Source organism: Mesorhizobium mediterraneum (genome assembly GCF_002284565.1).
Classification (GTDB): domain Bacteria; phylum Pseudomonadota; class Alphaproteobacteria; order Rhizobiales; family Rhizobiaceae; genus Mesorhizobium; species Mesorhizobium mediterraneum.
In genome coordinates, this window is the sequence record NZ_NPKI01000026.1 from 343,999 (window position 1) to 444,346 (window position 100,348).

Genomic DNA, 100,348 nt, shown 5'->3' on the forward strand with positions numbered 1-100,348 from the left:
GATAGCCGTTACCTGAGATACTCGTTGTCGAATCCGGCTATTTCGACCAGCTTCTTGCGGTTGATCACCTGTACATGGCCCGCCTTGAAAGAGACGAGATCGGCCCTGCGGAGTTCCCCCAACGTTCGGTTGACGTGAACGGTGGTCATTCCGAGAATGTCGGCCAAGTCGTATTGCGTAAGGGGACACTCATATCTTCCATGGGCCGACAAGCCAACCATGGAGAGCCTCTCCTCCAACTCGAGCAGGAAATGGGCGGTGCGGCTCATCGCGGTCCGCCGCCCGGTATTCATGAGATGTTCGGCAAGGATGGCGTTCAGGCGGGCCAGGGAGCAGACGATCTTCTTCCCGAGACGGCCTTCCGACAAGATGGCCTCGACAAGTTCCTTACTGGAAATTTCATAAACAGTTAGTTCGGTTATGGACGCCAGCGAGGCTAAACGTGGTCCGTCCACAGAACGGAAACCGACAATGTCCCCCGTGAGGGGAGTGTCGATGATCTGCCGTTCTCCGTCCGGTAGCCCGTGGTAAAGGATGGCCCAACCCGATTTTACGATGAATATCTCATGGTTGTCGTCATCCTGGCGGCCAATCTCCGAATGGGGTTTGTAGATTTTTGCGGTAACACCGAGAAAATCGTCATTTCCCCAATCGTTCTTCGACAATGTCGCCCCTATCGGATGCAAGCGCATGAACTGCCATAGTGTCTGCATGAAGAATCGCGAGTTTGCCCCTGTTTCCGCACAATAATTGCCCCCGGACGAGTTCGACAGAACGGTCTCCTACCGTAGGGGCAGGCTGGCCTACTGTCCTCGTCTGTTTGAATGAGGCAAATCGCGCTTAGATCAAGGTGTTGCAAGCATCAGGCGGTTAAGGCTCCCGGCTTGTCTCGGGACACTCGCTCTTTGCTCGCTCGGCGGCGTGGCGGTTGCCGGCGCGCTCGATGCGGCCGATAATTTTCATCATGAAAACGCTGACGCCGAGGCCTGAGTTCAAACGCAGCGTTCATGGCGATGCCGCAAGAAAAGCGCACGCTTCTTCGCTGTGCGGTCGATGAACGAATGCGGGAAGAGGAATGCTGACGCTGACGCGTCCGGCCTGACCACTTGCCGCACTACGGGCTACGAATTCCTGTTCGGGCTCGATCATGTGTCTATCCCCCTATCGATCTATTCCATAGGTGGATAAAGCTGAGGCGGCGCACTATCCGGCGACCGTTGCTCGATCTTGTCCTATTCCATTCGCGGTTCCATCGCCTCAATTCTAAGGAACGGGGCACGCGAAACGAGACTGGTCCACTCGATGAGAGGGCGGCGGGACTGAGGACGCAGCGGAAACAACGAAACAATCCGCGCTGTAGTCGCGAGGCGGTCATATCGCCAGTTGCGATATGGAGGCGCAGAGGGGCAGGCCGTAGCTCGACGTATGGATGTTGTCTTCGGGTCAGTTCGAGACGTCGGACCCACCGGAATGTTTGCATTCTCGCGCGTCTTACCAGAACCGGTCGGACCGCTTCCTGCCCATTGAAGTCATTCGACAGCTGTCGGCGGTTGCGAGCTTTTGGCGCACAGCAGACTAGTTTGGATGGCGCGGCCTCAGAGAGCACCATCTGCAAAATCGCGAGTGGCTAATGTGGTCTTGGCTTTGGTCGGTGCGGAAACAAGCCGATCCGGGCTGGCGGGTGCAATGGCATAGATAGCGCTTGATAATCATGCGTCTGCCAGCTGCACCGAGGTGCCTAGATGCTGTTTCCGGTTTTCTGTGGGGTAGGCGGTATTCGGGCCGCCTAAGTATTTGTTTTTTCTGGTCGGAGTGGCAGGATTTGAACCTGCGACCCCATCGTCCCGAACGATGTGCGCTACCAGGCTGCGCTACACTCCGTGACCAGACCGCGGGCTTATAGCCGCCGCACTTCGTTCCTGCAAGCGCCAATGGCAGCGCTTCTGTCGCATTTCTTCCGCTTTCGCTTTAACGTCATACAGGTTTCAGTTTCCTGGGGGATAAACACGGCTTAAAGGCTCGTGTTATAGGCATCGGCCACCTGCGTTGAAACCACTCTGATTCCAGCCGCTTGGAGTTGCTGTCTTGCCCCTGAAGATCGTTAGCGAAGCCCGTCCCAACACCTTCGAGTTTGAAACCTCGGCGCTTATCAAGGCGTCCGGCTTTCGTGAGTATGACGCGCGCTGGTGGTTCGGCCATTCGGGCTCTGCGGAGCCGCCGGAGCTCAACCTGATCGGTGTTCAGGCGCTCGGCATGGGGCTCGGCACGTTGATCCGGCGCCTGGGCGCCGGGCCGGATATCGTGACCGGGCATGATTTCCGTTCCTATTCGCTGGCAATCAAGCTGGCGCTGGTTTCCGGGCTGATGGCCGCCGGCGCGCGGGTCAGGGATATCGGGCTGGCGCTGTCGCCGATGGCTTATTTTGCCCAGTTCGCGCTCGACACGCCGTCCGTCGCCATGGTCACCGCCTCGCACAACGAAAACGGCTGGAGCGGCGTCAAGATGGGGGCGGCGCGTCCCCTGACCTTCGGTCCGGAAGAAATGAGCGCATTGAAGACGATCGTGCTTGCCGGCGACTTCGACCTTGTCGGCGGCGGCTCCTATGACTTCGTTGCGGATTTCCGCAAAACCTATCTGGACGACCTGACCATTGGGAAACGCATATCACGAAAGCTCAAGGTGGTCGCCGCCTGCGGTAACGGCACCGCCGGCGCCTTCGCGCCTGAAGCGCTGGAGCGGATCGGCTGCGAGGTGATCCCGCTCGATGTCGAGCTCGACCATACATTTCCGAACTACAATCCCAATCCCGAAGACATGAAGATGCTGCACGCGATCCGCGACAAGGTCTTGGAAACGGGAGCCGACGTCGGGCTCGGCTTCGACGGCGATGGCGACCGCTGCGGCGTGGTCGACAATGAAGGCAACGAGATCTTCGCCGATAAGGTCGGCGTCATGCTCGCGCGCGACATCGCGCGACTGCATCCCGGCTCGACCTTCGTCGTCGACGTCAAGTCGACCGGATTGTTCAACACCGACGCCGCCTTGCGCGACGATGGCGCCGTCACCGATTATTGGAAGACCGGCCACTCCTACATAAAACGGCGCGTGGCTGAGCTTGGCGCCATCGCTGGTTTCGAGAAATCCGGTCATTTCTTCTTCAATCCGCCGATCGGGCGCGGCTATGACGATGGTCTCATCACAGCCATCGCCATCTGCCAGATGCTGGATCGCAGCCCGGGCAGCAGCATGGCCGATCTCTATCGCGCCCTGCCGCTGACCTTCGGCACGCCGACCATGTCGCCACACTGCGCCGACGAACTGAAATACGGTGTGGTCGAGCGGGTCGTTTCCGATTTCCAGGCCATGAAGCAGGACGGCACTGTCTTCGCCGGCCAGAAGATCGCCGAGCTGATCACAGTCAATGGCGTGCGCGTCGTTGCCGAGGACGGCACGTGGGGCCTGGTGCGGGCGTCATCGAACAAGCCGGAGCTTGTCGTGGTGGTGGAGAGCCCGGTGTCGTCGGAGCGGCGCCGGCAGATGTTCGAAGGCGTCGATGCAGTGCTGCGCCGCAGCCCGGAAGTCGGCGCTTATAATCAGACCTTCTAGGTAGCGCCTCATCGCATCCAGGGTGAGAGGACCATGCAAGGGAAGCGGTCCAGCTTGTCGCTGATCCGCTTCCGCCGGGCATCATCGCAAACGGGGAACTCAGTCGGGCTTAAGATGCCTGCTCAAGAGCGTTCCAGTCGAACTTCCGCGCCCAGTCAGCAAAACTGTGCCAGCGGACCTCCGGGAAATCTCGGTGCAAAGCCGCGATATCGACGTCGTAGCCGACGCGGTCGAACCACTCGAACATCAGCGCTACGTCCTCGCTTTGCTGGCGGGCCACCGCGATCGGAATTTCCTGATAGTTGATCGGGCGGCCGATGGCCTGCGAAAGGATCTTGGCCTGATCTTCGCCGGACAACTCGTCTCCGGCGAAATCGAAACTCTTGCCGAACACGCGCTCGCGCCGCTCGACCAGGGTGGCAACAAAGGCGCCGATGTCCGCCAGGGCGACCAGCTGGAGGGGGCGTTTGGCGGGCACTGCGAAAGCATGCGTGCCTTGGCTGAGCGCGCCGATCGACCACGGCGCGACGAAATTCTCCATGAAAGCAACCGGGGCGCTGATTGTATAGGGAAGGCCGAGCCGTTCGACATGTTGCTCGACGAGATATTTGCTTTCGAAATGCGGGATGCCGGTTTTCTTGTTGGCGTCGGCAACGGACGAATAGATCAGATGCCCGACGCCGGCAGCCTTGGCTGCATCGGCGGCTAGAATCCCCTGGCGGGTCTCCTCTTCCATCCCGGCCTCGTAGCTGTTGCCCATCAAGAACATGGTGTCGACGTCTTTTGCAGCCTTCATAACGGAGGCCGCATCGCCGAGATCGCCGGTCACGATCTCGGCGCCTGCCGACGCCAATTGCCGCGCGGCATCGCTGTCCGGCCTGCGCGTCAATGCCTTGACGCGATGTCCGCTCGACAGCAAGGCACGCGCAACTGCGCCGCCTTGCTGGCCTGTGGCGCCGGTGACTAGAACTCTTCGTTTAGTGGTCATGTGGTTGCTCCTTTTTTGCGGTGGAGCAAAATTAAGGTCTGTCACATTGATGCACAATTGCATATAATTGGAAAACTTTGTCCCATGTGCGGATACAATGATCGATCTCAATGACATCGTGGTGTTCGCTCGCGTCGTCGAAGCTGGCAGCTTCACCGCTGCCGCGCGGCTGCTTGCCATGCCCAAGACGACGGTCAGTCGACGCGTTGCCGCGCTCGAGCGTGAGGTTGGGGTCCGCCTGCTGCAGCGCACGACGCGCAGCCTCAATGTGACGGATGCCGGGCGTCTGTATTACGAGCAGAGCAGTCAGGCGCTGCGGACGATCGAGGAAGCAAATCTGCGCCTTGCGGAAGCGAAGGCGGAACCATCGGGCACGATTCGCATTTCGGCGCCCGTTGGCTTCGGGGGCCATTTCCTCACAGCTGCCGTGGTCGACTTTCTGGCAATGTATCCGAAGACCAAAGTCGAACTGCGCCTGACCGACGACAAGCTCAACCTGGTTGAGGACGGCATAGATCTCGCCTTCCGAACCGGCATCCTACAGGATTCGACGCTGATTGCCCGCAAACTCGGCTCCACGCACAGGCTGCTCTGCGCCAGCCCGGACTATCTCGCAAGGCACGGGATGCCGAAACGCCTGGCGGATCTCGCGCACCACCAGTGCGTCATCGCAGGGCCTTCGACCTCGGGCACCCATTGGGTGCTGGATGGGCCACACGGTCAGGAAACGGTCACGGTGGCCGGGCGCTTCGCCGCCAATGAAATGCAGGCGGTCGTTGCGGCCACGCTCGCAGGCTTCGGCATCGCGCAATTGCCGCACAGCATCGCCGAACCCCTCATCAATGGGGGACGGCTGAGCCGCGTTCTCCGGGACTACACGACGCCGGCCGGCGGGCTGCATGTGCTATATCCGAGCAGCCGGCATCTTTCGCCCCTCGTCAAGGCATTCATCGAGCTTGCGGCCGACCGGATTTCCAGTCTGGCAAATACTGTGGCTGACCAGCAGTAGCCGCGAGCCTCAATACGGGCTCGCCACATCCCCGGTCTCGACATAGACCGACTTCAGCTGCGAATAGAGCGCCAGCGCGGCAAGCGAATTCTCGCGTCCGATACCGGACTGCTTGAAGCCGCCGAACGGAATTTCGACCGGCGTCAGATTGTAGGCGTTGATCCAGCAGGTCCCGGCCTGCAGCTCGGCGATAACGCGGTGGGCGCGCGGCAGGTCGCGCGTGAACACACCCGCGGCAAGGCCGAACTCGGTATCGTTGGCCCGGTCGATCACCTCGTCCTCGCCGTCGAATTTGAGCACGCTCATCACCGGCCCGAAAATCTCCTCGCGCGCGATGCGCATGGTGTCGGTGACGCCGGTGAAGACCGTCGGCTCGACGAAGAAGCCGCCCTGGAAGCCCTGTAGCGAAGGTACGTTGCCGCCGCAAGCAAGCATGGCGCCATCCTGCTTGCCGGCCTCGATATAGCCGATAACCTTCTCGTGCTGGGCCTTGGAGACAAGCGGCCCCATCTGCGTTTCCGGGTCGAGCGGATCGCCGATGCGGATCTTCTTCGTCCGCTCGACCAGCCGTTCGACGAAACGGTCGTGGATGCCCTTCTGCACGAAGACCCGCGTGCCGTTGGAGCAGATCTGGCCGGTCGAATAGAAATTGCCAAGCATGGCGCCGCCAATGGCGTTTTCGAGATCGGCATCGTCGAAGACGATCAGCGGCGACTTGCCGCCAAGCTCCATGGTGGCATGCTTCATCTTCGAACCGGCGAGCGACAGCACCTTGCGGCCGGTCGGTACCGAGCCGGTTACCGAGACCTTGGCGACGACATCGTGGCCGACGAGGCCGGCGCCGACATCGCCATAGCCTTGCACGACGTTGAACAGCCCGTCGGGCAGACCGGCCTCGGTATAGATTTCGGCGAGCGCCAGCGCCGATAATGGCGTGTTCTCAGACGGCTTGAACACCATGGCGTTGCCCATGGCGAGTGCGGGTGCCGATTTCCAACCGGCGATCTGGATCGGATAGTTCCAGGCGCCGATGCCGACACAGACGCCCAGCGCTTCGCGCCTCGTATAGGCAAAGGGTCCGCCGAGATCGAAGGCCTCGCCATTATAGGCAGCGACCGCGCCACCGAAATATTCGAGGCAGTCGGCTGCCGACGGCGCATCCGCCACCAGCGTCTCCTGGATCGCCTTGCCGGTATCAAGCGTCTCGATGCGCGCCAGGTCGGCGTTGCGCGCGCGCAAGATGTCGGCGGCGCGGCGCAGGATGCGTCCGCGCTCGACCGGCTTCAACCGCGACCAGGCCGGTTGGGCTGCACGCGCCGCTTCGATCGCGAGTTCCAGCACGTTCGGCGTCGCCGAACGCAGCATCGCGATGGTTTCGCCGGTTGCCGGATAGATGACCGGCAGTGGCGCACCCTGCTCGTCGTCGATGTAGCGTCCGTTGACATAGTGCGATGCCGTTGGCTGGGCGCGCATAGCTGTTCTCCAATCGTCTTCGCAGAGCGGACAGTCCGCCGGATCATGGCCTATCTGTCTGACACCTGCCAGCGCGGATTGATCCATGGTTCCTGGTTGGACGGCGCCAGCGGCGTGCGGCCAAGAATGTGGTCGGCGGCCTTTTCGCCGGTCATGATCGACGGCGCGTTGAGATTGCCGTTGGTGACGCGCGGGAAGATCGAGGAATCGGCGACCCGCAGCCCTTCGACGCCGATGACACGGCATTCCGGATCGACGACGCTCATCGGATCATCGGCGCGACCTATCCTGCAGGTGCCGCAAGGGTGGTAGGCGCTCTCGGCGTGCTCGCGGATGAAGGCGTCGAGATCGTCGTCCGACTGCACATGCGGGCCCGGCGAGAGCTCCTCGCCGCGATAGAGATCGAATGCCGGCTGGCCGAAGATCTCGCGCGTCAGCCGGACGCAGTGGCGGAACTCGGTCCAGTCGTCCGGATGTGACATGTAGTTGAAGCGGATCACCGGCTTCGATCTGGGATCGGGCGAACGCAGCGTGACAGAACCGCGCGACTTCGATCGCATCGGCCCGACATGCGCCTGGAAACCGTGCGCCTTCGCCGCTGCCTTGCCGTCATAGCGAACCGCCGCCGGGATGAAATGATACTGGATGTCGGGATAGTCGACACCGGCGCGCGAGCGCACGAAGGCGGCCGCCTCGAAATGGTTGGTTGCGCCAAGACCCGACTTAAAGAACAGCCATTGCGCGCCGATTAGCGCCTTCGAGAACGGGTTCAGCACCGAATTCAACGTGATCGGCTGCGTCGATTCCTGCTGGATATAGAGTTCCATATGGTCCTGCAGATTGCGGCCGACGCCGGGCCGGTCGGCGACCACCGGAATGCCGTATTCCCTGAGATGTTCGGCCGGACCGATGCCGGACAGCATAAGGATCTTGGGCGAATTGATCGAGGAGGCGGCAACGATCACTTCACGTCGCGCCTTGATCACCTGGATCCGTTTGCGCGTTTCGATCTCGACACCGGTGGCGCGTTGATTCTCGATGATCACCCGCCGGGCGAAACCCTTGATAAGGCTAACATTTTTTCGCCTCAGCGCCGGCCTGAGATAGGCGCTCGCCGCCGACCAGCGGCGGCCGCCGCGAATGGTCTGTTCCATTGGCCCAAAGCCTTCCTGCTTCGCGCCGTTATAGTCGTCGGTCAGCTCGAAGCCGGCCTGACGGCCTGCCTCGACGAAGGCGCCGTAGAGTGGGTTCGTCCTTGAGCCGCGCTGCACCGACAGCGGGCCGCCGTGGCCGCGCCAGCCATTCTCGCCGCCGTTGCTGTCCTCCATGCGCTTGAAGTAGGGGAGCACGTCGGCAAACCCCCAGCCAGCCGCGCCCTGTTCGGCCCAATGGTCGAAATCGCGGGCGTGGCCGCGTACATAGACCATGCCATTGATCGAGGACGAGCCGCCGATGACCTTGCCGCGCGGCGTCGCCAGCACGCGGCCGCCGAGATGCGGCTCCGGCTCGCTGGCAAAGCCCCAGTCGTAGAGGCTCATGTTGAGTGGGATCGACAGCGCCGACGGCATCTGGATCAGCGGCCCGACATCGCTGCCGCCGAACTCGATGACGATCACCGAATGCTTGCCATCCTCCGACAGGCGGTAGGCCATGGCCGAGCCGGCCGAGCCGGAGCCGATGATGACGAAATCCGCCTCAAGCATGGTTCATATGCGCCATGAAATCAGCGAGCGAGGGAACAAGTGCCATCATTCGCCTCGCGGAAAGCGCTTCTGCTCTTCGAGCAGGTCAAGGTTCATGTGGTTGCGCATGTAGCGTTCCGAAGCTTTCTGCAGCGGCTGGAATTCCCAGGGGTAGTGAGTGCCGTTGCGCAGCGCCGGGTAGACCACCCAGCGGCGCGCCTGGCTGGTGCGCACGGCGGCGTCGAAGGCCGCCATGTCCCAGCGCGCCCGGACCTTTTCGGTGAAACCAGCAATCAAAGCGGCATGTGCCGGGTCGGCGGCGAGATTGGTCAGCTCGAGCGGATCCGATTCAAGATCAAACAGTTGCGGCGGATCGATCTCGCAATGGATGAATTTGTAGCGGCCCTCGCGGATCGCCACCATCGGCGCGTTGGAGCCTTCGGCAGCATACTCCATCAGCACCGGCGCAGTGCGTTCCTTACCGTCGAGCAGCGGCAGCAGCGACTGGCCGTCGGTCCATGGCGCAATCGCGCTCATGTCGATGCCGGCGAGGTCGCAAAGCGTCGGCGTGACATCGAGATTGGAGACTGGGGTCTCGATCAGCTTGGCGTGTATGCCCTTGCCGGCGATCATCAGCGGCACCCGCGCCGAGCCTTCGAAAAAGCACATCTTGAACCACAGGCCGCGCTCGCCGAGCATGTCGCCGTGATCCGAGCAGAACAGGATGATCGTATCGTCGAGCATTCGCGTGCGTTGCAGCACCGACAGCAATTCGCCGACCTTGTCGTCGAGATAGGAGATGTTGGCGAAATAGCCGCGCCGCGCACGGCGGATCTGCTCCGGCGTGATCTTGAAGCTGTCATAGTCGCTGGCCCGGTAGAGCCGCTGCGAATGCGGATCCTGCCTGTCGTAGGGAATGAAGCCCACCTCGGGCTCAAGCGCCGGGCAGTCCTCGTAGAGATCCCAATAGCGCCGCCGGGCGACATAGGGGTCGTGCGGATGGGTGAAGGAAACCGTCAGGCACCACGGCCGGCGCGAAGCGTCGTCGGAGACGCGAGCGAAATCATAGAGCTTCTGCACCGCGTGGAAAGCGACCTCGTCGTCATATTCCATCTGGTTGGTGATCTCGGCGACACCGGCACCGGCCACCGAGCCGAGATTGTGATACCACCAGTCGATCCGTTCACCGGGCTTGCGATAGTCCGGCGTCCAGCCGAAATCGGCCGGATAGATGTCGGTGGTCAGCCGCTCCTCGAAGCCGTGCAACTGGTCCGGCCCGACGAAATGCATCTTGCCGGACAGGCAAGTATGGTAGCCGGCGGCGCGCAGATGATGCGCATAGGTCGGGATCGACGAGACGAATTCGGCAGCGTTGTCATAGACCTCGGTGCGTGACGGCAACTGGCCGCTCATGAACGCTGCCCGGCCCGGTGCGCAGAGCGGCGAGGCGGTGTAGTTATTCTTGAAGCGCGTCGCGTGCGCCGCCAGTAGCTTCAGATGCGGCGCGTGCAGGAAGTCCGCTGGCCCATCCGGGAACAATGTGCCGTTGAGCTGATCGACCATGACGATCAGAAAATTGGGTCGCTTGGACGTCACTGCGCGCTCCGCCGGCTTAGTTTCGTTTCGAGATAATCCTCGATCAGTGCGATCGCAGTCGCGGCATTGGGCACGCCGTCCTTCAGCGCGCGCCTGATATACAGCCCGTCGATCAGCGCAGCGGTCGCCTCGGCGACACGGTCGGCTTCGCTTCTCGGCAGGATGCCGGTCAGCCCGCTCAACAGATTGGAATGCAGGCGCCTCGCATAGACCTTAAGCAGGCGGCGAAGTGCTGCCGATTTCTGCGCCTCGACATAGAAGGCGAGCCAGGCCGCAATCGTCTCCGGCTGGAACTGGGCGTCGGAGAAATTGACGGCGACCACCGCCGAGACGCGCTCGCGTGCCGTGCTGGCCGATCGAAGCGCGCGCCGCATGTCGGCGGTCAGCTCGGCCAGGATATGCCGCATCGTTGCCAGCAAAAGTTCGTCCTTGGCGCCGAAATAGTGATGGGCAAGCGCCGAGGACACGCCGGCGCGCCCGGCGATTTCCGACATCGTCACATCAAGCGAGCCGCGCTCGCCGATCGCTGAGATCGTCGCGTCGATGAGCGCCCTGCGGCGCAACGGCTCCATTCCGACTTTCGGCATTCTTGCTCCGGCCCTGTTGCGACAAGATTATTTTTTATTGACGGATCAATCAACAAAAATCCAGCCTGATTTTGTGGCAAAGGTCAGGCGCTATGACCAGATATCAAGATCAAGCGATTGTGTGGTTCTGGCCCCTTCACGAAGTCGGCGGAACGGTTCATGCTTGAACAATGCTGAGGCGCGCCGTGACATCGCGTAGCCCGGGCCTGCAGGATGGAGATTGCCATGACAGCATGCATCGTCGGCTGGGCGCATTCGCGCTTCGGCAAGCTCGAAGGCGAGACGCTGGAGAGTCTGATCACCAAGATCGCAACCGAAGCGCTCGATCATGCCGGCATCGGTCCGGACGAGGTCGACGAGATCGTGCTTGGCCACTTCAATGCCGGCTTTTCCGCGCAGGATTTCACCGCAAGCCTGGTCCTGCAGGCCGACGACCGGCTGCGCTTCAAGCCGGCAACCCGCGTCGAGAACGCTTGCGCGACTGGTTCGGCGGCGGTCAGGCAAGGCATCCGCGCCATCGACGCCAATGCGGCCCGTATCGTGCTCGTGGTCGGCGCCGAGCAGATGACGACAACGCCCGGCCCAGAGATCGGCAGGAACCTTCTCAGGGCCTCGTATCTGCCCGAGGAGGGCGACACGCCGGCAGGATTCGCCGGCGTTTTCGGCAAGATCGCGCAAGCCTATTTCCAGCGCTATGGCGACCAGTCGGACGCGCTGGCGATGATCGCCACCAAGAACCACAAGAACGGCGTCGACAATCCCTATGCGCAGATGCGCAAGGATTTCGGCTATGAGTTCTGCCGGCACGAGAGCGAGAAGAACCCATTCGTTGCCGGTCCCCTGAAGCGTACCGACTGTTCGCTGGTCTCGGACGGCGCCGCAGCCCTTGTCCTTGCCGACACGGCGACGGCGTTGAAGATGCGCCGCGCGGTCGCCTTCCGTGCCAACGAGCATGTGCAGGATTTCCTGCCAATGTCGAAGCGCGACATCCTTGCCTTCGAAGGCTGCGAGCATGCCTGGAACCAGGCGCTGAAGAAGGCGGGCGTGACGCTCGACGATCTGTCCTTCGTCGAGACGCATGACTGCTTCACCATCGCCGAGCTGATCGAATATGAGGCGATGGGCCTGGCGAAACCGGGTGAGGGCGCGAAACTGGCGCTGGATGGCGAGACGGCGAAGGACGGCCGGCTGCCGGTCAATCCGTCCGGCGGGCTGAAGGCCAAGGGTCATCCAATCGGCGCTACCGGCGTGTCGATGCACGTGCTGAGCGCCATGCAGCTCGTCGGCGAAGCCGGCGGCATCCAGGTGCCGGGCGCCAAGCTCGGCGGCATCTTCAACATGGGCGGCGCCGCAGTCGCCAACTACGTTTCCATTCTCGACCGGATCAGATAAAAGCGGCCCGCATTACAGCGCCCCGCGCCCCGTTAGGGCGCGCAAAGGACGCTGTAACACTTTGATTTTACGCGTGATCCTTTTCGAAAATCGATTCCGATTTTCGAGGTCATGCGTTAGCGGGGAAATCATGACAAATCCGGTTCTGGTCGAAGTTTTGCGCGGCGCTGTGGTCGAGAGCGCGCATCGTGGCGCCGTTGCGGTTTTCGATGCCGACGGCAACTCGGTCTGGGAAATCGGCGATACGGCCCGCCCGGTATTTCCGCGCTCAGCGGTCAAGGCTATCCAGGCGCTGCCGCTGGTCGAAAGCGGCGCCGCCGACGCGTTTGGCTTCGGCGACCGCGAACTGGCGCTTGCCTGCGCCTCGCATTCCGGCGAGCCGGCGCATGTCGAACTGGCGCGGGCGATGCTGGCGAAAGCCGGACTGGACGAGGCGGCGCTGGAATGCGGCGCGCATTGGCCGTCCAGCCATGATGCGACGGTTGCGCTGGCCAGCGCCGGCACCTTGCCAAACGCGCTGCACAACAATTGCTCAGGCAAGCATGCGGGCTTCCTCTGCACCTGCGTTCACGCCGGTATCGCCCATCGCGGCTATGTCAAATCAGGCCATGCCTCGCAGGAGATGGTGCGCGATGCGATGCAAGCGGTGACCGGGGCCGCCCATGACATCGATCATTGCGGCACCGACGGCTGCTCGATCCCGACCTATGCCGTGCCGCTACGCAGCTTCGCGCTCGGCTTTGCCCGCATGGCGACCGGCGTCGGCTTTGAACCCGTGCGCGCCAAGGCGGCAAAGCGGCTGCTTTGCGCCTGCATGGCCGAGCCCTTTCTGGTCGCCGGCACGGGCAGGGCTGATGTTGCGCTGATGGAGGCCGCACCCGGCCGGATTTTTGTGAAGGGAGGGGCCGAAGGCGTCTATTGCGCGGCTTTGCCCGAGCTTGGCCTTGGCGTGGCGTTGAAATGCGATGATGGCGCTGGCCGCGCGGCGGAAGTCATGGTCGCGGCATGCATGGCTAGGCTTTTGCACGCCGACAGGGCGCTGGCGGCGAAGCTGATCGAGCAGGCAAATCCACCCATCCAAAGCCGGGTTGGCGCCAAGGTTGGCGCTGTCAGGCCCACCGCCGCATTGAGCTGAGAACGGCATTCAGCTCACCTGATTGCGCTCGATGGTCAGATGCGCATAGCCGGCATTGCCTGATGAGGCGAGGTCGCCGGTCACCGGCTCGGCCCAGCGGTGGCCGACGATCGCGCCGTTTTGGGCGCCGTCGATGACATTGTCGGAGATGACCGCCGTTCCGGCGCCCTCGACCACGGTGACGGCGATGCCGGTTCCGGCCTTGCGGATGACGTTTGCGGTAGCGACCACATTGCGCATGAACGGCCCCCAGCCGATGTGCATGCCGTAGAGCGGCGCATTCTCGACGACGTTGCCGGAGACGGTGGTATCGGCCTCGACGTTGATACCGATGCCGAAACCGGGCGGATCGGCAGGATAGGGGCCGCTGGTCGAGAGATTGCGCACGATGTTTCCTGAACATACGCCCATACGGCCGCCTTCGTTGAAATTGACGATCGAGATGCCGTTGGCGGCGCCGTCGACGATGTTGTTGCTGAGGATCGCCCCCTCGAACGAGAATTCGGAATACACGGCGGTCTCGCCCGACCGCGAGCAGGTGTTGCCGGTGATGTGCAGATTGCTGGCGCTGTTGGCGCGGATCGCCGAAAACGCGCAGTCCGAGACGATATTGCCCGAGATGATGACGTTGCCGGCGCGGAACGCATTGATGCCGTTGCCGTTCTGGCCGGTTCCGCCGCTACGCGCCTGAATACGCTCGACGCGGTTGCCGCTGACGATCGTGCCGTCCTCGGCCGCTTGCCAGCGGTGCACGAGGATGCCGCCATTGGCGCAGTCGGACACAGTGTTGCCTGATATCGCCAAGCCGGTGGCTTCGACCGAATAGATGCCGGCGTCGGCAGCGCCTGATATTTCCGAGCGCTCGATGCGGCCCGAAGCGTGCTCGATCGCCAGGCCGTTCTTGCCGCTGCCTGATATCTGGCAATTGTCGATGACGAGGTGAGCGACGCGGCGCAGGTCGAGCAGTCCTTGCGCGTAGTCGCCCATCCAGCGGTTGGTGCCGTCGAACACCAGCCCGGTGAATTCGATGTGCTCGGCCTGTTCCGCCATGAGCAGATGGCCGTTGCCGCCATAGACGATCCGCGATGCACCCGGCACCCCGGAAAGTCTGATACGGCTAGGCAGCGAAAGGTTGGATAGGACATAGGTTCCCGGCGGCAGGAACACCGGCATGTCGCGATCGCTTGCGTCGCGCAGCAGCCTGGTGAAGGCCTTGCTCTGGTCGTCAAGTGCGCCGGGCCGCACGCCGAGGTCGGCAGCGTTGATCGAGCCGCGCATCGAGGCATTGTCGACGGCGGGCAGGCTGGCCGCCGCTGCCTTGCCGAGCGAGAGGCCCATGACGGCAAAGCCGGCGGTCTGCGTAAGCAATTTTCGTCTGTTCAACATCGGCACAGTTTCCCAGCGTTCGGCCATCGCACCGCAGGAATCGTGCCAGGCCGGATCGGCCCCGGCCCGGTTTGCGGCAATGGCTTGTGAAGTCGCCGCGCGAGGCATAAGTTCGATTAATGAGCAGAGCCTTCACGCGCGAAGAGGATAGCGAAAACGCCATTGCCGGCATCGGCGAGCGGCCGATCAGCCATCACCGCAATCTGGTGACGGAACGCGGCCTGGCGATGATCGACTCCGAACTGGCTGCCCTGCGCGATGATTTGGGCAGGGCGGAGAAGAGGGCCGACCGCGAGCGCATCGCGCTCATATCGCGCGACCTGCGCTACTGGACCGCGCGGCGTGAAAGCGCCGAGCTTTCCCTACCGGAACCGGGCAGCGACCTGGTTCGCTTTGGCATGGGCGTCACGCTGGAAGGCGATGACGGCAGGAAGGTACACTGGAAGATCGTCGGCGAGGATGAGGCCGATCCGGCCAAGGGCACAATTTCACATGTTTCACCGATGGCCCTGGCCTTGTACGGCAAGAGGATCGGCGAAATTGCCGTGGTGAACGGCAAGGAATGGGAGATCGTCAAGCTCTCCGACAATTAGTCCTCGACCTTGATGACATGGTCGCGGAAGAATGCCGCCGCGCCGGCCTCGTCGATCTCGCCGGCGGCAACGCCCATGACGAATTCGTAGACCGTGCCGTTGTCGGCCGTCAGCGTATAGCCGTTGACAATTAGGAACGCGCTGGCGGCGACGATGGCCGTGCGCTTGTTGCCGTCGACAAAGGCATGATTTCTGGCGATGCCGAAGATATAGGCCGCAGCCAAATCCTCGATCGATGGATCACCGTAGTTCGTCTTGTTCTCGGCGCGGGCGAGCGTCGATTCAAGAGCATTCTCGTCTCTCAAACGCTGCGCGCCACCATGCCGGCGCAGCTGCTCCGCGTGCATCGCTTCCACGGCGCGCCGGCTCAGGAATTGCAAGCTCATTCGGCGAGCTTCTGAAGCGCGACCTTGTATTTGTCCATCACCTCGCGGGCAGCTTTCATTTGCCGCTCGAAGTTATCGTCCACCGGCTTCAGCGCAAGGCCGTCACCTGTTTCAACGATTTGAAGCTGGTCGCCAGCCTTCAGGTTCAGACGATCGAGAAGCTCCCTCGGCAGGATCACCCCTTCGGAATTGCCGATCTTGCGGATGGTCGTGTTCATAGCGCTGCACCCTTGTTGCAACACATATTATAACGCGACCTGCTCTCCGTTACAACGGATATTATAACAGGCTCAGCCGACTTGCAGCAGCCGATCGATCAGCCGTTCCGCCGCTTCAGGGATGACTGTGCCCGGCGGGAAGATTTCCGCGGCACCCGCCTGCAACACGGCATCGTAATCCTGCGGCGGGATGACGCCGCCGGCGACGATCAGCATGCCGTCGCGCCCGAGCTTCTTCAGCGCACCCTTGAGTTCGGGAATGAGCGTCAGGTGCCCCGCTGCCAGCGAGGAGGCGCCGACGATATGCACGTCATGCTCGGCCGCGAGCCTCGCGATCTCTTCCGGCGTCTGGAACATCGGCCCGACGGTGACGTCGAAGCCGAGATCGGCAAAGGCGGTGGCGATGACCTTCTGGCCGCGGTCATGGCCGTCCTGTCCCATTTTGGCCACGAGAATGCGCGGCTTGCCGCCGGATTTCTCCTCGAACGCCACGATCTTGTCCTGCAGCCGGTCGACCACCGGATTGTCGCCAAGCGCCTTGCGGTAGATGCCGGAGATCGTCTGGACCGAGGCGACATGGCGGCCGAAGACCTTTTCCAGCGCCAGCGAAATCTCCCCGACCGTGGCGTTGGCGCGCGCGGCGCGGATGGCGAACTCCAGCAGATTTTCGCCGCCCTCCGCAGCGCGGCTCAGCGCATCCAGCGCGCTCTCGACAGCGCCGACGTCGCGCGTGCCTTTCAGCCTTTGCAGCTTCGACAATTGCCGAGCCCTGACTTCGGCATTGTCGATCTTCAGCACGTCGACCTCGATATCAGTCCCGGGGCGGTGGGCGTTGACGCCAACCAGTATCTGCTCACCGGAATCGATCCGTGCCTGCGTGCGCGCGGCGGCCTCTTCGATACGCAGCTTGGGTATGCCTTTTTCGGTTGCAGCGGCCATGCCGCCCAGGCTCTCGATCTCTTCGATATGGGCAAGCGCGCGCGCCGCCAGATCATGCGTCAGCCGTTCGAGATAGGCAGAGCCGCCCCACGGGTCGATGATACGGGTGGTGCCGGATTCCTTTTGCAGGATCAGCTGGGTGTTGCGGGCGATGCGAGCCGAATGATCCGTCGGCAGCGCCATCGCCTCGTCGAAGGCGTTGGTGTGCAGCGATTGCGTAAGACCCTGCGTCGCCGCCATTGCCTCGATCATGGTGCGGACGATGTTGTTGTAAGGGTCCTGCGCCGTCAGCGACCAGCCCGAAGTCTGGCAATGGGTGCGCAGCGACAGCGAGCGCTCGTCCTTCGGCAAGAAGTTCTTCAGCATCAGGCTCGACCACAAAAGGCGGGCTGCCCTCAACTTGGCGACCTCCATGAAGAAATTCATGCCGATCGCCCAGAAGAACGAAAGGCGCGGCGCGAAGCGGTCGATATCGAGACCGGCGGCGACGCCGGCGCGGGCATATTCGATGCCGTCGGCGATCGTATAGGCGAGCTCGAGGTCGGCGGTCGCTCCTGCCTCCTGCATGTGATAGCCGGAGATCGAAATCGAATTGAACTTCGGCATGTGCTGCGAAGTGTAGGAAAAAATGTCGGACACGATCCGCATCGAAGGCTTTGGCGGATAGATGTAGGTGTTGCGCACCATGAACTCTTTCAGGATGTCGTTCTGAATGGTCCCGGCGAGATCCTTCTGCGCAACCCCCTGTTCTTCCGCCGCCACGATGTAGAGCGCCATGATCGGCAGCACCGCGCCGTTCATCGTCATCGACACCGTCATTTCATCAAGCGGGATGCCGTCGAAGAGCTGGCGCATGTCGAGGATGGAATCGATGGCGACGCCGGCCATGCCGACATCGCCGGCAACACGCGGATGATCGCTGTCGTAGCCGCGATGCGTGGCGAGGTCGAAAGCGACCGACAGTCCCTTCTGGCCGGCCGCAAGGTTGCGCCGGTAAAAAGCATTCGACTCTTCCGCCGTCGAGAAGCCGGCATATTGCCGGATCGTCCAGGGCTGCTGGACATACATGGTCGGGTAGGGGCCGCGCACGAATGGCGGCAGGCCCGGATAAGTGTCGAGATGCGGCAATCCCTTGAGGTCGCCCTGGTTATACAGATGCTTGATGGCCAGACCTTCCGGCGTCATCCGTTGGCCCTTGACCTCGACCGGCGCCCGGCGCGGCGTCGACCAGCCGACTTGGCTGAAATCCGGGATCATGTTGCTATTCCGATCGATTGATCGATGCGGATCGGAAACAGCGGCTCGCACACCGCCACGCCTTCCGTGAAGGCGGGTCGCGGCTCTGCCGCCAGCGTCTCGACCGGACGTTCGGTCTTCGACGGGTGATGCGTCGTGCCGATGATGGCCCGCTCGCCCGCCTGATAGGCAGCATTGCGGCGGGCGGAGGCGGCCTGAACCCGTTTCTGGATGTGTCCTTGCTGCAGGCTGGACAGCACGCCACCTTCCGCCTCGATCCGCTGGAATTCTTCCCAGGCCGCTTCGCAGAGTTCGGCGGTCAGTGCTTCGACGGCGCCCGAACCGCAAGCAGGGTCGACGACATGATCAATATGGCTTTCGTTGGCCATGATCAGTTGCGTATTGCGGGCGACACGGCGGGCAAAGCCCGCCGGCAGGCCATGCGCTATCGTATGCGGCAGGATGGAGATCGAATCCGCCCCGCCGGCCGCGGCGGCAAAACCGGCAATGGTACTGCGCAAGATATTGGTCTCTGGGTCCGCCGAAGTCATCATGCGGAACGACGTCTCGGCATGGATGTTGGCGGTGGAGGCGGAGATCGAGCATGCCTCCTGAACACGCGCCCACAGCCTGCGCAGGGCCCTGACCTTGGCCATCGACACGAACTGGTCCTGGTCGACGCTCAGCGCAAAGCCGATATGGGGCGCCGCATAGACAAGCGGCTGGCGCGCCTCCTCGAACATCCGGAGATAGGAGACCGCCGAAGCCATCATGGTGCCCAGCTCCTGCGCTTCGGTGGCGCCGGCATTGTGGAAGACGCGCCCGTCTGCCTCCAGCAGAACCCCGGGCACGCCCATCGAGAAAAAATGCGCCAGGGACTGCGGCATCGACGCCTGCAGGGCTTCGATCGACATGCGCAACCGGCCGGTTCCGGCAAATATCGCCGCCGGATCGATGCCGAATGAAAGGTTGAGCTTTGCCGGATCTGACCGGCGCTTGCTCAAGAACGCAACCAGCCAGTCGGCCACGGCGCGGCTCCAGGGATGGGCGTCGATGCGGACCTGGGTGCGATTGAGCGGCACACCGTCCAGCACGGTCTCCAGCGCCTCGGCAGTCCTCGGCAGGCCATAGCCGAACGCATTCGGCGCGCCTTCGAAGACAAGCGACAATCCGGTGGCGCCCTGTGCGACGTCTTCCAGGGCCTGGGCTTTGGCGCGGCCGATATCCGGATCGTCGATACGCTGGCTGACGATCCACGGCGATCTCGGATTTGCCCGCGCGAGAGGCTCTGCGGTGACCGAACGATCATAGAGCGGCTCGATGCGGATCGCATCGTCCGTATGGGACACGAGCTTTTCCTCGAAGGTTCCGCCGGCCAGGGCTTTTTCCGCAAGGGCCAGCCACCGCTGCCGGTCAGGGTTCGGAAGTTCGGCATCATGGTTCAAGGCACCGGCGCCCATCCGCTCTCCTCGTCTTATCGGCCGCATCGGCCTGGAACGTCAGTCTACGGTTCCCAGTCGCAGATCACAATGCAACACGCTTCCTGCGACAGTGAACCGTCAACCGATTGCCAAACATGCGCAAAATCCGCAAGCTCCAAAAAAACTCAATTTCGACCATGGCCATTGTCGCTGCGCAATGGCGTCATTATACCTGCGGCGAGCCCGGTTACTTTCAATAGATCAGGGCGTTCAACACTTCAGGTTTGCGGAGACCCGACACATGGCTGACGACACCAGTATTTTCATAGGGGCCAGCCGCAAGCCTGATGACAGCTACCAGCGCGCCGAAAATCTGCTGCTTCAGTATGGCAATCGCCACGGCCTGGTCACCGGTGCGACCGGCACCGGCAAGACCGTGACCTTGCAGATTCTGGCGGAAGGTTTCTCCAATGCCGGCGTGCCGGTCTTCTGCGCCGACATCAAGGGCGACCTGTCCGGTATCGCCATGATGGGCACGGCACAGGATTTTCTGGTCAAGCGCGCCGAGCAGGTCAAGCTCGATCCTTATGAATTCCAGGAGTTTCCGGTCATCTTCTGGGATCTGTTCGGCGAGCAGGGCCATCCGATACGCGCCACCGTCTCGGAAATGGGGCCGCTGCTTCTGTCGCGGCTGATGAACCTCTCCGAGGCGCAGGAAGGCATCATGAACATCGCCTTCCGTATCGCCGACGAAGAAGGCCTGTTGCTGCTGGACCTGAAGGACCTGCAAGCACTTCTTGCCAACATTGCCGATCGCGCCCAAGAAATCGGAGCTCGCTACGGCAATGTCACCAAGCCTTCGGTCGGCGCTATCCAGCGCACCTTGCTGGTCCTGGAGCAGCAGGGGGCGACGAATTTCTTCGGCGAACCGGCACTGCGGATCGCCGACATCATGCGCACCACCCGCGACGGGCGCGGCGCCATCAGCGTGCTGGCCGCCGACAAGCTGATGGCGAATCCCCGGCTCTATGCGACATTCCTTTTGTGGCTGATGTCGGAGCTGTTCGAGGAACTGCCTGAAGTCGGCGACCCCGACAAGCCAAAGCTGGTCTTCTTCTTCGACGAGGCGCACCTTCTGTTCGACGATGCGCCGAAGGTGCTGATCGACCGGGTCGAGCAGGTGGTCCGCCTGATCCGCTCGAAGGGCGTCGGCGTTTACTTCGTCACCCAGAATCCGCTGGATATCCCTGAAACGGTTCTGGCCCAGCTCGGCAACCGGGTGCAGCACGCGCTTCGCGCCTACACGCCGCGGGAGCAGAAGGCGGTGAGGACGGCCGCCGAGACGTTCAGGCCCAATCCCGACTTCGACTGCGCGACCGTGATCACACAGCTCGGCACTGGCGAGGCGTTGGTCTCGACGCTGGAAGCGAAGGGCGCTCCTTCGATGGTCCAACGGACGCTGGTTCGCCCGCCGTCGTCACGACTTGGTCCGATCACGCCTGACGAGCGCCGCAAGCTGATCACTGAGAGCCCGGTTGCGGGGCAGTACGACCAGACCATCGATCGCGAATCGGCTTTCGAGATGCTGCAGAAAAAAGCCAAGGACGCTCTGGACGCAGAGGCGCAGCAGCAGGAGAGCGGCCGCTCACGCTGGACCATTCCAGGCTTCGACAATGACAGCCCCCCGCCCCAGACCACCGGCAGCAGGCGTACATCGGCACCCAGACCGTCCAATCGCCAGACGGTGGCGGAGGCGGCGATCAAATCGGTGGTTCGTTCCGTCGGCTCGTCCGTGGGCCGGGCGATCGTGCGCGGCATTCTGGGGAGTCTCGCCAGGGGGCGGTGAGAGCATCGGACCCAAAAAGGTGGGAATCGGCCGGGCGCGCCGAGTCTGAAAAATCCCGTCACGGCACACGTCATTTCAGGTTGGCCCTAGCTGAATTGCCGCAAATGCAGAACCGGGTGGCCATTGTGAGGAGACTCCTTATAACGGTTGATGAGATTGCGATAACCAAGGGGAGACGATGCGTTACATACGTCCGCTTTCAATCGAAGACGCCGTTGGCCAGTTGACCGGCTCGTCCGGCACAGCCGCCATTCTCGCCGGAGGCAGCGACCTGCTGGTGAGGATGAAAGGCGGCTTCATCGAACCCGAGCTGATCGTCGACATCAAGGCGATCGATGGGCTCAGCGAAATCAGGGAAACGGCGGAGGGCTTCAGCATTGGTGCCGCGGTCCCCTGCGCTGCATTGGGAGAGAACGCGGCCCTGAAGACAGCATGGCCTGGCGTCGTCGAAGCGGCTAAGCTGATCGGCTCCAAGCAGGTACAGGGGCGCTGCACCATCGTCGGCAATCTCTGCAACGCCTCGCCGGCCGCCGATAGCGTGCCGGCGCTGGTGGCCGCCCACGCCAGGGCGTTGGTTATCGGGCCCGGAGGCAAGCGCACAATCCCAGTGGAAACCGTGCCGACCGGGCCGGGCAAGACGTCGCTCGCCAAGGGAGAGATCATCGAGGCGATCCTGCTCGACAGGCGCGCGCCGCGCTCCGGCGATGCCTATCTGCGTTTCATTCCACGCACGGAGATGGACATCGCCGTGGTCAGCGCCGGCGTGAACCTGACGCTTGATGAGCAAGGTGTCGTCAAGGCGGCCCGCGTGGCCCTGGGCGCCGTGGCCGCGACGGTGCTGCTGGTCGAGGAGGCCGCCGAGGCCCTCATCGGCAGGAAGATGGACGAAGCAGCACTTGAGCGGCTCGCCAAGGTCTGCGCGGGGGCCTGCCGTCCGATCGACGACAAGCGCGGCACCGTCGAATTCAGAAGAAAAGTTGCGGGTGTGCTGGCCAGGCGGGCCGCCATGACCGCCTATGCACGTGCAGGAGGCAAATGATGGCCGGCGTAGCAGTCTCAACGACAATCAACGGCGACAATTTCGAATACCTTTGCCAACCGGACGAGACGCTGCTCGATGTGCTGCGCGACCGCCTCGGCCTGACCGGTGCCAAGGAAGGCTGCGGCACCGGCGACTGCGGCGCCTGCAGCATCATCCTCGACGACCGGCTGGTGTGCTCGTGCCTGGTGCTTGGCGCGGAGGCCGAGGGCCGGCGCGTCGAGACCGTCGAAGGCATGGCGCATGGCGACAGGCTGCATCCGCTGCAGCAGAAGTTCCTCGAACACGCAGCACTGCAATGCGGCATCTGCACGCCGGGCTTCCTGATTGCGGCCAAGGACCTTTTGGCCAAGAACCCCGACCCGACCGAGGAGGAAATCCGCTTTGGCCTCGCCGGGAATCTCTGCCGCTGCACCGGCTATGACAAGATCGTGCGCGCCGTCCAGGACGCCGCCAGCGTGATGAAGGGAGCCTGACGATGAATTTCGATCCGCGTTATTCGGGACGCAATTTCACATCCGTCGGCACTCGCCCCATCCGTCCCGACGGCGTCGACAAGGTGACGGGCCGCGCCCGCTACGGCGCGGATTTCAACATGGCCGGCCAGCTGGTCGGGCGTGTTCTGAGAAGCCCGCACGCCCACGCCACGATCAGGAAGATCGACACGTCGAAGGCGGAGAAGCTCCCCGGCGTCAAGGCGGTGATCACCGCCGCCGACCTGCCTGACCTCACCGATGGCGATGCCGCCATGTACGACATCCTCGACAACTGCATGGCGCGCAAGAAGGCGCTCTATGACGGCCATGCGGTGGCCGCGGTCGCAGCGGTCGACGCCCGCATAGCGAGGCAAGCGCTGAAGCTGATCGAGGTCGACTATGAGGTGCTGCCGCATGTGACCGATGTCGACGAGGCGATGAAGCACACGGCACCCCTGCTCAACGACGCGATCTTCACCGAGGGCCTTGAGGAGAAGCCCGTCAAGCCTTCCAACGTCACCAAGCGCACCCAGTATGGCCATGGCGACATCCATGAGGGTTTCGGCCAGGCCGATTTCGTCGTCGAACGTTCCTTCAAGACCGAGCAGACGCATCAGGGCTATATCGAGCCGCATGCCTGCGTGGCCAATGTCAGCTCCGACGGGACCGCCGACCTCTGGGTCTGCACGCAAGGGCATTTCGTCTATCGCCAGCATTGCGCCCAGTTGCTTGGCATGGAAGCCTCGAAGCTGCGCGTCACCTCGTCGGAGATCGGCGGCGGTTTCGGCGGCAAGACTCATGTCTGGGCCGAGCCGGTGGCGCTGGCGCTGTCGCGCAAGGCTGGCCGGCCGGTTAAGTTGGTCATGACGCGCGACGAGGTGTTCCGCGCCTCTGGGCCGACAAGTGCCACCTCGATCGACGTCAAGATCGGTGCCCGCAAGGACGGCACGATCACCGCAGCCGAGGCGACCTTGCGCTATTCCTGCGGCCCCTATGCCGGCATGTGGGCCGAGATCGGTGCCATGACCGCGTTTGCCTGCTACAGGCTCGAGAACGTCAAGACGGTCGGCTATGAAGTTCTGGTCAACCGGCCGAAGACCGCCGCCTATCGCGCGCCGTCAGCGCCGATGGCTGCCTTCGCGGTGGAGAGCGCAATCGACGAACTGGCCAAGGAGATCGACATGGACCCGGTCGAATTCCGGATCAGAAACGCCGCGCAGGAGGGCACCAGATCGTCCTACGGCCCGGTATATGGCCCGATCGGCATCGGCCCGACGCTCGAAGCGGCGAAGAACCACCCGCACATGAAGGCTCCGCTCGGCAAGAACCAGGGCCGCGGCATGGCTTGCGGCTTCTGGTTCAACTTCGGCGGCCAGACCTGTACGGACCTCAACATCGGCATGGACGGCTCGGTCTCGCTTGCCGTCGGAACCGTTGACGTCGGCGGCTCGCGCGCTTCGCTGTCGCTGGTGGCCGCGGAAGAACTTGGCATCGCCTATGAGCAGGTCAAGGCGGTGGTCGCCGATACTTCCAGCCTCGGTTACAATGATATGACGGACGGCAGTCGGGGCACCTTCTCGTCCTCTATGGCGACGATCTCGGCCGCCCGCAACGCGATCAAGGTCCTGCGGGAACGCGCCGCGCAGATGTGGGACATTTCCGTCGACGACGTGGCCTGGGAACAGGGCCATGCGGTCGCCAAGGGCGAGAAGCACGGCAACCTCGGAAAACTGTCGCTGAAGGAGATCGCGGCCGAGTCGGGCAAAACTGGAGGGCCGATTGCCGGCCACAGCGAACTCGTCGCCGATGGCGCGGGCGTCTCCTTCGCCACCCATATCTGCGATATCGAGGTCGATCCCGAGACCGGCGCCACGAAGGTGCTGCGCTACACCGTCGTCCAGGACGCCGGCAAGGCGGTGCACCCGACCTATGTGGAGGGACAGTACCAGGGGGGCGCCGCGCAAGGCATCGGCTGGGCGCTCAACGAGGAGTATATCTACGGCAAGGACGGGCGGCTTCAGAATGCTGGCTTCCTCGACTACCGCATCCCGGTCTGCTCGGACCTGCCGATGATCGACACGCAGATCCTCGAGATCCCCAACCCCAACCACCCTTACGGGGTGCGCGGCGTCGGCGAGACATCGATCGTGCCGCCGCTGGCGGCGATCGCCAATGCGGTGTCGAACGCCGCGGGCGTGCGGATGACGCATATCCCGATGTCGCCGCCGCGCATCCTGGCGGCGATCGAGGCCGAACGGGCAGGCTGATGGTTGAAGTGACGCTCTGGGGATCGCTTGGCGCGGCCGCCGGAGGCAAGAACAAGGTCGACATCGAAGCAAAGGACATAAGGGAGCTGTTCAGGAAGCTGGCTGAACAGTATCCCGGCCTGGAGCCCTTGATCGATCGCGGCATTGCCGTCGCCATAGACGGGACGATCTATCGCGATACCTGGTCGAAGGAATTGCCAGAAGGTGCTGAAATTTTCCTGCTGCCGCGTCTTGCCGGAGGATGACTGGACAACCGTGTTGACCTGCCATGTAGGCTCGAGAAACCTCGGTTATTCACGAGAGTTCTTGGCCAGTTCAGCCGGCGAGTTCGGCTCCTTTTTGATGACTGCTTCTGGGCCGAAGCAGGATTGGCAGCTTTGAGGCTTGATTTCTTGGAAGCGGACCTTCAGCCTTCCGCGGGCCTCGACGTGGTCCGAACCTGAGCAGCCATAGCGCATTTGCGCAACTGGACGCGGTAGCGCCAAGATAGATGTGGCGGCCGACGGCATCCGCTGTGGTCTTGTCTCTGCCGCTACATCACGATGAAGCCGTTCGGTTAGGCATGCTCCCTGTGGCGCGACACCTTCTCGCGGTTTCCGCAAGTCCGCATGCTGCACCAGCGGCGTTTCCCGCCTCGCGACGTGTCCAGGAAAAGCCAGCCGCAGCGCGGACAGGAGCGCAGCCTTTCCCGCGACAGGGTGAAGAAGGCTTCCACCGACAGCACGGCCAGGAAGGCCGTGACGGCGGCCGGGTTCCGCCACTCGACCAAAGTGAGTTCCGGTCGCGCGTCGGTCGGTAAGATGGACCCGGCGGCAAGCCCGCTTGCCGCACCGGAAAACAGGAAGCTCAGCGCCTCCATCGCGGGGGGCCGGCCCGCGGCGATCGCCCCGAAGACCCGGGCCGACGCCTCCCGCACCGCGTGGACCCGTTCGATGAGCGGTTCGCCCGTTATGCTGGCGACCGCTTCTGCCTGGCGAGCATCTGCAAGCCCCGATGCCTTGAACCAGTTTCCGATGTCCCGGGCGGATTTAAGCAGTTCGTTATCCTGCTCGGGCACCCGCCGATTGAACACGGCGTTCGCCAGGTCGAGGGCGGGGTGCCCGCCAATGAAGTGCTCCTGCACCCATTGCGTATGTGCGTTCGCCACGGAACCTAACCTCGTCTGACCTGTTATCCGGTTACAAGCACTGTAACCGCTATAATATGGAAATCCGGTTTCGAGGCCAGGGCGATGTCACGTCCGGCACGAGAAGGAGGAATGAGAGATGCAAAACCATCACCACAAGACCCGCCACGAGACCATCGATGTCAAAGGCCTGGACATCTTCTACCGGCATGCCGGCGACCCGGCGAGGTCGGCGATCCTGCTGCTGCACGGCTATCCGACCTCGTCTTACATGTATCGCAACATCATCGAGCCATTGGCGGAAACCGCCTATGTCCTTGCGCCGGATCTGCCTGGTTTCGGCTACTCCTCCGCGCCATCCGCCGATGCCTACGACTACACGTTCGAGAACATTGCCGACACGATCGACGCGTTCCTCGCTGCGCTGGACCTCGAGGGATTCTTCCTGTTTATCCACGATTTCGGCACCCCGGTAGGCTATCACCTCGCAACACGCCGGCCGGACCGCATCCGTGGTCTGATTGTCCAGAACGGCAATGCGCATGAGGAGGGGCTGGGGCAGGGATGGGACGCCCCGAAGGCGTTCTTTGCCGACCCGACCGAGGAGAACAGGGCCAAGCTCCCCGACTGGATGAATTTCGAGACGACCCGATACCAGTATGTCGGAGAGCAGCCGGAGCGCCTGGCGTCTCTCTATCCTCCCGAGGGTTGGCATCTCGACTGGGAGCGTCTGTCGCGGCCCGGAATCATCGATATCCAGTTCAAGATCTTCTCCGATTACGGGTCGCACATTGCGCGTTTCCCGACCATCCGGGCCTACCACTCCGAGCATCAGCCGCCGTGCCTTCTGCTTTGGGGTAGGCACGATCCCTTGTTTGATATCAACGAGATCATGGCATACAACCGCACCCTTGATGCGCTGGAGATCCACGTCTTCGAAAGCGGACACCAGCTTTTGGAAACCCATCATAGAGAATGCGCGGCTCTTGTGAGCCGCTTCATGCTCGACGTGGACGCCGGCGTGTTTCGAGATTCCGCCAAGTGACGGCGGCAGAGAACTCGGCGGGGTGCGTGAATGCTTTGGCGTGTCCGGATCGACAGTGAGAAGGGCGAATGTCCGCTCCTCCAGCACTTTCGACCAGCTCAGAAAATCGAGTCCGAGATTGTTCTGGCCGCGCCGAGCAGGATCGATCCTTCCGGCACGCCGTCATCGATCGGAATGGCCTTCCGGTTTGCTGGGGCATCCATCGGTTCACCGATACCGGAGGTAACGATCACCGGCGCCTTGCCGGGCACGCGGTCGTAGAGATCGATAATGTCCTGATTTATCAAGCGAACGCAGCCAGATGACACCGATTTACCTATGGAGTTCCACTCCGGCGAGCCGTGCAGGCGGTAAAGTGTGTCCTGGTTGCCCTGGAAGAGATACAGCGCACGCGCGCCGAGCGGGTTCGTGAGGCCGCCGGGCATGCCGCCATTGTCGGCGCTGTATTTTGCGAGCTCAGGCTGCCGGGCAATCATTTCGTCCGGCGGGGTCCATTTCGGCCATTTCTGCTTCCATTGGACGACGGCGTCGCCCGACCATTCGAAACCGGCACGACCCAGTCCGACGCCATAACGGATGGCTTGTCCGCCCGGACGCACGAGATAGAGGTGGTGGCCGGCCGTATCGACGACGATGGTGCCGGGCCGTTGGCCGGTCGGATCGGGAACGATCTGACGCAGAAATTGCTCGTCGATTTTCTCGAACGGTATGCCCGGGAGGTCGAACCCACCGTCGCTGACCGGAGCGTACATTGTTGCATAGTCCAGGAGCGGCGGCTCGACACTGACTGGCGGCGGAGGCTGAACCGGCTGCCCTCCCACCGTGGTGCAGGCGGAAACCGCAATCGAGGCGGCGCCGAGCGCAGCGGCGTTGAGAAAGCCGCGACGGCTCAGGCGATAGGATTCGATTTCGGTTGTGGACATGGTTGCCTTTTTTTAGGTCTCAAATCGAAACAAAACATGAATACGCCGATCACTACGGCGCCAGCCCTACCAATGCCCCGGCGCGATAGGCGGTTCCGATTCTGGCCTGAGGGTGGACAAACAAAGGCAAAGCTGTGACGGCGCCGCCGCTGTTGCACCGAGGCAACAGGCCTACGGCGCCGCGTCCATTTGGACGCGTAAAGGACGCTGTGGCACTTTTACTTTGCCCACGATCCTTTCCAAAAATCGATTCCGACTTTGGGGTCATGCGCTAGCCTCCGGCCAACAGGCCTTCGAGCGAGGGCAGGATCAGGGCCGGCGGAAAGTCCCGGTATTCCTCGGGCTGGTTGGAGCGGTTGATCCAGACTGTCCGGAAGCCGAATTTGGTCGCGCCGGCGACGTCCCAGCGGTTGGATGACTGAAACGACACCGCGCCCGGATAGAGGCGCCAGCCTGTCGTGATCAAGTCGTAGACCGACGGATCGGTCTTGAAGCGCCTGACGGCATCGACGGAATAGATGTCGTCCAGAACCTGGTCGAGCGCGGCGGATTTGACCGCCGCTTCCAGCATTTCAGGCGAGCCGTTGGAGAGGATCGCCAGTCTCGCGCCCGATGCCTTGAGCGCCTTGAGCACGGCCGGCACCTCCGGATAGCAGTCGAGCCGCCAATAGGCGTCGAGCAGCTTGGCCCTGAGCCCCTTGTCTGCGGAGGGAACCTTACGCAAGGCGAAATCGAGCGCCTGCTCGGTGAGTTGCCAGAAATCGGCGTAGGCGCCCATCAGCGTCCTCACCCAGGAATATTCCAGCTGCTTGGCGCGCCAGATCTCCGAAAGCAGCTGGCCGTCTGGCCCGATCTGGTCGGCATGACGGCGTACGGCGGCATGCACGTCGAACAGCGTGCCGTAGGCGTCGAAAACGTAAGCCGCATGGTGCATGATGACAGTTTTGCGGCGAGGCAGGGCAAGGCGCAAGCACAGATTGCAGTTCACATAGCGCTGGCCTCAACAAATCTCAGCGATGCCCGTTGACGGCAGACGCCAAAGCATCTTCCATTGGCGACACAGGACAGCTCTGAAACGGAACCAAGCGATGACACTGGCGACTGCGGCGCAATCCGCGACATGGACCTTCGTGGACGGCGACTGGCACGAAGGCAACGTCGCCATTCTGGGGCCGCGCAGCCATGCCATGTGGCTCGGCACCAGCGTGTTCGACGGCGCCCGCTGGTTCGAGGGCGTCGCCCCCGACCTCGATCGCCACGCCGCGAGGGTGAACGCCTCGGCGATCGCGCTCGGCCTCAAACCATCCATGAGCACCGAAAAAATCGTCGGGCTAACCTGGGACGGGCTGAAGAAGTTCGATGGCAAGACGGCGGTCTATATCAGGCCGATGTACTGGGCCGAGCATGGTGGTTACATGGGCGTGCCGGCCGATCCGGCCTCGACCCGTTTCTGCCTTTGCCTCTACGAATCGCCGATGATCTCGCCAGCGGGCTTTTCGGTCAGCGTCTCGCCGTTCCGGCGCCCGACCATCGAAACCATGCCGACCAATGCCAAGGCCGGTTGCCTCTATCCCAACAACGGCCGTGCCATCCTCGAAGCCAAGATGCGCGGCTTCGACAACGCCTTGGTGCTCGACATGTTGGGCAATGTCGCCGAGACCGGAACCTCGAACATTTTCCTGGTCAAGGACGGCCATGTCCTGACGCCGGCGCCGAATGGCACGTTCCTGTCCGGCATCACCCGCTCGCGGACGATGACGCTGCTTGGCGAGTACGGGTTCAAGACCACCGAGAAGACGCTGTCGGTGGGCGATTTCCTCGAAGCAGACGAGATATTCTCGACGGGAAACCATTCGAAAGTCGTGCCGGTCACCCGCATCGAGGACCGCAATCTACAACCCGGGCCTGTAGCCAAGAAGGCGCGCGAACTCTATTGGGATTGGGCGCATTCGACTTCGGCCGGATGACTGGCTAAAGCTGACTGGCTAAAAAGCGAACCGGCGCTTCATTCCGGAGTTGCTCCACATCAATCCAGACCTATGTTAGTCCGGTATCGACACCGGATTTTTTCCACGAGGAGTACGACCGATGGCTTTTGAACTGCCCGCCTTGCCCTATGACTACGAGGCCTTGCAGCCTTACATGTCGAAGGAGACGCTGGAGTACCATCACGACAAGCACCACAAGGCCTATGTTGACAACGGCAACAAGCTGGCTGCCGAAGCCGGCCTGGGCGATTTGTCGGTCGAAGACGTTGTAAAACAGTCCTTCGGCAAGAATGCCGGGCTCTTCAACAATGCCGCCCAGCACTACAACCACATCCATTTCTGGAAGTGGATGAAGAAGGGCGGCGGCGGCAACAAATTGCCGGGCGCGCTGCAAAAGGCATTCGACAGCGACCTTGGCGGCTACGACAAATTCAAGGCGGACTTCATCGCCGCCGGAACCACTCAGTTCGGTTCGGGCTGGGCCTGGGTTTCGGTCAAGGACGGCAAGCTGGCGATCTCGAAGACCCCGAACGGCGAGAACCCGCTGGTCCATGGCGCGACGCCGATCCTGGGCGTCGATGTCTGGGAGCACTCCTATTACATCGACTATCGCAACGCCCGGCCGAAATATCTCGAAGCTTTCGTCGACAGTCTCATCAACTGGGACTACGTTCTCGAGACATACGAAAAGGCGTAAGCCGTTCGAGTTGCAGAAAAGCCCCGGAAACGGGGCTTTTCTTTTGGCTCGAGATCGGTCGCTCATTTCCACACAAGAACGACTGTCGCAAAAATTCACACAAGCGTGAGGCGAATTTCCGGAATTTTTAAGCCACCTTTGCCGTTATCGATCGGTACCGACCTTTACCCGAAAACGTCTTCACCAAGGAGCCAGTTGAATGAGAAAGCTTATCCTCGCCATCTCGATGCTCGCCTTCGCCGGTTCGGCGGCGTTTGCCGATCCGATCCAGGACCGGCAGGCCCTGATGAAGGAACGTGGAAAGATCGCCGGCCAATTGTCGAAAGTTGTCAAGGGCGAGGCCCCTTACGATGCCGCCGCCGTGCTGACGGCATTGCAGGCGCTGCAGGCCAACGCGGAGAAATTCCATGCCAACGTCGACACTTTTTTCCCGGCGGGCAGCGACACCGGCGACACCACGGCTGCTCCCAAGATCTGGGAAGATATGGCCGGCTTCAAGGAGGTTGAGGGCAAGTATCTCGCCAACGTCAAGGCTGCGGCGGCCGCCGCCCCTGCCGACGTCGATGCCTTGAAGGCGCAGTTCAATACCATTGGCGGTGATTGCGGCACCTGCCACCAGACCTACAGGATAAAGAAGGGCTGATAGCGGGCGATGCGCCTGCCGAAAAAACTCGTCGGCGCCGCTCTTCTTCTAGGCGCCGCCGGCGCAGTTGCCGGCTGGTTCCTGTCGGCGCCGGTCAGGCTAGACACTGAGACCCTGGCGCAGCTCGGCCCCGGCGATGCCGCCAGGGGCAAGCGTATTTTTTATGCCGGCGGCTGCACGTCCTGTCATGCGAAGCCAGGCTCGCAGGGCGATACCCGCCTTCAACTGGCCGGCGGTCTCCAACTCAAGACGCCGTTCGGGACTTTCGTGCCGCCAAACATTTCGCAGGATGCCAAGGACGGTATAGGCGCCTGGTCGGTGGAAGACCTCGCCAACGCCATGCTGAAGGGTGTGTCGCCGGGCGGCGAACATTTTTACCCCGCGTTTCCCTATTCATCCTACGCGCGCATGAAGCCGACCGATATTGCCGATCTCCATGCCTTCATGAAGACGCTCCCCGCTGTCACCGGCAAGGCGCCGCCCAATGCGCTAGGATTCCCGTTCAACATCCGTCGCGGCATCGGGCTGTGGAAACGTCTCTATTTGGGCGATCAGCCGGTGGTTTCCTTTCCGGACGGGACGCCGCAGCCGGTGCTGGCAGGTCGCTATCTGGTCGAAGGGGCTGGCCATTGCGGCGAATGTCATACGCCGCGGGATTTCATCGGTGGCAGCAAGAAAAGCCAGTGGCTAGCGGGTGCTGCGGCCGCCGAAGGCAGCGGCATCGTCCCGAACATCACTTCGGGCGAAGGCGGGCTCGGTGACTGGTCAGAGACCGATATCGCCTACTATCTCGAAACCGGCTTCACGCCGGATTTCGATTCCGTGGGTGGCGCTATGGTCGATGTGCAGAGAAACATGGCCGAGCTGACGCCCGAGGACCGCGCGGCGATCGCAGCCTATCTGAAGGCCATACCGCCGCATCCCAACGGCTATCCGGCACGCAAGCAGCCTTCGAGCTAATGTTCGATTACGGGTGGCGATCGCCCAGGAAATCGAAACCGGTTTCGAAGAAATGATTGTAGTCGCAGGTCAATTCCTCGCCGGCCGCGATATCGCGCAACGCATATGTCTCCTCGGGCGAGGCGACGTCGCAATTCGGGTCATCGGCATGGTTCATGTAGCGCGCGTCGTCGGCTTCGAAGACGATGTAGTTGGGGTCGCGCCGGTCGGGATAGGAATAGCGATCGAGATAGGCTTTGATCGGCCCGGTTTCGCGCTCATAGGTCTCGACAGGGATGCGCCGGTCGTAATTGGGATCGAGCTTCCAAAGCAGTGTGCCACGGGGAATGTGGTTCTTGGCAAAAACACCAATGCCTTGGATAGGCGATTTGTCGAGATAGACGTCGACGAGCAACATGGCAGACCCTTTGGAGTGACTGGGTGATTTTGGTTGGCGCGGCCGCGAAAAGCCGCGCATTGGGTAGCGCGCGGCCATCGCAATTGCGAGCAGAAAATCAGTAGCGCATGACCCGGAATCGGAATCGAATTTCCGCTGAGGATCATGCGCAAGATCAAGCTCCTACAGCGCCCTTTGCGCGTCCATAAGGGCGGTCGGCGCTGTGGTGGCCTTGCCCGCTACCTTCAGCGCAAAGGCATAGGTGAAGGCGATTTCCTCGAGCCTGGAAAACCGGCCGGATGCGCCGGCATGGCCGGAGTCCATGTTGATCTTGAACAGCACCGGATTGTCGCCGGTCTTGCGGTCGCGCAGCCGCGCTACCCATTTGGCCGGTTCCCAGTAGGTGACACGCGGGTCGGTGAGGCCGGCAAGCGCCAGGATCGGCGGATAGTCGAGCGCGGCGACATTGTCGTAGGGCGAGTAGGCTGCGATCGTCCGGTAGTCTTCCTCCGAGACGATCGGGTTGCCCCATTCGGGCCATTCCGGTGGCGTCAGCGGCAAGGTCGCGTCGAGCATCGTGGTCAGCACGTCGACGAACGGAACCTCGGCCACGATCCCGCCAAAACATTCCGGCGCCATGTTGGCGATCGCGCCCATCAGCATGCCGCCGGCCGAGCCGCCCTGGGCGACAATGCGGTCATGGGCCGTGTAGCGCTCGGCGACGAGGTGGTGTGCGACTGCGACGAAATCGGTGAACGTGTTCATCTTGTGCGCCCGCTTGCCGTCGTCGTACCAGCCGTAACCCTTTTCCTTGCCGCCGCGGACATGGGCAATTGCGTAGACGAAGCCGCGATCGACCAGTGAAAGGCAGTTGGTGTTGAACGCGGCCGGCACCGTGATGCCGTAGGATCCGTAGCCGTAGAGCAGGCAAGGCGCTGATCCGTCGAGCGGTGTTTCGCGGTGATGGATGAGCGAGACCGGCACCAGTTCGCCGTCGGCGGCGGGCGCCATCAGCCGCCGCGTCACATAATGGTCCGGGTCGTGACCGGACGGAACTTCCTGGGTCTTCAGCAGCACACGTTCGCGGGTGCGCATGTTGTAGTCGAAGACCTGCGCCGGCGTCGTCATCGACGAGTAGGAAAAGCGCATGATCTCGGTGTCGTATTCATAGGATCCCGACAGGCCGAGCGAGAAGGCTTCCTCGTCGAAAGAGATGAGGTGTTCCTCGCCGCTTTTGCGATCGTGCACGACGATGCGCGGAAGGCCTTCCTTGCGTTCAAGCCTGACCATATGGTCCTTGAAGCCGATCACCGAGAGGATCAGCCGGCCCGCTTCGTGCGGCACCAGTTCCTGCCAGTTAGCACGCACCGGGTCGTTCGCCGGCGCCGTCATGATCTTGAAATCCTTGGCGCCGTCGGCGTTGGTGAGAATGAAGAAGATGTCGCCGCCTTCTTCGAGGTCGTATTGCAGGCCGGTCTCGCGCGGCGAAACCAGCTTCGGTTCGGCGAACGGCTCGCTGGCGCTCATCAGTCGGTACTCCGACGTCTCGTGATCGTTGATGCCGATCATGATCCACTCGTTGGAGCGCGTGCCGCCGACATTCATGAAGAAGCCTGGATCGGTTTCCTCATAGATCAGCCGGTCGTTCTCATGACTGTCGCCAAGGGCATGGAACAGCACCTTGGAGGGGCGATGGTTGGAGTCGAGGCGGGTGTAGAAAAACCCGTCGTTGCCGGCGTCCCACACGCCGCCGCCACCTGTGTCCGGGATCCTATCCGGCAACTCTTCGCCGCTGGCGAGATCGCGCACGCGAAGCGTGAAGAATTCAGAGCCCTTGTCGTCGAACGCCCACAGGAGCTTGCCTTGATCGGCCGAATGGTCGACGCCGCCGAGGCGGAAATAGGCCTTGCCCTCGGCCTCGAGGTCGCCGTCGAGCAGGATCTGCTCGTCGCCGCCATCGCGCGGTGTTCGGAAATAACGCGGCTGCTCGCCGCCAAGCTTGAAAGATGACCCGTAGGCGTATGGCCCATCCTTCATCGGCACCGAAGAATCGTCTTCCTTGATGCGGCCCTTCATCTCCTTGAAAAGCTGCGTCCGCAACTGGGCGGTGTCGGCCATCAACGCTGCCTGATAGACGTTCTCGGCGTCGAGATGGGCGCGGATTTGGCCGTCGAGCAGGGACGGGTCCCTGAACATCTCTTGCCAATTGTCGGCTCTCAGCCAGGCATAGTCGTCCGTCCGGTTTACTCCATGATGTATATCGAAGACCGGTCGCTTCTCTGGTTGTGGCGGGCTGACAGTCGGAAATGCTGGGGTTCTGGTCATTGCGTCTCGCTGTGGAAGTTACTTGAATGGAGAATGAACACGCCGATCAGCGCAGGTTCAAGAGCCGGAATATATGTTTTGCGCCGAGCTCCAGAAGATGAGCCGGAGGAGAGAGAAAAAATGAAATTCCGTTTTCACGCTGCCGCGGCTTTCGCCGTCGCCTCGACTGTTTTGGCCTTTACCGGCCAATCTCATGCAACCGTGTTCGCAGCTTGGCAAGTGACCAACGTTCCGTTTGGCGACACACTCAACGTGCGCAAATATCCGGCCGGGTCATCGCAGAAGCAGGCCGCCTATCCCAACGGTGCCGTATTGCAGATGACCGGCAAATGCACCGGCGGCATAAACCTGCTCGACATCGCCAATCAGCCGGCCTCGCAGCAGGTGGAAAAGGTCCGCTATCGCTGGTGCGAAGTCTGGCACGATCCGGCCCAAAGCGGCAATTTCGTCACCGGCTGGGTCTATGGAAAGTACATCACGCCACAATGAAGGCCCGGTGCCGGTCCGCAGCGCCGATTTCCGGCTTGCTCGCAGACAGCAGGGATAAATCGCAACCTATGGTTTCGTAGACTCTGAAAACAACCAAATAGCTTACGCTACAACCAAGCATAGCCAAGCATTCAGATATTTTTACTGTCCATCACGGATGTAACGGCAGCTTGACGCTGCGTCAGCCGCCACTGGTCTGACCAGAAAATATCGCAAAGTTACAGAGTGCACGAAAGATTGAAGCTAATCGTGGAATATTTTATTAACATCGATGAATATAGCACAAGAAGCGAATTGACTTACTTGGTGCACTGGCTCATTAGAATGCTGCGACGCGAATCGCAGAGGCTCTTTCCTGCAAAAATTTCGCGCGGTGCCCGACCTGCCAAAAATAGGGCGCGGATAGAAACAACTCTCGTTGGGGCCATGAAGCCATGGATATTATCGAAACACCTTCCAGAAATAGTGATGCGCTGATCGAATTGACGGCCGATGTCGTAGCCGCCTATGTCAGCAACAATCCGGTGCCGGTCGGCGAGCTGCCGAGCCTTATCGCCGATGTCCATGCCGCCCTCGGGCGCGTGGGCGGGGCCAGTGAACAGCCTCCTGCCGACAAGCAGAAGCCGGCAGTAAACCCGAAGCGCTCCGTCCATGACGACTACATCGTCTGTCTTGAAGACGGCAAGAAGTTCAAGTCGCTGAAGCGCCATTTGATGACCCACTACGGTCTGACGCCCGACGAGTATCGTGAAAAATGGGGCCTGGACGCAAGCTATCCGATGGTTGCTCCCAACTATGCTGCCGCCCGCTCACAGCTTGCCAAGAAGATGGGTCTCGGCCGCAAGCGCAAGGGGCGCTGATACCGGCTGTCTTTCCCAACCTGGGTTAGACGATCAACGGCGCCTTCGGGCGCCGTTTTGCTTTTGGGGCATTGCTGGAGCAATCGATAGGCGTTGCGCCATATGCGAGGGCTCGCCATCATGCAGGCCAATCCCGCTGTGGCCTAATCAGGCGGTCTGCCTCAAGGCCGCCTCGGCGTCGCGCTTGATGCGCTTGACCATAGAACGAAGACCATTGGCGCGTTGCGGCGACAGGTGCTCGTCGAGGCCGAGTGCCTTCAGCGTGACTTCCGCGTCGGTTTTCTGGATCTCGCTGGCGGGTCGTCTCGAAAACAGCGCCAGCATGATAGCGACGAGGCCGCGCACGATATGGGCGTCCGAATCACCGGCGAAGGTGACGACTGGGTCGGGCCCCGGTCCATATTCAGTGGTCAGCCAGACCTGGCTGACGCAGCCAGGCACCTTGTTGGCGGGGTTGCGTTCCTCATCGGGAAACGGCGGCAGGGCCTCGCCCAGCTCGATCACATAGCGATAGCGGTCTTCCCACTCGTCAAGCAGGGAGAAGTCGTCGCGGATCGTTTGGATCGTCGTGGTCATCACCACGGATATAGTCATCCGGCGACGCCGCGTCACGGAAAAAGAGGAAAAACACCATAGGCGTCGAGAGGGCGGAGGGCCTGCGATGCAGCGACAGATGCGCTGACAAAATATCTCAGTTCTTCGCCGGCAGGTCGACTTTTGCGGGCAAGACGATGTCTTCGGGCACGCTGCCGGTCGTTGTCGCCGTGTCGGGTTCGGCGGTCTTGTCGTCCAACATGGCGGCCGCGATCTTGGCGGTCTCCTTGGCTCGGGCGGTGATCGTGTGCATTGCGGACTTGCCGGTCTCGCAGACGTCGGGCTTGCGCTCGCATATGCCGGCAATGTCGCCGACCGCTTCACGCGCCGCAAACAAGGCCTGGATCGGCCCGACGCTTTGGTGGCCTGTCTCGTCGGAGCCGACATTCAGCGGCAGCGCCAGAAGCACCAGCGAAAACCAGAAAGCCATTCTTATCAGAAAGCCCATCTGTATGCCTCTCATCCGTGATCGGATCATGCATTCGTGCGGCATGACCTCTTTGGATACGATAGTGGCATAGACGCGCAAAGGACGGCTTGCCTGGTCAGCGAAAATTTTCCTCAAATTTTAGGCAAATTCGAAACGAAGCATTTTGCAATGCGTTTGCCTCAAATCCAGATGATTTTCTTCACTTGGGGTTAACCATCCGTCTGGCTGTTTTCTATAGGTATTTCCCAGAAGTGCGGCGTGCCGGTGGCGACTGTCAGAGGCAGAAGGACGATCCGCCCGGATAACGCTCCATTTACTATGGCTGCAATTGCCCAGGTTTTGCCGCGCCGGTCTCCCAATATTTGCCTCAGGCCGGGCATTGGTCGGTCCCGCCTTATCCATTCCTTAAACGCTGGATGCGAGTTTCAGAGCAACAAAAGCAACCTGCGAAGCAGGGCTGTTCACGACCGGGTGCGAGTGCGTTGAGTTGAGTTCGATCGGGGCCAGATACGTTGAGTTGCCCGGCGCGATGGCAGCCGGTTGCGAACGTATGGTTCATCCGTCCATCCTCGGACAGAACGATCGCCGGTGCCAGCGCCGGTTTATCGGTGTCATGCTGGCCGCTCCGTTCTTCGCCGCAGGTGCAGCAGTCACGCTGGTCACCTCGGGCATGGGCGCGGCCCTGACCATGGCTGCGATCTTTGCGGCTTTCGGCCTTTGCTGGTTTGCCGCCTTGCTGGTGGCAGCATCGGGTAAGATGGCGTTCGCCAGCCAGGTCGCCCTGGCGATGGGCAGTCTTGCCCTTGCCGGCGTCATTGCCGCGGCGGGCGGTCTGGCCTCTCCAGTTGCCATGCTTGTCGTGGCGCTCCCGTTCGAAGCCTGGTGGATTGGCGCGTCTCGTCGCGCTGCATTGTGGGGTGCGGTATCCGCATTTGTCGCTATCGTGCTGCAGGCTTTTGCCGGTTCCGTCTTCCCGTTCGGCGCGGCAGAAATCGCTGCGTGGCATTGGTTGCTGCCGCTGGCCTGGGTGCTCACCCTCGTTCCCCGCGTCGCGAGACTTGGCAGCCCGGCCGGCGCGCAGCTTGATCCGGCGACCGACGAACGGCTCGAGAACGTCATCGACGCCGTTGTCCTGCGGGTCGGCAGGCATGGCGAGGTTCTGGATGCGTCGGCAAAAGCGCGCACGATCCTGAAACTGCAGCCGGAGCTGCTGTTCGGTACTGGCCTGTTCGATCGTATCCATCTGTCCGATCGCGTCGCATACCTCAGCGCGCTGGCCGACATGCGCGATGGCGCGTCGACGCGCCGGCTCGATTTTCGCGTCCGGCTGCCGCAAAACGGCCACGGCCCAACGGCGGACAATTACCGGCCGTTTTCCCTTGAGCTGACGCGGGCGAAGGAGCAGCAGGACGTCTTCACGCTCGTCTTGCGCGAAAACGACGAAGTCGCCGGATTGCGCGAAGAGCTTGCCGCTGCGAACGAGGCGGCCGCGTCTGCCGAAGTGGCGAAGGGACGGTTTCTGGCGGTCGTCAGCCACGAGCTTCGCACGCCGTTGAACGCCATCATCGGTTTCTCCGACATGCTGCTGCATGAGATGTTCGGCACGTTCAAGGATCCGCGCCAGAAGGAATATGTCGGCTTGGTCAAGGAGTCCGGCCAGCATTTGCTTGCCGTCGTCACCTCGATACTCGACGTGTCGAGGATCGAATCGGGCGCCTACGCGGCCGAGCCGGAACCGTTCCGTTTCGTGGAAGCGGTCGAAATGTGCCAGTCCATGATGCGGCAGCAGGCCGAGGCAAAAAACATCGATCTGCAGGCTCAGATCGCACCGGATGCCGGCGAGATAAACGCTGATCGCCGTGCCGTGCAGCAGATACTCATCAATCTCGTCTCCAACGCCATCAAGTTCACGCCCGATGGCGGCGATGTCATCGTCGGCGCCAAGCGGATCGGCTCGCGACTGCATTTCTGGGTCAGAGACACCGGCATCGGCATCGCCGAGGAAGACTTTGCCAATCTCGGCAAGCCGTTCATGCAGATCCAGAACGACTATACGCGCCGCTTCGAGGGAACCGGGCTCGGCCTGTCGCTGGTGAAGGGCCTGGTGGCGCTGCACGAGGGCACGATGTCGATCGAAAGCATGCCGGGCGAGGGCACCACAGTAACGATCAGCTTGCCGGTGAACGGACCGAAGGGACGTTCGACGGACAAGCCCGGCGTGCTGCCGATGCCCGTGGCCAAGGCGGAGACGAAAGGGGACAGGCATGGCTCGCTCCGCAAAACAGCCTAAGGCGGTCAAGCGCCGCGGCAATGCCTTCCAGGGTGGCGCGGTCGCCGTCGGCAGCCTGATCTCGCGCAATCCGATTCTGGTCGGCGGTTCGACCGCCTTCTTGGTGACGCTGTTTTACGTCTCGGCGAATGCCCTGTGGTATCAGCCTTTTCCTCATGCCGGCGCATTCTTCGCGACCAGGAGCATAGAGGGCTTTCCTCGCGCAGACGCCGACGAGCCCGAGACCACCATCAACATCGTGCGGCCGGGCTCGGCCCCCGCTCCGATCAAGAGCGATCCGGTCGTCGAGCAGGTCCAGGGCATCTTGAAGGATCTCGATTTCTATTCCGGCACCGTCGACGGCATTTCCGGCCCCAACACGCGCAACGCCATACAGGCCTATCAGCAGAAGGTCGGGCTCAACGCTTCCGGCGAGATCGACAGTGTGCTGCTCGATCAACTAGGCGCCACGCCAACCGCCTCGACGGTCGTGCCGCATCCGGCGCCGCGCCCGGACGACATGGCCGCGATTCCCGTTTCCGCTTCGGCGCCGGCGGATGCGTCGGCGCAGGCACCTGACGCCCGCATTATCAAGATTCAGGCCGGTTTGAAGGCATTTGGCAATGACGACATGCAGCTCGATGGCGTGGTTGGGGCACGCACCAAGGCAGCGATCAAGGAGTTCCAGTCACTGTTCGGGCTACCGGAGACTGGCGAGCCCGACGAGGTCGTCTACGTCAAGATGCGCGAGATCGGCCTGACCAACTGACAGTCGACGCCTGACGGTCGAGGCGTTCGCCAACCGGATGGGCAAAAACCGATTTCGGTTTTCGGACCTTTGCTCTAAGTACCGTCCGATGTCGTCCAGAACCTTGCCATGCGCGTAACCACCGATCTGTGGGTGTCGGCCCTTTTGCGCCGGGTTTTCAGCGCCGGGGGCTTCGCCGCCGTGGTTAAGCGCGGCGCGACCGAGGCCGGCGCGGTCTTCGTGCTGGCGCGTGGCCGCATGGGCGAGATCGCCCTGTTTGGGCCGGCGCCGCAGACGAGCTACGATTCAGCCAAACCCGACGACCGGTTTTTCAGCCTGCTCGGCGCTGGCGACGATGCCGCCGTCTTTGACGCGCGACTGGAAAGGGAGAAAAAATTCGATCCCGACATCTGGGTGGTCGAGATCGAGGCCGGCGCTGTTCCCGTCGAGGAGCTTATTTCCGTCAAGTCGCTCTAACGATATGCATGAAAGACAAAGGCTTGAAACGTTCGCTTGAATCTCTTCAGACGCGCCGCGCCTTCATGTATGTCGCCCAAAAGTGCGCAGCGGTTTTGGGATAACGACATGCATAAAAACAAAAAACTTAAGGCGCGTCGCTTGAATCTCTTCAGACGCGCCGCACCTTAAGGCTGATGGCAGCATTGTCGCTGTCTGCCTTGCGGATGTCGGCGTTTGCCGCAACGGGTCCGGTACTGCGAATGGCCTTCGACAGTATCTCGGCCTTCCAGCCGCGAACCCTGTCCAGCGCTGCATCGCGACGCAGCAGACGGTAGCGGTCGAGGAAGATGCGGATGGCCTGCGGATGCGGAAACTCTGTGGGGTAGACGGCAACGGTGATCAGGAACGCCTTGTCTTCGCTGAGGTCGAGCGCGCGCAGGGCGGCCAGCAGCGACGTGTAGTTCTGGGTTGCGGTGAGCGACCGCGCCGTTGAAAAATCGATTTCGAGCGCGTCGGCCAGTGCTGTCTGGAAGAATGCGGCGTTGCCGGTCAGCGCCGTCTCGCGCAGTTTGACATAGGTTTCAGCACCGGTGAACGGATTGATGGTTGCGCCGCCGCTCTCCGCGTCGGCATGCATCATCGACCGCAGCCGGCGCCGTGCATTTTCGGCGCCGGCGCCGGGCACCTGCTGCCGGTCGGGACCGGGCACAACGACTTCGGCGCTTTCAGGCGCCGTCTTGGCGATCGTCTCGGGCTGACGCACGCTCACCAGCGTCGGCTTTTCAAGCGCCTTGATCAGGTGGGCGATGGTCGGGTTCAGGTCCTTGCGGCGCGCAATGGCGCGCGCATGCGGCAGGCCGTGCCGCCCGATCAGCGCGATGAGATCGATGTTGCTGAGCGCGCGCGAGCGGATGAGCAGCGGGGCGGCGATGTCGACCGGCTCCTCGCAAAGCCGCCGGACCAGCGCCGTGGGCGCATATTCGCACTCGGAAAGGGCGGCAGCGACGTAGCGGCGCGATTCGACCGACACATTGGCGAAAAGTGGAAGCGTCAGATCTTCAAGCTGTGCAATCTCCCGGCGCGAAGGGCGGGTGAGCGAACAGAACGCCGACACCGCGGCGCGGAACAGCCTTTCAGCCTTTCCCGATTCAGCCCGTATAGCGATTTGCCTGAAATCCGAAGCTGACACGAAGGATACGCCTGACACTCGACACAATCTGGACCATGCTCGACCGGGACTGTGTCGGTTTCGCATTTCCCAAGAACAAAGATCAAGTTAGCGGCGATCCGTTAGCGTTCCGTTAACCTACTGCCGTCCTTAATCAGATTGGAGGCGTTGCGTTGTGCTCCGGGGCAACCGAGAGGAATGCACGAACCATGGGCATGGTACTGTCTTTCGTGCCGCGAACGGCGGCAACCAATCGAGCAGAACGAAACACCGGTACGCCGGCGGCGGTGATCATTTTCCCCGGCGTCCGTTATGAGCAACGGCCACTGACGGGCGAGAGCCGGACAGGCGCCGGTCGGGACAAGCCGGGCTCGATGCCAGGCTCGTCAGGGACGCTGCCTGTTCCGCACCACTGAGTTTCGGGATCCCTTTAGAAATCCTGCAGCTCGCAGGAACTCTGCTCGAGAAACCGTGACACGACCGGCTTCCAGCTGTCGTCGGGCACGAAGGAGCGGATGACGAACATGCCTTCGTCGATGGGCGCCTCGACGAAGATTGCCCCTTGCAATTCCTCGGGAAGATTCTTGCGGATCTCGATCATTTGCGCCGGCGTCAGCACGATACTGTCCAGCACTCTACCGGTCGCGCTGTGGTCGTTGAAGGAATAGATGTTGTGGCCGCTTCGGTCATAGACCGATACGGACCAGAACGGGACGTTTCCGGGTGCCTTGATCCGCACCATCCCTTCGGACAGATCGAACCGGCAAGCCGCCGCGTAAAACAGTGGATCGACGGATTTTACCACCGGCGTGCCGCCGGCCTCTGCGTCCAGCCTGGTCATCCTATAGAGGTCCGAGGCCATGGCCAGACGCGACCAGGCATCGCGTTCGGAAAATTCCGGGACGAGCAGCAGCACGATGATATGCACGACACCGGCGCCAAGCAGGCCGAGCAAGATCGCGTGCAGCAGCCTACGCATTGCAGCCGACCTTCAGGATCTGCGGTAGCGTGATATCCGAAAGACCCGTGCTGCTGGCGATCGGCGTGTCGTAGAATGTCAGCACGAAATACATCCGACCGGAGCCGTCGGAAGGCAGCCAGTTGCCGGGCGCGGGGCGGTGGCCGACGGAAATCACCACCGAATTGTCGGGCTGGCGCAGCACCTGGTAGGATTGAAGTGCCGCAAGCCTCGGCTTGTCGGTCTCGATCACGCCGAGCGACTGATCGGCGGCATAGAGGGTCCAGAACCGGGCCGTTGGAAATCCGCCTTCTATTTCATAGGCGCATTGACGTTTCAATTGCTCGCCGCCGGAATCGCGTTCGGCGACAAAAGACAGGCCCTCTGCCTGCCCGAGCGCCAGCACACCCTCGCGCGCCACACGGGCTTTCGAATAGGGGTCCGCCGCCTGCGTGCCGATATCGGGAAACGCCGTCCATGGGCCGATCCGGATCGCGCCGATGCCATCCTGCGTCTTGAGAGCGTGCCAGACGCCGCCGCCGCCGCCGCCGATGGCTATGGCAAGCGCAAGGAGCGTCAGGAATGCGTTTTTGAGCATGAGGAGCCGCGGGAAAGAGGAGTGCCGCTTGGGGATATCGCGGGGCAGGGGGCCATGGCAAGCGGACCTCTGTGGAATTGCCTGCGCGAGCATGACCCGTCGTGTGCGGGCGTCAAAGCGCCGACAGGGTCTCCGGCGTCGCAGGTGCCTTGAGGACGGGCGCCGACTGGAACAGCCTCGTGATGTCCTTGAGCGCCCGCGTGGTTTGGCTGGACAGCACCGGCGGGCGCTCGGCGGCGGCGTCCGCCGCTGCCTGCTCGGCGTTCTTCTTTTCCGCGTCCTCGGCCTTGGCGGCAATTTTTTCGTCGACGAAGGGATGATCGAGACCGGGGATCGGCTTGAGATCGATATTCTGGTGCGCATAGACCATAAGCCGCTGCCACACCATCGCCGGCAGCGAGCCGCCGGTCATGTTGTTGGTTGGGGTGAAGTCGTCATTGCCGAGCCACACGGCAGCCGTGTAGTTGCCGGTGAAGCCGACATACCAGGCATCACGGTAAGATTGCGTGGTGCCGGTCTTGCCGGCCGAAACGATGTTGGGAAGGGCAGCGCGCCGCGCCGTGCCCATCACCGGCACCGCCGCCAGCATGGTGTTCATATATTTCAGCGCCTGTTCCGACAGCACACGATGCGGCGGCGGCGCATCCTTGGCGAAATCGTAAACCATCTCGCCGGTATGGGTGACGAGCTGGGTGATGCCATGCCGGGAGCCGACAAAGCCGTTCTGGGCGAAGACGCTATAGCCTGTCGCTTGGTCCATCACGGTCATGCCCGAAGTGCCGAGCACCATCGTCTTGTGCGATTCGAGCGGCGATTCGACGCCCATGGCTTCCGCCATCGCCTTGATCGGCTTGATGCCGAGATAATCCTTGGCCAGCCGCACCGGCACGGTGTTGATCGATTTGGCCATCGCCGTGATCAGCGTGACCTTGCCGGCCGACCCGCCATTGTAATTGTGAGGCGACCAACTGCCCCAGGAGATCGGCCCGCCGGAAACGACGGAGTCCGGAGTGAAGCCGTGCTCCATCGCCGTTGCATAGATATAGGGTTTGAACGATGAGCCGCTCTGGCGCAGCGCCTTGGTGGCGCGGTTGAACTGGCTGGCGCCGTAGTCGCGGCCGCCGACGATCGCCCTGACTGCGCCATTGGTTTCGATGACGACCATGGCGCCTTCGGTGACGTTGTATTCCTTGCCGAACTGGCGGAGATGGAACTCCATCGATTCTTCCGCCGCCTTCTGGATGTTGGCGTCGAAAGTGGTATGAGCGACCAGCGAATGCTGGCCGGATTTCGCCGCGATCTTCTTGACCTCTTCGAATGCCCAGTCGAGGTAGTAATCCGGGCTTTTCTGCTCGCCGCGGTCGACGATTTCGGCCGGATGCAGCCGCGCCTGCAGCACCTGGCCCTCGCTCATGAAGCCGGCCTCGACGAGATTGGACAGCACCACATTGGCCCGCGCCCTGGCAGCAGGCAGGTTGATGTGCGGCGCGTATTTGGTCGGTGCCTTGAACAGGCCGGCCAGCATCGCCGCTTCGGCGAGGTTCAGATCCTTGACGCTTTTGCCGAAATAGAAATCAGCGGCCGCTTCGATGCCGAAGGTGCCGCCGCCCATATAGACGCGATCGAGATAGAGCTGCAGGATCTCCTTCTTCGACAGATTGGCCTCGAGCCACAGCGACAGGAAGGCTTCCTTGATCTTGCGTTCCAATGTCCGTTCATTGGTCAGGAACAGGTTCTTGGCCAGCTGCTGGGTGATGCTCGAGCCCCCTTGCACCACGGAATTCGCCCGCACATTTGCGAAGATCGCGCGCGAAAGGCCGAGCGCATCGATGCCGTAGTGATCGAAGAAACGCCGATCCTCGGTGGCCAGCACCGCCTTGATGACCTGGTCGGGCATCTCGTCGACCGGCACCGAATCGCGCTGGATGATGCCGCGCTGGCCGATCTCGTTACCGTAGCGATCGAGGAAGGTGACGGCGAAATCACCCTGGGCCCGCCAGTCGCCGGCGGTCTCCTGGAAGGCTGGCAGCGCAAGCGCCAGCATGACGACGATGCCGCCGGCGCCGAGCGTAAAACCCTCGCTCAACAGTTCGATGATGCCGCGGCGCCAGCCGGAGACGCGGAAGCGCCGGAAAAAAATGGTGGCCGCTTCCCAGAACCGGCGCGCCTTGAAGCCGATCTCGTAGAGCGAGGAATCGAACCACGCATCCGCAGCCAGCAGTCTTGCGGCAATCGGACCTCTTCTCTTGCGTGGTTTCAAAGGGCTGGCCATTCCAGGATCCGGCTGCGGCTACGCCTCCCAGTGAGAAACTGCACGGGGGCAATTTCAGGGCGACGCGCCTACCAAGACTATTCGTTCATTTTGGCGCCGCTCACAAGGGCGAGGTAGACTTGCGCGTTACAGTTTTTAGATAGGAGTTTGAGGGGCCACCTCCACCGCTTTGCAGGCGCGCATCCGCTTTCAATATTACCGCGCCGCGATAAAGCGCATGAAATGCGCCACGTCGGCGTCGCTTGGCTCCTGGCCGGTGAAACTGCGCAGGTAGGCGGCGAGATGACTGACCCTCGCCTCGACCGGCTCCTTGAGGTCAAGCACATAATAACCGATCTGCATGTAGTAGAGCACCCGGGCGCGGATGAAGGCATCCTCTTCATCATAGCCATGCCGGCGATACATGTCGCGGATCGCGCCCAGGCGGTCATTGTCGGCCTGGTCGATTGCCCGGCGCACGTCATCGGAGCGACGCGCCCATTCCCGGATGGCGAAGTCGAGCCTAGGATCGAACAGGCGCTCGTCCGCCCAGCATTCGAACACGTTCATGACGCCCATGATGATGCTTTCGGCCGGCCGCTGCGCGCGTTCGACGATCGCCTTGGTGTTGGTATCCCGCCAATGGGCAAGCAACTGGTCGAGCAGATCCTGACGGCTATCGAAATACCAGTAGAAGCTTGAGCGCGAAACGCCGAGCTTCTGGCCGAGCGGCAGCACGCGCACGCTTTCGATGCCGTCTGAAATCAATGTCTGGAGCGCAAGACTGATCCAGTCCCAGCGCGTCACCTTGATGTTGCCGGGCGCCGGCTCGTCCCGCGGAGCAATCATGATCATGGCCGCACAATAGGCATGGGGGAGAGCTGCATACAACCATACTAGACACATATGTACAGTGCAAGTATCCTGCCGCCTCTAACGAACGGCCGGCGCGTCATCGCGGCCTCTCCCTACAATCCCCAGGGCAAGGCAATACGGCAATGAGGAGTATCCGCCATGGTCGATGACGCCGCACGCAACCTCAGGCGCGAACGCAGGCGCGGACGAACCGGCGAGGCTGGCAGCGAGAGCAGCCGCCGGCCGGACTATCGTTCGCTGAAGAACCCGTTCCTGCCGCAGCCTGTCTTTTCGGCCGACCACGTCGCCGCGATCCACGACACGGCGCTGCGCGTGCTCGAGAAACTCGGTGTCAAGGTGCTGTTGCCGGAAGCGCGTCTCATTCTTGCCCGTGCCGGCGCTTTGGTCGACGAGGACAGTCAGATGGTGCGCCTCGGCCGCGACATCGTCGCGGCGGCGCTGGCCTCGGCGCCGAAATCGATCCGGGCGCACGCCGGCGACCGTGCCCGAGACCTGATGCTCGAGCTCGGCTCGATGACGTTCCTGGCGGGATCCGGCGCGCCGAACGTCACCGATCTAGAGCGCGGCCGGCGGCCGGGGACGCTTGCCGCTTTCGAGGATCTCATTCGGCTGGTGCAGCATTTCGACGTCCTGCATATGCTGGGGCCTTGCATCGAGCCGCAGGACATCGACAACCGTTTGCGCCATTATGCCGTCAACCGGGCTCAGCTGACGCTGTCCGACAAGTTCCCGTTCATTTTCGCGCGCGGCACGCCGCAGGTCGAGGACGGGTTCGAGATGCTGCGGCTGGCGCGCGGCCTGTCCGAGGACGAATTCCGTTCGGGGGCCTATTGCTACACCGTCATCAACACCAATTCGCCGCGTCAGCTCGACATTCCGATGGCGCAAGGCATCATCGACTTTGCCAAGGCGGGGCAGGTGTTGATCATCACGCCCTTCTGCCTGGCCGGCGCCATGGCGCCGATCACGGTGGCCGGCGCGCTGACGCTGCAGCATGCCGAAGCGCTGGTCGGGCTGACGCTGGCCCAGATCGTGCGGCCAGGCGCGCCGGTCGTCTATGGTTCCTTCTCGTCCAATGTCGACATGAAATCCGGAGCGCCGGCCTTCGGCACACCGGAGCACATCAAGGCGACGCTCGGCGCCGGTCAGCTTGCACGCTTCACCGGCCTTCCCTGGCGGTCCGGCGGCGGCAGCGCCGCCAACATTTCGGACGCGCAGGCAGCCCACGAAACCCAGTTCGCGCTGTGGGGCTCGGTGCTTGCTGGCGCCACGGTCTGCATCCATGCCGCGGGCTGGCTCGAAGGCGGGCTGAGCGTCTCCTTCGAGAAGCTGATCACCGATATCGAGGCGCTGCAGACGGTCGCCGAACTCTGCGCGGCGACGCCTGGCGACGAGGACGCGATCGGCTTCGAGGCCATCGCGGAAGTGCAGCCGGGCGGGCATTTCTTCTCGGCCGGACACACAATAGCGCGCTACCGCACCGCATTCTACGAGCCGCTGGTGGCCGACTGGTCGAATTTCGGCAACTGGACGCAGGCCGGGTCAAGAACCGCCACGGAGCGCGCCACCGGCATCTGGAAACGACTGTTGGCCGACTTCCGGCCACCGCCCTCGGCCGCTGTCACATCAGACGTCCTCGACGAATTCATAGCGCGGCGTACCGAAGAGGGCGGTGCGGCACCGGTTTCGTGAGGTGGCGGCACGCGGGCGTCACATAGGGCGTTTGTCGCCGGTCTTTTGCGGGTCGCGGCGTATCGTGCCGGTGTCAGCTTTCCTATGCTTATCGGCAAGTCTACGAATGCGATCGAAGCGACTTTCCTCAACCGCTTTGATTGTCGCGACGGCATTTGGCTTCGGGACGAACGCAATCATGGATCGATCTCCTTGCCGGCGGGCCGCGCGCCGGGGAGATGCCCCGGCGGTTTTCTTTCAGGCTCTCGTGTAGAGTTCGTTTCTCTCGGAGAGGTCGATGATATCAGGCGGCGAGAGCGACCGCACAGCTTTGCGCACCCAGCCTGTCGGGCGAGGTTTTCCCGGGCATGGTCGCCCAGCCGCCCGTCTCGATGAACTGCCGCTTCTTGTAACTGTCGGTTATGGCCTTGAACTCTACAAGTTTGGCGGCGGCATCGGGTGCCGTATTGAAGCGATCGACGCAGACCGCCGAGGCCAGCTCGCCGCGCGCCACGTCGCCGGCGGTTGTCGCCAGCGCGCGTGAGGTGCCACCGGTCACCCAGCCGCCCCAGTTGAAACCGATGATCAGCGTGGCGACGACGGTTGCCGCACATGCCCACAAAAGCGTGGATTTGGCCGGCTGGTAATCTTCCCATCGACGCGCGAGAGATGGCTTGCTGCTTTGTGTGGCCACGGAACAGTTCCTTCCTGGTTGGTGTTGGGATCGGTCGCCCGGCCTTTCCGGCCGGGCGCTGCAGGCTTGTCTAGGCGATGGTCAGTAGCCCCCCATGCCGCCGCCGGCCGCAGGCGCGGCATCCTTGGCTGGAATGTCGGTGATCATGGCTTCCGCAGTGATCAGCAATGCCGCGATCGAACCGGCATCCTGGAGCGCGGTCCGCACCACCTTTGCCGGGTCGACGATGCCGACCTTGATCATGTCGACATAGATCTCGTTCTGAGCATCGAAGCCCTGGTTGTGATCCTTGCTGTCCATGAGCCTGCCGACAACGATCGAACCTTCGACGCCGGAGTTCTCGGCGATCTGGCGGATCGGCGCTTCGAGCGCTCTCGACACGATCGAAATGCCCGCCGTCACATCGGCATTGGCTCCGGTCAGCCCGTTCAGCACGGCCTTGGCGCGCAGCAGAGCGACGCCGCCGCCGGGAACGATCCCTTCTTCCACCGCCGCGCGCGTGGCGTTCAGCGCGTCGTCGATACGGTCCTTCTTTTCCTTGACCTCGGACTCGGTCGCACCACCGACGCGAATGACCGCGACGCCGCCGGCGAGCTTGGCTAACCGCTCCTGCAGCTTCTCCTTATCGTAGTCGGAAGTGGTTTCCTCGATCTGCCCCTTGATCTGCTGGACACGCGCCTGAATCGTGGCCTTCTCGCCTGCACCGTCGATGATCGTCGTCGTGTCCTTCTCGATCAGCACGCGCTTTGCGCGGCCGAGCATGTCGATGGTGATGTTCTCGAGCTTGATGCCAAGGTCTTCCGAGATCATCTGGCCGGCAGTGAGCACGGCGATGTCTTCCAGCATCGCCTTGCGGCGATCACCGAAGCCCGGCGCCTTGACTGCCGCGACCTTGAGGCCACCGCGCAATTTGTTGACGACCAGCGTCGCCAGCGCTTCGCCTTCGACGTCCTCGGAGATGATCACCAGCGGTTTGCCGCTTTGCACCACGGCTTCGAGGATCGGCAGCATCGCCTGCAGATTGCCAAGCTTCTTTTCGTGAATGAGGACATAAGGGTCCTCCAGCTCGACGCGCATCTTCTCGGCATTGGTGACGAAATAGGGGCTGAGATAACCACGGTCGAACTGCATGCCCTCGACGACGTCGAGTTCGGTCTCTGCGGTCTTGGCTTCCTCGACAGTGATGACGCCGTCATTGCCGACCTTGTCCATCGCCTTGGCGATCATGGCGCCGACGGTGGCATCGCCATTGGCGGCAATGGTGCCGACCTGCGCGATTTCACCGGAAGATTTGACCTTCTTGGCGCGTGCCTGGATTTCCTTGACGACGGCGGTGACCGCAAGGTCGATGCCGCGTTTGAGGTCCATCGGGTTCATGCCCGCGGCAACGAATTTGGCGCCCTCGCGCAGGATGGAAGCGGCAAGCACCGTGGCGGTGGTGGTGCCGTCGCCGGCGAGATCGTTGGTCTTCGAGGCCACTTCGCGCACCATCTGGGCGCCCATGTTCTCGAACTTGTCGGCAAGCTCGATTTCCTTGGCCACCGTCACCCCGTCCTTGGTAATGCGCGGCGCGCCATAGGCCTTGTCGATGATGACGTTACGGCCCTTGGGGCCGAGCGTCACCTTGACGGCGTTGTTGAGGATTTCGACACCGCGCAGCATCCGGTCACGCGCATCGGTGGAGAATTTGATTTCCTTGGCAGACATGTTTTTTCGTCCCGTTCAATTGGTTGTGGCAAGGCGCTGGCAGCACCCGCCTGAATCAAAAACTTGGAGCATCCTCTGCGCGTCCAAGAGGACGCGCGGCGCTCCAATCAGGCGGCTTTCTTGGCAGCCACGATCTTGTCGGTGATGCCCATCTCGCTCTTGTCGATGATGCCCATGATGTCGGCCTCCTTCATGATCAGAAGGTCCTCACCGTCTATCTTGACTTCGGTTCCCGACCATTTGCCGAACAGGATGAGGTCGCCGGCCTTGACATCGAGTGCGATCAGCGCGCCGCTTTCGTCCCGCGCGCCTGGCCCGACGGCGATCACTTCGCCTTCCTGCGGCTTTTCCTTGGCATTGTCGGGGATGATGATGCCGCCCTTGGATTTGGTATCGCTTTCGGCGCGCCGAATAACGACGCGATCGTGGAGTGGCCGGAATTTCATGGGAACTTCTTTCTGGGGCCGGCTTAGGCGGCCACGCCCTTGTATAGGCGTTTTGGCACTCGATAGATAGGAGTGCCAAAAAATATTAGTCCTTTATCGGAAACTATTGACAGTATTATTTGGCAGTTTCATTTCCATGGATTCGATGAGCATAAAATAATCCTGGAATTGATTTTTTCTGCCCGAGTACCTATTTTAGATGAGAAACTCACTTTCATAATCTCAGTCAAGAAGGAGATTTTATCGATGGCGGAATTCAGTCAGAATATAATGGAAAAAGCTGAGGCGCGCTTCATGGAAAAGCAGAAGAAAACCGCGGAGCGAAACCAGGCAACGGCCGAATATGTTTCGGAAGCCAAGGCCAGGATCATCAAGACGGCAAGGCTGCGGGCGCTGCGGCTGGCCAAGGAAGAGGCCGACCGCGCCGCGGAGGCCCTCAATCCCGTCGCCCCCAAGAAAAAGCGGGCGGCAGTCAAGAAGGCGGGTGCCGCTTAACGGCGTCAAGTCATGAGCCTGACATTTCCAAACCAAAGCCGCAGCTACGACGAAGCGAGCCGACGGATCCGCTTCGTCGGCTATGACGGCATGTCCCAGATTTCTTTCTTTGTCGATGCAGATGCCATCTCGACGGCACCGTCGGGGACGGCGACAGCCGAAGCCACATATCTCGCCGCCTTCGATGCGGCTGTCGGTCCCATACATGACGTCGCAAGGAATGCTTATGCCCGTACCGGCAAGAGCATGTACGTGCTGACCGCAGCCGATTTTCGATAAATCCCGACCGTCCCGTGATCTGGCGCCAGAACGTCAACGCGGCTACGCTGCAAGCAGGAATCGCTGACGGTGAAGGCCTGTTCAGTCGTGACGGGCGAGGGAGAAGACGATGACCGCGCCGGCGGCCGCGCTGCAGAAGGCCTTGTTCGAAACGCTGAACGGTGATGGTTTCCTGTCAGCGGCATTGGGCGGCGCTAAACTGTTCGACCATGCCCCGGAAAATGTCCCGTTTCCCTATGTCACCTTTGGCCGGACCAGCGTCTACGACTGGACAACGGGCATGGAGAACGACGCCGAGCAGCTTTTCACGCTGCATTTCTGGTCGAAGTCCGAGGCCAGGAAAGAAATGCTCGATGTGATGGACATGGTCAGCGCCCGGCTCCAGGATGCGGCGCTCGCGCTCGACGAGCATCACCGACTCAATCTCAGGCTCGAATTCACCGAGGGCCGTTACGACGAGGACCTTTCGGCCTATCACGGGCTGCTGCGCTTTCGCGCCGTGACGGAAGAAAACGCCTGACGCGCTTTCAATATGGCTGCAACACAGTCTAGACTGGCGCTTCGATGAATTTTGCCGGGTTGGGGCGGCGAAATCATAAGGTCGGTTGTCTCGCGTTTCAGGGGTGGGATAGGCATGTGTTGCAGGCGTTCACTGTTCATTTCACGTTCAGCACCGATGCGTTAGAACGCTGACCATGAAAACGCTTCGTTCCCACTTCCGAACCGCGACATTGGCGCTATCAGCGGCCGCTCTGTTCGCATCGCAGGCGACGGCGCTGCCGGTCGTCGTGCCCGAGCAGAACCGGCCGGTCGTCCTGGCTGCCTCCGACTGCTACGCGATCGGTCAGCAGGTCGCCGAGCAGAATGGCGGCACGCTGGCCAAGGCATCACAGTCGACGCGCGGTGGCCAGCCGGTCTGCGTCATCGTCGTGCTGGTTCCAGGCAAGGACGGACAGCGCCCGCGCCGCACAGAGATCGTCGTTCCGCAGAATTGACCCGCCGTTTCCCAGCGTGTCGGAATCGGCCTATATCTGACCAATTCTTCAACAGGTGTTGATCCCAGCATGCGCGTACTGGTCGTCGAAGATGACAAGGATCTCAACCGGCAGATATCAGACGCGTTGGTCGATGCCGGCTATGTCGTCGACCGGGCCTTCGACGGTGAGGAAGGGCATTTCCTTGGCGATACCGAGCCCTATGACGCCGTGGTGCTCGACATCGGCTTGCCGCAGATGGACGGCATCAGTGTGGTTGAGCGCTGGCGACGCGGCGGCCGCAAGATGCCGGTCCTGATTCTGACGGCGCGCGATCGCTGGAGCGACAAGGTATCCGGCATCGACGCCGGCGCCGACGATTACGTCACCAAGCCGTTCCACATCGAAGAGGTGCTGGCCAGGGTTCGCGCGCTCATCCGGCGCGCGGCCGGCCATGCGTCGTCCGAGTTGACCTGCGGGCCGTTGCGGCTCGACACCAAGGCCTCCAAGGCCGATGTCGACGGCGTGCCGCTGAAGCTGACGTCGCACGAATTCCGCCTGCTTGCCTATTTGATGCACCATATGGGCGAGGTCGTGTCCCGCACCGAGCTGGTCGAGCATCTTTACGATCAGGATTTCGACCGCGATTCCAACACAATCGAGGTCTTTGTCGGGCGGCTTCGCAAGAAGATGGGCATCGACATGATAGAAACCGTTCGCGGCATGGGCTATCGAATGCGTGAGCCGGAGGCGTAAGGCGGAACCGCTCAAACAGACTGCAAGAACGCCGCTTTCGCTGCGGTTCTGGCCGCGTTCGCTGGCGTTCCGGGTGATCGCCTTTTCCACGGTCTGGGCGATACTCACCCTGGTCGTCATCTTCACGCTGATCACGACGCTCTATCGCCAGGCGAGCGAGCGCGGTTTCGACAGCTTGCTGTCGGCGCATCTGTTCAATCTGATCGGCTCGGTCGGCGTGTCCGAAGGCGGTTCGCTGACCGGCGCTCCCGACCTTGGCGATCTTCGGTTCTCGGAGCCGAATTCCGGCTGGTACTGGTCGGTGGAGCCTGCGTCGGAAGGCGTGCGCGGCGATCTGCACTCCTCCTCGATGACCAAGACGATCCCGTCGCCAGGCGTCGCCGAGGTTCCCTTCAATGCCAGCTTCCAGCGCAGCTATGCCACCGAAGGCATCAATGGCGAGGAGCTGGAAGTGTTCGAGAGCGAATTCGTTCTCGACGCGAAAAATCGCGCGGCGCGCTTCCGTGTCATGGGCAACCAGACCGAGCTCGAGCAGGAGATAGGCGCCTTCCAGCGTCGCCTTCTGACCTATCTTTCCCTGTTCGGCGTCGGCATGATCGCCATCAACGCCATCGCCATCCTGCTGGGCCTGCAGCCATTGCGCCGGGTCAGGAACGCTCTCGCCATGGTGCGGGAAGGAACCGCGCAAAGGCTAGACGGCCGCTTCCCGGCCGAGATCGAGCCGCTTGCCAACGAGACCAACGCGCTGATCGAAAACAACAAGCGTATTGTCGAGCGCTCGCGCACGCAGGTCGGCAACCTCGCCCATTCGCTGAAGACGCCGCTGGCGGTGCTGATCAACGAGGGGCGGGCGCTTGGCGGCGCCAAGGGCAAGCTCATAGCCGAGCAGGCCGCCTCGATGCAGAAGCAGGTTGACCACTATCTGCAGCGCGCCCGCGTCGCGGCGCAACGCGACAGCGTCGTCTACCGTACGCCGGTGGCGCCGCTGGTCCAGCGCATGGTGCGCGTGCTGCAAAAACTCAACCCGCAGACTGCTCTCTCGCTTTCGCTGCCGGCAGTCGATATCGTCTTTGCCGGGGAACGTGAGGATCTGGAAGAATTGCTTGGCAATTTGCTCGACAACGCCATGAAATGGGCAAAGAGCGCGGTCGCAGTGTCGGTGGCACCAATCTCCGACAAGACGAGTGGCGCCGGCAAGGAGGGTGCCGTCAATCTGTTCGAGATCAGTATCGAGGATGACGGCCCGGGCATTCCCGAAGACAAGGCGCGCGAGGCGCTGAGGCGCGGACGGCGGCTCGACGAGACCAAGCCGGGGACCGGGCTTGGACTTGCCATTGTCGCCGACCTCGTCAATGAGTATGGAGGCGTTCTGGCTCTGGAACGGTCCGGCATGGGCGGGTTGAAGGCAGTGGTTCGATTGCGGAGCCTTCAATGATGCTTGATCGACGGTGCGTGATATGGCGGCATGTCGATTGGTCCCGTAGCGTCGGCCGCGGCCAAATTTCGGACAAACATCAACATTAATGGCCACACCGACTTCCCCGATGGCGCGGCTCCCAGCTCTAACTCAAGAAAACCGGTTGTTGGCATGAAGATTCGCGTCGCGCTCGTTTCCGCACTGCTGGCCGTTTCCGGCTGCACGACGCTGGGCAACAGCCCGGCCCCCACGGTGGCGCCGCAGCCTGCCGTCACGCCGCCAACTGACGGCAAGATCGCGACGACGATCATTTCCGCCATGGGCGGCGGCCTCGTCAGCGGATCGATCGGTGCCGGCTTGAAGGAATCCGAGAAGCGCAAGGCGCTGGAGGCGGAATACAAGGCGCTCGAGTACACAGCGAGTGGCCAGAAGGTGACGTGGAAGAGCGATCGGTCGGCGCATTATGGCGAGGTTGTCGCCGCCCAGCCCTATCGTGTCGGCTCGCAGGACTGCCGGCAATACACCCATACGGTCTTTACCGGGGCCGCCGGCGCCACCGCGCGCGGAACCGCTTGCCGCAACGCCGATGGCAGCTGGACGCCGCTGACGTAACGACTGGGCGGATAGGTCCGGTTGACATCAATCAAGCACATGCGACGCACCTGCCGTCAAAGCGTCGCAGGATGCCTGTGTTGGCAGGGCAGGGCTCTGCCGTTATTGGAAGAAGCATGCTGTTCTGGGTCATAGCTGCCATTCTCACGCTGGGTGCAAGCCTGGCGGTTCTGCTGCCGCTGGCCGGCGGCCCGAAGGATGGTTCGGCGAGCAGCGATCATGACCTTGAAGTTTATCGCGACCAGCTGTCGGAGCTTGACCGAGACGTGGCGCGCGGCCTGATCCAGCCGGCGGAGGCCGAAGAGGCGCGTGCCGAAATCGCTCGCCGCATCCTTCGCCTGGACAATGCCGGGGCCGGGGCCGATCCGGCCGACAAGGCCGCGGCGCGGCAGCCGTCGATGGCGACCAGGCTGGTTGCGACGGCCGCGGTCCTGGTGGTTCCGCTGGTCAGTTGGGGCTTGTACAGCCAGCTGGGCTCGCCCGATCTGCCGTCGCAGCCGCTCAGCGAGCGGCTGACCAAGAATCCCGCCGACAGTTCGGTGGACGAGCTGGTGGCACGCGCCGAGGCTCACCTTGCCGCCAATCCGTCCGATGGCAGGGGTTGGGACGTTCTGGCGCCCATCTATCTGCGCATGCAGCGCTTCGCCGATGCGGTGACGGCCTATCGCAACGCCATTCGCCTCGACGGTGACAGCGCCGCCCGCCAGGCAGGCCTCGGCGAGGCGATCGCCAACGCAGCGGGCGGCATTGTTTCGTCCGACGCTCAGGCCGCTTTCGAGGCGGCGCTGAAGCTCGATCCGGCAAATCCGAAGGCGAGCTTTTATCTCGCGATGGGCATGGCGCAGGAAGGCCGCATTGAGGAGGCGACAGCTGGCTGGCAGAAAATGCTAGCGGCCTTGCCGCAGGACTCAGCCTGGCGCGGCGCCGTCGAGCAGGCACTGGCCGAATCCGCCAAGCGGAGCGTCGCTTCGGGAGAGCCTGCAAAAGGCCCGGGCGCCGGGGATGTCGATGCCGCCTCGTCGATGTCGCCGCAGGACAGGGAAGCGATGATCAACACCATGGTTGCGGGACTTGATGAAAAACTTCGTCAAAACCCGCGCGATGCGGAAGGATGGATGCAGCTTATTCGTTCCTATGTCGTGCTGGGCAAGGCCGATCAGGCACGCGACGCGCTCAATCGCGGTATCGCCGTTTTTGGCTCCGATAGTGAGGAAGCGAAGAAATTCACCGCCTTTGCCGTCTCGCTTGGTCTGACGGCGACGGAGTAAAACATGACGCGCAAACAGAAAAGACTGTCGGTGATCGCCGGAGGGTTGGCCTTTCTCGGTGCCGCCACCGGTCTGACCTTCTACGCGCTCGGCCAGAAGGCCTCCTACTTCTACATGCCCGCCGATCTGACCACCGCCAGCCTGCAGCCCGGGCAGCGTATCAGGCTCGGCGGCCTCGTCGAAAAAGGCACGATCGAGCGCGGCCAGGGGGCCACTGTCGCCTTTTCGGTGACCGACAATCAGAAGCAGGTGAAAGTCACCTACACCGGCATTCTTCCCGACCTTTTCCGCGAGGAGCAGGGCGTCATCACTGAAGGCACGTTTCGCCCGGACGGCGTCTTCGTCGCCGACAGCGTGTTGGCCAAGCACGACGAGAACTACATGCCCAAGGAGGTGGCCGACGGTCTCAAGGCCAAGGGCGTGTGGCAGGAGAGCAAGAGTGAGTAACAGCCTTGGTTGAAACCGGACATTTCGCGCTGGTCCTGGCGTTTGCGCTGGCCTTGGTGCAGACGCTGGTACCGCTGTTCGGCGCGCGCATGAACAACCAGAAGATGATGGCCGTCGGCGGTCCGGTCGCGGTGACCGGCTTCGCCTTGACCGCTCTGTCCTTCGCGGCGCTGGCGATAGCCTATGCAACGTCCGATTTTTCGGTGGCCAATGTCTGGGACAACTCGCATTCGCTGCAGCCGCTGATCTACAAGATCACCGGCACCTGGGGCAATCACGAAGGCTCGATGCTGCTCTGGGTGCTGATCCTGACCTTCTTCGGCGCGCTCGTCGCTGCTTTCGGCAGCAATCTTCCTGCGACGCTTCGAGCCAATGTGCTGGCCGTGCAAGGGGCCATCGGCGCCACCTTCTTCCTGTTCATCCTGGCGACGTCCAACCCGTTCGCCAGGCTCAATCCGGCGCCGATCGAGGGCCGCGATCTCAATCCGATCCTGCAGGATCTCGGTCTCGCCATCCATCCGCCGCTGCTCTATCTCGGCTATGTCGGCTTCTCGATCTGCTTTTCCTTCTCGGTCGCCGCCCTCATCGAAGGCCGCATCGACGCGTCCTGGGCGCGCTGGGTGCGGCCATGGACGCTGGTCGCCTGGATGTTCCTGACAGGCGGCATCGCCATGGGCTCCTACTGGGCCTATTACGAACTTGGCTGGGGTGGCTTCTGGTTCTGGGATCCGGTCGAGAACGCCTCCTTTATGCCATGGCTGGCGGGCACGGCGCTGCTCCACTCGGCGATCGTCATGGAGAAGCGCTCGGCCCTGAAGATCTGGACGCTGCTGCTGGCGATCCTGACCTTCTCGCTGTCGCTGCTCGGCACCTTCCTGGTGCGCTCCGGGGTGCTCACTTCGGTCCACGCCTTCGCCACCGATCCGACGCGCGGCGTGTTCATCCTCTGCATCCTGACACTGTTCATCGGCGGATCGCTGGCGCTGTTCGCCTTTCGCGCGTCGAGGCTGACGGCCGGCGGCCTGTTCCATCCAATCTCGCGCGAAGGGGCGCTGGTCCTCAACAATCTGTTCCTGACCACGGCCACCGCCACCGTGCTGATCGGCACGCTTTATCCGCTGGCGGTCGAGGCCGTTTCAGCCGACAAGATTTCGGTCGGCGCGCCGTTCTTCAACCTGACATTCGGCCCGCTGATGGTGCCGCTTCTGGTCGTGGTCCCGTTCGGGCCGCTGCTGGCCTGGAAGCGCGGCGACATCTTCGCCGTCGCCCAGCGCCTGATGGCGGCCTTCGCCGCAGCGCTTCTGGCCGTGCTGGTGACGGCCTTGTTCATCGACGGCGCGTCGGTGTTCGCAGCACTTGGCGTCGGCCTGGCCTTTTGGCTGATCTGCGGCGCGCTCACCGATATTGCCGTCAAGTCCGGCTTTGGCACTGTCGCAACCGGCACCATGTTCAGGCGCTTCGCCGGCCTGCCGCGTTCGGTCTTCGGCACCGCGCTCGCCCATCTCGGCCTCGGGCTGACGACGCTGGGCATCGTCGGCACGCTTTGCTTCGGCACCGAGAAGATATTGTCGATGCATGCGGGCGAGACCGTGCAACTGTCCGGCCACACGCTGCGTTTCGAAGGGCTCTATCCCGCTCAGGGGCCTAATTACAGCGAGGATCGTGGCCGCTTTGCGCTGCTCGACGCCGATGGAAGCACAACCGCCATAATCACCTCATCCAAGCGCTCCTATCCGGTCCGACAGATGACGACGACCGAGTCCGGTATCAAGACGATTGGGTTCAGCCAGCTCTACCTCTCGCTTGGCGACGAAGGGACCGACGGCTCCGTCGTGGTGCGGCTTTGGTGGAAGCCGCTGGTGACGCTGATCTGGGGGGGCAGCCTGGTCATGATGGCAGGTGCTGCGATGTCGCTCATGGACCGGCGCCTGCGCGTCGGGGCACCGTCGCGCCGCCGCAAGTCGACCGGCGCAGTGCCTTCCGCGAGCCTGCCATGACCGCAAGATTTTCACTGGCCTCGCTGATCCTGCTGCTGACGCTGTTGTTTGCCGGCGCTTCACTTGCGGTGAAGCCCGACGAGGTTCTGGCCGACCCGGCGCTCGAGACGCGGGCGCGGACGCTTTCGGAAGAGCTGCGCTGCATGGTTTGCCAGAACCAGTCGATCGATGAATCCGATGCAGACCTTGCCCGCGATCTGCGCGTGCTGGTGCGCCAGCGCCTCGTTGCCGGCGACACCGACCAGCAGGTGATAGACTATATTGTTTCCCGCTACGGCGAGTTCGTGCTGTTGAAACCGCGCTTCAGCCTGCGCAATGCTTTACTCTGGGGCACGCCGATCCTTCTGCTCCTTGCCGGCGGCGCCGTCATCGTGCTCGGCGCCCGCTCGCGCCGCTCAGCGCCAACCAATGCGTTGACCGCCGAGGAACAGGCGGAGCTGGACACTATTTTGCACCGGGACTGAAGGCGGCGGCCCCCGCAAACATTACGAAAGTTTCATGCACCGGAAATGGCGCCGTAATGTGCGCCCCTCTATTTCTCTTGCCCGAGGATGCCGACCGAAGCGCATCCCTTGAAGAGGATACGAGACCCATGAATATTGCCCCCAGTTCATATCCCCGCACCCGCAAACGCCTGATGGCTGCCGCAGCTTCAGTGGCCATTGCCGGCGCGATCGGCTTCGGCGCGGTTGCCACCGTGACAGCCCCGGTCCTGGCCGAGGCCGTGCGTGTCGAGGCGCCGCAGGTCCCGAGCTTCGCCGATGTGGTCGAGCGCGTTTCGCCGGCGGTCGTCAGTGTACGCGTCAAAGCCAAGATAGAATCGACCGCCGACGACGGCTCCGACCTGCCCGACGGCTTCGGCAATCTTCCCGACGATCCGCAATTGCGCCGCTTCTTCAGGGAGTTCCGTGGCTTTGGCGATCAGGGGGGCCAGGATGGAATGCGGCGCTTCGGACGCCGTGATCAGAACCGCCAGCCGCGGCCGGTCGCCCAGGGGTCCGGTTTTTTCATCTCCGATGATGGTTACCTCGTCACCAACAACCATGTCGTCGGAGATGGCTCGTCCTTCACGGTGGTGATGCATGACGGCAAGGAACTCGACGCCAAGCTGGTCGGCACAGACCCACGCACCGATCTCGCGGTGCTCAAGGTCGAAGGCGACGGCAAGTTCACCTATGTCGACTTCGCCGATGATTCCAAGGTTCGCGTCGGCGACTGGGTCGTGGCCGTCGGCAATCCGTTCGGCCTCGGCGGCACGGTCACCGCCGGCATCGTCTCGGCTCGTGGCCGCGATATCGGCGCCGGCCCCTATGACGATTTCATCCAGATCGACGCCTCGGTGAACCGCGGCAATTCGGGCGGCCCGACCTTCAACCTTAACGGCCAGGTCGTCGGCATCAACACCGCGATCTTCTCGCCGTCCGGCGGCAGCGTCGGTATCGCCTTCGACATTCCTGCCTCGACGGCAAAGGCTGTCGTGCAGGATCTGATGAAGGACGGCACCGTCCAGCGCGGCTGGCTTGGCGTCGAGATCCAGCCGGTCACCTCCGAAATCGCCGAATCGCTTGGGCTGAAGTCCGATAAGGGCGCGCTCGTTTCCAGCGCCCAGAACGATGGTCCGGGCAAGAAGGCCGGTATATCAGCCGGTGACGTCATCACTCAGGTGGACGGCAAGGACGTCGCTTCGCCGAAGGAACTCGCGCGTCTGATCGGCGCCTACCAGCCCGGCAAACCGGTCGAGGTCACGCTGTGGCGTGACGGCAAGAGTGAGACCGTCAAGGTCGATCTCGGCACGCTGCCTTCGAGCGACAAGCAGGCTTCGGCCGACCAGCAGCCTTCCGCTCCGCCAAAGGCCGACACGCTGGCCGATCTCGGCCTCACCGTCACCAGATCCGACGATGGCAAAGGGCTTGTGGTGACCGATGTCGACCCCGACAGCGATGCCGCCGATCGCGGCATCCAGCCGGGCGACGTCATCACCTCGGTCAATTCGACGGAGGTCAATGGCACCGACGATGTCGCCAAGGCGATGGCCGACGCGGTGAAGTCGGGCCGCAAGGCGGTGCTGATGCAGATCACCCGCGACGATAGCAACCGCTTCGTCGCGCTGCCTGTCGCCAAGGGCTGACGTTCCAGACTTTTCCGGTGCGGCGGTTTTCAACACCCCCCGAGCCGCCGCACCGGAAAGCACGGGGCCTGAATACGTTAGTCAGTCAGTCATCGTGTTCCCCAGCGGCAGCGGACTCCCATCGCCCGCTGCCGCTCGAACAGAGCATGACGGCATGCTCAAACACGAAGCATGTCGCCCAAAAGTGTGAAGCGGTTTTGGGATGACGACATGCTCAAACAACGAAGCATGTCGCCCAAAAGCCCGCCTCGGTCTTGATCCGAGGGTGCCGGTGGCTTTGGGACAACGACATTCCAAAACAAAGACTTACGGCGTATCCTTGAATCACTTTGTTCGCGATACGCTCTGGTGAGGCCACGATGCATATGCCGGCCACTCAATCTTCCAGCGAAATCGCGTATAACGGTCCCATGAAGATTCTCGTCATAGAAGACGATCGCGAAGCGGCCGATTACCTCCAGAAAGCCTTCACTGAGGCCGGACACACCGCCCATGTCGCCGGCGATGGCGAAACCGGCTTCGCGCTCGCTGATTCCGGCGACTATGACGTGATGGTCGTCGACCGCATGTTGCCGCGCCGCGACGGCCTGTCGGTCATCGCCGGTCTGAGATCAAGAGGCAACACGACGCCGGTGCTGATCCTGTCGGCACTCGGCGAAGTCGACGACCGGGTCACCGGCTTGCGCGCCGGCGGCGACGACTATCTGACCAAGCCCTATGCCTTTTCCGAGCTTCTGGCCCGGGTCGAGGTGCTGAACCGCCGCGCCAGCGCCAGGGAAGCCGAAACCGTCTACCGGGTTGGCGATCTTGAGCTCGACAGGCTCTCGCATTCGGTGCGGCGCGCGGCGCGCGAGATCACGCTGCAGCCGCGCGAGTTCCGGCTTCTGGAGTATCTGATGCGCCATGCCGGCCAGGTGGTGACGCGCACCATGCTGCTGGAGAATGTCTGGGACTACCATTTCGATCCGCAGACCAACGTCATCGACGTTCACGTCTCGCGGCTGCGCGGCAAGATCGAGAAGGGCTTCGACAAGCCGATCCTGCACACGGTTCGTGGCGCCGGCTATATGCTCAAGAGCGGGTAGCATGGCTCTTTCCATGCCGGCCATCATGAGGACGACGGCAGCGCGGCTTTCGGCGCTCTATCTCCTGCTGTTCGCCATCTGCGCGGTGCTGCTCGTCTTCTACATGACCTCGCTGTCGGCGCGCATGCTGACCGGCCAGACCCAGGACACGATCAACGACGAGGTGCTCGGCCTCGCCCGGGCCTATCAGCGCGGCGGCTTGCCGCTGCTGGTCCGCGTGGTCGAGCAGCGCTCCCGCCAGCCCGGCGCCAATCTCTATTTGATCGCCGACACCAACGGCCAGATCCTGACCGGAAACGTGCAGAGCCTGGAGCCCGGCGTTCTCGAGGCCGAAGGCTGGACGACAGAGCCGTTTTCCTACCGGCGCTTCGGCGAGGCCGAGCTCGAGCGGCAACGCAATCCGGTCGCCGACCCGAACGACACCCAGTCCGGCCAGAACGAAGTGCAAGTGGAGGGCGAGAAGGGGCATAACGCCATTGCGCTGGTGTTGCGCCTGCCGAACCAGATGATCATGCTGGTTGGTCGCGACCTCGGCGAGCCGGAGCGGTTCCGCGCCGTCATCCGCCGCGCGCTGATGCTGGCGCTGGGCATGATGGGGCTTGGCGGGCTTCTGATCTGGTTCTTTGTCGGACGCGCGGCGCTGAAGCGTATCGACTCGGTGTCGGAGGCGAGCCGCCGCATCATGGGCGGCGATCTTTCCGGCCGGCTGCCGGTCACCGGCGCAGGCGACGAGTTCGACCGCCTCTCCGAAAACCTCAATTCCATGCTGGCCAGGATCGCCACGCTCAACGAAGGGCTGAAGCAGGTCTCCGACAACATCGCCCACGATCTGAAGACACCGCTGACTAGGCTGCGCAACCGCGCCGAGGCGACGCTTTCCGGTAAGTACAAGGCCGCCGACTACCGGCAGGCGCTGGAAGGGACCATCGCCGAGTCCGACCAGCTGATAAAAACCTTCAACGCCATCCTGATGATCTCCAGGCTGGAGGCGGGCTATTCCTCCGAAAGCACCAGCCGGGTCGATCTGGCTGCGTCCGTGCGCGATGTCGTCGAGCTCTACGAGCCGGTGGCGGAGGAGGCGGGGGTGACACTCGAGACTTCGGTGCAGGATGCCTTCGCCGTCGAAGGCAATCGCGAGCTGATCGGCCAGGCGCTGTCGAACATCGTCGACAACGCGATCAAATATTCTACCGACTCGACAGCCAAGCCGTCCGTCCGCGTGGCGCTCGATCGCGTCGGCAGGGAAATCAGGCTTTCCGTCACAGACAACGGCCACGGCATCCCCGACGATGCCGATCGCGCCAGGGCGACCGAGCGTTTCGTGCGGTTGGAGAAAAGTCGCTCGCAGCCGGGTTCCGGCCTGGGCCTCAGCCTCGCCAAGGCAATCATGACATTCCACAACGGACGGCTTGATCTTCTGCCGGCCGATCCCGGATTGTCCGTCGTTATGAGTTTTCCCGAAAGGGAGGATCGCTGATGGCGGTGAGGGCGGCTGCGGAACAGCCCAACTGGCTCTTGAAGCCGGCGGCAAAGCTCGTTCCTCTGGATCAGAGCCGCGCCCGGCACGAATTGTCGGGGATCGCTTCCGCCGCGCAGGAAGAGGGGCTTACCCGGCTGGGAAAATTCCTGCCCGGCAAGGGCGCCGTCCAGGACTTCCTCGCCGCAGTGTTCGACCTGTCGCCGTTTCTGCGCGACACAGTGCGCCGCCGCCCGCAGATACTCGATGCGCTTTTCGATCAAACCGTCGAGGCCCGGCTGATTACGATCGGCACGGCGATCGACAAGGCCGCGCGGGCGGAAGCCATCTCCGAAAGCAGCCTGATGATGGAGCTGCGGCAATGGAAAGCGGAAGCGCATGTCCTGATCGCGCTGGCCGATCTTGCAGGCGAGGCCGAAACCGCCGTCACGGTACGGCGGCTCAGCAGTCTTGCCGACGCCTGCACCCGCGCTGCTGTCGACTTCCTGCTTCGCGACGCGCACGGACAAGGCAAGCTCAACCTGCCGGACCCCGAGGATCCGGCGCGCCGGTCGGGTTGGATCCTGCTAGGCATGGGCAAGCTTGGCGCGCATGAGCTGAACTTCTCCTCCGACATCGACCTCGTCGTTTTCTTCGACCCGCAGGCGCCTGCCGTCGTCGATCCGCTCGACGCGACGGAGCTGTTTTCGCGCCTGACGCGCCGGCTGGTCCGCATTCTCCAGGACCGCACCGAACACGGCTATGTCTTCCGCACCGACCTCAGGCTTCGTCCCGATCCCGGTTCGACGCCGTTGGCGATCCCGGTCGAGGCGGCACTGCGCTACTACGAGGCGCGCGGCCAGAACTGGGAGCGCGCCGCCATGATCAAGGCGCGACCGGTGGCCGGCGATCTCGCAGCCGGTGCTGCGTTCCTGAAGGACCTCCAGCCCTACATCTGGCGCAAATACATGGACTATGCGGCGATTGCCGACGTTCATTCGATCAAGCGCCAGATCCACGCCCACAAGGGCCACGGCGAGATCGCCGTGAAGGGCCACAACATCAAGCTCGGCCGCGGCGGCATTCGCGAGATCGAATTCTTCGTCCAGACCCAGCAGCTCATCGCCGGCGGCCGCTTCGCCGAGCTGCGCGGCCGCGAGACCGTGCCGATGCTTGGCCAGCTTGCGGCACGCGGCTGGATCACTGCCGATGCGCGCGACGCGCTCGCCCGGCAATACTGGTTCCTGCGCCGCGTCGAGCATGCCATCCAGATGGTCGCCGACGAGCAGACGCATATACTGCCGGAAGATGACGAAGGGCTTGAACGCATTGCGCGTATGCTCGGCTTTGCCGATGCGGCGGCCTTTGCCGGGGCGTTCCGCGCTGCGCTCCATCAGGTCGAACGCCACTACGCAGCGCTTTTCGAAACCGCGCCCGAGCTTTCGGCGGGCATCGGCAATCTGGTCTTTACCGGCGATGTCGACGATCCCGACACGTTGCAGACCCTGCAGAGATTGGGATTCCAGCGGGCGAGCGACATCTGCCGCGTTATCCGCGGCTGGCATTTCGGCCGCTATCGCGTCACCCGATCGGCCGAGGCGCGCGAGCGGTTGACCGAACTGACGCCGGCGCTGCTGCAATCCTTCGGCCAGACGCGCCGGGCGGACGAGGCGTTGATACGCTTCGATGAGTTTCTTGCCGGCCTGCCCGCCGGTATCCAGCTTTTCTCGCTGCTCCAGTCCAATCCCGCTTTGCTGAAGCTGATGGCGACGATCATGGGCGCAGCCCCCCGGCTGGCCGCTATCATCACGCGCCGGCCGCACGTGTTCGATGGCCTGCTCGATCCGGCCCTTTTGACCGAACTGCCGGACCGCGCCTATCTGTCAGGCCGTCTCGCCGCCTTCCTCGAAGGCGACAGGGCCTACGAGGACGTGCTCGACCGCTTGCGCATCTTTGCTTCCGAGCAAAAATTCCTGATCGGCGTCAGGCTGCTTGCCGGCTCGATCGATCCGGTCCGCGCCGGCCGTGCCTTTTCCGATCTGGCCGATCTTACCATCGACGCGGCGCTGCAAGCTGTCATCGCCGAGTTCGAGCTGCGGCACGGCCGCGTCGCCGGCGGCACTGTTGCGCTGCTCGGCATGGGCAAGCTCGGCAGTCGCGAACTGACGGCCGGCTCCGACGTCGATCTCATCCTGCTCTATGATCACGACACCGATGCCGAAGAATCCGATGGCGACAAGCCGCTCGCCCCATCCCACTATTACTCCAGGATGACGCAGCGGCTGATATCGGCCGTCTCGGCGCCGACGGCCGAGGGCGTTCTCTACGAACTCGATCTTCGCCTGCGGCCGTCCGGCAACAAGGGGCCCGTGGCGACCCATGTCGATGCCTTCAAGAAGTACCAGCGCCAGGACGCCTGGACATGGGAACATATGGCGCTGTCCAGGGCTCGCGCGATCGGTGGCGATCATGCGCTGTGCACCGAGGTCGAAGCCGAGGTGGCGGCAATGCTTGCCCTGCCGCGCGACGGCGCCAAGGTGATGGCCGAGGCGTCCGAGATGCGCGCGATGATCGAGAAGGAGAAGCCGCCGCGCGATCTCTGGGACATAAAGCTGATCCCGGGTGGTCTCATCGACCTCGAATTCATCGCGCAGGTGGCGGTGATCACGGGCAAGGTCGAAGCCGGCCGCCGGGTCATCGGGACAGCGGAAGTCCTGTCGAGGCTGGCGCCGGATTTCGCTGAGGCCCAGATCAGGCAGGAGCTTTGCGATGCCTATGCGCTCTATCTGGCGCTGACCCAGATGATACGGCTCTGCCTCACTGGCGTGTTCGAACGCGACGACGTTCCGCCGGGGCTTTCGGATCTGCTCCTGGCGGTCACCGACCTGCCGGATTTCGGTGTGCTGGAAGCGCATCTCAAGGAGACGTCGCAAAAGGTCAGGAAGGATTTCGACCTTCTGCTTCGTGCGAAGCGACCATGAGGGCGTAACGCCAAACGGCTGTTTCAGCGAGAGCATCGGGGGTGCTGTCCCCTCCGGCGTTCCCGAAAGTGCCAACCGCTTCACGACAACTGAGGGTCAGGCGGCGGCCCTGATCGGCTGCGTCGACTTCTTGATCGGAATGCGCACCGACACGATCGTGCCGGTGCCTTCGGTGGAGCGGATTTTCAAGGCGCCGCCCTGAAGCTCGGCCAACGAGCGTGAGATGGCGAGGCCAAGGCCGGACCCGGCATGGCTCTTGGAAAACTGGTTCTGCACCTGTTCGAACGGCCGCCCGAGCTTGCTCAGCGCCTCCTTCGGGATGCCGCAGCCATTGTCTTCGATCGTCAGGACCAGAGCGCTGGATGTGTTGCGGGCCCTTACCGCAATGCGGCCGCCCTGGCCGGTGAATTTCACCGCATTCGACAGGAGGTTGATGACGATCTGCTTGATTGCTCGGCGGTCGGCGAAAAGCGTCAGTGAATCTGGGATGCGTGTTTCGACAGTGATCGACTTTTCCGCTGCCTGCAGCGAGATGACGCGCACCGTTTCCCTCATCAGCGGGCAGAGGTCGATTTCCTCCTGATCCATCGAGAACTGGCCGGCCTCGATCTTCGACATGTCGAGGATGTCGTTGATGACGCCCAGAAGATACTTGCCGCTGCCGTTGATGTCGGTGGCATATTCCTCGTAGCGCGGCGAGCCCAAGGGCCCGAACAGCGCCTGTTCCATCAGCTCCGAGAAGCCGATGATCGCGTTGAGCGGCGTGCGCAGTTCGTGCGACATGTTCGCCAGGAACTCGGATTTGGCCCGGTTCGCGGCCTCGGCGCGCTCGGTTTCCTTCATGTATTCGCGATTGAGCTCGACCAGTTCGCGCGACCGCTCTTCCTCGGCCCGGCGGGCAAGGCTGAGGTCGTGGATCGTCGCCATCAGCCGGCGCTCGCTGTCGACCAGCTTCTCCTGGTGCAGCTTGATCTGGGTGATGTCGGAGCCGACCGAGACGGTGCCGCCGTCCCTGGTTCTGAGCTCATTGACCTGCAGCCAGCGCCCGTCGGCAAGCTGCCGCTCGAAGGTCACGCCGCCTTGCTGCCCGTTGGTGTTGGCAAGCCGTCGCTCCGAAGCGAAGGCAAGCATGCGTTCTTCCAGAACGGTGCGCGAGGCGCCCGGCATCACGTCGCGATCTGACAGGCCGTTGTCCTGCTGGTACTTGGAATTGCACATGATCAGACGCTGGGCGGAGTCCCAGAGCACGAAGGATTCGTTGATGTTTTCGATGGCCGTTCGCAGGCGAAGATCCGCAGCCTCGGAGCGCAGCGCCAGGTGCCGCTGCTCGGTTACGTCGACGGCGATGCCGATCAGCTGGATCTCCGGCGCTTCCGGGTCGATCACTTGCGCCCTTGCGCGCATCCACACCCATTGTCCGTCGGCATGGCGCATCCGGAACACCTGGTCGATGTGATCGATCTCGCGTGCGACGATCCTGTTGGCAAGCTCGAACAGGTCGCCGTCCTCGGGATGGATGATCTCGTCGACCTCACCGAACGACAGCATCGTGTCGCAGGGCTCATAGCCGAGCATGTCGTACATCGAGCGCGACCAGTACATCTTGCCACGCACCATGTCCCAGTCCCACAGGCCGCAGCGGCCGCGCACCAGCGCCATGTCGATGCGCTGGTGCGCTTCGAGATAGATGCGGTCGGCGGCCTGGGCGCGCGCCGCCTGGCCGAAATAAGCGTAGAGGATGATGATCAGCACGCCGGCTGTAAGCACGAAGAGGGTGACGTTGAGCGAAACGGTCTTGCGCCACGTGTCGAAGACCGCTTCCTGCGGAACGAGCGCTGCGGCAGCGCCTTTCCCGCCACTTGCCAGGCTCACTGCCGCATACCAGTCCTGACCGCCGATGCTGACCTCCATGACGCCGGCGCGGTCGCCGAACATGAACAGCGGTTGACCGCCTTGGACGATGCCGTCGAGCGGTCGCCCCTCCCAGCGCGTCGATAGCGGTGTCACGGCAATGATCTTGAGCGCGCCGTCAGTGACCGCAAGCACGTGGCTTCGGCCCATGGCGCCCTGACGGCTAATGCCCTCCAACAGGTCCTGCGTCGCGCCCGGCGCCATCTTCGCATCGACGCTAATCGAACTGGCCAGTTGGCCCGCCGCGAGCGAGAGGATCGCCTTGGCGTCGCGTTCCACGTCGTCGCGCTCGTTCATCAGCGACAGGAACCGCAGCGCCGCGATGACGAGCAGGAAAATGATGATCAGGGCCGGTATCGATCGGCGCAACAATGGCTCGGCTGCCAGGAGCCGTCGGTAGGCGGGTTCGGCGATGAGCCGCGCATTGCCGGCGAGACCATCGCTTCTCGCCTCACGCCGCTCAAAAGCCGTCCCTCCGGGCGCGCCCCACGCGTCCGCCTTCGCCATAAATGGCTCTCCCCGATTTTGAATCTGCTTGACGATCCGGCGACGCCGCACTTCCGAATCTTCAGCTAAAGAATCAAAGGTGATTCGCCTTGTCCAGAGGCGCGGCGAAAAAAGATTAAAAATCGACTAAAATAATGGCTAAAGCCGCCGATCTCCCTCCCCCTTGAGGGGCGGGTGGCCCGTAGGGCCGGGAGGGGTCGTCGGCGAAGCGCTCCATCTTTGAATCAACGGTCGAGGCAGGTGGGATCGGTCGAGGCCGCGCACTGCCGCAGCGACCCCACCCGTCCATCCGCCTTCGGCGGCTGTCCAACCTCCCCTCAAGGGACCCTCAAGGGGGAGGGATCACGCAAGAGTGCGCTCGACGATGTCCCGCAAATCAGCCGACAGGTTCTCGACATTGGCAATCGATAGCAGCGCTTCCCTTGCCTTGGCCTGCCGGGCAGGTTCGAGCGAGCGCCATGATCTGAGTGCCGTCGCCAGCCTGGCGGCCAACTGCGGGTTGCGCTTTTCGACCTGCAAGACCGTTTCGACGAAAAACCGGTAGCCTTCGCCGTCGGCGCGATGGAAGCCGGTCTGGTTGGCGCTGGAAAACGTGCCGACAAGCGAGCGCACCCGGTTCGGGTTGGCCATAGAGAAGGCCGGGTGGCCGGTCAGGGCGCGCACCGCATGAATGGTTTGCGGGCCTGGCACGCTGGCCTGGATCTGGAACCACTTGTCCATCACCAGAGGATCGGTCGCATATTTCGCTCCAAAGTCAGCCAGTGCCTTGACCGTCTCGGGCGAACCCCTGTGGCGGAGCGCAAGCACGGTCAATGCAGCGGCGCGGTCCGTCATATTGGTCGCGGACTGGAAATGCCGGGCCGCAAGCGCCGCGCTTCCCGGCAGCAGCGAGAGATAGTCGAGCAGGATGTTGCGCAGCGCCCGCCGCCCGGCGCTCGCCGCATCCGGACTGAAAGCGTCCTTGTCGGCCAGTCGATCGTAGAGGCGGGAGAATATCTCGCTGTTGGTCTCGGCGATCGCGGCCGTCAGCGCCTCGCGGGCCGAGAGGATGGCATCGGGGTCGATGTTCTTGCCGATGTCACGGGCGATATCGGCTTCGCTCGGAAGCGCCAGAGCCAGCGCTCGATAGGCCGGCTCAAGTGTCTCGTCGCCGGCTATCTTGCCGGCAAGATCGGTCAACCGTGATGCGAAATTGGGCTGCTTGCCGCCAAGGACCTGGCGGAAGGCGGATATCAGGGAGTCGGTCAAAAGCGTGTTGAACGCCTGCCAGCGCGAGAAGGTATCGTCGTCATGGCCGGCAAGGAAGAACTGATCGTCGGCCTTCTGCTCGACGGAAAGCGTCACCGGCGCCGAGAAGCCGCGGTTGAGCGACATGGCCGGGCGCTCGGCAACGCCCGAGAAGCGCACCATGTGCCGGCGCTTGCGGATGTGGATAACGCCGTCCTCGACGGAAGCTCCCTCGACGCCGTTATAGGCTATCGCTTTGCAATCGGCGCCGACCAGGCTGAAGGCCAGCGGAATGTGCATCAGCCGCTTGCGGCTTTCGGACGGCGTCGGCGGCACCGACTGCTCGATCTCGAGCGTGAATTCCTGGGCTGCCGCATTGTGCGTCGAACTGATCGTCAGATTGGGCGTGCCCGCCTGATGGTACCAGAGCGAAAATTGCGACAGGTCGCGGCCGGACACATCCTCGAACACCTTGATGAAGTCCTCGATCGTCGCAGCCTCGCCGTCATGGCGCTGGAAATAAAGGTCCATGCCGGCCCGGAACGTCTCGGCGCCGAGAATGGTGCGGATCATGCGCACCACTTCCGAGCCCTTTTCGTAGACCGTCGCCGTGTAGAAATTGTTGATCTCGCGGTAGCGGCGCGGCCGCACCGGATGCGCCAGCGGCCCCTGGTCTTCGGGAAACTGATGCGCCCTGAGCGTGCGCACTTCGGCAATGCGTTTTACCGCTCGCGAGCGTTGGTCGGCCGAGAATTCGTGATCGCGAAAAACCGTCAGCCCTTCCTTCAGGCAAAGCTGGAACCAGTCGCGGCAAGTGATTCTGTTGCCAGTCCAATTGTGGAAATACTCGTGCGCGATGATCGCCTCGATATTGGCGAAATCGGCATCCGTGGCGGTCTCCTGGTCGGCCAGCACATATTTGTCGTTGAAGATGTTGAGGCCCTTGTTCTCCATCGCGCCCATATTGAAGTCGGACACCGCGACGATGTTGAAAACGTCGAGGTCGTATTCGCGGCCGAACGCCTCCTCGTCCCATTTCATCGACCGCTTCAGGGCGTCCATGGCGTAGCCGGCGAGCGGCTCCTTGCCCGGCTCGACATAGATGCCGAGATCGACCTTGCGACCGGATAGCGTGATGAAGCTGTCTGCGACTTTGCCGAGCGCGCCCGCCACCAGTGCGAATAGATAGGACGGCTTGGGGAAGGGGTCGTGCCAGACCGCATAGTGCCAGCCGTCGGCAAGTTCGCCGCTGCCCGCCGGGTTGCCGTTGGAAAGAAGCAGTGGCGCCTCGTGGCGCCGCGCCTCGATGCGCACCGTATAGACGGACAGGATATCGGGGCGATCGAGAAAATAAGTGATGCGCCGAAAGCCCTCGGCCTCGCATTGCGTGCAATAGACGTTGCTGGAGCGATAGAGGCCCATCAGGGCTTCGTTGTGTGCCGGCGCTAGCTCGGTTTCGATCAGGAGCTGGAAGCGGGGTGCTGCGGGCGGCGTGGTGATCGTCAGCTGATCGGGCGTGGCAAAAAAATCCATCGGCGCGAGTGTCCGGCCGTCGATTGCGATGCGGCTGAGCGTCAGGCCATCGCCATCCAGCACCAGTGGCACTGACGCCGCCACGCCGTCGCGGCGTTCGACCGTCAGTTCGGCGGTGACGCGCGTGGCTTCTGGCGACAGGCGGAAAGTCAGGCTGGTTTCCGGAATGAGATAGTCGTTGGGGCGATAGTCTTCGAGCTTGAAGACCTGGCCGGTGTCAGTGCGCATTCGGTGGGGTTTCCTGTCGATTCCCGCAGCGGCAAGTGGGTCCGCTGGTCTAAAAATTTGAAGCCCGCGCTCTTTACACGAAACCGTCACTCGACAAAACTGGCGCAATGCCTATTTCAGGCACTCGTTCTCCACATCATCGCGAGGTATCCATGACCGTGGTCACACCGAAATTCGGCATGGGCGCATCTGTGCTGCGTCGCGAGGACCAGGCCTTCCTCAAAGGTCTCGGTCGCTATACGGACGACATCCAGCCGGCCGGCCTCCTGCACGGCTACGTCCTGCGCTCGCCGGTGGCCAAGGCAAGCTTCACCATCGGTTCGACCGAGGCGGCCAAGGCGGCACCTGGCGTCCATCTGGTGCTGACCGGTGCGGATCTTGCTCATCTCGGCAAGCTGAAATCCGGCGTCATGCAGAGGCAGCCGGACGGCACCAAGGCGCCGACCCGCGACATTCCGGTCCTTTGCCGCGACCGGGTCAATTATGTCGGCGACGCCGTCGCATTCGTCGTCGCCGACAGCCGCGCGCTGGCGCAGGACGCGGCCGAATTGATCGAGGTCGATTACGAGGGCGAGGATGCCGCCTCCGGCACCGCCACGGCGCTTGACGAAGGCACGCCGCTGGTTTGGCCGGAACTCGGCTCCAACCGCGCCTTCAGCTATCACATCGGCGACAAGGCGAAGACCGCGGCAGCATTCGCCGGGGCGGCGCATGTCACTCGCATCGAATTCATCAACAACCGGCTGGTCTGCAACTACTTGGAGCCGCGCTCGGCGATCGGCGAGTGGAGCACGCAAGAGAACCGCTTCGTGCTGACCACGGGCTCGCAGGGCGTGCATTCGATGCAGTACATCCTGGCCGATGTGTTCAAGATCAAGAAGAACCAGCTGCGCGTCATCACGCCGGATGTCGGCGGCGGCTTCGGACCGAAAAGCTTCGTCTATCGCGAGCATCCGCTGGTGCTCGAGGCTGCCAAGCGTCTTGGCCGCCCGGTCAAATGGGCCGGCGACCGCACCGAGCATTTCCTCACCGATGCGCAAGGCCGCGACAATGTCGTGACCGCCGAGATGGCGATGGACAAGGACGGCCGCTTCCTCGGCATGAGGGTCGATCTCCTCGCCAATATCGGCGCTTACATCTCGCAATACGGCCCGTTCATCCCCTATATCGGCGTCACCATGTCGACCGGCGTCTACGATATCCAGGCGCTCGATGTTTCGGTGACCGGCCTTTACACCAATACCTGCCCGGTCGATGCTTATCGCGGCGCCGGCCGCCCGGAAGCGGCATTCCTGCTGGAAAAGCTCGTCGACGCCTGCGCCCACGATCTCAGCCTTCCCGTCGAAGAGATCCGCCGGCGCAATTTCATTCGGCCTGCGCAGTTTCCCTATCGCACCCAGACCGACCGCCTTTATGATACCGGCGAATTCGCAGGCCATATGGACCGCGCCATCGAACAGGCGGAGTGGCAGGCGTTCCCGGAACGGCTGGCGCAGTCGAAGGCTGAAGGAAAGATCCGCGGCATCGGCATGGCGACCTATATCGAGGCCTGTGCGTTTCCGGGCTCTGAGCCGGCCTTTGTCGAACTGAACGGCGACGGCACGGTGACGCTGAAGATCGGCACCCAGACCAACGGGCAGGGACATGCGACCGCCTATGCGCAATTCCTCTCGGAAAAGCTTCATCTCGATATCGACAAGATCCAGGTCCGCCAAGGCGACACCGACGAGCTGAAGGCCGGCGGCGGCACTGGCGGCTCGCGCTCGATCCCTCTTGGCGGTGTATCAGCTTCTCGCGCGGGTGAGGATCTGGCCAACAAGATCAAGCGCATCGCCGCGGATGAACTGGAAGCCTCGGCCGGCGATATCGAATTGTCCAACGGCGTCGCCCGAATCGTCGGCACCGACCGCACGATCGATTTTTCGAGCGTCGCCAAGGCCGCCAAGAACCCGGACGATCTCAAAGGCTTTGGCGAGTTCGTGCAGGACGAATGCACCTATCCGAACGGCACCCACATCTGCGAGGCCGAGATCGATCCCGACACCGGCACGACGGAGATTGTTCGCTATACGACCGTCGACGATTTCGGCGTCACCGTGAACCCGATCCTGCTGGCTGGCCAGGTGCATGGCGGCGTCGTCCAGGGCATCGGCCAGGCGCTGACCGAGAACACGGTCTATGACGAGGACGGGCAGCTGTTGACGGCGAGCTTCATGGATTACGCCATGCCGCGCGCCGACGATTTACCGTTCTTCCATTTCGAGACCCGCAATGTGCCATCGACCACCAATGCGCTCGGCATCAAGGGGGCCGGCGAGGCCGGCACGATCGGAGCGACGCCGGCCGCGCTCAACGCGGTGACGGATGCGCTGTATCGCGCCTACGGCATCAGGCACATCGACATGCCGGCAACGCCGGCGCGCATCTGGGCAGCGATCCAGGAAGCAACTGCTAAGTGAGCCCTACAGATCATCCCGGCGGACACAACACGCTGACCGGGATCATGCTCAAGATCGTGTCGGTGGCGGTCTTTGTCGGCATGTCGTCCTGCATCAAGGCGGCGGGCACCGTACCGGCGGGCCAGATCGTCTTCTTCCGCTCCTTCTTCGCCATCTTTCCTATCATCATCTTCCTGGCCTTCCAGGGGAAGCTTGGCACCGCATTTTCCACCAAACGCCCGCTCAACCACATTGCGCGCGGCGTTGTTGGCGTCTGCGCCATGGGCCTCGGCTTTTTCGCGCTGACGCGTCTGCCGCTGCCCGAGGCGATCACGCTGAACTACGCACAGCCGCTGCTGGTGGTGGTGTTCAGTTCGATCTTCCTCGGCGAAGCGATCCGCGTCTATCGCTGGAGCGCGGTTGCGGTCGGATTGGTCGGCGTGCTGGTCATCTCATGGCCGGAACTGACCCTGCTGAGCTCGGGCGCAGCACTCGGCGATCAGGAGGTGCTCGGCGTCATCGCCGCCCTGGTCGCGGCCGCGATCTCGGCCGTAGCCATGCTGCTGGTGCGCAATCTCGTCCAGAGCGAGCCGACGGCAACCATCGTGCTGTGGTTTTCGGTGACGGCGAGCGTCCTGGCGTTGCTTTCGCTGCCGTTCGGCTGGCAGGCGCTGACACCGATGCAGGCAGGCCTTCTGGTTGTGTCAGGCTTTTGCGGCGGGGTCGCTCAGATACTGATGACGGCAGCCTATCGCCATGCTGAGGCCTCGGTCGTGGCGCCCTTCGAGTACACGTCTATGATACTCGGCATAGCCGTCGGCTATCTTGCTTTCGGCGACGTCCCGACGGTTCATATGCTCATCGGCGGCCTGATCGTCGTTGCCGCCGGCATCTTTATCATCTGGCGCGAGCGCCAGCTTGGCCTCGAACGTGCGCGCACCCGACAGGCGACCCCGCCGCAAGGATGATCAGAACGGCTCGGCCCGATCCTTCGCCAATCGCACCAGCACCGTCCTTGTCTGCTCATCGGCAGGGAAAAAGGATTCGATCGCCAGTTCCGACAGCGTCACGTCGAGCGGCGTGCCGAACACGGTGATCGTGCTGATGAACGACAGCACAGCATCGCCATGGGCAAGCCGCAGCGGGTGCACGATCGCGTTCGGCTCGACCGGCACCGGTCGTGCGCCGTTCAGGCCGGACGGATAGGTCCGAAGCTCGCGTTCCAGTTCGACCAGGACCGGGTCGCCTGAGGCGTCGTTCTGGTGTTTCAGCCGGTCGAGAAGGTGCGCGCGCCATTCGGCGAGGTTGACGATGCGCGGCGCGACGCCACCCGGGTGCAGGCTGAGTCGCAGCACGTTGACCGGGGGCTTCAGCAAGGAGGGCTCGGCGACATTGGCCAGGAACGGGCCGATGGCGGCATTCGCCGACACCAGGTTCCAGTGCCGGTCGACAGCGAGCGCTGGGAAGGGTTCGTGCCCCTTGAGCACGATCTCGACGGCCGCCATCGCCGGCGCCAGCGAGGCATCGGTGAGCGAGCGCTCGCTGAAGCTAGGGGCAAAACCCGCGGCCAGCAGGAGCTGGTTGCGCTGCCTCAGCGGGATCGAGAGCTGCTCGGCCAGATGCAGCACCATGTCGCGCGAAGGTGCCGCGCGACCGCTCTCCACGAAGCTCAGATGCCGCTGTGAGATTTCGGCTTCCATGGCGAGATCGAGTTGGCTCATGCGCCGGCGCGTGCGCCATTCGCGAATGAGGCTGCCGGCGGAGGTCTGGGTTGCTGTCATGAGCGCATGACTAGGCCGCTAGCGGATGCATTTCAATTACCTGGCAGGTTATGGCGTCAACCCAGCGCCCGCAGTTTCGCCTTCACCTCAAGGAAATCCCGCCACGCCAGCTTCTTGTGCGCGGGGGTTCTCAAGAGATAGGCCGGGTGAAGGGTCGGCATGGCGGGAATGGCAATGCCGGAGGCGGTCGTGTGGACGCGCCAATTGCCGCGTAGCCGTAGGATGCCCTCGGTGGTGTTGAGGAGGGTCTTTGCCGAAGGGCCGCCCAGGTTGACCAGCACCTTCGGATTGACCAACTCGATCTGCCGTTCGATGAACGGCCGGCAAATCTCGGTCTCGTGCGGTGTCGGCGTGCGGTTGCCCGGCGGCCGCCAGGGGATGACATTGGCGATGTAGGCCGATGTGCGGTCGAGGCCGATCGCAGCCAGCATTCGGTCGAGCAGCCGGCCCGAGCGGCCGACGAACGGCAATCCCTCTATGTCCTCGTCGCGGCCGGGCGCCTCGCCGACCAGCATGACAGCGGCATTCGGATTGCCGTCGGCGAACACCAGGTTCTTGGCGGTGTATTTGAGATTGCAGCCGTCGAACGCCGCCATGTGCTGGCGAAGTTCCTCCAGGGTTGCGGCCGTCATTGCCAACTGGCGCGCCAATGCCGCTTGCGCTTCGTCGGGCACCGTCGCTGTGCCCGACGGCGCGCGCACCGCCGGTGCCGCAGCTTGCCTTTCGCCCATTTCGGCGCGTGAGACGCTGGTCGAGCGTGGCAGTGCGGCGCCTTTTTCACCAGTTGGCGGCGTAACCGTCGCTGGCGCCCGCCCAGGTGGCTTTGACGCAGCCTCGGCAAACCTGTTCACCGGCTCGTCTTCGAGCGCTTCATCGACGCCCGCGCTGGCGTAGAAGGTCAAAAGGTCGGCGATATCAGGTCGGTTGTCTCGGGGAACGGCAGTCATGCCTTCACATTCGGCCGCGCGGCAGGAATTTGCAAGTTCAGCTCGACGGTATACGGGGATCCTGCACCAGATAGAACGTCCAGCGCGGTGTGTAGTCGGTGATCAGGTAATCGAATTTTGCTGTCTTCAGCGGGTCGATCTTGCCGCTCTTGAACAGCAGCCGGTCATAGGGTTCGAAGTCGCGATCGAAATCGGCAAAGCTGCTCGACCAGATGTTGTCAGGCGTCTTGTTGCGCTGGTCGAATGACAGGCCGTCGCCGAACACGCTCGGCCGGTGGAGCACCTCCTGGAGCTCGAACTGGAACTCGACCCAGGCCTGGCCGCTGTTGTTGAGCACGTCGATGCGCATATACATGAGGCCGTTGGCAAATTGGCCCGCGGTGCCGAACGGCTGGATCGGCTTTGTCGTGCGGATAGTCAGTGTCACCGGCGTTGCCGAATTCAGCTCTTCGGTGATGACAAGCGGGTCCTCCTTTGTCCCGACGCCCGAGGCGCTGGTGATGCGGAAGCCGCCGAGCTCGTCGGAAAAGGAGTAGGCTCCGGCCGCCCAGACCCTTTGCGGCTCGGCATGTGCGCCAATGGGCGCCAGCGGCAAAGGGGCCAAAACGAGCGCCCGGCAAATCCGTCCGGGCGAGGAAAAAAAGCGCGTCGATGAAAAGCCAGTCGGCCCGTATATGCGCATGGCGCGAAGTATGGACGATAAGCAAGCCGTCGAACAATTAAAAACGTGAGGGCGACGGCTCTCTTTTGGAAATGAGCCTGGCCCAGATCGATGTTCGGGTGGACCCCAAATCGCGATTTTGTAGTACGATGCGCGACTTTTTGACGAAATCGGCATTGTCACGTCAGCGCCGGTTTCGCGTCGCGAATTGATGCGCTATGCAGCGGATAAGCCAGCAAGATGCGCAAATGCGCTCGCATGACCCCAAAAAGTGAAATCACTTTTTGGAAAGGATCATGCGAAAATAAAAGTTGCCAGAGTGTCCTTTGCGCGTCCAATGGGCGCGCGGCACTCTGGGCAGTGAGGGGTTGATGAGCGATATCGAACGCGAAAGCATGGAATTCGACGTGGTCGTCGTCGGCGCCGGTCCGGCCGGCCTCGCCGCCGCGATCCGTCTCAAGCAGGTCAATCCCGAGCTTTCCGTCGTCGTTCTGGAAAAGGGTGGCGAAGTCGGCGCCCACATCCTTTCCGGCGCCGTCGTCGACCCGATCGGCATCGACCGGTTGTTGCCGGGCTGGCGCGAGGAGGAGGGTCATCCTTTCAAGACGCCGGTGACGGCAGACCATTTCCTGGTCCTCGGCCCCGCCGGTTCGTTCCGTCTGCCCAACATCCTGATGCCGCCGCTGATGAACAATCATGGCAACTACATCGTTTCCCTCGGCAATGTCTGCCGCTGGCTGGCGACCAAGGCCGAGGCGCTGGGCGTCGAGGTCTATCCGGGCTTTGCCGCCGTGGACCTCATTTACAGTGACGAGGGCGCGGTTACCGGCGTCGTCACCGGCGATATGGGCGTCGAGAAGGACGGCACGCATGGCCCGGGCTTCGCGCCGGGCATGGCGCTGATGGGCAAATATGTGCTGATCGGCGAGGGCGCGCGCGGCTCGCTGGCCAAGCAACTGATCGCCAAATACCATCTTTCCGACGGCCGCGAGCCCGGCAAATATGGCATCGGCCTCAAGGAGCTCTGGCAGGTCAAGCCGGAGAACCACCGGCCAGGCCTTGTCCAGCACTCCTTCGGCTGGCCGCTCGACATGAAGACCGGCGGCGGCTCCTTCCTCTACCATCTGGAGGACAACCAGGTGGCGGTCGGCTTCGTCGTCCACCTCAACTACAAGAACCCCTATCTGTCGCCGTTCGACGAGTTCCAGCGCTTCAAGACCCATCCGGCGATCAAGGGCACATTCGAGGGCGGCAAGCGGCTGGGCTATGGCGCCCGCGCCATCACCGAGGGCGGCTGGCAGTCGGTGCCGAAACTGTCCTTCCCCGGGGGCGCGCTGATCGGGTGTGCCGCCGGCTTCGTCAACGTGCCGCGCATTAAAGGATCGCACAATGCCGTGCTCTCAGGAATGCTGGCGGCCGAGCATGTCGCCGAGGCGATCGGCGCCGGTCGCGGCAATGACGAACTGGCTTCTTACGAGGCGGCATGGCGGGCGACCGACATCGGCAAGGATTTGAAGAAGGTGCGCAACGTCAAGCCATTGTGGTCGCGCTTCGGCACCGTCGTCGGCGTCGGCATTGGCGGCCTCGACATGTGGCTGAACACGCTGTTCGGCTTTTCGCCCTTCGGCACGCTGAAGCACGGCAACGCCGACTATGCGACGCTGGAACCGGCCGCCAAGCATAAGAAGATCGTCTATCCGAAGCCGGACGGCGTGCTCACCTTCGACCGCCTGTCGTCGGTGTTTCTCTCCAACACCAACCACGAGGAAAACGAGCCTGTCCACCTGCTGGTCGCGGATATGGATCTGCAGCAGCGTTCCGAGCACGATGTCTTTGCTGGGCCCTCGACACGCTACTGCCCGGCCAGCGTCTACGAATGGGTCGACAAGGATGGCAACGCCGCCGCCGATCCCGAGGCGAAGGACGTGCGCTTCGTCATCAACGCGCAGAATTGCGTCCACTGCAAGACTTGCGACATCAAGGACCCGAACCGAAACATAACCTGGGTCCCGCCACAAGGTGGCGAGGGACCTGTCTACCAGAACATGTAGCTTATCAAACGGCAGTCCGCCAGAATCGCCGCGTCGGTCTCGACCGTCAGTCGGTGAGGCCCGCTACATTTGCGGCCTCTAAAAAACGTTGAAGCGGCGCGGCGCTTGTGGTTCCCTTCCTTTCTAACCCGGAGAGATGACCATGCGCGTGGCGGTCCTGACGTGCCTTGCAGCGATTGGCGCCTTGTGCGGCTTCGCACCATCGGCATCGGCTGACACGAAGGTGCTGGTCAAGACCCGGACCTACGACATATCAGGAACCACGGGCGCCGCCCTGATCGAGGCCATGGACCGCAAGGGTCCAAAGAGGCACGGCTTCATGACACACGCCATCGCGCTGACCGCCTATACCGTAAATTGGGACCTTGAGGTTCGCAGGGAGGGTGGTGTCTGCCATCTGCGGCAGGCCAATGGGACACTCGATCTCACCTACACCTTGCCCCGCATGGCCTCAGCCGCGACGCCGGCGCTTCAGAAGCGCTGGAAGCGGTTTTTCGCGGGCGTTCGTGCCCACGAGCATAGCCACGGCCGCATCGCCAGGACAATGATGCGGGCCACCGAGAAATCGATCACTGGATTGGAGTTCGCCGACAACTGGTTGTGCAGCAAGACGCACCGCGAGGCGAGGCGCCGGATCAAGGCCGTCTATGCCGAATACGAGGCGAAACAGAACGCCTTCGACGCGCGCGAGCATCGCGACGGCGGCCATGTCGAGCACCTCGTTGGTGCCCTGCGCAAGCAGTAGGCGCTCAGCTTCGAAACTTGCCGTTCTGTGTCACGGAAGCGGTCGCGGTTTCATCTTCGTCGACCGGCTTTTTCTCTTCCGGCCTAAGCGAGAATTCCACCATCACCGGAAGATGGTCGGAGCCTGTGCCTTCCAGCCTCGACACCGAATGGATGAGAACCGCGCCCTTGCTGAAAACCTGGTCGATCGGCAATCCGGCGAAGCGCAGGAAATCCGGCAGCTTGATATAGAGCCAGGTCGGCCCCGGCGAAGGCACCACTGTCAGCTTGCCAAGATCTGCGACGCGCCGGACGGCGGCACTCCACGGCACTGCGTTGCAATCGCATGCTAGGATCGACGTCTCGCCAAGCGAGGCGAGTTCCTCCGACAATCCGCCGATCTGCCGTGATTGGTTGCGCGGCCATGGCCAGGTGAGGTGCATGGCGGCGACGTCGAAGTCGGTTCCGCCGAAATCGACCGTCGCGATGGCCATCGCACCGCGCCTGTCGCAGCGCGGTTGCGTACCGGCGGCAAACGGTCGTCTGGACAGCAGCGCAACGCCGAACACGCCATTGGGGTAGGGGCAGAGGATCCGGTAGGGGTAGGCGCTGGCAATATAGCCAAGCTCGGTCGTCCACATCTCCGACACTTCATCGAGAGCGATCACGTCCGGATTGGTCCGGCCGATCAGCGACAGCACTTTCTTCGGCGTCGGATTGTTGAACCGCAGGTTCATCTGCAGCAGGCGATAGACCGGCTGGTCATCGGGGTAGACCGTCTGGTCACCGGGGTTAACTTCGTAGGCTGCCTGGACCGGCCATAGGCGGGGCACGGGCAGCGCGTTCGACGTGGTGGCAAAGGCAGCCACGGCAAAGAGCAGCGCTGTGGCCGCCTGCAGGCGAAATGAAGTCACGAGCAGCGGCAGCGCGCAAAGCGCCATCAGCACGGCAAGATGGACGCGGAAATGGGCGAAGGAATCGAAGGCCGGATGCAGCGTTCCGAAAAACCCGGCCACCAGCGCAACCGAGCAGCCGAGCATTGCGACGAATGCCACCGACGCCATCATGTTTCGAACGCGTGCCATCTACTTTGCTTATCGGCAGAAATGCAGCCAATCAAGATGACGAAATGCCCTGCCGCGATGTTATCATGCCGGCCATGCTCAGGCCGATGAAGCCGATCGGTCCTACTGGAACGCCGTTTCCGAAAAGCTTCTGAGCTTGCGCGAATGCAACCGTTCCATCGGCATCTCGGCCAGCTTTTCCATCGCCCTGATGCCGATGGTCAAATGCTGTGCCACCTGCCGCTTGTAGAACTCGGTCGCCATGCCAGGCAGCTTCAATTCGCCATGCAGGGGCTTGTCGGAGACGCAAAGCAGGGTGCCGTAGGGCACGCGGAAACGGAAACCATTGGCTGCGATCGTCGCCGATTCCATGTCGAGCGCGATCGCTCGTGACTGCGACAGCCGCTGCACCGGCCCACGCTGGTCGCGCAGCTCCCAGTTGCGGTTGTCGATGGTGGCGACGGTGCCGGTGCGCATGATACGTTTGAGGTCGTAGCCGGAAAGGCCGGTGACTTCGGCGACCGCCTCTTGCAGCGCCACCTGGATTTCAGCCAGCGGCGGGATCGGCACCCAGACCGGAAGGTCATCGTCCAGAACATGGTCTTCCCGCACATAGGCGTGCGCCAGCACATAGTCGCCCAGCGCCTGGGTGTTGCGCAGGCCGGCGCAATGGCCGAGCATCACCCAGGCATGCGGCCTGAGCACCGCAATGTGGTCGGTGATAGTCTTGGCGTTGGAGGGGCCGACACCGATATTGACCATGGTGATGCCGCCATGGTTCGGCTTCTTCAGATGATAGGCCGGCATCTGCGGCAGGCGCGGCGGCGCCACCCCAGCGCCAGGCGCGTTTTGCCCAGCCTTGGTGACGACGTTTCCCGGCTCGACGAATTCGACATATCCGCCGCCGCCCTTCGCCATCAGCTCATGCGCACGGGCGACGAACTCGTCGATATAGAACTGGTAGTTGGTGAACAGCACGAAATTCTGGAAATGCTGGGGACTGGTCGCCGTGTAGTGCGACATCCGGTGCAGCGAATAGTCGATGCGTTGCGCCGTGAACGCCGCCAGTGGCCTGGCTTCGCCTAACGCCACTTCGAACGTGCCGTTGGCAATCTGGTCGTCGGTGCCGTCGAGATCCGGCACGTCGAACAGGTCACGGATCGGCCGCCTGATGCGCTCGGCTGCGGTGCCGTCGACATGGGAGCCTTCCAGGAACGCGAAATGCAGCGGGATGGGCGTCGTCGATTCCGAAACCGTGACTGGAACGCCGTGATTGCGCATGATCAGGCTAAGCTGTTCGGTGAGATAGCGTTCGAAAAGGGCAGGCTGGGTGATGGTGGTCGAGAAATGCCCAGGCGTCGGCATATGGCCGTATGCCTGCCGCGAGTCGATCTGGGTGAACGAAGTCGTGGTGACGCCGACCTCGGGATAGAAGGCCCGGTAGCGCTTGTTGTTGTCGCCGCCTGCAGCGAGCGCCGTAAACGAATCGCGCAGGAATTTGGTGTTGCGGTCGTAAAGGACCTGCAAGGCCGCGACGGCCTTTCCGGCATCATTGAAGCTCTGCCGGCCAAACGGCTCCGGCATCACGACTGAGTCTATGGCTTGGGGATAGATTCGCTTTTCCATGACCCAATATAGAGGCTTGGCCATGCGGTTGGGAGGGGTATGCCGCCTTGAACGCGGCCAAAACATCGTTTTTTCTTTTTCAGTGATTTCGATGAAGGTCGATTGGGATTTCGATGAAGGTGGATTGGCTCTAACCACGCCGCAGGCTGATCAACAGCACAAAGCCGACGCCGTTCTTCTTCAACGCCGGCGCTTCGATCGTCGATCCGGCATCGGCGCGCATCGAGGGCACGGCCAGAACCGGTGCCGAAAGCACGGCCAGGATAAGCGCCGCCCGAGGCAGGAGTCGAAGGGTTTTCAGGGCGTTGGCGACGATGCGGTTCATGGCTTTTGCTTTTGTCTCTCGAGGTCTTTGTCGGTTCAGGGGCGAAAATGGTTCACGCAACCGAACCGGCAGGAATTGGCCTGGTCCCGGGAGCGGGCCGGACGGCCTGCCTCGGCGACGAGGATGGCGAACAACATTCCGAACAGGCTCAGCAGCAGGCAGACGATGGTGAAGCGGCGAGCGAGCATTGCGTGGTGTCTCCTTCAATACGCACGAAAATGCCCGAGCCCGACTGAACCGGCTCTGATGCCAGCGTTCATCCGCGGTTCAAATTCATTGACGGGGTGTTGAGTGCCCGCCGCCCACCGCGCCGTCGCCGGCCACGAGCGTCGCCGCAGTCTTGCTGCTGTTCCCGATCTTGCTGGTGATACGGATGAAGGACGCGCAAAAATTGCTGTTAAGTGCAGAAGGCGCGCGGCTCGCACGATCGATCCGTCCCAAACAGACGGCGAAAGCAAAAACGGGGCCTTCGCGGCCCCGTTTTCAAATTTGTGGCAGCGGAAACGATCAGAGCTTGTGCCAGGTCTGGCTCCTGCAGATCAGTCCGCCGAGCACGCAGCCGCTCATCTTGAGCGAGGCGCCTGAGACCGAGGCCTTGCCTGAATAGGTCTTGTCGGTTTCCGGGTCGGTTATGGTGCCCGTATATTTGTCGGCGCCGGACACCTTGAACGAACCGATGCGCTTGCCGGCAAACTTGCCTGATTTGAGCGTGATGGAAAATGCGCCGCCGCCGCCAGCAATGGCGGCAGTCGAACCGGCTTGCGTTTTCCAGTTGCCTTCGATCGGATCGGCCCAAGCCGTGCCGGCCATGATCAATGTGGCCGCAAGGGCCATGCTGATTTTGCGAAACATGTTTCCTCCCTGTGGGCTTCCGGTCGGATGTTCCGCCCGCCGGTCTGCCCTTTACGCAAACGTAAGCTAATCCACCTCCCGGCAAAACAAAAGCGGTGCCGCTGGGGAAGACTTCAGGATTTTCTGGCCGCCCGAGACGGTCTCGTCGGCGAAAAATGAAACGACGGGTATGCTGGCTTTGTCTCCCGTGGTTAGCGGAGTCTTGATTTGCGCCTCGCAAATTTTCGTCAAATTTAGCCCAAACCGGCGAAATTGCTGGCTTTGCATCCTTAACGAATTCCCGCGTTTACCTCTTGTTTTAGCTTTGTTTTCCTCAAATTAAGCACGCCACTTAACGACGGATTCAAGCCTCCGGTTCATTCTCGAAAGCATCGAAAGAGCGGCCGCCCCAAGGGTTATCAACAGATACCAAGGGACAGAAGGAGGCAGCTCTCGGGAGCCTGACAGGGGCTAGAACAGGGGATTGAAATGGCACGTTTTGAAATGCCTGAAGCCGGCTTCGGCGCCATGGGGGCAACTGCCCAGGCCGACATTCTTTTCGAACTGGGCATGATGTATGCGACCGGCCGCGATTGCGAGACCGATGTCGTCGCCGCCCACAAATGGTTCAACATCGCTGCGATCAAGGGCTCGGTCCGCGCCGCGGAACTGCGCTCGGAATTGTCGGCCGCCATGTCGAAGGTCGAGATCGCCAGGGCGCTGCGTGAAGCCCGCGAATGGATGACGATGCACTAAGTTGGCCCTGAGTTCATCGGGCCCTGAGTTCATCAGGCATTGAGATCACCGACAGGGACGCTTCAGGTCGAGGCCGCGCAAGACGGCCGGACCGGCAAGAACAAGGCCGCGCAAGACGGTCTCACCAACAATGACAAGAAAGCGGCAGGCCGATACGGCCAAGCTGCGCGACGACAGGGAAGGCGAGCGGTTTTCGGGCGCGGGCGCGTTCGGGGATGGTTCGATCGACGAAGCCGCGACCGGCCGGAACAAGGCCGGCGCGGCTTTTGCGTTTTCGGGACCATGATCCCAGAAAGTGGAACCGGTTTTTGGAAAAAGATCATGGTCAAACAGAAAGGTGCAGGCCCAATCGAGTGCTGGCGATGCGCCTAGACAGGCTTGGCGAAGGGTGAAATTCTCCCGCCCACTCTGGAAGAGGCGCGGCCGGTGCGGCCGCGCGAGAGTGGAGGAATATCACCATGAAAAAGTTGGGTATTTTGAGCGCGGCCATAGTAGGCCTGATGATGAGTGCACCGATTGCCTTCGCTGACGACATCACCTTTTCGGTGGTCGGACCGATGACCGGTCAGCTTGCCACCATCGGCGACCAGTTCAAGCAGGGCGCGCAAGCCGCCGCCGACGCGATCAACGCGGCCGGCGGTGTCGACGGCCGCCAGATCAAGCTCGACGTCCAGGATGACCAGTGTGATCCGAAACAGGCGGTTTCGGTCGCCAACCGCATCGTTGCCAACGGCGTCAAGTTCATCGATGGCCATGCCTGCTCGGGCTCGAGCATTCCGGCCTCGGCCGTCTACGCCGAAGCCGGCGCGCTGATGATGAGCCCGGCTTCGTCCAACCCGGTACTGACCGACGCGGCCGCGAAAGCCGGCTGGCCGACGATCATGCGCCTCTATACGCGCGACGATGCCCAGGGCGCTTTCATCGGCCCGTGGATCGCCAAGAAATATGCCGGCAAGAACGTCGTCATCATGCACGACAAGAGCGCCTATGGGCAGGGCGTGGCCGATGCCGTCAAGGCAACGATGAACCAGAACGGTCTCAACGAGATACTCTACGAGGGCATCAACGCCGGTGAAAAGGACTACGCGGCGCTTGTCACCAAGCTGAAGGACCTGAAGGCTGACGTCATCTATTTCGGCGGCTATCACCCCGAAGCCGGCCTCATCCTGCGCCAGTCGGCGGAACAGAACCTGAAGTATCAGTTGATCATGCCGGACTCGATTGCCACGCCGGAATTCTGGCAGGTTGCCGGTCCGGCCGGCGAAGGCACCATGTTCGTCTTCCCGTCGGATCCGCAGGCGAAGCCCGAAGCCAAAGAGGCCGTCGAAAAGATCAAGGCGGGCGGCTTCGTGCCCGAGGGCTTCACGCTGTTCTCCTATGCCGTGATCCAGGCCTTTGCCGAGGGCATCAAGCGCGCCGGCAGCGACGACCCGGCCAAGGTTGCCGAGGCATTGAAGAACGGCGAGCCGATCAGCACCGTCGTCGGCTCGGTCACTTTTGACGAAAAGGGCGACCTCAAGAACGTCAGCTACGACATCAACCAGTGGCACGACGGCAAATACGCGCCGATCCAGCCGTAACAACTGGCATAGCCTGCGGTAAACGGAGATGGCCGGGTCTGACCCGGCCATTTTCATTTGGGCGGTGCGTTTGTGGCGCGTGTCGACGTCGCCTTATGGATGGGGAACAGCGGTCAGCCGTGGGCTTCCTCGGCAAAACGCACCAGCACCGTCCCGTCGGTGACCTGCGCCCCCTCGGCCGCGATTTCGGCGATTACCCCATCATGGGTAGCGGCGATGGTGTGCTCCATCTTCATCGCTTCCAGGATCAGCAGCGGCTGGCCCTTGATGACGACCTCGCCCTTGGCTGCACGCACCAGCTTGACCAGACCCGGCATCGGCGCCCGCAGGCTGTCTGAACCGGCGGCGATTTCGTCGGCCCTTGCCAACGGGTCCGGCACCGCGAAGCTGTAACCGACGGCGCCTTCGAACACGGTGACGTTGCCTGGCCAGCGGGCGAGGCGAGGGGCGGCGCGAAGATCAAGCGGATTGGCGCTGTCATAAGGCGGGTCCAGTGCCACTTGGAAGCGCCCGTCCGGCCGCATTACCGACACAAGCGCGACGATCTCGTCCTCGCCGTAGCGCAGCCGCGTGCGCCGCGGAACAGTGTGGAAATGCGCATAGCCGGCAAGCGACGACCACGGGTCGTTGGACGGCGCCTGAGCCCCGGCCCCGGATGCCGCAAATGCAGCTGCGGCGACGATCTCGCTGCTCGGCGGCGGGACTGCGGTCAGTGCTTGCTGATGCCTGCCGATCAGACCGGTATCGACATCGCCTGCCGAAAAATCCGCGTCAGCGGCAAGAGCCGCGAGAAAGGCGGTGTTGACGGTCGAGCCGGCGATCTCGGTCCGCGAAAGGGCTATGCCCAAGGCTTCGAGCGCCGCCTGCCTGTTCTTGCCGTGCACCACCAACTTGGCGATCATCGGGTCGTAGAAGGGCGAGATGACATCGCCCGCCCGCACACCGGTCTCGATCCGCATGCTGGCGCCCTCGGGCGCAGTATCCGGAAATTTCAGGTGATGCAGCGTGCCCGTCGCCGGCAAAAAACCCTTTGCCGCGTCCTCGGCATAGATGCGCGCCTCGAAGGCGTGACCGGAGAGCGTGATCTCGCTCTGCGTTTTCGGCAGCTTTTCGCCGGCGGCCACCCGCAACTGCCATTCGACCAAATCGGCTCCGGTGACCATTTCTGTGACGGGATGCTCGACCTGCAACCGGGTGTTCATTTCCATGAACCAGAAGCGGTCGGCCTTCAGCCCTTGCGAGGCGTCGACGATGAACTCGATCGTGCCGGCGCCGGAATAGTTGATCGCCTTGGCGGCCTTCACCGCCGCCTCCGTCATCGCCTTGCGCAATGCCGGTGTCATGCCGGGGGCGGGGGCTTCCTCGATCACCTTCTGGTGGCGGCGCTGCGCCGAGCAGTCGCGCTCGTAGAGATGCACGACATTGCCGAAGATGTCGCCGAACACCTGGACCTCGATGTGGCGCGGCTTCTCGACATATTTCTCGACCAGCACGCGGTCGTCGCCGAAAGCGGCCTTGGCCTCGCGCCGCGCACCCGACAACGCCTCGGAAAAGTCGTCGGGATGTTCCACGCGCCGCATGCCCTTGCCGCCGCCACCGGCGCGCGCCTTGATCAGAACGGGATAGCCGATCTCGCGTGCCTTGGAGGCGAGCAGCACGATCTCCTGCGCCTCGCCGTGATAGCCGGGCACCACCGGCACCCCGGCCTTCTCCATCAGCCGCTTGGCCGCGTCCTTCAGCCCCATGGCGCGGATCGAGGCGGCCGACGGGCCGATGAAGACGAGCCCGGCTGCCGTCACCTGGTCGACGAAATCAGGGTTTTCCGACAGAAAACCGTAGCCGGGATGGATGGCTTCCGCGCCGGTGGCCAAAGCCGCCGCGACAATCTTGTCGCCGCGCAGATAACTTTCGCCGACAGGCGAGGGACCGATATGCACAGCTTCGTCGGCCATCTCGACATGCAGGGCCCCGGCGTCGGCGTCGGAATAGACGGCAACGCTACGCACGCCCAACTTGCGTGCCGTGCGGATCACCCGGCAGGCGATCTCGCCGCGGTTGGCGATCAGGATTTTGGCGAACATGGGACCTCCAAAGCCAGAGCTTGCCGCCAACGGCGCGAATGCTCCTTCACGCGAGCTGTGGCAACACCCTGCTTTGCAGTCCGGCCATTGTCAAAGTATCGGTAAGCGAGGACTGCTTACTTGGAGGCTGCGACCTCGCAACCCCCACCTGTCGTGACCTTGTAACTGTTGCGGGTGGCCTGACAGGATTTCAATGCCAGCTCTTCGGCAGCTTTCTGTGACGGTGCATTCAAGCGCGACCCGCAGATGATGTACAATGAAGTCACCCGCATGTATGGGGTGGTCGCATAAGCTGAATGGCCGCTGGCCGCTACATAGGCGTTGTAAGCCTTGGTACACGGATCCTTCGAGTTCCGCGGCAAAAACGGGTGGAAACGGGTGTCGCCTTTGCTTCCCGCCAACGATTCCGCCGCTCCGATGCCAGGTGCCGTGAGTATAAGAAATCCTGCAAGTATCGATGTAATTGTTCTCTGGACGTATCTCGGTTTCATTTTTCCCCCTTGGAATGAACTGAGGCAACAGGCATTGCTACTTGGAGGCGGCGATGCTGCAGACTCCCGCTGTCGTGACCTTGTATTGCTTCCTGGCGGATTGACAGTCTTTCAGCGCCAGCGTCTCTGCAGCCTTTTGCGACGATGCATTCGCACGTGCGCAAACCACGAACTCGGTCGCCCAATTGAAGGGGGTCGACGCATAGGCGGAATGGCTGCCAGTCGCCACATAGGCCTTGTATGCCTTCTGACAGCCTCCCGTAGAGCCCGGCGCGAAATACACAGGGTAGCGGCTGTCGCCTTTGCTTCCCGCCAGCGATTCGGCTGCACTAGCGTCAGGTGCCGCTAACATAAGCAATCCTGCAAGTACAGACATAGTTGTTTTCTGAAAAAGCGGCAGTCTCATCTTCGCCCAATCCCCATTGGTATTTGCAATGAGCAATAGCCGCGATTCTTTCATCTGGCCAGATCGGTGAATGAAAATAAATCTGAAAACTATGGATGGATTTTCTTACCTGTGCCGGTCACGCTCCGCCAAGCAGCAACGCCTGCTCGTATAGTTCCGCCGTTTGCTGGTCGAAGCAGCAGAAGATGACGGTTTCCGGGATCGCGTTTTGGCCGATGAAGGCACGCAGGGTGCCAACGGCGATCTGCGTCGCCTGGTCCTTTGGATATCGGTATACACCGGTCGAGATCGCCGGAAATGCCACCGTCCGGCAACCCTTGGCGGCGGCAAGTTCGAGCGACCGGCGATAGCAGGAGGCCAACAACTCGGCTTCGCGTTTGCCGCCGCCTTGCCAGACCGGCCCGACCGTGTGGATGATGTAGCGTGCCGGCAGCCTGTAACCCTTGGTGAGCTTAGCGTCGCCGACTTTGCAGCCATTGAGTGTTCGGCATTCCGCCAGAAGTTCAGGGCCGGCCGCTCGATGAATGGCGCCGTCAACGCCACCGCCGCCCAAGAGCGAGGTGTTGGCGGCGTTGACGATGGCATCGACCGCCAGCTTCGTGATGTCGCCGATATGAACGCGAATCCTCTGATCGCTTTCGCTCATCGTCACATCCTGAACACGCCGAACCTTGTCTCCTCGATCTCGGCGTTGAGCGCCGCGGAAAGGCTGAGCGCCAGCACCTCGCGCGTCTTGGCCGGATCGATTATGCCGTCGTCCCAGAGGCGGGCTGACGAATAGAGCGGGTGGCCCTCATGCTCGTATTTCATCAGGATCGGCTTCTTGAATTTCGCCTCTTCCTCCGCGCTCCATTCGCCACCCTTGCGCTCGATGCCCTCGCGCTTGACGACCGCAAGCACGGTTGCCGCTTGCTCGCCGCCCATCACCGAAATGCGGGCATTAGGCCACATCCAAAGAAAACGCGGCGAATAGGCGCGTCCGCACATGCCGTAATTGCCGGCGCCGAACGAGCCGCCGATGATCATGGTCACCTTCGGCACGCGCGCCGTGGCGACGGCCATCACCAGCTTGGCGCCGTCCTTGGCGATGCCGCCGGCCTCGTATTTTCGCCCCACCATGAAACCAGTGATGTTCTGCAGGAAGATCAGCGGGATCTTGCGCTGGCAGCACAGCTCGATGAAATGCGCACCCTTCAGCGCGCTTTCGGAGAACAGCACGCCGTTGTTGGCGATGATGCCGACCGGCATGCCGTTGAGATGGGCAAAGCCAGTGACCAGCGTGGTGCCGTAATTCTGCTTGAACTCGTCGAACTCGGAGCCGTCGACGATGCGCGCGATCACTTCGCGCACGTCATAAGGCTGGCGCAGATCCGTCGGCACGATGCCGTAGAGCTCATCGGCTGCATGAAGCGGCGGAATCGGATCGCGAAGTGCCAGCCCGATCTCCTTCTTTCGATTCAGGTTCTTGACGATGCGGCGTGCGATCGCCAGCGCATGCTCGTCGTCCAGCGCATAGTGGTCGGCAACGCCGGAAAGCCGCGTGTGCACATCGGCGCCACCCAACTCCTCCGCGCTGACATCCTCGCCGGTGGCGGCCTTCACCAGCGGCGGGCCGCCGAGGAAGATGGTCGCCTGGTTGCGCACCATGATCGTCTCGTCCGACATCGCCGGCACATAGGCGCCGCCCGCCGTGCACGAACCCATGACGCAGGCGATCTGCGGTATGCCTGAAGCCGACATGTTGGCCTGATTGTAGAAGATGCGGCCGAAATGGTCGCGGTCGGGGAACACCTCGTCCTGGTTGGGCAGATTGGCGCCGCCGCTGTCGACCAGATAGACGCAAGGCAGTTTGTTTTGGAGCGCGATCTCCTGCGCGCGCAGATGCTTCTTCACCGTCAGCGGATAATAGGTGCCGCCCTTCACCGTGGCGTCGTTGACGACGACCATGACTTCGGTGCCTTCGACACGGCCGATGCCGGCGATGAGGCCGGCCGATGAGATGTCTTCGCCATACATCGACCACGCCGCGAACTGGCCGATCTCGAGAAATGGCGAGCCGGTGTCGAGCAATTGCGATAGGCGCTCGCGCGGCAAAAGCTTGCCGCGGCTCTGGTGCCGTTCGCGCGCTTCGTCCGAGCCGCCACGCTCGACGGTTGCCGCCTTTTCCGCAATGTCAACGACCAGCGCCCGCATGCGCTCGGCATTGGCGCGGAAGGTGTCGGAGGCGGGCGAGATCTGCGAGGTGAGGGTGGTCATGGCGTTACCGGATCAGTTCGATCTTGCAGCCGATATCCAGGTCGCCCCAGTCGCGATCGGCGGTGACGGCAATGGCATTCTCGCAAATTGCCAGTGCGAGGCAGGCCCGGTCGCCCAACGACAAGCCGCGATGTCGCGTCAGCTCGCGAAGCTGCCCGGCTGCGATGCCCATCGCTTCGTCGAAGACGGCGACCGGCATGCCGAGGCTGGCGAGGTCGTCCGCGGCCTCCTCCATGCTGCGTCCTCTGTCGATCAGCTTGGCGATGATTTCGGCCGCATTGACGGAACTGCATTGTGCGTCCGGCGCGAAACCCAAGGCGATATCGGTGCCTTTCTCGTTGAGCAGGATCGCAAGCGCCGCGGAGCTGTCCATGACGTAGGGTTTCACTTCGCTCCCTTCCTCGCCGTTCCTTCGGCATGAAGCCGGTCCAAACGCTCATCGCTTCGGCGCTGTTCTTCGCGCCGCTCCTTGAGAAATTCGTCGACGACGCTTTCGCCCGGCTTTTTCAAAGCCGACAATTCCGCCTGGACGCGCCGCAGATTTTGGAGCCACGACCTTACCCGCAACTCGCCGTTCTCGACATGAAGGATCAAGTCCTCACCAGGCTTCACGCCCATTTCCTCGCGCATCGCTGCCGGGATAACGAAGCGTCCGCCTTCGCCAAGTTTCACGCGCTCGCGTTTCGCTGGAACCCGGAGCGGAGCCTTCCGAGATCCGGCCTCGAATTGCGTTTGCGGATTTTCGTCAAACCCAGCTTTTCTCGTTCCGCTCGCCATTGTCGCCTCGTTCCAGAAACGTGCCATATTTCGAATATATGGCATGTTGTACTATAAATGGCAATTTTCAAGATAGTGCCACTACATTCCCTCTGCCATGATTTCCCGCCCGATCAGCCAGCGGCGGATTTCGCTGGTGCCGGCGCCGATCTCGTAGAGCTTGGCGTCGCGCAAAAGCCGGCCGGTCGGATAGTCGTTGATGTAGCCATTGCCGCCCAGTAGCTGGATGGCGTCGAGCGCCATCTGCGTCGCCTTCTCGGCTGCGAACAGCACGCAAGCGGCGGAGTCCTTGCGGCTCGTCTGGCCGCGGTCGCAGGCGGCGGCGACGGCATAGACGTAGGCGCGTGCGGCGTTCATCACCGTATACATGTCGGCGAGCTTGCCCTGCACCAGTTGGAACTCGCCGATCGGCTGCCCGAACTGTTTGCGTTCGTGCACATAGGGGACCGCCACATCGAGGCACGCCGCCATCAGCCCGATCGGACCGCCGGCGAGCACGGTGCGCTCGTAATCGAGGCCCGACATCAGCACTTCGACGCCGCGCCCTTCCTCATGCAGCACATTGTCGAACGGCACCTCGACATCCGAAAAAACCAGTTCGCCGGTGTTCGAGCCGCGCATGCCGAGCTTGTCGAGCTTTTGCGCCACGGAAAAGCCGGCCATCGACTTTTCGACGATGAAGGCGGTAATCCCGCGCGAACTGAGTTCCGGATCGGTCTTGGCATAGACGACCAATGTCTCGGCATCCGGGCCGTTGGTGATCCACATCTTGGTGCCGTTGACCACGTAGCGGTCGTTGCGCTTTTCGGCGCGCAGCTTGAGCGACACGACGTCGGAGCCGGCGCCGGATTCCGACATTGCCAGCGCGCCGACCTTTTCGCCGCTGCACAGCGTAGGCAGATATTTTTCCTTCTGTGCCGGCGTCGCCCAACGATTGATCTGGTTGACGCAGAGGTTGGAATGGGCGCCGTAGGAGAGGCCGACCGAGGCCGAGGCACGCGAAATCTCCTCCATTGCGACCACATGGGCGAGATAGCCCATGCCGGTGCCGCCGAAATCCGGATCGGCGGTGATGCCGAGCAGGCCGAGCCCACCGAATTCGCGCCACAGATGCGCCGGAAACTCATTCGAGCGGTCGATCTCGGCGGCGATCGGCGCGATCTTTTCCTGGGCGAAGCGCCGCACCAGGTCGCGCAGCGCCTCGATGTCTTCGTCAAGTCCGAAGTTGAGTGTGTGCGTGTACATGCCGTTCCTCCCGGCGCATGGCCCCGAAATCGAATTCGATTCCGATTTCGGGAGGGACCATGCGCAAAATCAAAGTGCTACAGCGTCCTTGCGCGTTCGAAGGCGCGCACGGCGCCGTAGGTCGTAGTCGCGCCATGGGCTGCCCCAACCAGGCGCATCGTCATTGAAAGATATGTGGCGGTTACCTCCGAGATCGATAGCCGCTCGCCTGGCCGGAACCAGACGATGACGCCGGTCATCATCTGGATCAGAGCCATGGCCGTCAGCCCGGTGTCTTCGACGCTGAAGACGCCAGCTTCTGCGCCGTCGCGCAGAATGGCGCGCAGTTCCTTTTCATAGGCCGTGCGCATGCGCAGGACCTGCGTCAGGCGGTCATGCGACAGGCTGCGCAATTCCATGTTCGAGACATGGGTGGAGTGGCGCCGCTCGATGTGGAAGGCGATGTGGTTTTCGACATAGGCGGCAAGCCGCGTCGCCGGATCGGCCACGGTCGGGCGCGCCGCGTCCCACGCCTCGATCAGCCCTTCCATGTGCTCGCGCATCAGCGTGAACAAGAGGTCTTCCTTGGTCGGGAAATAGCGGTAGAGCGCGGCCGCCTGCACGCCGACCTCGGCGGCCAGCTGGCGCATCGACATCGCCTCGTAGCCAAGACGCGCGATCAGGCTGACCGCCGCCTCGCGGACCGCTGCTTCGGTCTTTTCCCCGTCGGAACCGGTCGTGCGCGCCATGGTCACCTCATCGAGAGGTGCAATAATAAAACGAACGTTCAATTAATTCAAGATCTGAATGCATTGCAGGATAGGGATTGTGTTTTTTCGAATGGTTGACTAAGTCAAATAATATGGTGATGATCTGGGTGTAGAATTTCCTGAGAAGGAGCCCGACATGCCGGATGTGCGGAATGCGATGGTCACCGAAATCCGCCATTTCAACCGGTTTTACACCAGCTTGATCGGGCTGCTCGACGAGACCTTGATGCAGAGTACCTACACGCTAACCGAGGCGCGGGTGCTGTTCGAGCTGGGTCACCGGGCGGGCGTCGGCGCTGCCAACCCGAGCGGCGAGGCAGGGTTTCTCGCGCAGGCATTCCATCTCGATCTCGGGCCGGCGGCGTCCTCGATTGCCGGCGAACTCCGGCTGGACCCGGCCTATGTCACGCGGATCCTCAGAAAATTCGCCGCCATGGGCCTGACCGAACTGCGTGCAGACCCGGGCGACCGGCGTCGGCGCATCCTGTCGCTGTCCGCGCGGGGAAACTCGGAGCTGGCCACGCTTCAGTCGGCGGCGGATCGCGATCTCACCCGGCTGACGGCTGGCCTGGCCGACAACGAAGCCGCCGAGCTTGCGGACGCCTTGAAGCGGGTCATGTGCCTGCTCGGTGACGGGGGGAAATAGCGGCAGGCCGAAACGACGACTTTGCGATCCTCAGTTCCCCCGAGCCGCCGCCAGCGCACCGGGCAGCTCCTCGGCAAAGATGTCGAGCTCGTGGTCGAGGCCGACGCTGACCCGGATGCAGCGGTCGAGCACCGGCACCATCGGCTTGCGGATGAACACGTCACGCGACAGCAGCGCCTGCAGCACACTTAGCGCGAAGGCGCCGTCGCCGCCGCAGTCTATGGTGACGAAATTTGTTGCCGAAGGCAGCGGCTTCAGCCCGTTCGCTTCGGCTATCTCTGCGATGCGCCGGCGGCCGGCAGCGACCCGCGCCACCACACTCTCCAGATAGTCTTGATCGGCAAGCGCCTCGACGCCGGCGATCTGCGCCATGCGGCTGACGCCGTAATGGTTGCGGATCTTCTCGAAATCGCGGATCACCTGGGCGTCCGCCACCGCATAGCCGCAGCGTATGCCGGCCAATCCGTAGGCCTTCGAGAAGGTACGCATGCGGATGACGTTCGGCCTGGAGATATCGATCGACGGCAGCGCCGAGGCCGGGCCCATCTCGCCATAGGCCTCGTCGAGCACCAGCATGGTGGTTTCTGGCAGGGCTTCGATGAAGCGGACGAGCTCGGCCGCCTCCCACCAGCTTCCCATCGGATTGTCTGGGTTGGACAAATAGACCAGCGGCGCGTTTTCCTTGGCGACCGTAGCCAATAGGCCGTCCAGGCTTTCCCGGTCGTTCTCGTAGGGAACCGCGACCAGCCGGCCACCGACGCCGGCAATATGGAAGTTGAAGGTCGGATAGGCGCCGAGCGAGGTGACCACCGCATCGCCGGGCGCCACATACATGCGCGCCACGAGGCTGAGCAAACCGTCTATGCCTTCGCCGACAACCACGTTTTCGGCGCTGACGCCGAGATGCGCGGCGACGGCCACCTTCAAATCGTGATTGTCGGGGTCGCAATACATCCACATGTCGCGGGCGACACCGGCCATGCGGGCGATGACGCGCGGCGACGGCCCGAAACTGCTCTCATTGGCGCCGATGCGGGCGCGAAACGCGCGGCCGCGGTCCCGCTCCTGCGCCTCCGGGCCGACAAACGGCACCGTCGAAGGAAGCGCGCTGATGATTGGCGTGAGGGGAGGGCGCTGGCGCATGGCAAAGGCTCGTTCCAAAGGGGCTTCTTGCTAGCGCGGCACAGTTGGCCGCGCAAGCTCCCCTTGGCTGCAACCAGCATGCTGGATTTTCCCCGCTCGTTTTGCTAGCGAGATATCATGAACAATCGACTCCCGCCTGCCTGGTCCAAGCACCTCAAGCCCGGCCCCGCGCCAAAAGCGAAGGCGCCGATACTGACGCCGATAGTGAATCAAGGAAACGCTCAATCGCGTGCGCAGGCCGACGACGCGCTGCTGAAACAGGCATATATCCATCAGCAGGCAAAGCGCCTCGACGAGGCTCAGGATCTATGCCTTCGCGTTCTGGCGCGCACACCAAACCATCCGCTCGCGTTGTACATCTTGGGGACCTTATATCTGGGTTATGATAATGAGATGGCCTTGCGATATTTCGCACGGGCGGTCGGCGAGGAACCTAAAAACGCCTATTACCACCTCAGCCTGGGCGAGGCCTATGTGAAGGTCAGCGAATATTCGCCAGCAATCAAGCATATGCAGTACGCCTTGAAACTGCAGCCGGACCTTATCGAGGCACTTTGTGCACTGGGGCGCGCTTACATAGCGTTTGACAAACCAGACATGGCATTGCCGCTCTACGAGAAGGCGCTGAAAATCAACCGCGACCATCCCAAGGTTCGAGCGGGTCTGGCCAGCGCGCTTAGCGGCCTGGGGCGCATGGATGAAGCCGCCGTCTACCTGAAAGAAGCGATCGAACGTCGCATTGAGGTGCCGAGCGCCTACAACGACCTTGTACAGACGCGAAAGTTCACCGAAGAGCCTGAGGAACTCCAATTCATCCTTCGTGAACTCGCCAGCCCGAAGCTCCATCCAGCCGGCGCGCTGCAACTCCATTATGCCGCCGGCAAGGTGCTGAACGACCTCAAGCGCTATAGTGAGGCATTCGACCATTTCAACAAGGCGAAACAGGCCTCCGGCTACGAGTTCGATATCGACTTGTATCGTCGCTGGGTCGACTCGATGATTGAAATCTTCACGCCGGACTTTTTAGCTACCAGGGCCGGCTATGCAAATCCTTCCGAAGTGCCTGTGTTCGTGGTTGGCATGCCCCGCTCGGGGACGACGCTGACGGAGCAGATCTGCGCCAGCCATCCAGTTGTTCATGGTGCAGGGGAGCTTAGCAAATTAAGGCGGGTCGCGAATGCAATCGGCCTCAAAACCTCAGCGGCTGGGAATTTGAACCAGCCAATCATGTCGATCACGGAAGACCTGTCCAGAACCTTGGCCGAAGAGCACCTGTCCTATTTGCGGGAGCGGGCGCCTGCCGCGCTTCGCGTCGTCGATAAGGAGCCGCACAATTTTGAACTGATCGGCCTTATCGGCCTTCTCTTTCCCAACGCGCGCATCATTCATTGCCGTCGTGACGCCATCGACAATTGCGTCTCTTGCTTTGTCCTCAACTTCAGCGAGGGACACAGCTACAATACCGACCTGAAAACACTAGGCCTGTATTATCGCGAATATGACCGCCTGATGCGGCATTGGAACGAGGTTTTTCCCGGCCTCATCTTCGAAAATCGCTACGAAACACTGGTTGAGGACCAGGAGGCGCAGTCGCGCCGCCTCATAGATTATCTCGGGCTGCCTTGGGATGACGCCTGCCTGCGCTTTTTCGACAGGGATGGTTCGGTCAACACGCCCAGTCGCTGGCAGGTTCGGCAACCGATTTACAAATCGTCCGTCAAGCGCTGGAAGAATTATGAAAACGAAATTCAGCCGCTGATACAGTCGCTGGGCGATCTTGCAGAGATTTGACTTGAGGTAGGCGGTCCGCGTTGGGGGGGGCACGAGACTCTGGATCGCATAGGTTCGCTACCAACCGACCTTCAGCCGCCAAGCGCTGCTGCGGTGCAGAATCTTTCGAGACGCTGGAGGGACAGCGCGCCCCTCTGGCCTGCCGGACAGAGGGGGCGCGAAGGATCGCCAGCCTTTGAGTTAACCTGTTTCCAAGTGAGGACCGCATGCATCCCAGGGGCTGCGCTCCCGCTTTGCGTTCGCTCCGCCCTGGGACGACGAAGGCATGGTGGCTTTTGGCCAATCGCCAGTGTTGGAGATTGGCGGCTGCAGGCCGATCTAACAGAGAACGATCCATGGCCGGTATCAGCGGCGCATGCATACGCAATTTGACAGCCAGGCCGATACGAAAAAACCCGGCGGTTGCCCGCCGGGTTCGAGTTCAGTCAGACGATGCTGATTAGAACGAGCGCTGGAAGCGGAGCTGGCCGCCAAAGCTGTCCTCGTCGTCCGCACCGGTCCAGTTGGAGAAGCCGGCCTCGCCGAACTCTCCGGCGTGCAAGTAGGAGGCTTCCGCCGTGATCGTCAGGCCGGGGACGATGTCATAGGCGATGTTCGCCACGACGCCGAGGTTTTCGCCCTCGTCATACGAGATCTGGGTGTTGAACGAGGTCTTCTCGTTGATGGTGTAGGTGCCACCACCCCAGACTGCCCAATTGCCGCTCCACAGCTTGTACATGCCGCGGCCGCCGGCGGGGAATCTCCAGTCCGGATCCGTGAGGTTGTCGTCCGTGCCGTAGCCGGCCATGATAAACAGCGACAGGTTCTCCATCGGCGTGATGTCGAGGCGAACCTTGCCGGCCACCTCTTCGTAGGCGCTGTCGTAAGCAACGACGCCGGTGATCGCGCCCCAGCCCTGCGTCCACTTCACGCCGCCGACGACATGCGGAACGTAGCTGTCGATCGTGAAGGGGCCGTAGCCTTCTTCGAGCGAGACGACGGCGGAGAAGCCGTTGCCGGCGTCGAAGTAGTACTGGACGACGTTGGTGTCGAAGCCGCCATAGGGAACCAGCGTATCGTTCATGACGTTGCCGGCGTAGCCGATGAACGTATCGAAGGCCGAT

General features: G+C 62.4%; 93 protein-coding genes and 2 tRNA genes. 46 read left to right on the forward strand and 49 right to left on the reverse strand.

Annotated elements, in window-relative coordinates:
* Positions 1 to 8 precede the first annotated feature (8 nt).
* The gene (locus CIT25_RS21545; protein WP_245329931.1) at positions 9 to 665 is read right to left on the reverse strand and encodes a Crp/Fnr family transcriptional regulator; all 657 of its coding nucleotides are present in this window, start codon (positions 663 to 665) and stop codon (positions 9 to 11) included.
* Between the two features lie 1,139 nt (positions 666 to 1,804).
* Positions 1,805 to 1,881: transfer RNA gene (locus CIT25_RS21550), tRNA-Pro, on the reverse strand.
* 204 nt (positions 1,882 to 2,085) lie between these two features.
* Between CIT25_RS21550 and CIT25_RS21555 the strand changes: the two genes are divergently transcribed.
* The gene (locus CIT25_RS21555; RefSeq protein ID WP_095486508.1) at positions 2,086 to 3,606 is read left to right on the forward strand and encodes a phosphomannomutase/phosphoglucomutase; all 1,521 of its coding nucleotides are present in this window, start codon (positions 2,086 to 2,088) and stop codon (positions 3,604 to 3,606) included.
* A gap of 109 nt (positions 3,607 to 3,715) precedes the next feature.
* Here CIT25_RS21555 and CIT25_RS21560 read toward each other — a convergent pair whose 3' ends face one another.
* Positions 3,716 to 4,594, reverse strand: coding sequence for an NmrA/HSCARG family protein (locus CIT25_RS21560; protein WP_095486509.1), 879 nt, complete (start codon positions 4,592 to 4,594; stop codon positions 3,716 to 3,718).
* 97 nt (positions 4,595 to 4,691) lie between these two features.
* Here CIT25_RS21560 and CIT25_RS21565 point away from each other — a divergent pair, with 97 nt between their 5' ends.
* A complete protein-coding gene (locus CIT25_RS21565; RefSeq protein WP_095486510.1) occupies positions 4,692 to 5,603 on the forward strand; it encodes a LysR family transcriptional regulator in 912 nt (303 codons plus the stop codon).
* A 9-nt stretch (positions 5,604 to 5,612) separates the two neighbouring features.
* Here CIT25_RS21565 and betB read toward each other — a convergent pair whose 3' ends face one another.
* The 4 genes from betB to betI are packed head-to-tail and all read right to left on the reverse strand — an operon-like array spanning position 5,613 to position 10,941.
* Positions 5,613 to 7,076, reverse strand: coding sequence for a betaine-aldehyde dehydrogenase (betB, locus tag CIT25_RS21570; protein ID WP_095486511.1), 1,464 nt, complete (start codon positions 7,074 to 7,076; stop codon positions 5,613 to 5,615).
* Positions 7,077 to 7,126: 50 nt separating this feature from the next.
* A complete protein-coding gene (betA, locus tag CIT25_RS21575) occupies positions 7,127 to 8,779 on the reverse strand; it encodes a choline dehydrogenase (protein ID WP_095486512.1) in 1,653 nt (550 codons plus the stop codon).
* A 45-nt stretch (positions 8,780 to 8,824) separates the two neighbouring features.
* Positions 8,825 to 10,354 carry a choline-sulfatase gene (gene betC / locus CIT25_RS21580; protein WP_095486513.1) on the reverse strand — a complete coding sequence of 510 codons (1,530 nt, stop codon included), beginning with the start codon at positions 10,352 to 10,354 and terminating at the stop codon, positions 8,825 to 8,827.
* Positions 10,351 to 10,941 carry a choline-binding transcriptional repressor BetI gene (betI, locus tag CIT25_RS21585; protein ID WP_095486514.1) on the reverse strand — a complete coding sequence of 197 codons (591 nt, stop codon included), beginning with the start codon at positions 10,939 to 10,941 and terminating at the stop codon, positions 10,351 to 10,353. Before betI ends, betC begins: the two co-directional genes overlap by 4 nt.
* Positions 10,942 to 11,166: 225 nt before the next feature.
* On the opposite strand from betI, the gene CIT25_RS21590 reads away from it, so the two are divergent.
* The gene (locus CIT25_RS21590) at positions 11,167 to 12,333 is read left to right on the forward strand and encodes an acetyl-CoA acetyltransferase (RefSeq protein WP_095486622.1); all 1,167 of its coding nucleotides are present in this window, start codon (positions 11,167 to 11,169) and stop codon (positions 12,331 to 12,333) included.
* Between the two features lie 130 nt (positions 12,334 to 12,463).
* Positions 12,464 to 13,468: an asparaginase gene (locus tag CIT25_RS21595; RefSeq protein ID WP_095486515.1), complete on the forward strand. Its 1,005-nt coding sequence runs from the start codon at positions 12,464 to 12,466 to the stop codon at positions 13,466 to 13,468.
* Positions 13,469 to 13,477: 9 nt separating this feature from the next.
* Here CIT25_RS21595 and CIT25_RS21600 read toward each other — a convergent pair whose 3' ends face one another.
* Positions 13,478 to 14,854, reverse strand: a complete 1,377-nt coding sequence (locus CIT25_RS21600; protein ID WP_095486623.1) for a TIGR03808 family TAT-translocated repetitive protein — start codon at positions 14,852 to 14,854, stop codon at positions 13,478 to 13,480.
* A 119-nt stretch (positions 14,855 to 14,973) separates the two neighbouring features.
* Between CIT25_RS21600 and CIT25_RS21605 the strand changes: the two genes are divergently transcribed.
* On the forward strand, positions 14,974 to 15,447 hold the full coding sequence (locus tag CIT25_RS21605; protein ID WP_095486516.1) for a GreA/GreB family elongation factor: 474 nt from the start codon (positions 14,974 to 14,976) through the stop codon (positions 15,445 to 15,447).
* Here CIT25_RS21605 and CIT25_RS21610 read toward each other — a convergent pair.
* From CIT25_RS21610 to CIT25_RS21625, 4 genes are all read right to left on the reverse strand, one after another.
* Positions 15,444 to 15,833 carry a type II toxin-antitoxin system death-on-curing family toxin gene (locus tag CIT25_RS21610; RefSeq protein ID WP_095486517.1) on the reverse strand — a complete coding sequence of 130 codons (390 nt, stop codon included), beginning with the start codon at positions 15,831 to 15,833 and terminating at the stop codon, positions 15,444 to 15,446. The two genes, CIT25_RS21605 and CIT25_RS21610, sit on opposite strands and share 4 nt — an antisense overlap.
* A complete protein-coding gene (locus CIT25_RS21615) occupies positions 15,830 to 16,051 on the reverse strand; it encodes an AbrB/MazE/SpoVT family DNA-binding domain-containing protein (protein ID WP_095486518.1) in 222 nt (73 codons plus the stop codon). Before CIT25_RS21615 ends, CIT25_RS21610 begins: the two co-directional genes overlap by 4 nt.
* Positions 16,052 to 16,123: 72 nt before the next feature.
* The gene (gene scpA / locus CIT25_RS21620; RefSeq protein ID WP_095486519.1) at positions 16,124 to 18,247 is read right to left on the reverse strand and encodes a methylmalonyl-CoA mutase; all 2,124 of its coding nucleotides are present in this window, start codon (positions 18,245 to 18,247) and stop codon (positions 16,124 to 16,126) included.
* A complete protein-coding gene (locus CIT25_RS21625) occupies positions 18,244 to 19,686 on the reverse strand; it encodes a methylmalonyl-CoA mutase subunit beta (RefSeq protein ID WP_095486520.1) in 1,443 nt (480 codons plus the stop codon). Before CIT25_RS21625 ends, scpA begins: the two co-directional genes overlap by 4 nt.
* A gap of 262 nt (positions 19,687 to 19,948) precedes the next feature.
* Between CIT25_RS21625 and CIT25_RS21630 the strand changes: the two genes are divergently transcribed.
* From CIT25_RS21630 to CIT25_RS21650, 5 genes are all read left to right on the forward strand, one after another.
* A complete protein-coding gene (locus tag CIT25_RS21630; RefSeq protein ID WP_095486521.1) occupies positions 19,949 to 21,493 on the forward strand; it encodes a helicase HerA-like C-terminal domain-containing protein in 1,545 nt (514 codons plus the stop codon).
* Between the two features lie 178 nt (positions 21,494 to 21,671).
* A complete protein-coding gene (locus tag CIT25_RS21635) occupies positions 21,672 to 22,532 on the forward strand; it encodes an FAD binding domain-containing protein (RefSeq protein ID WP_095486522.1) in 861 nt (286 codons plus the stop codon).
* Entirely contained in the window at positions 22,532 to 23,008 is a 477-nt protein-coding gene (locus tag CIT25_RS21640) for a (2Fe-2S)-binding protein (RefSeq protein WP_095486624.1), read from the forward strand. The genes CIT25_RS21635 and CIT25_RS21640 overlap by 1 nt, the downstream gene beginning before the upstream one ends.
* A gap of 2 nt (positions 23,009 to 23,010) precedes the next feature.
* Positions 23,011 to 25,275: a xanthine dehydrogenase family protein molybdopterin-binding subunit gene (locus CIT25_RS21645; protein WP_095486523.1), complete on the forward strand. Its 2,265-nt coding sequence runs from the start codon at positions 23,011 to 23,013 to the stop codon at positions 25,273 to 25,275.
* Positions 25,275 to 25,520 carry a MoaD/ThiS family protein gene (locus CIT25_RS21650; protein WP_095486524.1) on the forward strand — a complete coding sequence of 82 codons (246 nt, stop codon included), beginning with the start codon at positions 25,275 to 25,277 and terminating at the stop codon, positions 25,518 to 25,520. The genes CIT25_RS21645 and CIT25_RS21650 overlap by 1 nt, the downstream gene beginning before the upstream one ends.
* A 311-nt stretch (positions 25,521 to 25,831) precedes the next feature.
* Here the strand turns inward: CIT25_RS21650 and CIT25_RS21655 are convergent, their stop codons facing one another.
* Complete coding sequence (locus CIT25_RS21655) at positions 25,832 to 26,422, reverse strand: CGNR zinc finger domain-containing protein (protein WP_095486525.1); 591 nt, start codon at positions 26,420 to 26,422, stop codon at positions 25,832 to 25,834.
* Between the two features lie 118 nt (positions 26,423 to 26,540).
* On the opposite strand from CIT25_RS21655, the gene CIT25_RS21660 reads away from it, so the two are divergent.
* Positions 26,541 to 27,446: an alpha/beta fold hydrolase gene (locus tag CIT25_RS21660; RefSeq protein WP_095486526.1), complete on the forward strand. Its 906-nt coding sequence runs from the start codon at positions 26,541 to 26,543 to the stop codon at positions 27,444 to 27,446.
* A 98-nt stretch (positions 27,447 to 27,544) separates the two neighbouring features.
* On the opposite strand, the gene CIT25_RS21665 is transcribed toward CIT25_RS21660, so the two are convergent.
* From CIT25_RS21665 to CIT25_RS36410, 3 genes are all read right to left on the reverse strand, one after another.
* Entirely contained in the window at positions 27,545 to 28,369 is an 825-nt protein-coding gene (locus CIT25_RS21665) for a L,D-transpeptidase (RefSeq protein ID WP_095486527.1), read from the reverse strand.
* 271 nt (positions 28,370 to 28,640) lie between these two features.
* Positions 28,641 to 28,940, reverse strand: a complete 300-nt coding sequence (locus CIT25_RS36405) for an HAD-IA family hydrolase (protein WP_158302624.1) — start codon at positions 28,938 to 28,940, stop codon at positions 28,641 to 28,643.
* Positions 28,903 to 28,981 (reverse strand) — tRNA-Phe (locus CIT25_RS36410). Before CIT25_RS36410 ends, CIT25_RS36405 begins: the two co-directional genes overlap by 38 nt.
* Positions 28,982 to 29,120: 139 nt before the next feature.
* On the opposite strand from CIT25_RS36410, the gene CIT25_RS36415 reads away from it, so the two are divergent.
* The 5 genes from CIT25_RS36415 (at position 29,121) to CIT25_RS21690 (ending at position 32,657) form a co-directional block, all read left to right on the forward strand.
* Entirely contained in the window at positions 29,121 to 29,396 is a 276-nt protein-coding gene (locus tag CIT25_RS36415) for a hypothetical protein (RefSeq protein WP_158302625.1), read from the forward strand.
* Between the two features lie 61 nt (positions 29,397 to 29,457).
* Positions 29,458 to 30,336, forward strand: coding sequence for a branched-chain amino acid aminotransferase (locus CIT25_RS21675; protein ID WP_095486528.1), 879 nt, complete (start codon positions 29,458 to 29,460; stop codon positions 30,334 to 30,336).
* Between the two features lie 121 nt (positions 30,337 to 30,457).
* A complete protein-coding gene (locus CIT25_RS21680) occupies positions 30,458 to 31,054 on the forward strand; it encodes a superoxide dismutase (RefSeq protein ID WP_095486529.1) in 597 nt (198 codons plus the stop codon).
* Positions 31,055 to 31,253: 199 nt separating this feature from the next.
* Positions 31,254 to 31,697 carry a c-type cytochrome gene (locus tag CIT25_RS21685; RefSeq protein WP_095486530.1) on the forward strand — a complete coding sequence of 148 codons (444 nt, stop codon included), beginning with the start codon at positions 31,254 to 31,256 and terminating at the stop codon, positions 31,695 to 31,697.
* Between the two features lie 9 nt (positions 31,698 to 31,706).
* The gene (locus CIT25_RS21690; RefSeq protein WP_095486531.1) at positions 31,707 to 32,657 is read left to right on the forward strand and encodes a cytochrome c; all 951 of its coding nucleotides are present in this window, start codon (positions 31,707 to 31,709) and stop codon (positions 32,655 to 32,657) included.
* A gap of 7 nt (positions 32,658 to 32,664) precedes the next feature.
* On the opposite strand, the gene CIT25_RS21695 is transcribed toward CIT25_RS21690, so the two are convergent.
* Both CIT25_RS21695 and CIT25_RS21700 read right to left on the reverse strand, forming a co-directional pair.
* Positions 32,665 to 33,054 (reverse strand): SET domain-containing protein, encoded by a 390-nt coding sequence (locus CIT25_RS21695; protein WP_095486532.1) that lies wholly within the window; start codon positions 33,052 to 33,054, stop codon positions 32,665 to 32,667.
* A 162-nt stretch (positions 33,055 to 33,216) separates the two neighbouring features.
* Entirely contained in the window at positions 33,217 to 35,358 is a 2,142-nt protein-coding gene (locus CIT25_RS21700; protein WP_095486533.1) for a S9 family peptidase, read from the reverse strand.
* Between the two features lie 120 nt (positions 35,359 to 35,478).
* Between CIT25_RS21700 and CIT25_RS21705 the strand changes: the two genes are divergently transcribed.
* Positions 35,479 to 35,847 carry an SH3 domain-containing protein gene (locus tag CIT25_RS21705; protein WP_095486534.1) on the forward strand — a complete coding sequence of 123 codons (369 nt, stop codon included), beginning with the start codon at positions 35,479 to 35,481 and terminating at the stop codon, positions 35,845 to 35,847.
* Positions 35,848 to 36,281: 434 nt separating this feature from the next.
* Positions 36,282 to 36,707, forward strand: coding sequence for a Ros/MucR family transcriptional regulator (locus tag CIT25_RS21710; RefSeq protein WP_023800837.1), 426 nt, complete (start codon positions 36,282 to 36,284; stop codon positions 36,705 to 36,707).
* Between the two features lie 147 nt (positions 36,708 to 36,854).
* On the opposite strand, the gene CIT25_RS21715 is transcribed toward CIT25_RS21710, so the two are convergent.
* Positions 36,855 to 37,283 (reverse strand): SufE family protein, encoded by a 429-nt coding sequence (locus CIT25_RS21715; protein WP_095486535.1) that lies wholly within the window; start codon positions 37,281 to 37,283, stop codon positions 36,855 to 36,857.
* A gap of 115 nt (positions 37,284 to 37,398) precedes the next feature.
* Positions 37,399 to 37,749 (reverse strand): DUF5330 domain-containing protein, encoded by a 351-nt coding sequence (locus CIT25_RS21720; RefSeq protein WP_095486626.1) that lies wholly within the window; start codon positions 37,747 to 37,749, stop codon positions 37,399 to 37,401.
* Positions 37,750 to 38,281: 532 nt separating this feature from the next.
* On the opposite strand from CIT25_RS21720, the gene CIT25_RS21725 reads away from it, so the two are divergent.
* From CIT25_RS21725 to CIT25_RS21735, 3 genes are all read left to right on the forward strand, one after another.
* Positions 38,282 to 40,021, forward strand: coding sequence for an ATP-binding protein (locus CIT25_RS21725; RefSeq protein ID WP_095486627.1), 1,740 nt, complete (start codon positions 38,282 to 38,284; stop codon positions 40,019 to 40,021).
* The gene (locus CIT25_RS21730; protein ID WP_095486536.1) at positions 39,996 to 40,769 is read left to right on the forward strand and encodes a peptidoglycan-binding domain-containing protein; all 774 of its coding nucleotides are present in this window, start codon (positions 39,996 to 39,998) and stop codon (positions 40,767 to 40,769) included. Before CIT25_RS21725 ends, CIT25_RS21730 begins: the two co-directional genes overlap by 26 nt.
* Before the next feature lie 108 nt (positions 40,770 to 40,877).
* A complete protein-coding gene (locus CIT25_RS21735; RefSeq protein ID WP_095486537.1) occupies positions 40,878 to 41,225 on the forward strand; it encodes a DUF1491 family protein in 348 nt (115 codons plus the stop codon).
* Positions 41,226 to 41,376: 151 nt separating this feature from the next.
* Here the strand turns inward: CIT25_RS21735 and CIT25_RS21740 are convergent, their stop codons facing one another.
* From CIT25_RS21740 to CIT25_RS21765, 5 genes are all read right to left on the reverse strand, one after another.
* A complete protein-coding gene (locus tag CIT25_RS21740) occupies positions 41,377 to 42,396 on the reverse strand; it encodes a hypothetical protein (RefSeq protein WP_167391079.1) in 1,020 nt (339 codons plus the stop codon).
* Between the two features lie 409 nt (positions 42,397 to 42,805).
* Complete coding sequence (locus tag CIT25_RS21750; RefSeq protein ID WP_095486540.1) at positions 42,806 to 43,354, reverse strand: DUF1254 domain-containing protein; 549 nt, start codon at positions 43,352 to 43,354, stop codon at positions 42,806 to 42,808.
* Positions 43,347 to 43,931: a DUF1214 domain-containing protein gene (locus tag CIT25_RS21755; protein ID WP_095486541.1), complete on the reverse strand. Its 585-nt coding sequence runs from the start codon at positions 43,929 to 43,931 to the stop codon at positions 43,347 to 43,349. Before CIT25_RS21755 ends, CIT25_RS21750 begins: the two co-directional genes overlap by 8 nt.
* 112 nt (positions 43,932 to 44,043) lie before the next feature.
* Positions 44,044 to 46,203, reverse strand: coding sequence for a transglycosylase domain-containing protein (locus tag CIT25_RS21760; RefSeq protein ID WP_095486542.1), 2,160 nt, complete (start codon positions 46,201 to 46,203; stop codon positions 44,044 to 44,046).
* Positions 46,204 to 46,398: 195 nt separating this feature from the next.
* Positions 46,399 to 47,037: a TetR/AcrR family transcriptional regulator gene (locus CIT25_RS21765; protein ID WP_095486543.1), complete on the reverse strand. Its 639-nt coding sequence runs from the start codon at positions 47,035 to 47,037 to the stop codon at positions 46,399 to 46,401.
* Positions 47,038 to 47,196: 159 nt separating this feature from the next.
* On the opposite strand from CIT25_RS21765, the gene CIT25_RS21770 reads away from it, so the two are divergent.
* Positions 47,197 to 48,750 (forward strand): trimethylamine methyltransferase family protein, encoded by a 1,554-nt coding sequence (locus CIT25_RS21770; protein WP_095486544.1) that lies wholly within the window; start codon positions 47,197 to 47,199, stop codon positions 48,748 to 48,750.
* Between the two features lie 18 nt (positions 48,751 to 48,768).
* On the opposite strand, the gene CIT25_RS36920 is transcribed toward CIT25_RS21770, so the two are convergent.
* The 4 genes from CIT25_RS36920 to CIT25_RS21785 form a co-directional block, all read right to left on the reverse strand.
* On the reverse strand, positions 48,769 to 48,930 hold the full coding sequence (locus CIT25_RS36920) for a hypothetical protein (protein WP_164547001.1): 162 nt from the start codon (positions 48,928 to 48,930) through the stop codon (positions 48,769 to 48,771).
* A 103-nt stretch (positions 48,931 to 49,033) separates the two neighbouring features.
* Positions 49,034 to 49,423, reverse strand: coding sequence for a hypothetical protein (locus CIT25_RS21775; RefSeq protein WP_095486545.1), 390 nt, complete (start codon positions 49,421 to 49,423; stop codon positions 49,034 to 49,036).
* An 81-nt stretch (positions 49,424 to 49,504) separates the two neighbouring features.
* Positions 49,505 to 51,130 carry a chaperonin GroEL gene (gene groL, locus CIT25_RS21780; RefSeq protein ID WP_095486546.1) on the reverse strand — a complete coding sequence of 542 codons (1,626 nt, stop codon included), beginning with the start codon at positions 51,128 to 51,130 and terminating at the stop codon, positions 49,505 to 49,507.
* A 107-nt stretch (positions 51,131 to 51,237) separates the two neighbouring features.
* Positions 51,238 to 51,576, reverse strand: a complete 339-nt coding sequence (locus CIT25_RS21785; protein ID WP_095486547.1) for a co-chaperone GroES — start codon at positions 51,574 to 51,576, stop codon at positions 51,238 to 51,240.
* Between the two features lie 246 nt (positions 51,577 to 51,822).
* Between CIT25_RS21785 and CIT25_RS21790 the strand changes: the two genes are divergently transcribed.
* The 15 genes from CIT25_RS21790 (at position 51,823) to CIT25_RS21860 (ending at position 67,471) form a co-directional block, all read left to right on the forward strand.
* Positions 51,823 to 52,071: a hypothetical protein gene (locus CIT25_RS21790; protein WP_095486548.1), complete on the forward strand. Its 249-nt coding sequence runs from the start codon at positions 51,823 to 51,825 to the stop codon at positions 52,069 to 52,071.
* Between the two features lie 12 nt (positions 52,072 to 52,083).
* Complete coding sequence (locus CIT25_RS21795; RefSeq protein ID WP_095486549.1) at positions 52,084 to 52,350, forward strand: DUF1488 family protein; 267 nt, start codon at positions 52,084 to 52,086, stop codon at positions 52,348 to 52,350.
* 109 nt (positions 52,351 to 52,459) lie between these two features.
* On the forward strand, positions 52,460 to 52,870 hold the full coding sequence (locus CIT25_RS21800) for a DUF3168 domain-containing protein (RefSeq protein ID WP_095486550.1): 411 nt from the start codon (positions 52,460 to 52,462) through the stop codon (positions 52,868 to 52,870).
* Between the two features lie 175 nt (positions 52,871 to 53,045).
* On the forward strand, positions 53,046 to 53,345 hold the full coding sequence (locus CIT25_RS21805; RefSeq protein ID WP_095486551.1) for a hypothetical protein: 300 nt from the start codon (positions 53,046 to 53,048) through the stop codon (positions 53,343 to 53,345).
* Between the two features lie 69 nt (positions 53,346 to 53,414).
* The gene (locus tag CIT25_RS21810; RefSeq protein WP_023800820.1) at positions 53,415 to 54,080 is read left to right on the forward strand and encodes a response regulator transcription factor; all 666 of its coding nucleotides are present in this window, start codon (positions 53,415 to 53,417) and stop codon (positions 54,078 to 54,080) included.
* A complete protein-coding gene (locus CIT25_RS21815) occupies positions 54,064 to 55,515 on the forward strand; it encodes an ATP-binding protein (protein ID WP_095486552.1) in 1,452 nt (483 codons plus the stop codon). Before CIT25_RS21810 ends, CIT25_RS21815 begins: the two co-directional genes overlap by 17 nt.
* Before the next feature lie 153 nt (positions 55,516 to 55,668).
* The gene (locus tag CIT25_RS21820) at positions 55,669 to 56,109 is read left to right on the forward strand and encodes a hypothetical protein (protein ID WP_095486553.1); all 441 of its coding nucleotides are present in this window, start codon (positions 55,669 to 55,671) and stop codon (positions 56,107 to 56,109) included.
* A gap of 116 nt (positions 56,110 to 56,225) precedes the next feature.
* A complete protein-coding gene (gene ccmI / locus CIT25_RS21825; RefSeq protein WP_095486554.1) occupies positions 56,226 to 57,377 on the forward strand; it encodes a c-type cytochrome biogenesis protein CcmI in 1,152 nt (383 codons plus the stop codon).
* A gap of 3 nt (positions 57,378 to 57,380) precedes the next feature.
* Entirely contained in the window at positions 57,381 to 57,824 is a 444-nt protein-coding gene (ccmE, locus tag CIT25_RS21830) for a cytochrome c maturation protein CcmE (RefSeq protein WP_095486555.1), read from the forward strand.
* Positions 57,825 to 57,829: 5 nt separating this feature from the next.
* A complete protein-coding gene (locus tag CIT25_RS21835; protein ID WP_095486556.1) occupies positions 57,830 to 59,821 on the forward strand; it encodes a heme lyase CcmF/NrfE family subunit in 1,992 nt (663 codons plus the stop codon).
* The gene (locus CIT25_RS21840; RefSeq protein WP_095486557.1) at positions 59,818 to 60,285 is read left to right on the forward strand and encodes a cytochrome c-type biogenesis protein; all 468 of its coding nucleotides are present in this window, start codon (positions 59,818 to 59,820) and stop codon (positions 60,283 to 60,285) included. The genes CIT25_RS21835 and CIT25_RS21840 overlap by 4 nt, the downstream gene beginning before the upstream one ends.
* Positions 60,286 to 60,413: 128 nt before the next feature.
* Positions 60,414 to 61,949, forward strand: coding sequence for a Do family serine endopeptidase (locus CIT25_RS21845; protein WP_095486558.1), 1,536 nt, complete (start codon positions 60,414 to 60,416; stop codon positions 61,947 to 61,949).
* A 410-nt stretch (positions 61,950 to 62,359) separates the two neighbouring features.
* A complete protein-coding gene (locus CIT25_RS21850) occupies positions 62,360 to 63,034 on the forward strand; it encodes a response regulator transcription factor (protein WP_164547000.1) in 675 nt (224 codons plus the stop codon).
* A 1-nt stretch (position 63,035) separates the two neighbouring features.
* Positions 63,036 to 64,511: a sensor histidine kinase gene (locus tag CIT25_RS21855; RefSeq protein ID WP_095486560.1), complete on the forward strand. Its 1,476-nt coding sequence runs from the start codon at positions 63,036 to 63,038 to the stop codon at positions 64,509 to 64,511.
* On the forward strand, positions 64,511 to 67,471 hold the full coding sequence (locus tag CIT25_RS21860) for a bifunctional [glutamine synthetase] adenylyltransferase/[glutamine synthetase]-adenylyl-L-tyrosine phosphorylase (protein WP_095486561.1): 2,961 nt from the start codon (positions 64,511 to 64,513) through the stop codon (positions 67,469 to 67,471). Before CIT25_RS21855 ends, CIT25_RS21860 begins: the two co-directional genes overlap by 1 nt.
* Positions 67,472 to 67,567: 96 nt before the next feature.
* Here CIT25_RS21860 and CIT25_RS21865 read toward each other — a convergent pair whose 3' ends face one another.
* Positions 67,568 to 69,889 carry a PAS domain-containing sensor histidine kinase gene (locus CIT25_RS21865; protein WP_095486562.1) on the reverse strand — a complete coding sequence of 774 codons (2,322 nt, stop codon included), beginning with the start codon at positions 69,887 to 69,889 and terminating at the stop codon, positions 67,568 to 67,570.
* 342 nt (positions 69,890 to 70,231) lie between these two features.
* On the reverse strand, positions 70,232 to 72,877 hold the full coding sequence (gene pepN, locus CIT25_RS21870) for an aminopeptidase N (protein ID WP_095486563.1): 2,646 nt from the start codon (positions 72,875 to 72,877) through the stop codon (positions 70,232 to 70,234).
* A 152-nt stretch (positions 72,878 to 73,029) separates the two neighbouring features.
* On the opposite strand from pepN, the gene CIT25_RS21875 reads away from it, so the two are divergent.
* Positions 73,030 to 75,336 carry a xanthine dehydrogenase family protein molybdopterin-binding subunit gene (locus tag CIT25_RS21875; RefSeq protein WP_095486564.1) on the forward strand — a complete coding sequence of 769 codons (2,307 nt, stop codon included), beginning with the start codon at positions 73,030 to 73,032 and terminating at the stop codon, positions 75,334 to 75,336.
* A 44-nt stretch (positions 75,337 to 75,380) separates the two neighbouring features.
* On the forward strand, positions 75,381 to 76,283 hold the full coding sequence (locus tag CIT25_RS21880; protein WP_095486565.1) for a DMT family transporter: 903 nt from the start codon (positions 75,381 to 75,383) through the stop codon (positions 76,281 to 76,283).
* Here the strand turns inward: CIT25_RS21880 and CIT25_RS21885 are convergent, their stop codons facing one another.
* Genes CIT25_RS21885 through CIT25_RS21895 form a run of 3 tightly spaced genes read right to left on the reverse strand, consistent with a single transcriptional unit; the run spans position 76,284 to position 78,725 of the window.
* A complete protein-coding gene (locus tag CIT25_RS21885; protein ID WP_095486566.1) occupies positions 76,284 to 77,096 on the reverse strand; it encodes a helix-turn-helix domain-containing protein in 813 nt (270 codons plus the stop codon). It abuts the gene before it with no gap.
* A gap of 56 nt (positions 77,097 to 77,152) precedes the next feature.
* Positions 77,153 to 78,043, reverse strand: a complete 891-nt coding sequence (locus tag CIT25_RS21890; protein ID WP_095486567.1) for a uracil-DNA glycosylase — start codon at positions 78,041 to 78,043, stop codon at positions 77,153 to 77,155.
* Positions 78,044 to 78,080: 37 nt separating this feature from the next.
* A complete protein-coding gene (locus CIT25_RS21895; RefSeq protein WP_095486568.1) occupies positions 78,081 to 78,725 on the reverse strand; it encodes a hypothetical protein in 645 nt (214 codons plus the stop codon).
* 350 nt (positions 78,726 to 79,075) lie between these two features.
* Here CIT25_RS21895 and CIT25_RS21900 point away from each other — a divergent pair, with 350 nt between their 5' ends.
* Both CIT25_RS21900 and CIT25_RS21905 read left to right on the forward strand, forming a co-directional pair.
* Positions 79,076 to 80,755, forward strand: coding sequence for an electron transfer flavoprotein-ubiquinone oxidoreductase (locus CIT25_RS21900; RefSeq protein WP_095486569.1), 1,680 nt, complete (start codon positions 79,076 to 79,078; stop codon positions 80,753 to 80,755).
* 142 nt (positions 80,756 to 80,897) lie between these two features.
* On the forward strand, positions 80,898 to 81,500 hold the full coding sequence (locus tag CIT25_RS21905; RefSeq protein ID WP_095486628.1) for a DUF922 domain-containing protein: 603 nt from the start codon (positions 80,898 to 80,900) through the stop codon (positions 81,498 to 81,500).
* 4 nt (positions 81,501 to 81,504) lie between these two features.
* On the opposite strand, the gene CIT25_RS21910 is transcribed toward CIT25_RS21905, so the two are convergent.
* The 5 genes from CIT25_RS21910 to CIT25_RS21925 all read right to left on the reverse strand — a co-directional run bounded on the left by CIT25_RS21910 (position 81,505) and on the right by CIT25_RS21925 (position 85,345).
* Positions 81,505 to 82,563: an endonuclease/exonuclease/phosphatase family protein gene (locus CIT25_RS21910; RefSeq protein ID WP_095486570.1), complete on the reverse strand. Its 1,059-nt coding sequence runs from the start codon at positions 82,561 to 82,563 to the stop codon at positions 81,505 to 81,507.
* A gap of 102 nt (positions 82,564 to 82,665) precedes the next feature.
* The gene (locus tag CIT25_RS21915; protein ID WP_245329932.1) at positions 82,666 to 84,126 is read right to left on the reverse strand and encodes an AMP nucleosidase; all 1,461 of its coding nucleotides are present in this window, start codon (positions 84,124 to 84,126) and stop codon (positions 82,666 to 82,668) included.
* 172 nt (positions 84,127 to 84,298) lie between these two features.
* Positions 84,299 to 84,493, reverse strand: coding sequence for a hypothetical protein (locus CIT25_RS21920; protein ID WP_095486571.1), 195 nt, complete (start codon positions 84,491 to 84,493; stop codon positions 84,299 to 84,301).
* Between the two features lie 35 nt (positions 84,494 to 84,528).
* A complete protein-coding gene (locus tag CIT25_RS36925; RefSeq protein ID WP_164759165.1) occupies positions 84,529 to 84,681 on the reverse strand; it encodes a hypothetical protein in 153 nt (50 codons plus the stop codon).
* 319 nt (positions 84,682 to 85,000) lie between these two features.
* A complete protein-coding gene (locus tag CIT25_RS21925; protein WP_095486572.1) occupies positions 85,001 to 85,345 on the reverse strand; it encodes a DUF2147 domain-containing protein in 345 nt (114 codons plus the stop codon).
* 468 nt (positions 85,346 to 85,813) lie between these two features.
* Between CIT25_RS21925 and CIT25_RS21935 the strand changes: the two genes are divergently transcribed.
* The 3 genes from CIT25_RS21935 (at position 85,814) to CIT25_RS21940 (ending at position 87,660) form a co-directional block, all read left to right on the forward strand.
* Complete coding sequence (locus tag CIT25_RS21935; protein WP_027152750.1) at positions 85,814 to 86,080, forward strand: SEL1-like repeat protein; 267 nt, start codon at positions 85,814 to 85,816, stop codon at positions 86,078 to 86,080.
* A gap of 130 nt (positions 86,081 to 86,210) precedes the next feature.
* On the forward strand, positions 86,211 to 86,366 hold the full coding sequence (locus tag CIT25_RS36420) for a hypothetical protein (RefSeq protein ID WP_158302626.1): 156 nt from the start codon (positions 86,211 to 86,213) through the stop codon (positions 86,364 to 86,366).
* A 172-nt stretch (positions 86,367 to 86,538) separates the two neighbouring features.
* Positions 86,539 to 87,660: an ABC transporter substrate-binding protein gene (locus CIT25_RS21940; protein WP_095486574.1), complete on the forward strand. Its 1,122-nt coding sequence runs from the start codon at positions 86,539 to 86,541 to the stop codon at positions 87,658 to 87,660.
* Between the two features lie 113 nt (positions 87,661 to 87,773).
* Here the strand turns inward: CIT25_RS21940 and CIT25_RS21945 are convergent, their stop codons facing one another.
* The 8 genes from CIT25_RS21945 to CIT25_RS21985 form a co-directional block, all read right to left on the reverse strand.
* Positions 87,774 to 89,741: an acetyl/propionyl/methylcrotonyl-CoA carboxylase subunit alpha gene (locus CIT25_RS21945; protein ID WP_095486575.1), complete on the reverse strand. Its 1,968-nt coding sequence runs from the start codon at positions 89,739 to 89,741 to the stop codon at positions 87,774 to 87,776.
* Positions 89,742 to 90,269: 528 nt separating this feature from the next.
* The gene (locus CIT25_RS21955; protein ID WP_245329934.1) at positions 90,270 to 90,692 is read right to left on the reverse strand and encodes a hypothetical protein; all 423 of its coding nucleotides are present in this window, start codon (positions 90,690 to 90,692) and stop codon (positions 90,270 to 90,272) included.
* 64 nt (positions 90,693 to 90,756) lie between these two features.
* Positions 90,757 to 91,284 carry an O-acetyl-ADP-ribose deacetylase gene (locus tag CIT25_RS21960; RefSeq protein ID WP_095486576.1) on the reverse strand — a complete coding sequence of 176 codons (528 nt, stop codon included), beginning with the start codon at positions 91,282 to 91,284 and terminating at the stop codon, positions 90,757 to 90,759.
* A gap of 2 nt (positions 91,285 to 91,286) precedes the next feature.
* Positions 91,287 to 92,894 (reverse strand): carboxyl transferase domain-containing protein, encoded by a 1,608-nt coding sequence (locus CIT25_RS21965; protein ID WP_095486577.1) that lies wholly within the window; start codon positions 92,892 to 92,894, stop codon positions 91,287 to 91,289.
* Positions 92,895 to 92,898: 4 nt separating this feature from the next.
* Complete coding sequence (locus CIT25_RS21970) at positions 92,899 to 93,282, reverse strand: type II toxin-antitoxin system VapC family toxin (protein WP_095486578.1); 384 nt, start codon at positions 93,280 to 93,282, stop codon at positions 92,899 to 92,901.
* A complete protein-coding gene (locus CIT25_RS21975; RefSeq protein ID WP_245329935.1) occupies positions 93,279 to 93,566 on the reverse strand; it encodes an AbrB/MazE/SpoVT family DNA-binding domain-containing protein in 288 nt (95 codons plus the stop codon). The genes CIT25_RS21970 and CIT25_RS21975 overlap by 4 nt, the downstream gene beginning before the upstream one ends.
* Before the next feature lie 186 nt (positions 93,567 to 93,752).
* Positions 93,753 to 94,916 carry an isovaleryl-CoA dehydrogenase gene (locus CIT25_RS21980; RefSeq protein WP_095486579.1) on the reverse strand — a complete coding sequence of 388 codons (1,164 nt, stop codon included), beginning with the start codon at positions 94,914 to 94,916 and terminating at the stop codon, positions 93,753 to 93,755.
* Positions 94,917 to 94,993: 77 nt separating this feature from the next.
* Positions 94,994 to 95,644, reverse strand: a complete 651-nt coding sequence (locus tag CIT25_RS21985) for a TetR/AcrR family transcriptional regulator (RefSeq protein ID WP_095486580.1) — start codon at positions 95,642 to 95,644, stop codon at positions 94,994 to 94,996.
* A 157-nt stretch (positions 95,645 to 95,801) separates the two neighbouring features.
* On the opposite strand from CIT25_RS21985, the gene CIT25_RS21990 reads away from it, so the two are divergent.
* Entirely contained in the window at positions 95,802 to 96,311 is a 510-nt protein-coding gene (locus CIT25_RS21990) for a MarR family winged helix-turn-helix transcriptional regulator (RefSeq protein WP_095486581.1), read from the forward strand.
* Positions 96,312 to 96,341: 30 nt separating this feature from the next.
* On the opposite strand, the gene CIT25_RS21995 is transcribed toward CIT25_RS21990, so the two are convergent.
* Entirely contained in the window at positions 96,342 to 97,454 is a 1,113-nt protein-coding gene (locus CIT25_RS21995) for a pyridoxal phosphate-dependent aminotransferase (protein ID WP_095486582.1), read from the reverse strand.
* A gap of 117 nt (positions 97,455 to 97,571) precedes the next feature.
* Between CIT25_RS21995 and CIT25_RS22000 the strand changes: the two genes are divergently transcribed.
* Positions 97,572 to 99,245 (forward strand): tetratricopeptide repeat-containing sulfotransferase family protein, encoded by a 1,674-nt coding sequence (locus CIT25_RS22000; protein ID WP_095486583.1) that lies wholly within the window; start codon positions 97,572 to 97,574, stop codon positions 99,243 to 99,245.
* 439 nt (positions 99,246 to 99,684) lie between these two features.
* Here CIT25_RS22000 and CIT25_RS22005 read toward each other — a convergent pair.
* Positions 99,685 to 100,348: porin (locus CIT25_RS22005; RefSeq protein WP_167391080.1), on the reverse strand; the 664-nt coding region annotated here is incomplete at its 5' end.

What these genes read in the sequence shown, in the direction of transcription:
- CIT25_RS21615 (WP_095486518.1), bottom strand. Translation starts at nt 16,051, where the DNA reads ATGAACACGACCATCCGCAAGATCGGCAATTCCGAAGGGGTGATCCTG.
- CIT25_RS21900 (WP_095486569.1), top strand. Translation starts at nt 79,076, where the DNA reads ATGAGCGATATCGAACGCGAAAGCATGGAATTCGACGTGGTCGTCGTC.
- CIT25_RS21695 (WP_095486532.1), bottom strand. Translation starts at nt 33,054, where the DNA reads ATGTTGCTCGTCGACGTCTATCTCGACAAATCGCCTATCCAAGGCATT.
- CIT25_RS21765 (WP_095486543.1), bottom strand. Translation starts at nt 47,037, where the DNA reads ATGATCATGATTGCTCCGCGGGACGAGCCGGCGCCCGGCAACATCAAG.
- CIT25_RS21880 (WP_095486565.1), top strand. Translation starts at nt 75,381, where the DNA reads ATGCTCAAGATCGTGTCGGTGGCGGTCTTTGTCGGCATGTCGTCCTGC.
- CIT25_RS21700 (WP_095486533.1), bottom strand. Translation starts at nt 35,358, where the DNA reads ATGACCAGAACCCCAGCATTTCCGACTGTCAGCCCGCCACAACCAGAG.
- CIT25_RS36920 (WP_164547001.1), bottom strand. Translation starts at nt 48,930, where the DNA reads ATGATTGCGTTCGTCCCGAAGCCAAATGCCGTCGCGACAATCAAAGCG.
- CIT25_RS21925 (WP_095486572.1), bottom strand. Translation starts at nt 85,345, where the DNA reads ATGTTTCGCAAAATCAGCATGGCCCTTGCGGCCACATTGATCATGGCC.
- CIT25_RS21885 (WP_095486566.1), bottom strand. Translation starts at nt 77,096, where the DNA reads ATGACAGCAACCCAGACCTCCGCCGGCAGCCTCATTCGCGAATGGCGC.
- CIT25_RS21640 (WP_095486624.1), top strand. Translation starts at nt 22,532, where the DNA reads ATGGCCGGCGTAGCAGTCTCAACGACAATCAACGGCGACAATTTCGAA.
- CIT25_RS21940 (WP_095486574.1), top strand. Translation starts at nt 86,539, where the DNA reads ATGAAAAAGTTGGGTATTTTGAGCGCGGCCATAGTAGGCCTGATGATG.
- CIT25_RS21800 (WP_095486550.1), top strand. Translation starts at nt 52,460, where the DNA reads ATGACCGCGCCGGCGGCCGCGCTGCAGAAGGCCTTGTTCGAAACGCTG.
- CIT25_RS21990 (WP_095486581.1), top strand. Translation starts at nt 95,802, where the DNA reads ATGCCGGATGTGCGGAATGCGATGGTCACCGAAATCCGCCATTTCAAC.
- CIT25_RS21705 (WP_095486534.1), top strand. Translation starts at nt 35,479, where the DNA reads ATGAAATTCCGTTTTCACGCTGCCGCGGCTTTCGCCGTCGCCTCGACT.
- CIT25_RS21860 (WP_095486561.1), top strand. Translation starts at nt 64,511, where the DNA reads ATGGCGGTGAGGGCGGCTGCGGAACAGCCCAACTGGCTCTTGAAGCCG.
- betB (WP_095486511.1), bottom strand. Translation starts at nt 7,076, where the DNA reads ATGCGCGCCCAGCCAACGGCATCGCACTATGTCAACGGACGCTACATC.
- CIT25_RS21895 (WP_095486568.1), bottom strand. Translation starts at nt 78,725, where the DNA reads ATGCGCATATACGGGCCGACTGGCTTTTCATCGACGCGCTTTTTTTCC.
- CIT25_RS21595 (WP_095486515.1), top strand. Translation starts at nt 12,464, where the DNA reads ATGACAAATCCGGTTCTGGTCGAAGTTTTGCGCGGCGCTGTGGTCGAG.
- CIT25_RS21720 (WP_095486626.1), bottom strand. Translation starts at nt 37,749, where the DNA reads ATGGGCTTTCTGATAAGAATGGCTTTCTGGTTTTCGCTGGTGCTTCTG.
- pepN (WP_095486563.1), bottom strand. Translation starts at nt 72,877, where the DNA reads ATGCGCACTGACACCGGCCAGGTCTTCAAGCTCGAAGACTATCGCCCC.
- CIT25_RS21960 (WP_095486576.1), bottom strand. Translation starts at nt 91,284, where the DNA reads ATGAGCGAAAGCGATCAGAGGATTCGCGTTCATATCGGCGACATCACG.
- CIT25_RS21665 (WP_095486527.1), bottom strand. Translation starts at nt 28,369, where the DNA reads ATGTCCACAACCGAAATCGAATCCTATCGCCTGAGCCGTCGCGGCTTT.
- ccmE (WP_095486555.1), top strand. Translation starts at nt 57,381, where the DNA reads ATGACGCGCAAACAGAAAAGACTGTCGGTGATCGCCGGAGGGTTGGCC.
- betA (WP_095486512.1), bottom strand. Translation starts at nt 8,779, where the DNA reads ATGCTTGAGGCGGATTTCGTCATCATCGGCTCCGGCTCGGCCGGCTCG.
- CIT25_RS21710 (WP_023800837.1), top strand. Translation starts at nt 36,282, where the DNA reads ATGGATATTATCGAAACACCTTCCAGAAATAGTGATGCGCTGATCGAA.
- CIT25_RS21755 (WP_095486541.1), bottom strand. Translation starts at nt 43,931, where the DNA reads ATGCTCAAAAACGCATTCCTGACGCTCCTTGCGCTTGCCATAGCCATC.
- CIT25_RS36405 (WP_158302624.1), bottom strand. Translation starts at nt 28,940, where the DNA reads ATGCTGGAAGCGGCGGTCAAATCCGCCGCGCTCGACCAGGTTCTGGAC.
- CIT25_RS21600 (WP_095486623.1), bottom strand. Translation starts at nt 14,854, where the DNA reads ATGTTGAACAGACGAAAATTGCTTACGCAGACCGCCGGCTTTGCCGTC.
- CIT25_RS21605 (WP_095486516.1), top strand. Translation starts at nt 14,974, where the DNA reads ATGAGCAGAGCCTTCACGCGCGAAGAGGATAGCGAAAACGCCATTGCC.
- groL (WP_095486546.1), bottom strand. Translation starts at nt 51,130, where the DNA reads ATGTCTGCCAAGGAAATCAAATTCTCCACCGATGCGCGTGACCGGATG.
- CIT25_RS21760 (WP_095486542.1), bottom strand. Translation starts at nt 46,203, where the DNA reads ATGGCCAGCCCTTTGAAACCACGCAAGAGAAGAGGTCCGATTGCCGCA.
- CIT25_RS22000 (WP_095486583.1), top strand. Translation starts at nt 97,572, where the DNA reads ATGAACAATCGACTCCCGCCTGCCTGGTCCAAGCACCTCAAGCCCGGC.
- CIT25_RS21650 (WP_095486524.1), top strand. Translation starts at nt 25,275, where the DNA reads ATGGTTGAAGTGACGCTCTGGGGATCGCTTGGCGCGGCCGCCGGAGGC.
- CIT25_RS21920 (WP_095486571.1), bottom strand. Translation starts at nt 84,493, where the DNA reads ATGAACCGCATCGTCGCCAACGCCCTGAAAACCCTTCGACTCCTGCCT.
- CIT25_RS21725 (WP_095486627.1), top strand. Translation starts at nt 38,282, where the DNA reads ATGGTTCATCCGTCCATCCTCGGACAGAACGATCGCCGGTGCCAGCGC.
- CIT25_RS21890 (WP_095486567.1), bottom strand. Translation starts at nt 78,043, where the DNA reads ATGACTGCCGTTCCCCGAGACAACCGACCTGATATCGCCGACCTTTTG.
- CIT25_RS21995 (WP_095486582.1), bottom strand. Translation starts at nt 97,454, where the DNA reads ATGCGCCAGCGCCCTCCCCTCACGCCAATCATCAGCGCGCTTCCTTCG.
- CIT25_RS21955 (WP_245329934.1), bottom strand. Translation starts at nt 90,692, where the DNA reads ATGAAAGAATCGCGGCTATTGCTCATTGCAAATACCAATGGGGATTGG.
- CIT25_RS21645 (WP_095486523.1), top strand. Translation starts at nt 23,011, where the DNA reads ATGAATTTCGATCCGCGTTATTCGGGACGCAATTTCACATCCGTCGGC.
- CIT25_RS21850 (WP_164547000.1), top strand. Translation starts at nt 62,360, where the DNA reads ATGAAGATTCTCGTCATAGAAGACGATCGCGAAGCGGCCGATTACCTC.
- CIT25_RS21840 (WP_095486557.1), top strand. Translation starts at nt 59,818, where the DNA reads ATGACCGCAAGATTTTCACTGGCCTCGCTGATCCTGCTGCTGACGCTG.
- CIT25_RS21630 (WP_095486521.1), top strand. Translation starts at nt 19,949, where the DNA reads ATGGCTGACGACACCAGTATTTTCATAGGGGCCAGCCGCAAGCCTGAT.
- CIT25_RS21790 (WP_095486548.1), top strand. Translation starts at nt 51,823, where the DNA reads ATGGCGGAATTCAGTCAGAATATAATGGAAAAAGCTGAGGCGCGCTTC.
- CIT25_RS21680 (WP_095486529.1), top strand. Translation starts at nt 30,458, where the DNA reads ATGGCTTTTGAACTGCCCGCCTTGCCCTATGACTACGAGGCCTTGCAG.
- CIT25_RS21945 (WP_095486575.1), bottom strand. Translation starts at nt 89,741, where the DNA reads ATGTTCGCCAAAATCCTGATCGCCAACCGCGGCGAGATCGCCTGCCGG.
- CIT25_RS21590 (WP_095486622.1), top strand. Translation starts at nt 11,167, where the DNA reads ATGACAGCATGCATCGTCGGCTGGGCGCATTCGCGCTTCGGCAAGCTC.
- CIT25_RS21805 (WP_095486551.1), top strand. Translation starts at nt 53,046, where the DNA reads ATGAAAACGCTTCGTTCCCACTTCCGAACCGCGACATTGGCGCTATCA.
- CIT25_RS21980 (WP_095486579.1), bottom strand. Translation starts at nt 94,916, where the DNA reads ATGTACACGCACACACTCAACTTCGGACTTGACGAAGACATCGAGGCG.
- CIT25_RS21985 (WP_095486580.1), bottom strand. Translation starts at nt 95,644, where the DNA reads ATGGCGCGCACGACCGGTTCCGACGGGGAAAAGACCGAAGCAGCGGTC.
- CIT25_RS21560 (WP_095486509.1), bottom strand. Translation starts at nt 4,594, where the DNA reads ATGACCACTAAACGAAGAGTTCTAGTCACCGGCGCCACAGGCCAGCAA.
- CIT25_RS21690 (WP_095486531.1), top strand. Translation starts at nt 31,707, where the DNA reads ATGCGCCTGCCGAAAAAACTCGTCGGCGCCGCTCTTCTTCTAGGCGCC.
- CIT25_RS21730 (WP_095486536.1), top strand. Translation starts at nt 39,996, where the DNA reads ATGGCTCGCTCCGCAAAACAGCCTAAGGCGGTCAAGCGCCGCGGCAAT.
- CIT25_RS21905 (WP_095486628.1), top strand. Translation starts at nt 80,898, where the DNA reads ATGCGCGTGGCGGTCCTGACGTGCCTTGCAGCGATTGGCGCCTTGTGC.
- CIT25_RS21610 (WP_095486517.1), bottom strand. Translation starts at nt 15,833, where the DNA reads ATGAGCTTGCAATTCCTGAGCCGGCGCGCCGTGGAAGCGATGCACGCG.
- CIT25_RS21750 (WP_095486540.1), bottom strand. Translation starts at nt 43,354, where the DNA reads ATGCGTAGGCTGCTGCACGCGATCTTGCTCGGCCTGCTTGGCGCCGGT.
- CIT25_RS21660 (WP_095486526.1), top strand. Translation starts at nt 26,541, where the DNA reads ATGCAAAACCATCACCACAAGACCCGCCACGAGACCATCGATGTCAAA.
- CIT25_RS21965 (WP_095486577.1), bottom strand. Translation starts at nt 92,894, where the DNA reads ATGACCACCCTCACCTCGCAGATCTCGCCCGCCTCCGACACCTTCCGC.
- betI (WP_095486514.1), bottom strand. Translation starts at nt 10,941, where the DNA reads ATGCCGAAAGTCGGAATGGAGCCGTTGCGCCGCAGGGCGCTCATCGAC.
- CIT25_RS21785 (WP_095486547.1), bottom strand. Translation starts at nt 51,576, where the DNA reads ATGAAATTCCGGCCACTCCACGATCGCGTCGTTATTCGGCGCGCCGAA.
- CIT25_RS21915 (WP_245329932.1), bottom strand. Translation starts at nt 84,126, where the DNA reads ATGCCGGAGCCGTTTGGCCGGCAGAGCTTCAATGATGCCGGAAAGGCC.
- CIT25_RS21910 (WP_095486570.1), bottom strand. Translation starts at nt 82,563, where the DNA reads ATGGCACGCGTTCGAAACATGATGGCGTCGGTGGCATTCGTCGCAATG.
- CIT25_RS36925 (WP_164759165.1), bottom strand. Translation starts at nt 84,681, where the DNA reads ATGCTCGCTCGCCGCTTCACCATCGTCTGCCTGCTGCTGAGCCTGTTC.
- CIT25_RS21715 (WP_095486535.1), bottom strand. Translation starts at nt 37,283, where the DNA reads ATGACCACGACGATCCAAACGATCCGCGACGACTTCTCCCTGCTTGAC.
- CIT25_RS21635 (WP_095486522.1), top strand. Translation starts at nt 21,672, where the DNA reads ATGCGTTACATACGTCCGCTTTCAATCGAAGACGCCGTTGGCCAGTTG.
- CIT25_RS21685 (WP_095486530.1), top strand. Translation starts at nt 31,254, where the DNA reads ATGAGAAAGCTTATCCTCGCCATCTCGATGCTCGCCTTCGCCGGTTCG.
- CIT25_RS21810 (WP_023800820.1), top strand. Translation starts at nt 53,415, where the DNA reads ATGCGCGTACTGGTCGTCGAAGATGACAAGGATCTCAACCGGCAGATA.
- CIT25_RS21795 (WP_095486549.1), top strand. Translation starts at nt 52,084, where the DNA reads ATGAGCCTGACATTTCCAAACCAAAGCCGCAGCTACGACGAAGCGAGC.
- CIT25_RS21875 (WP_095486564.1), top strand. Translation starts at nt 73,030, where the DNA reads ATGACCGTGGTCACACCGAAATTCGGCATGGGCGCATCTGTGCTGCGT.
- CIT25_RS21935 (WP_027152750.1), top strand. Translation starts at nt 85,814, where the DNA reads ATGGCACGTTTTGAAATGCCTGAAGCCGGCTTCGGCGCCATGGGGGCA.
- CIT25_RS36420 (WP_158302626.1), top strand. Translation starts at nt 86,211, where the DNA reads ATGACAAGAAAGCGGCAGGCCGATACGGCCAAGCTGCGCGACGACAGG.
- CIT25_RS21855 (WP_095486560.1), top strand. Translation starts at nt 63,036, where the DNA reads ATGGCTCTTTCCATGCCGGCCATCATGAGGACGACGGCAGCGCGGCTT.
- CIT25_RS21675 (WP_095486528.1), top strand. Translation starts at nt 29,458, where the DNA reads ATGACACTGGCGACTGCGGCGCAATCCGCGACATGGACCTTCGTGGAC.
- CIT25_RS21565 (WP_095486510.1), top strand. Translation starts at nt 4,692, where the DNA reads ATGATCGATCTCAATGACATCGTGGTGTTCGCTCGCGTCGTCGAAGCT.
- CIT25_RS21625 (WP_095486520.1), bottom strand. Translation starts at nt 19,686, where the DNA reads ATGGGCGCCGGTGCCTTGAACCATGATGCCGAACTTCCGAACCCTGAC.
- CIT25_RS21735 (WP_095486537.1), top strand. Translation starts at nt 40,878, where the DNA reads ATGCGCGTAACCACCGATCTGTGGGTGTCGGCCCTTTTGCGCCGGGTT.
- ccmI (WP_095486554.1), top strand. Translation starts at nt 56,226, where the DNA reads ATGCTGTTCTGGGTCATAGCTGCCATTCTCACGCTGGGTGCAAGCCTG.
- CIT25_RS21845 (WP_095486558.1), top strand. Translation starts at nt 60,414, where the DNA reads ATGAATATTGCCCCCAGTTCATATCCCCGCACCCGCAAACGCCTGATG.
- CIT25_RS21770 (WP_095486544.1), top strand. Translation starts at nt 47,197, where the DNA reads ATGGTCGATGACGCCGCACGCAACCTCAGGCGCGAACGCAGGCGCGGA.
- CIT25_RS21820 (WP_095486553.1), top strand. Translation starts at nt 55,669, where the DNA reads ATGAAGATTCGCGTCGCGCTCGTTTCCGCACTGCTGGCCGTTTCCGGC.
- CIT25_RS21865 (WP_095486562.1), bottom strand. Translation starts at nt 69,889, where the DNA reads ATGGCGAAGGCGGACGCGTGGGGCGCGCCCGGAGGGACGGCTTTTGAG.
- scpA (WP_095486519.1), bottom strand. Translation starts at nt 18,247, where the DNA reads ATGATCCCGGATTTCAGCCAAGTCGGCTGGTCGACGCCGCGCCGGGCG.